Origin of the sequence: Mycobacterium neumannii (assembly GCF_002245615.1) — a bacterium.
Lineage (GTDB): Bacteria > Actinomycetota > Actinomycetes > Mycobacteriales > Mycobacteriaceae > Mycobacterium > Mycobacterium neumannii_A.
In genome coordinates this window covers 1-112,831 of sequence record NZ_NKCO01000012.1, presented here as the reverse complement: position 1 = coordinate 112,831, position 112,831 = coordinate 1, and the positions used below count along the sequence as shown (strand labels likewise).

Here is a 112,831-nt window from a genome sequence, read left to right as displayed (position 1 = left end):
ACGTGCGCGACGCGTTGAGCTGGTGCGTGTCCAGCTCGTCCGGCGGCTGCACCCGCGGTAGTTCGGCGGCCTGATACTCGGGCGCGTCGGGTTTCGGACGGCTGAACGAACAGGACATCGAGAAGATCACCCCGTCGTTCTGTACGGCGGTGACGCGGCGTCCCGAGTAGCGTCCGCCGTCGCGGTCCCGTTCCACCCGCAGCTCGATCGGTGCGCTGGCATCACCCGCGAGCAGGAAATAGCCGTGGATGGAGTGTGCGATGCGATCCTCGGGCACCGTGAGGCTCGCCGCACGCAGCGCTTGGGCCGCCACCTGCCCGCCGTAGATCGTGCGCCTGCCCGTCACGCTGACCGGATCGGCCCGAAAGCGGTCGTGCCGCAGCGGCTTGATGCGGAGCACCTCGGCGACGGTGGTCGGGGTGAGCTGCTCGCCGTCGAAAACCTCGCGCGTCAAGCTCATTGCCATCCCCAGTTCGCGGACGTGGTCACACCCGCCTGCCGGCTTCGGCCCAATAGGCGTCCCTGATCGATCGTTTCATCAGCTTTCCGGTCTCGGTGCGCGGGAGCTGGGCGGTGAACTCCACCGAACGCGGACACTTGAACCCGGCCAATCGCGACCGGCCGAAAGCGATAATTTCCGCGGCCAGGGCGTCGGACGGTTCCGCGTCGGCGACGAGTTCGATCACCGCCTTGACTTGTTCGCCCCATTCCGGATCGGGTATCCCGATCACCGCCACGTCGGCGACGGCCGGATGGCTCGACAAAACCCCCTCGACCTCGGCCGGGTAGATGTTGACGCCGCCGCTGATGATCATGTCCTTGGCGCGGTCGCAGATGAACAAGTAGCCGTCGTCGTCGAGATAGCCCATGTCGCCCAGCGTGAAGGCGTTCCCGCGGTGCACCGACGCCGTGAGCTCGGCGTCGTTGCGGTACTCGAAGCTCCGCCCGGCCACCGACTCGATGTAGACGTGGCCGATTTCGTTGGCGGGCAGCGGATTTCCCTCATCACCGAGAATCTTGACGTTCATGCCGCGCACCGGCCGCCCGACCGTGCCGGGTTTTTCCAGCCAGCGATAAGGTTTGGCGATTGTGGCCGCGCCCTCGGTGCCGCCGTAGGTCTCCCAGATGACGGGACCCCACCAATCCATCATGTCCTTCTTGACCTGCAGCGGGCACGGTGCCGCCGAGTGCACCACCGAACGCAGGCTCGACACGTCGTACTTGTCGCGGACCTCGCGTGACAGCTTGAGCATTCGCACGAATTGGGTGGGCACCATGTAGGCCGACGTGACCGGGTGCCGGTCGATGGCGGCCAGGGTCTGCTCCGCGTCGAACTTGCCGAGGATCACCAACGCCTGACCGACGTGGAGCGCCCCGAGATAGAAGCTCTGGCAACCGGCGTGATGCATACCCGTCGACACCAGGTGCGCGCCGTCGAACGGCCGGAAGTCGAAGGCGCGGCCGAAAACCGCCATGGCATTGGCGGCCTCGGACGGATCGCGATCCTCGAGAGCGCGCATGATGCCCTTCGGCTTACCGGTGGTCCCCGACGAATACCGGATGGAATCGCCTTGTCTGCGGCCTGCGGGCGGCGTCGGCGGGTGGTCGGCCACCAATTCGGTGTCGGTGATGAATCCGGCGGGCAGGCCGTTCCCAGACCCGGAACCGACGACGACCCGCAGGGTGGCGCCGCCTGCCGCGGCGGCGCACCGGTCCAGGTCGTCGACGTGGGATACCAGGGCGGTGGCGCCGGAGTGTTCGAGGATCGAGGCGAACTCGTCTGCCGACAGCGTCGGGTTCAGCGTCAGGTAGCGCAGACCGATCTCGGTGGTCGCCAACTGCCACACCACGGCGTCGACGTCGTTCGGCAGCGCGTACGCGACCGCCTCGCCGTCTCGTAGGCCGTGGGCGCGCAAGGCGTTGGCCACCCGGTGGGCTGCCGCGGCGAGTTCACCGAAGCTCATAGTGCGCCCGCTGGGCGACTCGGCGATCGCCGGGGCGTGGGGGTGATCTTCGGAGATCCACCACACTCCGAGTCGCTGGTCCCACGGATGCTTCACGAGCGCTCCCATCTTCAATTAGCTATAACAGTATACTCAATATGTGGCGCCGGACAGGCCAGATGCCGAGTCACTCGGAGGTCACCGGTCTTGCGGGGTGGTGGCCGTGACGTGTGCGCGCATCCGCACCACGGCCAGCTCGCTGTCGCCGGCCAGCAGCGCGTCGGCGATGCTGCGGTGCGCCGGATCGATGGCCTTCGAGGCCCGTTCGAGCGCCTGGGGGTCGTGATCGACGTACTGGGCGAAGAAGTTCCACCCCAGTCGCATGGTCACCCGGTGCACGAGGTCCAATGCCCGATTACCCGAGAGCCGGGCGAGCACGGAATGGAAGTCTTCGCGTTTGGCATACGCGGCGGTGACGCCCTGTTCGGACTCGGTGGCCAGCGCCTTCTCGATCATCGAGGCATCAACGGTGCCCGAGCGCACGGCGGAGGCCGCCCGCTCGGCGACCGCCAGTTCCAGGCCGGTGCGCAACTCCTGGATGTGTCGTGCGTTGACGCCGTGGCGGCGTAGGTAGATCGAGATGATCTCGGTCAGTGCCGAACTGTCGGGCTCCGCGACGAAGAGGCCGCCGCCGGGGCCGCGCCGGGTGAGCGCGATCTGCTGGTACTCGAGGATTCGGATGGCCTCACGCAGCACCGCCCGGCTGGCCTTGTACTTGGCCATCAGCGTGGCCTCGGAGCCGATGAATGTGCCAGGTGTCGCCCCGGTGTCGAGGACCCACGCGAAGATCTGTCTGGCCAGCGCCTCGCCGCGCTTGTCGCCGTCGGTGCCCGCCAGGGCGGTGGTGGGGTCCAGGGCCTGCACCGTCGCCGGCTGACGGTGAATGAACTCCGCTTCGGCGCGCAGATGCCTGCTCATCCGCTCGCGGGCCACGCCGGGGTTGTTGGTCAGGATCGCCCTGGCGATGCTCGCATGCGCGTGCTGTACTTCCTTGCTCATGCTGGCGGGCAGCATGGCCTCGTCCGCGAAGTGGAAATCAATGACGCGGCTGAAGGTTTCGACAAAGAGTTGTAAGACCGGATTCCCGGTCAGCGCGGCCAGTTGGGTGTGCAGGAGCCGGTATTCGGTGAAGTTGCCCGCCGACTCCTCCGCCAACGTTTCGCGCACGGTGCTGATATCGGCCTCACCGGCACGTTGCGAGGCCAGTTCGGCGACCAGTTCCTCCAGGATGATCCGGGTGTCGAAAAGTTCGTCGAGGGTGGCCTTGGCCCGCAGGAGGTAGATCAAGGTCGGGCCGATCACCGCGTCGACGTCGGGTTCGTCGATGACCAGGCCGCCGCCGGTACCGCGCCGCATGCGGGCCACGCGCTGATGCTCGACGAGGCGCACGGCCTCCCGCAGCACGGCCCGACTCACCCCATATCGCTCGAGCAGTTCGGCCTCCGAACCGAGCACATGACCCACCGGCCAACCCAGTTCGATGACGTCGGCGACGATCTGTTCGGCGGCCCGACCCGCCAACTTGGCCTGCCGCGAGTCGATCCGCGGCGCGATCAGGTCCTGGTCCACGGGGTCACCGGTAGGTGGGTGGGCCATTGCGTCGTGGCGTCGCGCGTCTTTCGGCGACGGGCGGGTTCCCGATGTGGGTGTAGGCCATGCCGTTCTGCAGCGCGGTCGACCTGGTCATGTCTAGAGATTCCCATATCGCCCGGATGGTTCCCTGGATTGCATTCGGATTTCGCTCGGCGATAGTCGCGGCGATCTGGTGGGCGCGCTCCCAGAGCTGTTCGCGGTCGACGACCTCGGTCACCAGCCCCAGTCGCAGCGCGGTGTGGGCAGAGATGCGCTCCTCTGTGCCCATCAGCGCCCAGCGCAGCACGTCGCCCAGTGGGACGCCGCGGTGCAGCATGCCGATCGGTTCCAGCGCCGAGACGATCGACGCGTTCGCGTGTGGGTCGAAGAATGCGGCGTCCTCGGAGCAGATGATGATGTCAGCCTCGTTCAGCAGGTACTGCCCGCCTCCGGCCACCAGCCCGTGGACCGCGGTGATCACCGGCTTCCAGCACCGGTGCGCGATCTTCGGCGACACCCACACCCCGGGATCGAAGCTGTTCCACACGTTGGACTTAAGGAACCAACTCCCGTCGCCCTTGACGTCGACACCGGTGCAGAAGGCCCGATCGCCCGCCGCCCGTAGCACGACGACATGGATGTCGTCGGTATCGCGCACGGTTTCCCACACCCAGACCAATTCGCGGGCCATCCGCTCGGAGATGGCATTCATCGCATCGGGCCGATTCAACGTCACCGTCGCCACATGGTCCGAACCGACCGCGAAATCGATGGCCTGAAGCGCACCATCAGAGGTGCCCGGGTCGATGTTCGCGTGGGGGCTAGCGTAAATCATAGTATTCAGTGTACTAATAAAATGGATTCGCAACTGACACACGGGGAAATGAGATGGGCAGTTTGGGTGCACGAGTGACATGCGCCCGGGGTGCGAGTCGGCCCCGATGGGAGTGACCATGACGAAGGCGTCCAGGGCGCCCCGGTCCGCCAAAGCAAGTCCGGGCCCGGCCGGGTTGCCGTACACCGACCTCGGCACTCGGCAGATGCTCGACGCTCCGTACGCGCGGATGGCCGAACTGCGCGCGCAAGCGCCCATCTCGTGGGCCACCGCCCCGCTGCTGCTGCGGGGCAAGGGCGGCTACCTGGTGACCCGGCACGAGGACGTCGGCCTCGTCTTCGGCGACGATCGCTTCTCCAACGACATCATGAAGTACACCTCGGCGGGCCGGATCGCCTGGATGCTGCCGTCGTCGATCCGGATGTTGACCGAGACCATGGTCTTTCGCGACGATCCCGACCACAAACGGCTACGGACGTTGGTACACAAGGCGTTCACGCCGAAGTTCGTCACCACGCTGGTGCCCGACATCAACAAGATCGCCGAACAACTCGCCGACGAGGTGGCGGCCGAACGCGACGTCGACTTGGTCCAGGCCTTCGCCGTCAAGCTGCCGCTGGCGGTCATCGCCACCATGCTCGGCATCGCCGACAAGGACCGCGACAGGTTCCACGACCTCGTGGAGAAGCTGGGCGACGACGCGGGACGTCGCGCCGGGCAGCTCCGCAGTGCGTATCACTCGATCAAGCTGTCTCGGCTCTTCGAAGAGATGATCGCCGATCGCCGGGCCAACCCCGACGACGGGTTGATCTCAGAACTGGTGCGGGCCAACGACGGTGGGGACAAGCTCAGCCACAAGGAAGCCGTCGCGATGGTCTTCCTGCTGCTGCTGGCCGGCCACGACACCACCTCGAGCCTGATCGGCAGCAGCGTGCTGGCCCTGACCCAGCATCCCGAGCAGCAGGACCTGTTGCGCAGCCAGCCCGAACTCCTCGAAACCACCGCACTCGAGGAACTGTTGCGCTACACCGCCCCGGTGTCCTACGGCGCGGCCCGGCTTGCCAAGGAGGACATGGAGATTCGGGGTGTGCCCATCCCGCGCGGCTCCCAGTTACTGGGGGCGATCATCTCCGCCAACCGGGACGAGGCGGTGTTCGATAATCCGGATACATTGGACCTGAGCCGGAAGCCCAACCGGCACTTTGGGTTTGCCTTCGGTATCCACTACTGCCTGGGCCATCAACTCGCGAGGCTGGAAGGCCGCGCGGCGTTGAGCACCCTGCTGCGACGCTTCCCCAACTGGGAACTCAAGGTGCCGCCGGAGCAGCTGCATTACCGCCCGACGGTGTCGCTTCGCGGACTGACCAACCTACCGATACGGATGTACTGATATGACGCAGACACAACAGCAGGAATTCGACCACGCCATCAAGGACGAGGACATCGAACGCGCCAAGCTGCTGATCGGCATCGACGCCCCGACCAGCATCGACGAGTTCTACCGTGAGGCCAGTGTCGACGGCATCCGCAACTTCGCCCGGGGCGCAGGCGATGACAACCCGTTGTTCTGCGATCCCGACTACGCCGCCGACACCCGGTGGGGCGGCGTCATTGCCCCGCCGATGATCTTCTCGGCGATGTCCAAGAAGATGCTCGGCGATCCGATTCCCGAGGATATCCGCAAGGCCACCAGGGGCCTGTTCTCCGGCATCCACGTCTTCGTCTCCGGCCAGACCACCGAGTGGTACCAGCCGGTGCGGCCGGGGGACTCGCTCTACGGCTTCGGCGGTTTGGAGTCGATCGAAGAGAAGCACAGCGAGTATGCGGGGCGATCCATCATCCGCATCATCCGCCAGGTGAAGGTGAACCAGCGCGCCGAGGTCGTCGCAGTGGCCCGCATCATCCTGATCGCGACCGAGCGCCAGCGCTCCCGTGAGCGCGGCAAGTACATGGACATCCAGCCGGCGACCTACACCGACGAGCAGATCGCCGAGATCGACGAGATCTACGCCGCCGAGGACCCCCGCGGCGCGGAGCCGCGGTATTGGGAGGACGTGGAGGTCGGTGAGCCGCTGCCGAAGATGGTCAAGGGTCCGTTGACGCTCACCGACGTGATCAGCTTCCACTCGGGCGGTTACGGCTTCGGGCCGTACGGGATCGGCGCCGCGCGGATCGGCTACAAGAACCGCCAGCGCGTGCCCAAGTTCTACATCAAGAACGCCGCAGGCATCCCGGACGTCGCCCAGCGTCTGCACTGGGAGAACGAGTGGTCGCAGTCCATCGGCAACCCGATGGCCTACGACTACGGCGTGATGCGCGAGTGCTGGCTCACGCACTTCGTCACCGACTGGATCGGTGACGACGGCTGGCTGGTGCGCCAACACGACGAGATGCGCAAGTTCAACTTCATCGGTGACACGCAGTTCATCACCGGCGAGGTCGTCGGCAAACGTATGGAGAACGGAAATGCGTTGGTGGACCTGGACTTCCGTTGCACAAGCCAGCGAGGCGAGGTCACCGCTCCTGCCACTGCCACCGTCGCTTTGCCCAGCCGCGAACACGGCCCGGTGATCCTGCCCACGCCGGACGAGGAACTGCGCCGGAAGGCCGCGGCGATGCTCGACCGGCACAACGAACTGATCGGAAAATCGCGGCGGTGACTTCAGCCCACCCGATAGCCCACCCGATCGAAACCGGCACCGACACTGTGCTGGCCGAGGTCGTCGAGGGAGTCGGGGTCCTCACGCTGAATCGGCCCGAACGGCGCAACGCACTGCATGCCGAGATGTACGTCGCGGTGCCCCGGCTGCTGGAGCAGTTCGGCGCCGACGACGCGGTCGGGTGTGTCCTGATCACGGGATCTGGGAGCGCATTCTGTGCCGGCGGCGATGTGCGCGACGGTAATTCGGGGAGACAGACCTCCGAACAGGCCGGCGATGACGGCGATGTTGAGGCGAAGATGCGCGCGCAGTCCGCACAGCTGGCCGACAACGCGAAGATGGTGACCCTGCTGCATCACATGCCGAAGATCACGATCGCGGCGTTGCCCGGTGCGGCCGTCGGCGCGGGCATGAGCATCGCGCTCGCCGCGGACCTTCGCATCGCGGCGCGTTCGGCGCGGCTCATCCCCGGCTGGTCAAAGTTGGCCTTCTCCGGTGACTTCGGCGGGGCCTGGTTCCTGACGCGGTTGGTCGGGCCGGCGAAAGCGCTCGAACTCTTGATCGCCGACGAACCGGTGGACGCGGAGGCCGGGCTGCGGCTCGGGTTGTTCAACCGGGTCGTCGACGACGCCGACCTGCGCGAGTCGGCGATCCGCTGGGCCGCGCAGATCGCCGCGGGACCGACGGCCGCGTTCGCCGGTACCAAGGCTAACGTCCTTGATGCACAGAAGCTTTCGTTGGAGCAGGCTTTGGCGGATGAAAGCGAGCGTATGGTGCGCAGCGGCATGACCGCTGAGCACCGTGCGGCGGCCAAGGCATGGCTGGCCGCCGCCGCGGCGAAGGCGGGTGCCCGATCATGAGCGGCGTCGCGTCGATCTCCGCCGAATTGCAGCAGTGGATCTTGCAGACCACCGGCGCCGAACGAGTCGAGGTCAAGCAGGTACCCGGAGGTGCCAGCAGGCAGGCCTGGTTCGTCGACACGCACGGTCCAGGCGGTGATGAGCAGCTCTTCCTGCGCTACGACCCCCAACCGCCGAAGCCCGGCAGCGCCTTTCACCCGTTGCAGGTCGAAGCGGAGATCATGGCGGAGCTGTGGCGCCACGGTGTGACGGTGCCACGGGTGGTGGCCGCGCACCCGAACGAGCAGGCGGTGCTCCTGGAGCGCGTCGGCGGCGACACCTGGTTCCGTCTGATCAAGGATCCCGACGAACAGGTGCGCACCGCGCAGGATTTCATCGCCAAACTGGCCCATCTGCACCGCATCGACGCCGCAATGTTGGACATCCCTAGCCTGGGCCCCGCCGGCCCGGCGCAAGGGCACGTGCGGGATGAACTGGCTCGAATGCGCGAACGCGTTGCCGCACACGGGAAACCGGCTCCGCTGGTGTCATTCTGCATCGATTGGCTCGAGCGCAACGTCCCCGACTACGACGGACCGACAGTGCTGGTCCAAGGTGACACCGGGCCCGGCAACTTCATGTACGCCGGCGGCACGGTGACCGCGATCGTGGACTGGGAGCTGGCCCACTTCGGTGACCCGATGGACGACATCGCGTGGCTGTCCCTGCGCACCGTGCAGGACACCTTCACACATTTCCCGGACCGCATCGCCGAGTACGAACGGCTATCCGGACACCCGGTCGACGAAGGCCGGGTCTGGTACTACCGGCTGTTCGCCGAGACGCGGTTGGCTTCGATGAACCCCGGCGGCGTCGACGCGCGGGCGTCGGTGCCGGCGAATTCACCCGACGCCGGGAACAGCCTGATCTACGGCATGCTGCACCGCCGGTTGCTGATCGAGGCGCTCGCTCGGGTGGTCGGTATCCCCGACGTCGAAGTCGAATTCCCCGATGAAGACCAGGAATCCGAGCGCGCCTCCGTGTACGCCGCCACTGCCGCAGCCCTGTCTGACGCGGCGGGGCGCTCGACCGACGCGCTGGCCGTCCGCTACGTCAAGGGCGCTGCCCGGCTGGTCAAGTACCTCGCCGAAGTGGATCGGGTGGGTGCGCAGGTCGACGCGGCCGAACTGACCGAACTGACCGAACTGCTCGGTGAGAGCCCGGCTTCGGTTCCGCTGGGCCGAGCCGCCCTGGCCGAGCGCGTCGCGCGCGGCGAACTCGATGAACGCGACTACGTCGCCCAGTTGTGGCGCGGTATCAAACGCGACGACTACCTGACCAGAACCGCGTCCGGCGCGTTGCGGCACCGCACCTGGCCGGAACTTCACGATTCGAGCGAAACAGGAGTGCAGCGATGGGCATCGCCATCACCGAAGACCACCGTGAGCTAGCCGAGGTCGCACGGTCCTTCCTCGTCGCGCGCGGTGCGCGTACGGCATCGCGCGCGCTGTTGGACGCCGACACCGAATCGCAGCCCGAATTCTGGTCCGAACTCGCCGGACTGGGGTGGCTGGGCCTCCATGTGCCTGAGCAGTACGGCGGCTCGGGATGTGGCCTGCCCGAACTGGTCGCGGTGACAGAGGAATTCGGGCGTGCGGTGGCGCCGGGACCGTTCGTGCCGACGGTGATCGCGTCGGCGATCATCTCCTCAGCGGGCACCGAGGAGCAACGCGGGCGCTGGTTACCGGGCCTGGTCGACGGGAGTTCGACGGCGGGCGTCGGGTTCAGCACGGCGCTGTCCTCCGACGGCTCGCACTGCACAGGTGAGGCAGGTGTGGTACTCGGTGCGGGTCTGGCCGACCTGCTGGTGCTCACGGTCGGGGACGACGTCGTGGTGCTCTCGGCCGCGGCCGACGGCGTCGTCGTCGACGTGAAGACGAACCTCGACCCGACCAGGCGCTCGGCACGCGTCACGCTGACCGACGTCGCGATCGACGGTTCGGAGGTGCTTGCGGGCGCCGCCGGAACCGCGCGCGCCATGGCCAGGACCATCCTGGCCGCCGAAGCAGTTGGGGGAGCACACGATTGCCTCGAGACCGCGGTCGAGTACGCGAAGGTACGTGAACAATTCGGCCGCACCATCGGTACGTTCCAGGCCGTCAAACATCATCTGGCCAACATGCTGGTGGCCGCGGAATCGGCCGGAGCGACCGCATGGGACGCGGCGAGGGCGGCAGCGGCAGGCGAGCAGGAGTTCGCCCTGATGGCGGCCTGTGCGGCGACCCTGGCGTTTCCGGCTTACGTGCACAACGCCGAATTGAACATCCAGGTGCACGGCGGCATCGGGTACACGTGGGAGCACGACGCGCACCTGCACCTGCGGCGTGCCCTCACACTGCGCGGGTTGCTCGGCGGACGCGACGCCCCGGTCGATGTCTATGAACTGACCGCGAAGGGCGTGGTTCGCGAGAACTCGATCGATCTGCCGCCCGAAGCCGAACAGCTGCGCGAGGAGGTGCGTGCCGAGTTCGCCACCTGGACGGGATTGGATCCGGACCCGTTGCGCGAGCGCATGATCGAGACCGGATATGTGATGCCGCACTGGCCGAAGCCGTGGGGCCGAGCGGCCGGTGCGGTCGAACAACTGGTCATCGAGCAGGAGATGGCCGAGGCCGGCATCAAGCGACCGGAGTTCGGCATCACCGGCTGGGTGGTGCTGACGATGATCCAGCACGGCACCGCCGATCAGATCGAGCGACTGGTGCGCCCGGCGCTGACCGGGGAGCACGTCTGGTGCCAGCTGTTTTCCGAACCCGGCGCCGGTTCGGACGCGGCGGCGGTGAGCACCAAGGCCACGCGCACCGACGGTGGCTGGATCATCAACGGTCAGAAGGTGTGGACCAGCGGCGCGCACCTCTGTCGTTATGGCCTGGCGACGGTGCGCACCGATCCCGCCGCGGCCAAGCACGCAGGCATCACCACGGTCATCATCGACATGAACGCTCCCGGCGTCGAGGTCCGGCCGCTGCGTCAGATCACCGGGGGCTCGGAGTTCAACGAGGTGTTCTTCAACGACGTCTTCGTTCCCGACCGCGACGTGGTCGGCGAACCCAACGACGGATGGCGGGTGGCGCGGGCGACCCTCGGTAACGAACGCGTCAGCATCGGCGGCGGACTACCCGGTGCCCGAGGAGCCGCCGGGACGGTCGTCGACCTGACACAGCGGTACGGTGACCGGGTCGCGGCCGCCCCCGAGCGGGCGGGCAGGTTCCTCGCCGACGATCACGCGCTGCGACTGCTCAACCTGCGCCGGGCGGTGCGCAGCGTCGTCGGTGCCGAACCCGGTCCGGAGGGCAACGTCACCAAACTCCTGATCGCCGAACACGTCGTGGCCCGGGCGGGCCTCGCCGCGGAGCTCGTCGGACCCGACGTCGCGCTCCTGAGCGGTCCGGGGAAGTATCCGGGCTTCATGGTGCTGGCCTCCCGCGGTATGACCATCGCGGGCGGCACCTCGGAGATCACACGCAATCAGATCGCCGAGCGCATCCTCGGTCTGCCGCGCGACCCGCTGATCAAGTGACCGGCGCGAACACCGGAACCCACACGTCGTCTTGTTGTTGGAATCGGAGCTCGACCGGCATCCCGGAGTACACCGCATCAGGGTCGCAGTCGACGACGTTGGCAATGAGCCGCGTGCCGGCATCTTCGCTCAGCTCGATCAGGGCGACCACGAAAGGTGTTGGCACGCTGGGATTGAACTGCTGATGACACACCGTGTAGGTGAAGACGGTTCCCCGACCCGACACCGCGACGAACTCCGGATCGGTTCCGCACGTCGGGCACACCGGCCGTGGGGGATGGACGTAGCGCCGACATGCCGCGCAGTGGGCGATGAGCAACCGGCCCTCGGCTCCGCCGGTCCAATACGGGCGCGAGGTGTCGTCGAGCGGGGGCAGGATGCGCGGGGCGTGCGAGAAATCGGAAGGAACCGAAGCATCAGACACGCTATAAAAGTACACTGATTAAGTTCATTCGTCGGTAGGAGGTTGCATGTCCCCCGCGCCGAGCGCCCCGGTCATCTCGGGCGCCGGGATTTCTCGTATCGGGCGCCGCACCGGCATCCCGGGACTGGATCTCACCGTCGAGGCCTCGGCTGACGCCATCGCCGACGCGGGCTTGGCGCCCGCCGACATCGATGCGGTTCTCACCATGGGCGACACCCCCGCCGACGAGGCGGCCGCCGCGCTGGGTGTTGCGGCCGCGGGCGAACAGGGGCCGATGCTGGGCCGCAACGGGCTGCTGACCCCGGTCGTCGCCGCGCGTGACCTGATCGCCGAGGGCAGGGCCCGCCACGTGCTCGTCTACCGGACGGTGCAGATGATCGGCGGCACGGTGGATCGCGGTGCCGCCGAACGGGTTCCGGCATCGGGCGGCAAGCCCGCCGAAGGCGGTATGGACATGACCGAAGTCGGCTATCTGCTTGCCGCACACGCATATTCGGCCGCCAACTGGCTCGCCCTGCACTGTCGCGCCCATATGGACCGCTACGGCACCACCAAAGAGCAACTCGGCTGGATCGCACTGAACGGGCGACGCAATGCCGCGAGCAACCCGCTGGCGGTGTACCGCGACCCGATGACCATGGAGCAGTACCTGGGCGCCAGGATGATCTCCTCACCTCTGGGCCTCCTCGATTGCGACGTGCCGGTCGACGGTTCCATCGCTCTGGTGCTCTCCACCCCCGCACACCGGGCCAACGCCCCGCACGGTGCGGTCACCATCGAAGCCGCGGGTGGGGCGTCGGGTGCGGGCGGATGGACCGGTCGCCCCGACTACCCGAAGATGGCGATGCATGATGCCGCCGCCGACATGTGGTCACAGACCGACCTGAAACCGGCTGACGTCGACATCGCCGAGTTGTACGACGGTTTCAGCTATCTCACGCTGGCATGGTTGGAGGCGTTGGGTTTCTGCGCCGACGGTGAGGGTGGGCCGTTCGTCGAGGGCGGTCACAAGATCGCGCGTGACGGCCCGTTGCCGCTGAACACCTACGGCGGTCAGTTGTCGGCCGGCCGTATGCACGGGTACTGGGTGCTGTACGAGGCATGTCAGCAGTTGCGCGGCCTGGCGGGGGACACGGCGATAGCCGAGCGCCCCGAGGTGGCCGTCGCATCGGCCGGTGGCGGCCCGATCGCCGGATGTGTGCTGTTGTCGTGTTGACCGGGTCCGAGCGCCTCGCGGTGACAGCCGCCGACACCATCCCCGACGAGATCGCGGGGTTCATCCGAGCGCAGCCCGACACCGTGGTCATGGTTCACAGCGATGACCACGCCGACGAGTTCACCGTCACCGAACTCTTCGACGAAAGCATGCGCTTGGCGGCCGGACTGGCGGGGTTGGGTATTCGGGCGGGCGACGTCGTCGCCGTACAGCTTCCGAACTGGCGCGAATGCTTCTCCGCGCATGCCGCGGCCTGGTTGTGCGGTGCGGTGGTGCTGCCCATCGTGCCGATCTACGGGCCTGCCGAGGTCGCCTTCATCGCCAGGCAGTCGGGGGCGCGCGCCATCATCCTGGCCCGGCAGCTGCGCAACCGCGACACGGCCGCGACTGTGGCGGCGATGGCCGATCTGCCCGCGCTGCAGCACCGTATCGTGCTGGGTGGCGCGCACCCCGGCACCGTTCCGCTCGAGGAGTTGGCATCCACGCCGGCAACGGGTTTCGCGCCCGTCAACCCCGACCCGAACAGCCGCGCGGTGCTGGTGTACACGTCGGGGACGACGGCCGAACCCAAGGGCGTCCAGCACAGCCACCACTCGCTGCTCGGTGAACTGCGGGCGATGGATGCGCTGCGGCACACCGAGGCCGACGAGACGACGCTTGCGGTGTTCCCGTCCGGCCACATCGCCGGGACGCTGGGCATCCTGCGCCTGCTGTGCCGGTCCGGCCGCACCATCGCGATGGATGCATGGAATCCCGAAGCGGCCGCACGGCTCATCGCCGAGCACACGGTGAGGGTGTCGGCCGGCGCGCCAATCCACCTCGGCGGCATCCTCGACATCGCCGAGCGCGACGGACTCGACGTGTCGAGTCTGCGCGAGTACACGACAGGCGCGGCAGGCGTCGCGGGCACGCTGATCAGGCGAGCCGACCGGTTCGGCATCGGCGCCTATCGCTGCTACGGCTCCAGCGAGCACCCCACGATCAGCGTGGGCCGCCCGGAGGACCCGCTGGACAAGAGGGCCGACACCGACGGGCGGATCGCCCCCGGCACCGAGATTCGGCTGGTCGACGAGCGCGGTCGCGACGTTCCGGCGGGCGCCGACGGTGAAATCCTGACCCAGGGACCCGAGTTGTTCTCCGGATACACCGACCCTCGGTTCAACGCGGCCGGCTTCGTCGACGGCTGGTTTCGCACCGGCGATGTCGGACGCTTGGACGTCGAGGGCTTCCTCACCATCACCGACCGCAAGAAGGACATCATCGTGCGCGGCGGCGAGAACATCTCGTCGAAGGAGGTCGAGGACGTGGTCGGCAGCCACCCCTCGGTGGCCGAAGCCGCCGCGATCGGCGCCCCCGACGAGAAGTACGGCGAACGGGTCTGCGTGTTCGTCGTACTGAACGACGGGCAGTCATTCGACACCGCCGATGCCGCAACCCACTTCGCCGCATGTGGGCTGGCCAGACAGAAGACGCCCGAACGCATCGTGGTGGTGTCGGAGTTGCCGCGCACCATCAGCGGCAAGGTGCAAAAGCACCGTCTCAGAGAACAACTCGACACGACCGAGCAGTAGGGATCCGACGAAAGGAACGAACGTGGGCAGAGTGCAGGACAAAGTGGTCCTCATCACCGGTGGCGCCCGGGGGCAGGGCCGGTCGCATGCGGTGCGGCTGGCCGAGGAGGGCGCCGACATCATCTTGTTCGACATCTGCGGCGATGTCGAACACAACGACTACTCGCTGTCCACCGAACACGACCTCGAGGAAGCGGGCCGCGAGGTCGAGAAGACCGGGCGCCGGGTGGTGACCGCCGTGGTCGACGTGCGCGATCGGGCTGCGCTGGCCGAAGCGCTGCAGTCCGCGGTGGCCGAACTCGGCAAGCTCGACGTGGTAGTCGCCAACGCCGGAATCTGCCCCCTGGGCGGCGAACAGCCGATCGACGCCTTCGCCAATGCCTTCGATGTCGACTTCGTCGGCGTGGTGAACACCGTTCACGTTGCGTTGCCGTATCTTTCGGCCGGCGCGTCAATCATCACGGTCGGATCGGTGGCCGGGCTCCTGGCCGAGAAGGCCGGGCCGGCCGCGAGCACGGGTCCCAACGGTTCCGGCGGCGCGGGCTACAACCTGGCCAAGCAGTTCATCGACAAGTACACGATGGCCCTGGCCAATCAGTTGGCGCCGAAGTCGATCCGGGTCAATGTGGTGCATCCGACCAACGTCAACACCCCGATGCTGCACAACGAGTCGATGTACAAGATGTTCCGGCCCGACCTTGAGCATCCTTCTCTCGACGACGCGTTGCTGACCTTCCCGATGATGCAGGGCATGCCGATTCCCTATGTCGAACCCGAGGACATCTCGCACGGGATCTGTTACCTGGCCTCCGACGAATCGCGGTACGTGACGGGACTGCAGCTCAAGGTCGACGCCGGCGCCACCCTGAAGTTCTGACCGGACCGACCACCGATGGCGATGCAATGGGCGATGCCATGGCCGGGCAGCGAACTCGCCGGACAGGCCGAATGCGCTGGCGCAGCGGCCTTCTGCGCCGGCGAGTTCGCCGATACCGGCGCCTATGTCACGGCGTCGGAGATGGCGCACCAGACCAGCACCGCCCGGATCGGGCCGGGGATCGCGTACGCGTTCGCGCGGTCACCGTTCGTGCACGCGGCGGCGGCGCGGCACCTGAACCGTGTCGCGCCCGGACGGGTGTTCCTCGGGTTGGGCGCGGGAACCGGGCGGATGAACCGCGACTGGTTCGGGGTGGACTCCTCGCATCCGGCGGCCCGGATGAAGGAGTTGGTGGCCTGCATACGAGCATTCCTCGACGCCGACAACGGCGACCGCATCACCTTCAACGGCGACTTCTACCACATCGACGCCCGTATCCAGGCCCCGGTGCTCGGCCGGATCGACGTGCCTATCCTACTGGGCGCATTCAACGTTCACATGCTGCGCACCGTCGGCGGCGTGGCCGACGGGGTGCTCGGACACGGGTTGTTCACCGACCGGTGGTGGAGCGAGGTCGTCGAGCCGAATATGGCTCTAGGGGCGAAGCGAGCCGGGCGCGACGCCGCGCGGCTCTTGCGCTGGGGCTGGGTGATCACGGCGATCAACGACGAGGACCCCCAGCGCGCGATTGACGACGCCAAGCGACAGATCGCGTTCTACCTGACCGTCAAGACATACGACTCGTTGGTCGAACTGCACGGCTGGCAGGACGAGGTCGCCGCGATCCGCGCGGACTTCGCCAACGGAGATCCCCGCACGATCGGCACGCATGTCAGCGACGACATGCTGTGGGCGATCGCGGCATGCGGGGACACCGAACAGGCGCGGTCGATGCTCGCCGCCCGCAGCATCCTTCCACAGCTCGGGTTTCATTCTCCGCCAGGCTTTCTCGTCAGCACACGGCGGCGCACAGAGTATGGCCGCAAGATCATCGAGGCCTTCACGCGAACAGGAGTTGTCACGTGACCACCCATCAGCACACCGAGACCCCCAAGTTCCTGCCCGAAGGGGCCAAGACCTACCGGGACTCACCTCCGATCATCTGGCTGGCCCGACTGGGCGCGGTCTTCGTCGTCTTCCAGCTCTACGTCTACGGCCGCTGGATCTTCTCGGACGAGTTCGCACCCGCGCCCACCGGACCCGACCCCATCCCCGCATCGAGCATCGCCTGGATCCGGTTCTGGGAGATCGGCTGCATGATCGGCGGAGTGATCTTCCTGATCTGGATGATCCGCAAGACGCGGCGGGACAAGCAACTTCCGCCCGTCGGCATCTTCGTCGTGGCCTGGCTGCTCGCGGCCTGGCAGGACCCCGGCGTGAACGCCGTCCGCCCGGTATTCGGTTACAACGCGGGCTTCTTCAACATGGGCACCTGGGGAGAGTTCATCCCGGGCTGGGTGGAAAAGGGCCCCGAGAATCCGCAGCCGATCATCTATTTTCTCGCCAGCTACATCCTGCTGACGCCGCTGGCCATCATGGGCATCGACCAGGTGATCGCCCGCATGCGAAAGACGGTGCCGCGCATCAACACCGCGGGTGTGCTGCTGGTGATGCTGCTCCTGTTCATCGTGCTCGACATCGTCTTGGAGCAGTACTTCCACCGCATCGGCCTCTGGAACTACCTACGCGTCGACGACACCTGGTCCATCTTCTCCGGCACCATGTACCAGTTCCCGCTATACGAGGGCATCGTGTTCGGCGGCCTGGTAAGCGTCTCGTCCATCGCCATCTACTGTCTGCGTGACCGCGACGGCTTGATGATCTCCGACATCGGCATCGACCAGCTCAAGAACAAGCGCACGGTCACCGGAGTGCGCATCCTGGCGCTCACGGCGGTGTTCAACCTGATCATGCTGGTGTTCAACCTCGGCTTCAACCTGGTCAATCAGCACGCCGAGGTACAACCACCCGCCGACGAGGTGCCCAGCTACATCCATCACGGCATGTGCGGGGTCGGCCCGAACCCGCCTTGTCCGCCACGCCCATGAGGTCCGTTACAGGCGCAGCGCGCGCGCCAACACCGTCGTCGTCGAACACACGGCGGCGTAATCACTTTGACCGCACGCGGCCAGGGCTACTCGGAGTGCGATTCCGGCAGGTTGCGTTTGGCAGTACCGGGATAACCGAAGAACTTCTCGAAGTTGGCGTCGTTGATGCGTCCGGCGCTGTTGCGCTTGGCGGCCGATTCCAGCGCGGCCAAGCGGGCGTGTGCCTGTCGAAGAGCGTCGGCGTCGCCACCGGACTCCAATTCGGCGACAGCGGCACGGGCAGAGGCCATCTCGATGCGTAGCCGCTCACCGACCTCGCCGAAAGTCAGCAGATCGTGGTCGTCCTCATCCATCCGGGTGCGCGCTGCGTCCGAACCTTCGAACGATTTCGCATCTTCCATGCGGCCCACGTTACTCATCGATTCATAGGAGGCACCATGCCTTTGCAGGACAACCACCAGATCGTCTCCGTCGACGACCACCTGATCGAACATCCCCGCGTATGGCAGGACAGGCTGCCTGCGAAGTTTCACGAGAACGGCCCGCGCATCGTGGAGATCGAAGGCAGGCACCTGTGGAGCTACGACGGGCAGATTCTGCCGACCATCGGCCTCAACGCGGTCGCAGGCAAGCCGCCCGAAGAGTGGGGGATGGATCCGGTCCGGTACGAGGACATGATCCCGGGGTGCTATGACCCGGTGGCCCGCATCGCGGACATGGACCTCGACGGCGTCCAGGCCGCGCTGTGTTTCCCGTCGTTCCCGGGGTTCGGCGGCAGCACGTTCTTCCGCGGTCAGGACAAGGAACTCGCGCTGCTGTGTGTCAAGGCGTGGAACGACTTCTACATCGACGAGTGGTGCGCCACCGCGCCGGACCGCTACGTCCCGTTGGCGATCCTGCCGGTGTGGGACATCGACGCGACGGTCGCCGAAGCCGAACGCGTGGCCGCCAAAGGCGCGCGCACGCTGTCGTTTCCCGACAGCCCGGTGCCGATGGGGCTGCCTTCGTTCCACTCCGACCATTGGGACGGGTTGTGGCAGGTCTGCTCTGATGCGCACATGCCCGTGTCGTTGCACTTCGGCTCAGGCTCATTCGTGCCCGGCTTTTCGTATTCGGCGTTGGCCACGTCGCCGAACCCGACCTTGCCGGACGCACCGTTCGCCGTGGCGATCACGCTGTTCTCGACGAACTTGATGTGGACCACCGTGGACCTGCTGTTCTCGGGCAAGCTGCAGAAGTTCCCGGATCTGCAGTTTTCGCTGTCCGAGGGCGGGATCGGCTGGGTGCCTTACATTTTGGAGCGCGCGGACTATGTGTGGGAGCGGCACCGCTACTACCAGCCCATCGACTTCGATACGCGCCCTTCGGATCTGTTCCGCTCGCACTTCTACGGCTGCTTCATCGACGACGAACACGGGCTGGAGAACCGGTACACCATAGGCGTGGATCGCATCACGCTGGAAATCGACTTCCCGCACTCGGATTCGAACTGGCCGAACTCGCGCACGCGTGCCGCGGAGGTGTTGGCCGATGTTCCCGACGAGGAGTGCGCGCTGATCGTGGAGGACAACGCCCGACGCATGCTCCGGTTCCCCCGCGTCGAGTCAAAACAACCCGTGTCAGTCGGCTGACCGGTCGTCACACCGCCAGCGGAGCCAACAGCGTCGTGACCATCCGGCCGGACCTTGGTTTCGTCTGCCATGGCGGCCCCGATGTCGGGGGCCAGCCACACGCTTCCGAAGAACCGCATCAGCAGTTCGGGCGAGCACTTCGGTGTCGCCGCGAAGAGTGCCGCGGCGATGAGGTTGCCTGCCTTCGGCGTGGGACTCATAGCCGTGAGACGAACAGGCCGACTCTGCTCACTTGGCGACGGTGTTGGAGGCCGACGCCTCGTCCAGCAGCCGCCGCAACACGCGCACCGCCTCGGTGAGCGTCTTCCGGTCGGCGCCGCCGAGCCGTTCGAGGTACGGATCGATAACCGCGCCGCGGATCACGCGCACCTGCCGCAGCGTGTCCACCCCTTTGGGAGTGATGCGGATCAACACCGCGCGTGCGTCCTCGGGGTCGACGGTTCGCGACACCATGCCGGCCTCCTCGAGGCGGCGGACCTGGGTCGTCATCGTCGGCTGTGAGCAGTGGTCGAGTGCGGCCAGATCGGAGATGCGGGCCTCGCCCTGGTCCTCGATCGTGGACAGCAGTCGCGCCTGGGCATACCCGAGGGGCAGGCGGGCTCGCTGCGTGGCCAGTCGGTTGATCCGGGCGACCACGGACAACAGATCGGCTCCGAGCGTCTGGGTCATGCCGCCAGATTAGGTGTTCCAAACGCCGAATCCGCCCCGATCGATCCCAGCGCAGTGTGGCCGCTCCCATCGCGACTGGCAGAATCGTGCAATGACCGCGACCGGGGCCCGAACTCGACATACCGGTCGTTTGCGTCCCGTCGAACTCGCGCAGGCCTCCGTCATGGCGGCGCTGTGCGCGGCCACCGCGATCATCTCCGTGGTCGTTCCGTTCGCGGCGGGGCTTTCTCTGCTGGGCACGGTGCCGATGGGGTTGCTGGCCTACCGCTACCGGTTGCGGGTGCTGCTCACCGCGACCATCGCCGGCGGCATCATCGCGTTCCTGATCGCGGGCATGGGCGGGTTCATGACCGTCGTCAACTGCGCCTACATCGGCGGACTGACCGGCATCGTCAAGCGCCGCGGACGCGGCACGCCGACCGTGCTGTTCGCGGCGCTGATCGCCGGAGCGGTGTTCGGGACGGCGGTGGTGGCGGCGCTGTCGATCCTGTCGCGGCTGCGTCACCTCATCTTCGAGTCCGTCACCGCCAACATCAACGGCCTCGCCGCGGTGATCGCCCGCATCGCCGATATGGAGGGTGCGGCCGAGCGCCTCAAGCGCGACTTCGCCACGGCGCTCGATTACTGGCCGCTGTTGTTCTTCAGCGCCGGCGTGATATCGATCACCTTCGTCAGCCTCGTCGGGTGGTGGGCCCTGTCGCGGGTGATGGAGCGGCTCTCGGGCATCCCCGACGTCCACAAACTGGAGTCCTCCAAAGACGTCGGCGCTATCGCCCCGGTGCCCGCGCGGCTGCGCGATGTCCGGTTCCGCTATCCGACCGCCGACCACGACGCGCTCGGGCCGGTCTCGCTGTGCGTGGAACCGGGTGAGCACCTCGCGGTGACGGGTGCCAACGGCTCGGGCAAGACGACGCTGATGTTGATGCTGGCCGGGCGGGAGCCGACGGCGGGCGCCATCGAACGGCCGGGCGCCGTCGGGCTGGGCCGCATCGGCGGCACGGCGGTCGTCATGCAGCACCCGGAGAGCCAGGTGCTCGGCACCCGCGTCGCCGACGACGTGGTCTGGGGGCTGCCCCCCGGTAAGGCCACCGACGTCGGCCAGCTGCTCGCCGAGGTGGGCCTCGACGGGTTGGCCGAACGCAACACCGGCGGGTTGTCGGGTGGCGAACTGCAGCGGCTCGCCGTCGCGGCGGCGCTGGCGCGCGAACCGTCGCTGTTGATCGCCGACGAGGTCACCAGCATGGTCGACCAGGAGGGCCGTGAGGGACTGATGTCGGTGCTGTCCGGGCTGACGCGGCGCCACCAGATGTCGCTGGTGCACATCACCCACTACAACGACGAGGCCGACGCGGCCGATCGCACGGTCGACCTGTCCGGTAACGGCGGCGCAGCCGACAACGCCGACATGGTGGAATCTGCCGATGCTCCGGCCGGGACCGTCGCTGCCGGCGTCGATGCCGCTCCCGTGCTGGAACTCGTGGAGGTCAGCCACGAGTACGGCAGCGGCACACCGTGGGCCGCCACGGCGCTGCGCGACATCACCTTCACGGTCCATGAGGGCGACGGCCTGTTGATCCACGGCCTCAACGGGTCGGGCAAGTCGACGCTGGCCTGGATCATGGCCGGTCTCACCGAGCCGACCGCGGGCGAATGCCTGCTCGACGGGAAGCCGGCATCAGAACAGGTTGGCGCCGTGGCGATCTCGTTCCAGGCGGCGCGGTTGCAGCTGATGCGCAGCCGGGTCGACCTCGAGATCGCGTCCGCCGCCGGGTTCTCTCCGCGTGACCGCGGTCGGGTCAACCAGGCGCTGTCGACCGTCGGCCTCGATTCCACGTTGGCCGACCGGCGCATCGACCAGCTCAGCGGGGGACAGATGCGTCGCGTCGTCCTCGCCGGGCTGCTCGCCCGCTCGCCGCGGGCCCTCATCCTCGACGAGCCGCTTGCCGGCCTGGACGGCGCGAGTCAGCGGGGTCTGCTTCGGCTGCTGGTCGACCTGCGCCGCCGCGTCGGGCTCACCGTCGTCGTGATCTCCCACGACTTCGCCGGGCTGGAGGAATTGTGCCCGCGCACTTTGCATCTGGAAGGTGGCGTGCTGGTGCCCGCACCGACGACGGCGGGGGGACTGTCATGACGGCGCCGACGAAGCGTCGGCAGCGCAGGGGCGTCGTGTTGCTGCGGCCCGTGCCCGGCAACAGCGTGGTTCATCAACTCTGGGCCGGTACGAAGCTTCTGCTGGTCGCGGCCATCGGTGTGTTGATGACGTTCTATCCGGGCTGGGTGCCGATCGGTGCCGTCGCGGTGATCGTGCTGATCTCGGCGCGGCTGGCCAACATCCCGCGCGGCGTGCTCCCGTCGATCCCCGGGTGGCTGTGGTTCCTGCTCTTTCTCGGCGGCTTGACGGCGACCTTCGCCGGCGGCAGCCCGATCATCTCCATGGGTTCGGTCGACATCGGGCTGGGTGGCCTGCTGAACTTCCTGCGCATCACCGCGCTGTCGATCGTGCTGCTCGGTCTGGGGGCGATGGTGTCGTGGACGACGAACGTCGCCGAAATCGCGCCCGCGGTCGCGAAGCTGGGCCGACCGCTGCGGCTGTTCCGGATACCGGTCGACGAGTGGGCGGTCGCGCTGGCGCTGGCGCTGCGTGCGTTCCCGATGCTGATCGACGAGTTTCGCGTGCTCTACGCCGCACGCAATCTGCGCCCGAAGCAGGTGCACCCGAGCCGTCGCGGACGGTGGCGTCGTTGGTGGCTCGAGGCGATCGATCTGTTGGCCGCTGCCATCACCGTCGCGCTGCGCCGCGCCGACGAGATGGGCGATGCGATCACCGCACGCGGTGGTGCCGGACAGATCTCGGCCGCACCGTCGGGTCCGAAAGCCATTGACTGGTGGGCGTTCCTCATCGTCGCCGCAGTGTGCGGGACGGCGTTGGCGCTGGAGTTGACGGTGGCGGGCACCAGCGCCGTCACCCGATGATCCTCACCTCGCCGAGGCTGCTGTTTATGACGGAATATCATCGAATCTCGTCAGAAACCGCAGTCTCGGTGAGTGCTATCGCTGCGCGGCGGCGTTCGCGGCTTCCTGAGCCTCGGCCAGCGTCGTCGCGACGTCGCGCCGGCCGAGGAACATCTCGTCGAAATAGGGCTTGAGCGCGTCGAATCCCGCGGCGAAACCGGCGCCCCCGGGTGCCTCGATGCGGGGGCCGTCGAGCACATCGAAGAACGGGCTGACGTCGACGCCGCGCGAACGCCAGTACTCGTGGTAGACGGGCTGCGCGTCGAGCACCGCGGGGATCGCCGCGCCGCCGGCGCCGAGATACGCGTTACCGCGGGCACTGCCCATCCAGGCCAACACTTCGCGCACCGCCTCGGGGTGCGCGGTGGCCGAATTGCCGGCGGCGGCAATCCCGTTCGTCACGCTGATGCGGCCGGCGGATCCTTCGGGCAGCATCGCGACGCCCCAGCGGAACGGGGCGGCGTCGGCGATGGCTGCCAGGTTGTACGTCCCGGACTGGAACAGCGCGATGTTGCCTTGGAGGAACTGGTTGCGGGAGAAGTCGCCGTTGTCGTTGGTGGCCGATGCGGGCGGGGCGACGTGATCGGTGTTGATCAGCGCCACCAGATACCTGAACGCCTGGGCGGCCTGCGGGTTGTCGAACGCGAACCGGTCGCCGACGGCGAACACCCCGCCCGCCGAACCGATGTAGTTGAGGTAGATGCTCTGAAGGTCGTTGGCGGCGTTGTACCCCCACTGCCGGACCCGCTGCGTGTCGAAGTTCGCTGCGTCGGCCGTGTGGCCCTGGTGGTCGAGCGTGAGTCGGGCCAACAGTGGTCGCATCGTGTCGACGGCCGGATCGAGTGCCCAGCGCAGCGTGGCCAACTCGCTCGGCTCGACTCCCGCCGCCGAGAGCAGATCGGCGTTGTAGTACAGCCCGATCCCGGCGTCGGTGAGTTGCGGTACACCCCACAGCGTTCCGTCGCGGGTGAACTGGTTGACCACCGACGGCTCCCACGCCCGCGAGGCCGCCATCTCAATGTCCATCAGGCGGCCGCTGTCGGCGTATTCGGCGAAGTAGGCGTTGCTGATCCAGAAGATGTCGTCGGCGCCACCGCCCGCGACGTCGGTGCGCAGGCTGTCGAAATACGTCGAGTAGGCGACGACGTTCACGCGCACTTCGATGCCGGGATGCGCACTTTCGAACTCGGAGAACGACGCGCGGTAGGCCGCGGCCACCTGCTCATCCCACAACCGCACGGTCACGACCTTCCGGCCGCCCGCGTCATTCGGTTGCCCCAGCAGCATGGCCACGACCAGCAGCAGCACACCCGTCATCGCCACACCTGTCGCGAAGAGCGTGGAAAACCTCGGCCGCACGCTCATTTCAACCCCGTCACCACGATCGAGCGCACGACGTGGCGACCCAGCGCGACGAACAACACCAGCAGGGGCACGATGGCGACCGTCGTCGCCGCCATCACCAGCGGCCACTGCGCGTTGTAGCGTGACTGCAGCCCCGCCGTCGCGACCGTCAGCACCTGCCACTGGCCGCCACTGGTGACCACCAGCGGCCACATGAAGCTGTTCCACTGCGAGACAACGGTGATCAGCGCCAGCGTCACCAGGATCGGTCTGCTCGCGGGCAACACCACGTGCACGATCACGTCCAACGTGTTGGCACCGTCGATGCGAGCCGCATTGACCAGATCGCCGGGGATGGTGCGAAAGTACTCGCGCAACAGAAAGATCGCGTACGGCGAACCGAACATGAACGGCAGCACCAACGCCCAGAAGGTGTTACGCAGCCCCGCCTCGGCCATCATCAGGTACAGCGGGACGACGGTGACCGTCGCCGGTACCATCAGCGTCGCGACATACACCCAGAACAGCGCGTCGCGGCCGGGAAACTGCAGCCGTGCGAACGCATACGCCGCCAGCACGGAGAACGTCAGCTGGCCGAGCAGAATCACCGCCGTCATCAGCGCGGTCACGACGACGGCCCGGCCGAAGCCGGCGTCGGCCAGGTTCGCGTAGTTCTGCAGGGTTGGCGGCAGAGGCAAGGACAGCGGTGACTCGGTGTCGAAGGTGCGCGGATCCCGCAGTGAGGCCAGGACGCCGAGGATGAACGGCGCCAACGTGATCAGCGCGCCCGCCAGCAGGATGGGGTAGATGACGGCGGCGGACGTGACGCGGCTAGGTGAGGTCATAGCTGATCCGTCGACGGAAATAGAGCTGCTGGACGATGGTCACACCGACCAACAGGACGAACAGTACAACCGCCATCACCGCGGCCCGGCCCACCGCTGCGGCGCCGAACGCCTCGGCGTAGATGCGGTGCGCCACCAGGTCGGTCCGGTTCTGCGGGCCACCGCCGGTCAACGCGTACACGGTGTCGAAAACCTGGGCGGCGCTGATGATTCCGGTCACCAGTACGAAGAACAACGTCGGCCGCAACATCGGAAGGGTGATGTGCCGGAACCGCTGCCACGTCGTCGCGCCGTCGGTGCGGGCGGCATTGTGGATGTCCTCGGGAATGTTGAGGATGCCGGCCAGGAAGAACAGCGTCACGTATCCCACGTTGGTCCACACGACCACCGCCGACACCACCGGCAGTGCCAGCGTCGGATCAGTGAGCCATTCGATCTGGCGGCCGAGGACGGTGCTGACCGCGCCGTCGGTGGGTGCCAGGATCCAGCGCCACAGCACCGCGATCGCCAGCGGCGCACAGATCCACGGCAGCACATACAACGTTCGGAAGAAACCGCTGCCGGGCAGCCCGCGTGCCAGCAGCGATGCCGCGATCAATCCGAGGAGGGTCTGTGCGGGCACGACCAGCACGACGAACAGCAGCGTGACGACCAGCGAGGTGCCGAACGTCGGATCGGTCAGCACCGACTGCCAATTGCGCAGGCCCACATACTCCATCGGGCTCAGCAGGTCCCACCGGTGCAACGACAGCCACACCACCACGAGCATCGGCAGCAGCATGAACGCGACGACTCCGAACAGGCTCGGCGCCAGGAGTGCGTACGCGGTCGTGGTCGTGCGGCGGCGTTGTGCCATCCGAGTCATTAAAGCTTCCCGGCGGCGCCACCACTACGGTGGTGTCGTGGCAGCTACCCGACGCGTCGACGCAGACTTCCTCGACCTGCCGAGGAGCGAGCTGGCCGAGGCGGCAACCTCGGCGGCCGTGGCCGCGGGCGCCAGCTACGCCGACCTTCGCATCCAGGCGGTCACTTCGGAGTTCGTGCAGCTGCGCGACGGTGTCCTGCAGACCGCGGTCGTCGACCGGGAGATCGGCCTGGCGGTCCGTGTCATCGTCGACGGGACGTGGGGCTTCGCGTCGCATGCCGAGCTCCGCGCGGATGTCGCGGCCCAGACCGCGCGTCGCGCTGTAGGGGTGGCCAGGACGCTGGCTGCGCTCAACGCCGAGCGCATCGAGCTGGCCGCCGAGCCCGTGTACTCCGATGTCACTTGGGTTTCGGACTACGACGTCGACCCGTTCACTGTCGCAACCACCGACAAGCTCGCCGTGCTCGGCGAATACTCGGGGCGGCTGTTGGCCGCGGACGGCGTGAATCACGTCTCGGCGGGACTGCAGACCGCCAAGGAGCAGACATTCTACGCCGATACCTTCGGTTCGACGATCACCCAGCAGCGGGTGCGGGTGCAGCCGTCGCTGGAGGCGGTCGCCGTCGATGCCGCGGCGGGGACGTTCGAGACGATGCGAACGCTGGCCCCGCCGACCGCGCGGGGCTGGGAGTACGTCGCCGGCGACGAGGTGTGGAACTGGACCGAGGAGTTGGCCATGCTGCCGACGTGGCTGGGCGAGAAGGTCAAGGCGCCCAGCGTCACGGCGGGGCCGACGGATCTCGTCATCGATCCGTCGAATCTGTGGCTCACGATCCACGAATCGGTCGGCCATGCCACCGAATACGACCGGGCGATCGGATACGAGGCCGCGTACGCGGGGACCTCGTTCGCCACGCCCGACAAGCTGGGCGCGATGCGCTACGGCTCACCGGTCATGAACGTGACCGCCGACCGGACCGTCGAATACGGTTTGGCGACGGTGGGTTTCGATGACGAAGGAGTACAGGCGCAGAAGTGGGACCTGGTGCGTGACGGTATCTTCGTCGGCTACCAACTGGAGCGAGTGTTCGCACCGCGGCTCGGGGAGGAGCGCTCCAACGGGTGCGCCTACGCCGATTCGCCGCACCACGTGCCGATCCAGCGGATGGCCAACGTGTCGCTGGAGCCGAGCGCCGACGAGGTGAGCACCGAGAATTTGGTCGCCCGCGTCGACGACGGTATCTACATCGTCGGAGACAAGAGCTGGTCAATCGACATGCAGCGCTACAACTTCCAGTTCACCGGGCAACGCTTCTTCCGCATCCGCGACGGCCGGCTCGACGGCCAGCTGCGCGACGTGGCGTACCAGGCGACCACGACCGACTTCTGGGGTTCGCTGGAGGCCGTCGGTGGTCGGTCGACGTGGCGGCTCGGCGGCGCGTTCAACTGCGGTAAGGCGCAGCCGGGCCAGGTGGCCGCGGTGAGCCATGGTTGTCCGTCGGCGTTGTTCCGCGGGGTGAACGTGCTCAACACCCGCGCCGAGGGCGGGCGGTAAGCGATGATCGGCGCACAGCAGGTGGTGGAGATCGCGCTGGCGGAGGCGGCCCGGTTGGGAGGGGCCGACGACACGGTCGTGTTGGTGACCGACCAGGCCGACGCGTCGTTGCGGTGGGCGGGCAACTCGATGACCACCAACGGCGAGTCGAGGCGGCGCTACACGACGGTGATCTCGGTGGTGCGCAAGGGAAGCGCGTCACATGTCGGTTCGGTGCGATCCAGCGAGGTGGACCCGTCGACCATCGCGGGTCTGGTGGCGGCATCGCAGGAGGCGGCGCGCTCGGCGCTCGAGGCCCGCGACAGCGCGCCGCTGCTGGCCGGTGGCGATGCACCACCGGACTGGGATGCTCCGGTGCCGAACACAGGAGCGGAGGTGTTTCTGCCGGTTGCTGACGGCCTCGCCCGTGCGTTTCGTGGCAGCGACCGGTTGTACGGGTATGCCCGGCACATCCTGGAGACGACGTTCGTCGCGACGTCGGGCGGGCTGCGGCGGCGCTACACGCAGCCGACCGGCTCGGTGGAGATCAACGGCAAACGTGACGGCGCAAGCGCGTGGGTCGGCGTCAACGCCGCCGACTTCGGCGGTGTGCCCATCGATTCCATGCTCGAGGAGTTGTCGACGCGCCTGGGGTGGGCCCGGCGCACGGTGGAGCTGCCCGCCGGCCGCTACGAGACGATCCTGCCCCCGTCGGCGGTGGCAGACCTGATGATCTTTTTGACATGGGCGATGGACGGCCGGGGCGCGCAGGAGGGTCGCACGGCGTTGTCGGCGCCGGGCGGCGGCACGCGGGCGGGGGAGCGGCTCACCGATCTGCCGTTGACGCTGTACTCCGATCCGTTCGCCTCGGGACTGGCCTGCACGCCGTTCGTCGCGACGTCGACGTCGTCGGAACGGATTTCGGTGTTCGACAACGGCATGGACATCGAGCGGGTGGACTGGATCCGCGACGGCGCGATCAACGCGCTGGCGTATTCGCGGGCCGCCGCCGCGGAATTCGACACGGCGCCGGCGGTGCCGGCAGGCAACCTGCTGATGACCGGTGGGGAGTCTGACCTGAGGGACATGATCGCGGCGACCGAGTGTGGTCTGCTGCTGAGCACACTGTGGTACCTGCGGGCGGTCGACCCGTCGGTGCTGCTGCTGACCGGACTGACCCGTGACGGCGTGTATCTGATCGAGGACGGCGAGGTGACGGCGGCGGTCAACAACTTCCGGTTCAACGAAAGCCCGTTGGACCTGCTGCGCCGCGCGACGGAAGCGGGGGTCAGCGAGTTCACGTTGCCGCGCGAGTGGGGTGATTGGGCGACGCGGGCGGCGATGCCGTCGTTGCGGATTCCGGACTTTCACATGTCCTCCGTCAGTCAGGCGCAATAATCGGGGCGTGGGCGCTGATGAGCTTGCCGATCGGATCGCCGGTTTGGTGGCGATGTCGTCGGGTGACAGCCAACGGGACACGCTGATCCGGTTGACGTGCGGCAGGTCGCTGTCGTTGCCGCCGCTGGCGGTGCAAGTCGACCTGCTCGACGAGTCCACCGAAGCGGACCGGGTGGTGGCGGCGTTCGCCGAGCAGTTCGCGACCGACGTGTCGGGTATCGGTGACAACCAGCGTAAGCGACTATCGGATACTCTGGGCGACAACGTATTTCGGACTGTCGTCGCGACCTTCATCGCGGACTTCGTGCCGCGGGTGTGGGCGGGCTGTGAAGCGCTGGGCTTAGGGAGACCCGGTTACGTCAGCGTCGTGGAATGGGATCCGGAGTCCGATCCCGTCGATGCGTTGCTCAACGGGTTCGCACCGGCGGTGGCGCGGTTGCGGGCGCTCGATCCGGTGACCACGGAGATCGTCCGATTGCGTGGCGCGATGCAGCACAACTGCAGGCTGTGCAAGTCGTTGCGCGACGGCGACGCGTTGGACTCCGGCGGCTCGGAGGAGATGTATGGGCAGATCGAGGACTATGAATCCGCCGAGAGCCTGACCGAGGCGCAGAAGGCGGCGCTGCGGTACGTCGACGCGCTGATCTGGTCGCCGGCGCGCATCGACGCCGAGGTGGCGGCGGAGGTGCGGCGGAATTTCTCGGAGAAGCAGTCGTTGGAGCTGACGCTGGATGTCATGCGCAACGCGTGCAACAAGATCGCGGTATCGCTGGGCGCCGACGCGCCGCGGGTGGCTTCGGGCACCGAGCGGTACTCGATCGGTGACGACGGGCAGCCGGTGTACGCCGATATCGCCTGACGGCTCCCGGCCAGTGCTGTAGATACCCACCTCTGAGGGCCAGTGCTGTAGATGCCCACCTCTGAGGGGCCATTGCTGTAGGTGCCCACCTCGCAGCGAAAAATTCGCTGGGAGCGAATTAGTCGCTGCAAGGTGGGCACATCGCGATATGGGACGATGGTGCCGCGCAACGCGCCGGGGCGGTAGCTCAGTCGGTTAGAGCCGCGGACTCATAATCCGTTGGTCGCGGGTTCGAGCCCCGCCCGCCCCACCAGAAAGCCTAGGTAAACGCGCATTTATGCTCCACGCGATTCAGGTAACGCCGGTCTCCGTGTCACGAGTTGTCACAACTCGCCCGAAACTACTCGCCGCTGCCTTCAACGCATCGTCCTGGCTGTGCGCGTACGTCGCCATCGTGAAAGCCGCCGACGCATGCCCCAGCCACGCGGCGATGACCGCTATCGGTACCCCACGCAGATGCATCAAGGTCGCGCACGAATGACGAGCGTCGTGTAGCCGCACAGCCGGGATACCTAGATCTCTGAGCAACTTCTCCCACCGCGACGTAATCGCGTCAGGATGCAATGGCTCGCCAAGCTGGTTACTCGCGACATACTCGCCGCTGCCATACTGCGAACCGGCGGCAAGGCGATCCTCGAGCTGACGCTTGCGCGCAGCCTTCAGCACATCGACAACCTCGGTAGGCATCGGAAGGATTCGCCTTGACTTCCTCGACTTCGGCGTCCCGGTCAGCACTTGGCGTTCGACGACCACACGATTCTCCTCAACAGTCACAGTCCCTGCGCTGAGGTCGACAGACGACCACTTCAGCCCCGCAATCTCGCCCCGACGAAGCCCATACAGCGCGAGTGTCCACAAATGCCGGTCGCGGCATTCATGGTCGAGGATGCGGAACATCTCATCTTCGGTCAGCGTCTTCATCTCCGCACGTCCTGACTCGTCGACACGCTCGACGAGCGCCGCGACGTTACGCACGACGTTGCCCTGCTTGCACTCGGACTCAAGTGCCGACGTGAGAATCGACAGCATGTAGTTGACCGACCGCGGAGACCAGGCCGAACGTCCTTCGACCTCACCGGCCCGAAGCCGCTTCACCAGGTCGTCAAGGTGGCCCTTCGTCAGCTTCTGAACCTCGACCTCACCCAGCTCGTCCTTGACTGCGGACAGCTTCGATTTGTGCCCGAGCACAGTCGACGGTTTCAGGTTGTGCTTCGAGGCCAACCACTCGTCAATAACCTGGCGCACCGTCCGCTTGCTGCGGGCGACGTAGGTTCCGGCAGCGACCGCAGCCTGCGTGGTCGAGAGGTAATCGCGGGCATCCTTCTCTGTCGTGAACCGCTTCCGCGTCTGCTTCCGCTTACCCGTCTCGGGACTGATGCCAGCGTCGACCGTCACCTGGTATCGCACAACAGTCTTGCCGCTCGCGCGGTCCTTCACTTCCACCTTGCGAATCTGTGGAGGCAACTGCTGTCGCTTACTCATCAATGAACCCCTCCTCGCGCGCTTTCTCGATGTACCGCCACGCGGTACGGATGGATACGCCGAAAACTGCCGATACAGCCTCTACTGGGGGTCCCGTTGCAGTGCTAACCGCGTTCGCCACAGCTCTTAAGTGCTCGTCCGTCATCTTTCGACGTGTCTGCCCACGGGCGGTCTGGATGACTCTGCGGGTCGCACGTATCTGCTCTTCGGAGGGAATGTCGCGTCGCACGAACTTGCCTGGCGCGATCCGCTCGTACTCAAGGAACGCAAGCCAGTCGTGAAGCGAATTTTCCAACCTGTTAGCGACTAGCTTCACATCTTTCGGTCGAATGTGTACGCGCTCAGCCTGTTTCGCCATCAAGCGGATTTCGGTGCAAACGGGTACGCCTTCCCACACCTCGAATTTCAGGCGGTAGGCCGGCTCTTTCTTATCGCCCGGATACTCATAGATGACCGGCGATGGCAGCCAACGGTCACCAACCTTGTGTCTGCGCGACCCAGGCTCTTCCCACAAGCGCCCCCCGTCGGGAAGCAGAAACGTCTCCAATTTCGGGTGGTCCTCCCTGTGTCAATCGAAATCTTAGTGACACTGCTACCAGTAATAGTGTCATGTCACTAATCTAGTGTCAATGCTCGCCCGGATTCAAAGCGAGTCGCCGGAACACCGGCGGATGTTTGACAACTCCACAGTGCGCATCAAGCGGAGACCGTTAGGCCTCCGAACAACTGAAACTCAGACAACTACAACATGATTGGAGTCCAGCAATGGAACCCAAACCCAGTCCACTGTTGGTTCCGGTGCCAGAAGCTCGAGCAATCCTCGGCGGCATCGGCCACACAACCATCTACGAACTCTTCAAGTCGCACCAGTTGACCCGCGTCAACATCGGGCGCCGCGCCTTCGTAACCGCGCAAAGCCTTGAGGACTACGTGAACCGCCTAGAGGAGGCAGCAGCCACAGCATGAACAACCGAAAAGAAGTCGGCCCCGACGCCGACAACGACGCCGAGGCCTACACCCGCCAGTGTGCCTACGAGTATATCGAAGGACTAGGACGACGACGCGAAGCCACCTACCGCGTACCACCGCTCGAATGCGGCTGCCGCGACCCGTGGTGCCATCGCTGCAAACCGCGCCCGACAAAGGGCTACGCGCTCGCGGTTGAACACCTACTAGCGGCCGGGTTGTCGCCCTGGCCCGACGTCCAAGCGTTGCGCGAGATGTGGCGTGCCGACGACCGGCAACGCCGAATCGCACGAACCATCGCCGAGCGATGGGAGGTCGCCGCATGACCACAGCGGTATACGACGACCCCTACGCAGATGTGCCACCACCCACAGTTGAACCGGATGATGCAGTGCAACCGGGTTGCAACCCATATAGGGGTACGGTTGCAACCCAACCCACCGACCTGCACCCTTACGTCAGTGCATCCGAGGTGCATCCCGTGCGCAACCCACAGTGCGGATACGTAAACATCGGCGCACTACTCGACGACGGGATACCAGAACCACCCACACCCGAGGTATGCAGACGTTCCGACGGTAAGGGTTTGTTCTACCGAGGCCAGTTCAACATCGTCTTCGGAGACCCGGAGAGCGGCAAGACGCTGCTCTGCGACTACGCCACAGTCGAAGAGCTGAAGGCAGGTGGACGCGTGCTGAGGCTCGACCTCGACCACAACGGCGTCGAGTCCACCGTGAGCCGACTACTCGGATTCGGAGCAGACGAGTCTGTCTTACGCAACCCCAACCGATTCCTGTACGTCGAGCCGGCCGAACGCGACCAAGCCATCGCCGTCATAGACGACATGACCGACTGGAAGCCGACCCTCGTAATCATCGACAGCATCGGCGAACTACTGCCGCTGTTCGGAGCAGGAAGCAACTCGGCCGACGAATTTACCGACGTACACACCCGAGTCATCAAGCCCCTGACGAGGACCGGCGCTTGCGTCGTCGGAATCGACCACCTGGCCAAAGGCTCAGACTCCCGAGCATTCGGTCCAACCGGAACCGCAGCCAAGAAACGCGCCATCGGCGGCACCAGCATCCGCGTCAAGGTGGACAGCGCCTTCACGCCGGACAAAGGCGGCTCTGCCTACCTCAGCATCCACAAGGACCGCCACGGCGGATTACGCCGCCACTCGCCATCCGGCGACCGAGAACCCCTGTGCGGCAAGTTCGTCATAATCGGCAACCAAATCAGCATCACAGCCCCGATGCGCGGCGAGCGCAACCCCGAAGAAACCGCCGACCCTGACGACATAGCGGCAATCGGCGAACTCGACCCGCCGCCAACATCAGCGCGCGAAGCACGCGAACGACTCAAATGGCGAGACGACCGGAGCCGCAGAGCATTCAAAGCATGGAGGGAGGAGAACAGTGAACCGAGCTGAGCGTCGCCGAATACCGCCCGCAATCCGCGGAATCGCCGACACCCTCCACACCGTCAAGTGCCCAGACTGCAACAACGACGCACGACTAGTGCACGACGACGAAATCGGCATGTGGTGGATACAGATTCTCCACAACGACACCTGTCCATGGCTTACCCGATACGAGGAAAGAAACCAATGAGCGACATGAAAATCCAAATCCTGCGCGTCATCGGAACACGCGCACGCCAACCAACAGTCCTCGCCATCGTGGACGGATACGCCGTCCGCTGGTCACCGAAGGAGGATTGGTCTTGCACTTGCGACGAACTCGAGTTCGTCGACTGCCCTCACATCCCCGCTGTCGAAAACCTACTCGATCCCCGCGTGACAGGAGCTAAGAAGTGAGCGACTTCTTCGACAAGGCGCAAGAGTTTGAACTACCCAAAGACGTCATCGCCGTCTACCCGCACGCAGTCGATGGCTACTTCTTCGCAGGCCCCGACAACAAACTCGGCGTCGCCCTGCGCATCAACGACGAACGCCTCGGCGAACTCGCCATGACACTCACCTATCGACAACTCCTCGCGCTCAGCGCCTTCTGCAACAACTTCCTCGCACTCACAACAGAAGAAGTCGCAGCCATCCGCGACCAAGTCCACGCCATCGCACAGCCGGGAGACAACACATGCTAAAGCCATGCATCGTACCCCGTTGCGGGGAACTGTCCCAGCAGTCTCGCTGCCCCGAGCACCGTAAGGACACCCGCAACAAAAGGGAACGCGGCTACGACTGGAGATGGGACCAGCTATCCCGCCAAGCCAGACGACTCCAACCCTTCTGCACCGACTGCGGCGCCACCGACGACCTACAAGGCGACCACACGCCCGAAGCCTGGACACGCAAAGCCCAGAGCAAACCAATTCGCCTCCGCGACATTGTTGTCCGATGCGGTCCCTGCAACAGAGCAGCAGGGTCAGCTCGCCCAGGTAGCCGCAGAGCAACCCAGCCGGGAAGAGGTCAACCGACCGACGCAAGCCCCGTAGGCAAGCCGCAGGGCGCGTTACACACCACTAGGTGGTCTACGTGAAGTCAGTCGAACGCCGCAATTGGCCTCGGTTCCAACGTCTGATGCTGGAACACGAACTTCCACGTATGAGGCGCGCAGGTAATTGCCGACCCGCCAGCGGTATTCGTGATGTGCAGAACGCCGGCCTCGGTGACTTGGAGCTTCGTCTCGTCTGTGATTTGTTCCTTGAGCCCCGACGGGGCTCCGTATGCCCAGACAATCTCGAAATCGGTGTAAGGACCCTTCATGCTTGCCATACCTGGAGCCTGCCATGAGAGCCGGACCCAAGGCAGCAGTTGATGACAGTGTGTTGCCCTGGCGGCCACGGTCGACGGGTTCGGCGCGATTCGATGATTTTTGCCAGAAGTTCGTGAAGGTGCCGAAAGGCACGGGTGCGAGGTCGCCGCTGCGGCTGAGGGATTGGCAGCGTGACCTAGTCGGGTCAGTTCTGGATGCAAATCCTCGGCCGCGTACAGCGGGCTGGATGCTGCCGCGTGGGTCCGGAAAAAGCTCGCTCATGTCTGCGTGGGGCGTCTACGAACTGTTCACGGGTGGCGAGGGTTCGGTGGTGTGCGTCGTCGCTGTCGACGAACGCCAGGCCGGGATCGTGTTCAACATCGCCCGCCGCATGGTGGAACTCGACGAGGACCTCTCCTCCCGCTGTCAGGTGTTCAAGGAACGGCTCTATATCCCGAACACGGACAGTTCGTTTCACTGCCTACCGGCCGAGCCGAAACGCTTGGAAGGGCTGGACTACACGCTGGCGATTCTCGACGAGGCCGGTGTAGCCAACCGCGACTCATACGAGGTGCTGACGCTGGCGCAGGGGAAACGCGAGCATTCCACTCTGGTCTGCATAGGTACGCCGGGGCCGAACCTAGACGATCAGGTCCTGCTGGATCTTCGGAACTACGCCGCCGACAACCCCGACGACATGTCGATGGTTTGGCGCGAGTTCTCGGCGGGCGGCTTCGAGGATCACCCGGTTGACTGTCAACACTGCTGGGAGCTGGCCAACCCGGCCCTCGACGATTTTTTGCACCGCGACGCGATGCACGCCTTATTACCGCCGAAGACTCGTGAGGCGACGTTTCGGCGGGCTCGGTTGTGTCAGTTCGCCACCGGAACCGAGGGTGGGTTTCTGCCGCCTGGTGTGTGGGACGACCTGAGCACGGGCAAGCCGGTCCCGGACGGGGCGGAGGTCGTCGTTGCCCTTGATGGCTCGTTCAGTGACGACACGACAGCCCTTTTGGTCGGGACGGTTTCGGCCGAACCGCATTTCGACACCATCCGCGTGTGGCAACGCACCAACGGTGATGACTCGTATCGCGTGCCTATCTCCGAGGTTGAAAACGAGATACGACAGGCATGTAGACGCTGGCGCGTGGTCGAGATTGTCGCCGACCCGTTCCGCTGGACCCGCACACTGCAAGCGTTGGAGGCCGAGAAGCTGCCGGTAGTTGAGTTTCCGCACTCGCCGTCGCGGTTGACTGCGGCAACGGGTGACCTTTATAGCGCAGCGGTGAACGGTCGCATGTCGCATTCAGGTGATCGGCAATTGGCCGAACACGTCGCAGCCGCCGTCATCGTGGAGGATGCGCGGGGCATTCGGCTATCGAAAGCGTCCCGGTCGAGAACTGCGAGAAAGATGGATCTGGCCGCGTGCTTGGTCATGACTCACAGTCGCGCTACTTGGCGCGCAACACATCGAAAACGAAAGAAAGCTAGGAGCTTTAGGTGACAGACACACTTACCATGATGTTGCAGAAGATTGAAGAGAAGGCAGCAGCCTACGCTGAGCTCGAACGGTACTACTCGGGTACGCAGCCTTTGGCGTTCCTATCGCCGGAGGCGAAAACTGCCCTTGGCGACCGATTCGGGCGAATGGCGTCTAACCTGCCGCGCCTGGCGGTTACATCGCTGACCGAGCGCCTACGCGTGACCGGCTTTACCGGCGTTGATGTTTGGGACGAGTGGTTACGCAATGACCTCGACCAGGAGTCAGGTGTTGCGCACCGCGAGGCGCTATTACTCGGCCAGAGCTACGTAATCGTGTGGGCCGACCGGCTCGGCAGACCCCTTGTCACGGTCGAATCTGCCAAGCAAATGTCATGCCTGCGTGACCCCGGGACCCGCCGCATCACCCACGCGTTGAAGCGTTGGGAAACTGACACAACCACCGAGGCCGTCCTTTACGGACCCGACGAGATAGTCCGCTACCGCGCACAGCAGACCGGCGCCACCACAAGCGGATTCCGTGTTTTGGAGTCCATCTCTAACCCGTTGGGAGTGCCGCCCGTAGTCCGGTTGTTGAACTCTGATCGCATTCTTGACGAAGGCGTCTCCGAAATCGAGGACTTGAAACCGTTGTGCGATGCGCTGAATAAGGTGTTAGCGGACATGATGGTTTCATCCGAATACGTTGGTAGGCCGCGTCGGTTCGCTACCGGCATCGAACTCGAGGAAGCCGCCGTGCTCGATGACGACGGTGAACCGACCGGCGACACCGAGGCGGTCAACCCATACCCCGACGCCAACAGGATGATGATTGCTGAAGAACCTGCCGCCAAGTTTGGCCAACTCGACGCCGCCGATCTGAACGGTTACGAGGCCGCAGTCGGAGTGTTGACTCAGCAGATAATGGCCGTCAGTGCGCTACCGGCCCACATGCTCGGGGTGTTGACGGACCAGCCTGCCAGCGCCGATGCGCTACGTGCGTCCGAGGCGTCGCTCACTGCGAGAGCCGAAGCGCGGCAGCAGCAATTCGGGCGCTCATGGGAGGACGTAGCCCGGTTGATAGTCGCAGTGCGCGATGGCGTCGACCCGATGAACGTTGATGCACGGGTGAAGTGGGCCGACGCATCGACGAGGAGCGTCGCACAGGAGGCTGATGCGGTGACCAAGTTGTTCGCCGCTGGCCTGTTGCCGGCCTCATACGCGTTGCAGCGACTCGGCTACACCGATGACGAGATAGCACAGATTCGCACTGCTCGCCGGACTGAAGCCTTGGACACCGCTGGTATTGACTTACGGGCGATTGCCTCGTGAGTTATCAGGATGAGCTAATCGCGTTGGCCGACAGCAGCGACCGCACAGTACAAGTGCTCTACGCGCTTTACCTGTCCGGTGAACTATCGGTACAGGATGCGGTTGCGTTGATGGCGGCCGCTGTCGCGCAGGCCAACAGCCAGGCATACGCGTTGGCGGATTTGTCCCTCGCGGCGAGCATCATGCTCGGGACGGCCGAAGCGGTTCCGGTGGTTGGCGTGCTGCCACCGGCCGACGACACTGTACGGCTGTCGAAAGCCGCCACAACGGTTCTCAAAGTGGCCGAGGCATCCGACGTGCCTGAAGCAATTGTCAGCCGCCTGGCACGCTCGGAGCCGCTAGAGAGTGCCACAAAAGCGTTCGGCGAAGCCATGCACCAACAGCCGCTCGTCAAGGGGTGGGTGCGGCAACTCGACGCCGACCCATGCCAGCTTTGCCGTTGGTGGTGGCGAGAAGGCCGTGTCTGGCCTGCCGCGCATCCAATGCCACGACACAAAGGGTGCGAGTGCGTACAACGGCCGGTACTCGCTCAAAACATTCAATCAACCGGATTCACACGGAGGTTAGAGCGCAATGCAAGAGCAAGTTGACGAACCAACAGACCAGGAACCCACACCAGACCAGGATGGCGAAACAAATGACAGCACAGAAGTCACCGCGGCCGATAGCCAAGAGGAAGCGGCGGCCACGGAGGCCGAAGCCGAAGCCGAGACCTTCCCTCGCTCCTACGTCGAGGAACTACGCCAGGAAAACGGCAAGCATCGCCAACGCGCCCAGAAGGCCGAGCAACGGCTACACGCCGAACTGGTGCGCGCCACAGGACGCCTAGCCGACGCAGAAGACTTACCGTTCAATCCCGAACACCTAGACGACGCCGAAAAGCTGACAGCAGCGATTGACGAACTGTTGACTCGCAAGCCGCATCTCGCGGCACGCCGACCCACGGGCTACATCGGACAAGGCGCAACGCAGTCAACGGCACAAGTTAACCTGCATGACATTCTGCGCAGTAGCGCATAGATACCCCATAAGGGTATGCTAGGTGGGTCGCGGCCTGGCGCTGCGGCCCACCCTCTTCAGGTGTCCTGGTGGCACGTCTCCCCAATAGCGGTTGACCCGTGCCCTTATCAATCCCTATCTGTAAGAACAGGACACCATCATGACTGAAACAACGGCAGCCAATCCTGAGTTGCTACAGGACCAGGTAGCTAGCCTGCTGGTGCAACCCCTCGAAGCCGCGAGCGTCGTACTCTCGAGCGGTCCACGCATTTTCGACACCAGCGGCGTGCTGCGCATCCCAAAATTGGTTAGCGGCGCAACGGTCGGGTGGGTTGGTGAATCCGGCCTAATTCCTGATGACGCCGATGTGGACTTCGACGAGTTGACCTTGATGCCGACCGATAGGAAGAGCATCAAGACGATTCTCCGATACTCCAATGAGCTGGTGCGCCAGTCGGTTATTGGCATCGACGCCGTACTGCGGGCACGGCTGGTCAAGGATGTTTCCGACGCTCTCGACACAGCCCTGCTGACTGGTACCGGCTCGTCTGACTCCATCACCGGCCTGCTGCATCAGGAAAACGTGACCCAAGGCGGATTCGTGCCCGAAGATCCCGACTACTTGCTCGACGCTATCGGGTTGCTCAACGCGCAGGAGGTCATGCCCAACAGGTGGTTCATCAACGGCTCTGACTTCATCAGAATCCGCAAAGTCAAGGAATCCGACACGTCCAACAAATACGTGCTCGAATCCGACCTGACCGCTGGCCCGACCTATCGGCTGTTCGGAATCCCGGTCACCGTGACGAACAAGCTGCCTGAGGGCACGGCGATCCTGGCCGACATGTCGAACGTGGCAATTGCCCGCGACGTGGCACCGTCCGTGACAGTGCTGACCGAACGCTACGCCGAGTACGACCAGGTTGGTTTGCGCGTGGTCACACGGTACGACCTCGGCTTGCTGCATCCCGAAGCGGTAGCTGTCCTGGTGGAGCCGGGTAGCTAAAGTGGTTGACGCCGAACAGGTCTTGCTGTTCCTCGGCCGGCACTCCGACACAACGTTGGAGGCGTCGGCCGAGCAGGCCATCCCCGTCGTCACCACGATGGTCAAGGCATACGTGCGCGGGAGCGGTGAGGGCTGGGCACCCAACGAGGAACTCGAGGCCGTGATTGTGACAGCGGCAGCACGGCTCATCACCAACCCCGGTGGTATCCCGGTCGATAATCAAGCCGGACAGTTCACGCACTCGCTGCGGGGCGCGTTCACCGGCTGGACACTGGCCGAACTCGCGGTCCTCAACAGGTACCGCAAACGCGCCCTCTAGCCGCCGGTACCAACTCGCGTATCGTCGGCGATTTCGTGGCGAGAAGGTGTGCGGCGCTGCATTTTCGAACCTTCAGGTAGATGGCTGAATACCATACGGACATGACGACTGAAGATGTACTCGGAATTGTCGCTCTCATCGTTTCTATATTGGCCATGCTAGTCGCAAGTGGCGCGAACCGAGAGGCTCGGAAATCGCGGGATGTCGCCACAGTGCTGTTCCTCCACGAGCAAAGCATGACGCCAGAGATGCAACGCGTCCGTGGCGGCTTGCGATACACCGACAAGTACGACCCGGTGTTGAAGTCCGAGCCGACGAGAGGCGGATTAACCGAGGAGGAGTATGACGAACTGCGTACGGAGCTTCATGGTCTCCTCGGCATCTACGAAAGCCTAGGCGCCGTCACGAAGGCGGATCTCGTAGATTCGAGCCTTGTCATGACGTTGTTTCCTGGCTCGGTGCCTGCTGTCTATAAGAAGGCCAAGGCCTATATCGTCGAGTATCGAAAGACTCGAGATCATCGTGAGTTTGCGATGAATCTTGAATGGTTGGCGAACCAATATTCCGGTAGTCAAGCGCGGTCCATTGGAAGGTAGAGATCAAGTTCCGCCCTTGTCCGCGTGGCAAGGCGGCTCTCAAATGGGCCATCGTGTCACGACGATGTCACAACTCGTGTCCAACACCTGCGGATATCTGCGGATATCTGCGAATAGATATGTGCTGGTAAAGCGCCAACTCGGAACATCGGCGAATAACGGCGGAGGTGCGTCAAGGGACTCATAATCCGTTGGTCGCGGGTTCGAGCCCCGCCCGCCCCACTTCAGAGGGTGTATTAGGTCGGCTGATGCTGGACATATCTGTTTCGGGTGATTCCTGACAGTGTTTCGGCTGATGGTTGACAGTTGCTTCGGCTGATCCTTGACACTCATCTAAGAGCCGGGCGGCCGCTGGGTCCGCCGATCGGTGGACCGCGGTTCCTCCTCCGAACCCTCCAGTCTGCGGACTGTTCGAGCTGTCGTTTGGGGCGATAGTTGGTTCACCGAACGGGCTTCGACCAGTGGGGCCCGGGGAACAGGAAGGTAGCAACATGAACAAGAAGACCACCACGGAGAAGGTCACCGTCGGCAGGCTCACCATCACCAGCCCCGCAGGCCGAGCCGGTCCCGCCTATTGCTCGTGCATTGTGCCCGGCAACTGTGATCCGTCCGGGAGACGGTGATCCGCCGTGGCGCTTGAAGGTCGACTTCAAGAGGCGTTGGCGTTCGAAGCGCCCTACGTGATCGATCGACTTGTCAGGGACCGGGTCGTCGCGACCCGGGCGTCCGCAGAACAGCTCTTCAACGAGGCAAAGAAGTACCTCGTGCTGTCCGCGGCAACCCCTGACAAGTCGTTCGACATGTCTTCGGCGATGGTGGACGAAGCGTGGCACGCGTTCGTGCTCTTCACCGCCGAGTACACCGACTTCAGCCAGCGGTACTTTGGAAGCTACGTCCACCACGCGCCCGCCGGCGAGCGCGGCGGGCCCGAAACGACGATCTTGGACGGCGGCTCCCAAGAGATGGCTTCCTTCGACGACTTCTGCCGGCGATATGAGGTGCTGTTCGGGCAGCCGCTCCCAGGAATCTGGTACGACAGCGACAACGTCACGCCGTCAACCCGGGTCATCAACGATATGGCACAGACGTTGACGATCGCCGCCGAAGATCACACCGTCCACGTTGTGGACGGCACCGGGAACACCGTGCTCTCTGTTGATGAGATGGCAATCGAGGCAGTGGAATTCATCGTCAACATGCACGCGTTCTATGTCCGCGAGCTCCCAGGAGACCTCACCGCGGCCGAGAAGGTCGGCTTGATCCAGCCTCTCATCCGCTTGGGTGTGTTGCGTCTGGCGCCCTAGCCGGCCTCAGTGCTCGACATCGACGACCATGCGCGGTGTAAACGCGGGTGGCCGGCTCGTGCGTCGAGGCGGGCTGACGTCGACGTGTTACCACCATGCTCTACCTTTGGACTTGCGAGAGACGAACGGCTACATCGATTTTCGGTGATCACCGACCGGCACGGGTTTTGGGTATCGGCTAGACTTCGGCAAATCGCGGGCGTATCGCTGCATCTCTCAAGCAGTTCGGAGTGCGTTACGTAGTGCCACTCGATGCTCAGGTGACTGCCTATCTAGACGGACCTTCCGACTCCCTGGATCTAGGGTGAGGATTGCGCAGTCGCGGGTCCGCCTTGTCGCTTCACCGAATATTGGTGACCGGTTCCACACCGGGAGCAGCTGCTCGCGGACCTTCGTCGGAACGGCGTCAATTGGCAAGCGGTGGCCATGGGGACCTGGCCGCCTCCGCCTCGAGTCGCAGCTTGGCCGCGCGCTCTCGAGCCTCGGTCGCTCGGGCGTGGGCTTCGGCGGCCTTCGATTCCGCCCACACCTCCGCGGCGCGAGCTTGGGCTTCGGTGGCTTCGGCTTGTTTCCGAGCTGCCGCGGCGCGGGTCTCGGTTTCGGCGGCCTCTCCCCGCGCCCGTGCCCAAGCCTGGGCTTCGGCGGCGCGGGCTTGGGCTTCGGCAGCTTCCGCCTGTGCCCACGCTTCTGCGGCGCGGGCTTGGGCTTCGGTGGCTTCAGCCTGTTTTCTCGCTTCTGCGGCGCGGGCATGGGCTTCTGCGGCTTGCGCCTGAGCCCATACTTCGGCGGCACGGGCCTGGGTTTCGGCGGCTTCCGCTTGCTTCCTTGCCTCGGCGGCACGGGATTCGCTTTGGGCGGCTTCTGCGCGTGCCCGTGCCCAAGCGCGGGCTTCGGCTGCACGGGCCCGAGCCTCGGCGGCTTCCGCCTCTGCTTGCGCCTCGGCTGCCAGCGCTTCGGGTTCCGCGGCCAACGCTTGGGCTTCGGTGGCCTTGGCTTGGGCTCGGGCCTCGGTGGCCAGCGCTTCGGCTTCGGCCGCCAGCGCTTCGGCTTCAGCGGCAAGGGCCTGTGCCTCCGCGGCCTCCGCCCGCGCCCTCGTCTCGGCGGCCTGCGCTTGGGCCTCTGCGGCTTCCGCCCGCGCGCGCGCTTCTAACTCGACATGCGGCAAATTCCGGTTGCTCGGTATCTCTGCTAGCTGGTCTCGCCGCCGGCGGGTCCACTTCCTGCCGGCCGCGAGCCGCGCATCATGTTTACCCCGTTCTTGCTGCTGCAGTGCGTAGTACTCGATCACGACCAAAGTCACGCCAGCCAGTATCAGCAGCGGCACGAACAAGAGTGGAAGCATGATCACACTGACCAAGCAGATCATTGTCAGAGGCACCGCGATCACCCCAGCGGCCCACGGATACCGCTCGTTGAATCCGATGATGGTCGCCCGGGTTGTGAATACGCGCGCAGCCCACAGATCGCGATCAGGCCAATGGATGGCTGTTCTCGAAGACCCCACGATCGGTTCCCTTCGCGGAGGCGGTTGGCAAAGGTATTGTGACACGCCGAGCGCGCATAGACGATCGTATGCAGTGTGCGACAGGGTCGTCGGAAGTATCCGCAACGCACTTGTGGCTCTTTCTGAAGTCAACGACGCCTAACACCCACTGCACCGGGCGCGCTCGCGCTCCCGGGGTCATCGGCTTGCACCTTTCTGCGTCGGTCCGCGCTGCGCGCACCCGCCCAACGGCCGACCTGCCGACGTCGCCCGAAAGCGGTAACGCTGCGCGGTAAGTTGCCACAGGTGAGCGAAGACAGAGTTCGAGTGGAAATCAGCGGCACCGGCGTGGCCACCGTGACGATGCTCCGCGCAGACAAGCACAATGCGCTCGACCACGCCATGTTCGATGGCCTGGTCAACGCCGCTGCGCAGGTGGCCGGTGTCCCTTCGATCCGCGCGGTCGTGCTCCACGGCGACGGTAAGAGCTTCTGCTCAGGCCTCGACGTCGCGAGCTTCGCGGCCCAGCGGGGCGGTACGAACGTTCTGTTGAACCGAGACGCCGATCACCCGGCCAACTTCGCCCAACGCGTGACCTACGACTGGTCGCTGGTGCCGGCGCCCGTCATTGCCGCGATTCACGGCAACTGCTTCGGCGGCGGTCTTCAGATCGCGTTGGGCGCAGACATCCGAATAGCGGCTCCCGACGCGAGGTTGTCCATCATGGAAATCAAGTGGGGCCTCGTTCCCGACATGGGCATCACGCAGACACTGCCCCGGCTGATACCGATCGACGTCGCCAAGGAGTTGACGTTCACCGGTCGCATCGTCTCCGGCAGTGAGGCGTCGGAGCTCGGCTTGGTCACTCACACCGCGGACGATCCGCTCGCCGCCGCGTTGATACTTGCCGGCGAGATCGCGCAGAGGTCTCCGGATGCCGTGCGCGCCGCCAAGCGCCTCTACAACGAGACCTGGGTCAGTGATGACGCCGCGGCGGCGCTGTCGCGTGAATCCCAGTTGCAGACCGAACTGCTTGGCAAGCCCAACCAGATCGCCGCTGTCAGCGCCGGGATGTCGGGGGAGCGGCCCGTCTTCACCGATCCCGAGTAGAACCAACTCCTCAGCCGTGTGACGGTCACGATTCGATCTCTCGGAATTTGTTGAGTCAGTTCTCAGTCCACTCTCAGTCGACGCGGGGACCGTGTGCTGAGGCCATGTGGGCTGATCAACGATCCGGAAAGAGAACGAACGCAAATGACCAACACTCCGCGGTATTCCACGGACCAGCCCTCAAGTTCGGCTACGGGACAGCCGTATCTGCCATACCAGGCTCACGTCCCGTCACATCTCCGCTACGAATGGCGGCACGGCCAGCCTCCACTCTATGACCTGAAACATCCTGCACAGCAAGCTGATACCGCTCCGATCCCCAGGATCCAGCTGAAGAAGTCTCGTCGCGGGCTCGTCGTCGCCGGCGCTGTCGTATGCGCGGTCGTGGGCGGCGGGGTCGGTGCGGCCGTTGTGGGCATCGACGACCGCACGCACCACCCGATCGCCGCGCAGACACCCATCGGTGCTGCACCCCTCACGCCACGCGCGGCCGCCGCGGCTCCCGCGGGCACCGTCGAGGAGGTGGCGGCCCGGGTGCTGCCGAGCGTCGTCCAGTTGAAGATCGACTTGGGCGGTGAGGGCCCTTCGGGTTCAGGGATCGTGTTGAGCGAGGACGGCCTCATCCTCACCAACAATCATGTCGTGGCTGCCGTGGCCGACAGTGATCGCGGAGTGTTTCCCAGCTCGCGGCGTGGCGGGCCCACGGCAACCGTGGCCTTCTCCGACGGCAGAACCGCACCGTTCAGCGTTGTCGGTGCCGACCCATCGGGCGATCTTGCCGTCGTTCGCGCCGAGGGGGTTTCCGGATTGACGCCCATCGCCATCGGATCCTCGGCGGATGTGAAAGTCGGCGAGCAAGTCGTCGCGATCGGCTCGCCCCTCGGCTTACAGGGAACGGTGACGACGGGCATCGTCAGCGCGCTGAACCGGCCGGTGTTCGCCGGCGGCGATGCGGGTGGAGACGTCACTGTGCTCAACGCCATCCAGACAGATGCTGCAGTGAACCCCGGCAACTCCGGCGGCGCACTGGTGAACATGCGCGGCGAGTTGATCGGCGTGAACTCCGCTATCGCGAGCATGGGCAGCGGCTCCGGCGGCCAGAGCGGTTCTATCGGGCTGGGCTTCGCGATCCCGTCGGATCAGGCCAAGCGTGTCGCCCACGAACTGGTCACGACGGGCTCCGCCAGTCATGGTGCGCTCGGCGTGAAGCTCGGTAGGGAAGCCGCCAAGGCCGGCGGCGCAACCGTCGCCGTCGTCGACGGTGGCCCCGCATCCGCCGCTGGACTGCCGAGCGAAGCAGTGATCACCAAGGTCGACAACCAGCCGATCGACGGCCCTGAAGCGCTCGTGGCGGCGATCTGCTCGCGCGCCCCCGGTGAGAACGTTTCCGTCACCTATGTCAACGGTTCGGGGGCTGCTCAGACCGCACAGGTCACATTGGGCGAAGCGTAGGGGCCGGCTATTGAACCGGCCGCAGAACCACCACTCCAGGAACGGTCCGGACGTAGTCGAACAGTGGGATGTCGACCACCTTGTTGTCGCCAGGAAGCGAGGACGCGTTGCGTGATACCGGGCCATCCGGTGTATCGACGAAGATTCCGACATGCGTGACGTCGAGGCCGCCGTCTTCGGAATACGCTCCGATGTAGTCACCGGTTCGGAGGCCGCTCACCACGCCGCTGTCGAACTGCGCGCTCGGAACGTAGGACACCGTCCGGGGCACAACCGGCAAGCCGGGCAGGTACACGCCGCCGGAGTCTTTCTGGTTCAAGTTCTTCTGCACCGGAATCGCGTTGTTGCTCAGGCTGGTTGTGATGTCAGTCGCGACCGCCGGTGTGGCCGCCGCCCAGTCGGTGAAGAAGTGCTTGCGGTTCGCGAAGGCCACGACACCGTCCTTATACCGGACATCGATCAGTGCGGCGATGAACTCGTCGCGGTTACCCGCCCGTTTCAGCGCCTCGACGTAATCGGCATAGGTGAAGCAGTCGACCCTCGACAGTTCGACCACCAACTGCTCCGGCTCGCTCACCGAACCGGCGAGAGTGTGTGCGCCATAAGGGGTTCCGAGAAACGCGCGTGAGATGACCTCGGCAAGCTCCGGTGGCGCCGCGCCGTTCCTGGCCGTCAGCATCCGCTCGAGGATCTGCGTGTTCTGCTCGGAGATCGCGACGTCGGGCGCCGGCGCTTCCGCGGCGGCAAGGTAATTCACGGCGAGGATGGGATTGGCCTCGGCGTAGCCGACCGGCAGCAGCACGTCACCGGCGGTGGACAGGTAGTAGACCTCCCACCGGTAATAGGTGTCGAAGCCGGCAGGGTCGGCGGCCATGACCGCGGCATAGTCGTGGATGGCCCGCACGTAGTTGTTCGAGTTGTTGTAGCGGTAGAGCGCGTAGTCGCGATCTCGCGTGAAGCCGTTGGCGGACAAATAGCGTCCAGCCGCCATGATGCTGTCGCGGGGCGAGTGAATGTCGCCGCCCGCGCCGAAAGCGGCGAACGTCGAGGGCATGAACTGCATCGGTCCCTGCGCACCTGCCGTGCTCACCCCGGCGACGCGTCCGAAGGCGGTCTCGACGAGATTTATCGCCGCCAGATAATGCCATGGCACGCCGAACTCGGATTCCGCCTCGCGGTAGTGGGTCATCAATTGGTCCACCGGCGTGGGCGCAACGATCCGCCACGCGGGCAGCGTGTCCTTCGGCCGGCTCATCACGCCGAGTTCACGCCGCGCGTGGACGTTGTGGTCGTAGATCTTCCCCAGCTCCGGCGGAATCCGCGGGCGCACGATCGGATCCCACTCGGGGTGCCGTCCGATGGCTCGATACGCCAACTGCTGGCGCTGCGCAGCCGCGTTCTTCAACGACTCGGTCGACGACGGATCCCGCAGCGCCCGTTCGTCGGCGACCAGGTCGTCAGCGATGCGCACCGGATCGGATGCCAATTCTCGGCGCGGTTCCTCGGCTGTGGGTGGTGGGGCCGAAGGAGCCGGCGCGGCGGACGTCGCGGCGGGTGTTTCGGGCTTGTCCGAATCCGAGCATCCAACTAGAGCGAACAAGATCATCGCGGCGCTCGCGGCGGCAGCGATCCTGGCGGCGGCGAGGCGGGCATTCATTGCCGTCGGAGTCTAGCGCCGAAGCCAGACCCGCCGGCGGATCACGCCTGCTTGGGTTCCGGGCAGAGGTACAGCCGCGCCCCGGCCACGATGAAGTTCGACAGCGTCTCGTCCTTGGTCGCGATGTCCAGCTTCTCGGCCACGGCGGTCGAGTCGGCACCGCGCGCGAACTGAGCGCACGCGTCGCGGGCGAGAGTGGTCAGTGTGGTGCAGTCGCCCGTATAACCCACCGAGGTGATGCTGCGGCAGAGGTCGTCCTCGGGCGAAGCGGCAGCCTGGGGCGCGGCCATCAGCAGGCCGACCGCTGCGATCGAAAGCGCTGTGAGCGCACGCGTAGTCATGTCACGTCCTTCCTAGCGCTCGACTACCCGCTTTGGCTCGCGGCACGCGGAATCGGACGCAGATCGAGATTGCGGCGTTACCAAGACCGGGATAGCTGCTTGGCGTCAGCGGCGTGGTGACAGACTGCGCACATGGCGTGGGATTTCAGCACCGAACCCGAATTTCAAATGAAGCTCGACTGGGTCAAGCAGTTCTGCGAAGAGAAAGTCGAACCGCTCGACCACATCTTCCCGTACGCGGTGCGATCACCCGATCCCGCGGTCAAGGCGTACGTCCGCGAACTCCAGCAGGAGGTCAAGGACCAGGGGTTGTGGGCCATCTTCCTCGACAGAGAGCTCGGCGGACCGGGCTTCGGGCAGCTCAAGCTCGGTCTGCTCAACGAGGTCATCGGCCGCTACCCCGGCGCCCCACACATGTTCGGCGCGTCGGCGCCGGACACCGGCAACATGGAGATGCTCGCCGCATACGGCACCGAGGAACAAAAGGAGCGGTGGCTCAAACCGCTGCTCAACCAGGACATGTTCTCCGCTTACTCGATGACCGAACCGCAAGGCGGCAGCGACCCCAACCTGTTCAAAACCCACGCGGTGCGCGACGGCGACGAATGGGTGATCAATGGCGAGAAGTGGTTCACCTCGGCAGGCCGCGTCGCCGACATCCTGTTCGTGATGTGCACGAACGGGATGTTCGTTGTCCCGCGCAAGACCCCAGGCGTCGAGATCATGCCCGAACCACGCAACCACAACCACATCGTCTACCGCGACGTCCGCGTGCCGCATGACCATCTGCTCGGGCCGGAGAACGGCGCAAAAGTGTTGGCGCAGAGGCGACTCGGTGGCGGACGAATCCATCACGCCATGCGCACGATCGCGCAGTGCAACCTGGCCTTCGACATGATGTGCGAGCGGGTGCTCAGCCGTGAATCGCACGGCAAGGTGATCTCCGAGCACCAGATGGTGCAGGAGAAGATCGCCGAGTCCTACGCGATGATCAAGATGCTGCGCCTGTTCGTCCTGGAGACGGCGTGGAAGATCGACAACACCTCGACCCAGGAGGCCCGCACCGAGATCGCCGCGGTCAAGTTCACGATGGCCAAGGTCCTGCGCGAGGTGTCGTTCAACGCCTTGCACATCCTCGGGTCGCTGGGCACCACCGACCTCACCCCGATCCAGGCGATGTACGCCTCCGCCCCGACGATGGGCATCGCCGACGGTGTCGACGAGGTGCACAAGGCCACCGTGGCTCGCCGCGTGCTGCGCGACTATCAACCGCACGAGGGTGACTTTCCGACGCAGTTCCTGCCCTACAAGCGGGAGCAGGCGCGCCAGAAGATGCAGCCGGTGCTCGATGCCCGCCCGGAATTGGCGACCGCCGCCGAGGCGTATCAGAAATATCTGTCGGGGCGCCGCTGACGTTCGCGCCGCGGGCGCGCTCGCCTAAGGTGGACGCATGCGGTTCGCCATCGCCCTACTCGGAGTGATCGTCGCGTTGTTCGGCCTGCTGTTCACGCTCCAAGGCTTCGGCGTGGTCGGCGGCAGCCCGATGAGCAACACCACCACGTGGTCGATCCTCGGCCCGATCATCGCTCTGGTCGGTCTCGCGCTGGCGGTTGGTGGTCTTCGCCGTCGCAAGCCGTGACGTTCATACGGGTCTGCGGAACACCGTTTCGATGAGCAGTCGCCGGCACCACAGCCGGTAAGCCTCCACGCTCCAGCCGTCCCGGTGGGTCACCCGGCGAAAGGTCTCGACGCTGCCGAGCACTGCCGCCGTCTCGAGTAGCTCCTCGAACGGGACATCGGTGCGCAGCCAGCCGCGGTCCCCGAAGTGCTTGAGGACCCGCCCGATCTGCCTGGTGACGCTGGCGATCAGGTCGCCGAGATAACGGTCCAACTCCGGGTCCGCGTTCGCGCCCCCGATGAGCGCCGTCGCGAGCTCAGCCGCTCGTTCATGCACGTCGATCTGTGCGGCGATGACGGCGTCGATGGCCTCGTCAAAGTCCTCGATCGCGACGATGCTTCGGCCGACGTCGAGATTGAGGATGTTGTCCTCACCGGCCACGCCGAACGCCTCGTATTCGATCGCCGCGATCAGGAGCGCCGCTTTGGGTCCCTGCGACTGCACGGTCTCCGTCGACACACCGGCGTCCGAGGCGATCTTGGCCAGCGTTGTGCGCGCATATCCCTGTGCGGCGAACAGCTTCGCAGCGGCCGACACGATCCGCTCCCTGGTCGCCTGCGCCTGCTGCCTGCGCAATTCGGACTGATACGAACGACTGCGGGATATTGACTTGGATGACACAGTAATGAATACTAGCCCACTGGATCGAATTTTCGGACGGGCGGGGGACCGCAATGGCATCGATCGTGATCGCCAGCTTTCCGGCACAGGGTCATATCGCACCGCTTCTGACCGTTGCGAGGAACTTCGTCGAACGCGGCGACCATGTTCGGTTCCTCACCGGCTCGCATTTCGCGGAGAAGGTCGTCGCCACCGGGGCGGAGTTCATCGCGCTTCCTCCGGAGGCCGACTTCGATCAACGGCCCCTTTCCGAGCACTTCCCGGAGCGCGCACGGCTCAAAGGTCTCCGAGCGACTGCCTTCGACGTCGAGCACGTCTTCGCGCGGCCGGCCCGGGGGCAGTACGCATCGCTGACCGCCGCGCTTGCCGGACAACCTGCGGATGTCGTGCTCGCTGAACCCGCCTTCGTCGGCGCGGCATGTCTGCTCGGGCTTCCACGCTCGGCTCGCCCCGCGGTGGTGATGTGCTGTGTGATCCCACTCTGCATCGAGAGTCGTGACATGGCGCCGTTCGGTCTGGGACTGCCGCCTGCGCGCTTCCTCAATCGGACCCGCAACGCGGCGTTGAGGGGCGTCCACCATCGAATCCTCGAGGGCGCCAACGGAATCATCAACGATCTTCACCGCGAACTGCATGGAATCGACATGCCGGGAACGTTCCCGGACTGGGGCCGGCGGGCGGACGCGCTCCTTCACTTCACGGTGCCGTCCTTCGAATATCCGATTACCGATGCGCCTCCGACGCTCAGCTTTGCGGGGCCGCTCTCGGCCACGGGTTCACAGGCGCCGCTGCCGCCGTGGTGGTCTGACCTCGACGGGACCCGGCCGGTCGTGCACGTCACGCAGGGCACTGTTGCCAACACCGATTACGACCAGGCGATAGCTCCGACTTTGCGTGCTCTCGACGATGAGGACCTTCTCGTCGTGGTGGCGACGGGTGGGCGCCCGGTCGATACCCTGCCGCCGCTCCCCGCGAACGCGCGCGCGGCGGAGTACCTGCCGTACGACGAACTTTTTCCGCGTACGGCAGTCTTCGTCACCAACGGCGGTTACGGCGGTGTGCAGTACGCCTTGCGGTACGGCGTGCCGATCGTCGCCACCGGCGGCAAGGAAGACAAGCCGGAGGTTGGCGCTCGCGTTCAGTGGGCTGGCGTCGGCCGGCGGATTAGAAGCGAGCGACCGACCGCACGCGCACTGCGCCGAGAGATCCTGCGGGTGATCGACGAGCCGCGATACCGACACGCCAGTGCCCGCATTGCGGCTGACATGGCCGCGTCCCCGGGCTTCGCCGAAGTGGCCGCGGTCGTCGACGGTCTGGTGGCCCGGCAGGCGCCGGAGACGGGGGACGTATACCCTCCTGTCGCGCCGACTTCGTGAGGGCGGCGGAGCTATGCCCGGGCCAGGTGGACAGGCGATCGTCGATGTTCGCTGAAAGCGCACAAGCGGGGGCCGCCGCTCTGTAACGCTCGGGTAGGCGGAGCGATGAATTCTGTGAGGCCGGCAGCGTCGGGGGAGCCCTCAGGGTGCTCGTTTCCGTCTCAGCGACGAACGGTTCGCACGGCGCCGAGCCGCCAACCAGGCAGAGAAGGGAGTGGAGGCACGATGGGTGCTCCGCTGAATGAATTCCGCAGGGATGTCCGGAAACGAGGTATCGCCGTCGTCGCGTCGGGAGCCGTGATCTCCCTGACCGCGCTGACCGCCGGGCTCGCGCCTGCCGTGGCGCAGCCCGATTCCGACGACGTCGTGACGACGGTCGCGCCGGAACCCAGAGTCAGCGCTCCTGAGCCGGAGGTGACCGTCGAGCAGCCGACCTCGGCCCCCGAGCCGCAGGTGCCGGCGACCCAGGTCGCGCCGCAGACGCAGGCGCCGCAGACGCAGGCACCGCAGACGCAGGCACCGGTCGTAGAGCCCGAGCCCGCCGCCGAGCCCGAGCCGGCTCCCGCCCCGCAGCCGGAGCCCGCGCCGCAGACCGTTGCCCCGCCGAAGACCAGCACGGCGGTCCAGTCGGCCGAGCCGTCGACGCCGGCTGCCGAGCCGTCGGCGCCCGCCGAGCGGACCCCGGCGACGTCGGCCGCGCCGCGTACCAGCGCTGCCGCTCCGGCGACCAAGCCCGAGACCAGCGAACCGGCCGAACCGGGTGAGTCCACCGCTTCGTCTGCAGCGATCGCACCCGCGTCGGAGACTGAGACACCGACGTCGAGCGACAAGACGGTGGCGGAGACCACCGGTAACGAGGAGAGCGGTTCGGACTCCGACACCCCGACGGTGTCGATCGAGAACGCCTCCAAGGAGATCGAGACGCTGGCGCCCGAGACGCTCGAAGCGCCGGCCGAAGACGTCGAACTCGCACGCAACGCCAAGCCGGTGTTCGAACCGGAGCCCGCGCCCGCCCCCGAGGAGGACGTGACCGCGTTCAAGCAGTCGGTCGACATGACGCTCGGCTTGAACGGCGCCGAGGCCAGCGCCAGCGCGAAGGTCGAACTCGAGGCCAAGCGTGACCGCGACTTCGAGCTGGTCAGCAATGTGCGTCAGTGGCAACCGGAGTGGATCGAGTACGACGAGTTCTACCGCCCGGTGCTGATGAACCCGTTCCGGGCCCCGGTGCGCATCGTCTACGTCTACGACATGCGACCGCGCATCGCCTACATCCCGCCGCTGTCGCGGCTGGTGCTCGAGGCGGCCCAGTTCGCCGCCTACAGCTTCACCGCGGCCGTGCTCAGCCCTGTCGTCGCGGCGGCCAACGTCGCGCAGGCGGTGAGCAACATCGCCGTCGGCACCTTCTTCGGTGGCGGCTACTTCCCGGGCGCCGGCCTGCCGTTGCCTCCGCCTCCGCCACCCGTTCTGCGCTACGACAACGTGCCGGTGTTGGTCAACTACTCCAACGCCCGTTACGAGCCGTTCCGGGTGCGCCAGATCGTCGACGTCGGTGAGGACCGGGTGTACGGCGGGCGCAAGGTGCTGCTCGACGGCGCGACGCCGGTCTGGGGTGAATGGACGCAAACGGCAAGCGGGGAGCGCCAATTCGAGGTCCGCAAGACTCAGCAGTTCCCCGGTCTGAGCGAGCCGGCCGAGGCTCCGCTGCCCGGCGACTACCGGCTGCGGCTGGCGTCGGACGAGGCGTCGACCGGCGGTCTGACCGGCAGGGACATCTTCCTGATGGTCTCGGCGGGTGTGATCGGCACGCTCGGCTTCGGCGCCATCGGACTGGCGTTCTTCCTCGGTCGTCGGCGGCCCGAACACTGACGGGTCGCGGGCGCACCGCGAAAGTCGTCACCGCCGTTACGCCGCCGTCAACGAGGGTGCATGATGGTGCGATGCCCGAGGTTCGCGTGGGTCCGCTGCTTCGCCACGTCGGCAAAACCGACGCGACCGTATGGGTCGAGACGGACAAGCCGTGCGGGGTCGAGATCCTCGGCAGTCATGCCGACACCTTCGAGGTCGAAGGTCATCACTTCGCGATCGTCTGCGTGACCGACCTCGACCCCGACAGCGACCACCCCTACGAGGTGCATCTCGACGGGGAAAAGGCTTGGCCGCCAAACGGATATGAGTATCCGCAACCGCGGATCCGGTTGATGCCGCGGGACGGCTCGCTTCGGCTGCTGTTCGGGTCCTGCCGCGCGTCGGCCCCCCATCACCCGCCCTACACGTATCAGCACTGGTGGCACCCCAAGGGCAAGGGCATCGACGTGCTGCGCACATACGGGATGCGGATGCTGCGCCAGCCGTCGGCGCTGTGGCCCGACGCCCTGCTGATGATGGGTGACCAGCTCTACGCCGACCAGGTGAACGACACGATCAAGGATCTGGTCGCCGATCGCGAGGTACACGCCGACGGCCCGGTCGAGGTGCTCGAGGACTTCGAGGAGTACTGCATCGGCTACTGGGACGCCTGGTGCGATCCGGTCGTGCGGTGGATGCTCTCGACCATTCCGACGTCGATGATGTTCGACGACCACGAGATCAACGACAAGTGGAACACGTCGCAGGCCTGGCTCGACGAGAAGCGCCAGACCGACTGGTACCAGACGCGGATCATCGGCGGGCTGATGGCCTACTGGATCTACCAGCACCTCGGCAACATGTCGCCCGACGAACTGGCCAAGGACCAGACGTTCCAGCGCGTCATCGAGACCAGGCAGGGTTCCGAACTGGTTCGCGAGCTCGCTCAGATTGCCGAAAAAGACGACGGCGCATCACATTTCAGCATGTGTCGTGATCTCGGTCCGGCGCGGTTGATCGTCGTTGACGCCCGCACCGGCCGCCAGCTCAAACCGGGGCGGCGCCGGATCACCACCGACGAGGAATGGGACTGGATCACCGCCAACGCCGACGGGAACTACCAGCACCTGCTGTTCGCCAGCTCGCTGCCGATCCTGCTGCCCTACGGAATGCACCACATCGAAGCGTGGTCGGAGGCCGTCGGCGACGGCGCCTGGGGACGGTGGCTCACTGGTTTGGGGGAGAAGGTCCGGATCACGGCCAATCTCGACCACTGGGCCTGTTTTCAGGAGAGCTTCCGGCGCTTCGAGGACCTGGTCATCGACGTGGCGAGCGGACGGCGAGGTCCCGCGCCCGATTCAGTGGTGCTGTTCGGCGGCGATGTGCACCACTGCTGGGTGTCCGAGGTCGAGGTACCCGACGAGGCGACCAGGCTGGGCACCAAGGTCTGGCAGGTGGTGTGTTCGGGACTGCGCAAGGAGCCGTCGGCGGTCGAACGAGTCATCCTGCGGCTCGGCCACACGGGGTTCGTCGAGACCGTCGGTAACGCGCTGGTGAAAACCACGAAAGTGCCCAAGCCGCGGCTCCGTTGGCGCCCCGTCTCCGAGCCGCATTTCCGCAACCAGGTCGGGACGCTGGAGATCGCGGGCGGCGAGATGGGCGTACGGATCGAGAAGGTCACTGGCCGCTGGCGCAAGCCGCACCTGACCACCGTCATCGAGCACAAACTACTCTGAAATCGCTTCAGCCGGCGCCTTTGCCGTTGTCGACACGGTAGACCGCACCGTGGATCGCCGCGGCGTCATCGCTGGCCAAAAATGCGATGGTCTTGGCGACGTCAACGGTGTCCATGAACCCGCGCGGCGACGCGATGCGCATGATGAGGTCCCAGTCGGCGTTGTCGGGTGCGGAGAACTCGGTGGTCTGCGCGGTCGGCATGCCGCCAGGGCAGACCGCGTTCACCCGGACCTTCTCCTTGGTGTACTCGACGGCCAGCGCCCGGGTTAGCCCGACGAGACCGTGCTTGGCCGCGCAGTATCCGGCCGAATACACCTCGCCTTCCACACCCGCGATCGACGAGACGTTGACGATGTTGCCGCCGCTCTCCACGAGATGCGGCAGCGCGGCACGACAAAGGTAGAACGGCCCGTGCAGGTTCACCGCCAGGTCGCGTTCCCACTCGTCGTCGGTCACCGCGGTGGTGTGGCGCATCTGATGAAAGCCCGCCACATTCACGAGTACGTCGAGTCGCCCGAATACCTCCACGCACCGCGCGACGGCTTCACCGCACGCCGCCGATGACGTCACGTCCACCGACGCGAAGCGGCCGCCAGGCACGGCCTCGAACACCGACGCCATCCGTTCGGCGTCGCGCGCGATCCCGAAGACGGTGGCACCGCGTTGGGCGAACAGTTGCGCGACCGCCGCGCCCAATCCCGCCGAAGCGCCCGTCACCAGTGCGACCTTGTCGCTGAGTTGAGTCATGGTTGAAGACTTTCTCACGGACAAGCGTGCGAGCCGGCGACCGGAGTCACCCAACAGACGAATCTGGTTCCTAGGGTCGAGATTGCATCCGGGTTTGTTCAGCCGATCACAGCCCTGAATGCATTCTCGCCGCTAGGAAGCTGACAGCCCTACTGGGCCGAGACGCGAGGGCGCTCCGGGGGTACGGCGGCCAACAGCGCGCGGGTGTAGTCGTCGCGGGGTGAGGTGAACAAATCGGCGGCCGGCCGGTACTCCACCGCCGCACCTTCGCGCATCACCAGCACGTCATGGCTGACCTGCTGGACGATCGCGAGGTCGTGCGCGATGAACAGGTAGGTCAGCCCCAGGTCGCGTTGCAGACCGGCCAGCAGATCGAGCACCTTCGCCTGTACCGAAACATCCAGCGCCGCAGTCGCTTCGTCGAGGATCAGCAACTCGGGTTCACCGGCCAGCGCGCGGGCGATGCTCACCCGCTGGCGCTCGCCGCCCGACAGCTCGTGCGGGTAGCGCGACGCGAACGACGTCGGCAGACCGACGAGGTCGAGCAGTTCATCGACCCGGGCGGCGCGGGCGCGCCGACCCTTCGCGAGCCGGTGCACGATCAGCGGCTCGGCGATCGCGGTGCTGACGCGGGCGCGCGGGTTCACCGACGAGAACGGGTCCTGGAACACGAGGCCGATCCGCCTGCGCAACGCCTTCTCCGCCTTCCCCCGCACCCCGAACACGTCGGCGTCACCGAGCTTCGCGGTGCCGGCGTCGGGCCGCAGCAGACCGGTGAGCGCGGACGCCACGGTCGACTTGCCCGAACCTGACTCGCCGACGAGGCCCAGGGTGGTGCCCCGACGGATCTGAAACGACAGGTCTTTGACGGCGTGCACGATCGACTTGCCGACCGGTGTGCTGACTTCGAACCGCACGTCGAGACCCTCGAGGTTCAGCAGTACCGGTGCATCCGGCGCCGGGGGTGGACCCGGGCGCCCGACGAGCGGTCGCGCTTCGAGCAATTCTTGGGTGTACTCGTGGCGAGGCCGGTCGAAAACGTCCGTGACCGAGGCTTGTTCGACCGCTTCGCCGCCGCGCAGCACCGTCACGTCCTCGGCAACCTGGCCGATCACGCCGAGGTCATGGCTGATCCACACCACCGCGGTGCCGAAGTCGCGTTGCAGTTCAGCGACCAGTTCGACGATCTGCGCCTGAGTGGTGACGTCGAGGGCGGTGGTCGGTTCGTCGGCGATCAGCAGAGCCGGGTCACATGCCATCGCTATCGCGATCATCACGCGCTGCTTCTGCCCACCAGACAGCTGGTGCGGAAAGGCGCGCAGCCGCGATTGCGCGTCAGGAAGCCCGACCGCCTCGAGCAACTCGAGAGCCCGGACGCGCGCCTGCTGTCGGGTCATCCGCCGGTGCGCCTCAAGTGATTCGGTGATCTGCCGTTCCAGCGTCAACAGCGGGTTCAGCGACGTACCCGGGTCCTGGAACACGAAGCCGATCTGGCCGCCGTGCACGCTGCGTAACACTCGGTTCGAGGCGCCGACGAGCTCGGTACGACCGGCTTCGATTGTCAGCGTGCTGGTTCCGGAGACCCGCGCACCCGGCGCGTCGAGCAGGCCCGTCGCGGCGAGGACGGTCATCGACTTGCCCGAACCGGACTCGCCCACGATGCCGAGGGTCTGTTCCCGGTGCACGTCGAACGACACTCCGCGCACGATCTCCCGGTTGCCGATGCTCACCCGCAGGTCTCCCACGCTCAACACCGGATCGCTCACTGCTGCGTCCCTTTCCGGCGGGTTTCGGCGAGCGGGCGCTGCCGGGGATCGAGGACGTCGCGCAGACCGTCACCGAGCAGATTGAACGCGAGCACCGTGACGAAGATGGCGGCACCGGGGAACACCGCCATCCACCACGCCATCGTCACGAAGCCCTGCGAATCGAAGATCATCCGCCCCAGCGACGGCTGCGGCGGCTGAATGCCAAGCCCCAGGAACGACAATGCGGCCTCAGACAGGATGGCGAAGGCCAGCGACAGCGACGTTTGCACCACCAGCGGTCCGGCGATGTTGGGCAGGATGTGACGGCCCAGGATGTAGAGGTGTCCGGTGCCCATGCTGCGCGACACCGACACGAACGGTTCGACGCGGACGCTCATGGTGCTGGCGCGGGCCACCCTGGCGAAGATCGGTGTGTACACGATGCCGATCGCCAGGATCGTCGTTGTCACACCGGGTCCGAGGATCGCGACCACGGCAAGCGCGAGCAGCAGCACCGGAAACGCGAACATCACGTCGACCACGCGCATGAACACGGTGTCGAGCCATCCGCCGCGATAACCCGACACCACACCGACCGTCACGCCCACCACCACCGCGAACGCCACGCTGACCACCGCCACCCGCATCGACGCCTGCGTGGCCACGAGCACCCGCGACAACACGTCGCGGCCCAGTTCGTCGGTGCCGAACCAGTGCGCCCCGCTGGGCGGTTGCAGTGCGTTCGGGACGTCGACGTCGTTGATGCCGTACGGCGCAATCCAGTTGGCGGTGACGGCGACGAACGCGATCAGCACGAGCAGGGCCGCGCTGACCACCGTGACGGGGTTCCCCATGAGCAGCCGCAGCGACGACACCCTGCTGCCCGACTCGGCGGGAGCTGTCATGACAACCGGATCCTCGGGTCGACGACGGCGTAGAGCACGTCCACGATCAGGTTGATCAACAGGAACAGCGCCGCGATCAACAGCACCGTGCCCTGGATGACCGCGTAGTCACGCCCTGCCACTGCGTTGTAGACGAGCCGGCCCAACCCCGGCCAGGCGAACACCACCTCCACGACGATCACCCCGGACATGATCGTGGCCAGCTGGATACCGGTGATGGTCAGGATGGGAATCAGAGCGTTGCGCACGGTGTGGCGCAGCGTGACCACCCGCGGCGCAAGCCCTTTCGAGCGCGCGGTTCGCACGTAACCCATCGCGGCGACCTCGAGCACCGCAGAGCGCACATAGCGCGTCAGGATCGCGCCCGCCACCAGTCCGACGGTGAGCGCGGGCAGGATCAGATGGCGCAACCAGCCCACGGGGTCGTCGAACAGCGGCCGGTAGCCCGAGGTGGGCAGCCAGTGCAGCGTCGAGGCGAACAGCGCGATGAGCAGTATGCCCATCCAGAAGTCGGGGATCGACACCCCGAACTGGCTGCCCACCCGCACGAGCGCGTCGCTGACCCGGCCCTCGTGCAGCGCCGACCAGATTCCGGCCGGGATGGCGATCAGCAAAGCGATGACGATTCCGACCGCCGCCAGTGACACTGTGGCTGGCAGTCTTTCGAGCAGGATCACCGTCACCGGGTCGCCGTTGCGAAAGCTCACCCCGAGATTGCCGGTCAACGCGTTCCCGATGTAGGACAGGAACTGTTCGACGAGCGGTTTGTCGAGGCCGCTCGCGGACCGCAACGCCTCGTAAGCCTGCGGTGTGTAGCGGGTTCCCAGCGCGATGCGCACCGGATCGCCGGGCACCAGATGCACCAGCGCGAAGCTGACGACCAGCACGCCGAGCAGCACCACCGCCGAGTACGCCAACCGGCGCGCCAGAAACCGCGTGATCGGGTGAGTGAGCAAGCCGGTCATCAGGTTTCGCTCCCGTTCAGGCTCGCCGTGCGGAAGCGCACGGCACCGTCACGGCGGGCTTCGTAACCGGACAGATTGGTCACCCACGCCTGGATCACCGACGGGTTGTACAGGTAGATGTAGCTCACCTCGTCGGCGATGATCGTCGCGGCGCGCTGATAGAGCTCGAAGCGCGCTTGGCGGTCCGTCTCGACGCGGCCCGCGTCGAGCAGGCGGTCGACCTCGGGATTGGAGTACTTCTGGGCGTTGCTCGTTCCGTTCGTATGGTGCTGGGCGAAGTAGAAGTCGTCCGGGTCGATGTTGCCGAGCCAGCCCATCATCAGCATGTCGAAGTTGCCGTTGTTCTGCTCGTCGAGCCAGGTGGCGAAGTCGACGGTGCGGATGCTGACCGTGATGCCAAGCGGGGCAAGGTTATCCGCGATGACCTGCGCCGCGGTCACTGTTTCGGGATACTCACTGGTGACCAGCATGTCGAGATCGACGTCACCGACGCCCGCCTCGTCGAGCAGCCGCCGGGCGGTCTCCGTGTCGTAGCGGTAGCGGTCGTATGCGGTGTACCAGGGGTTGCCCTCGGGGATGGCGAGCTGGTTGGCGGCCGCGGTGCCGTAGCTGGTGGCCTGCACGATCGCGGCGCGGTCTATGCCGTAGGCGACGGCCTGGCGTGCCCGCACGTCCTCCCACGGTTTATGCGCCTCGTTGAGCGCGAGATACCAGTAGTCGTTACTGGCGGCCACCTGCAGATGCAGCGAGTCGTCGTCACGAAGCTGCGCCACCCGCTGCGTCGGGACGGAGTCGGTCCAGTCGACCTCACCGGCCTGCAGCGCCGACAGCGCGGTCGACGGTTCCGAGATGAACCGGAACGTCACACCGCCCACCTTCGGAACGCCACCCCAATACGCCTTGTTCGCCGTCAAGATGATGGAGTCGCCGCTCTTCTGCGACTGGAACGCGAACGGTCCGGTACCCACCGGGTGAGTGGCGATCTGACCGCTTTCGACGTTGCGACGCTGCACGATCGCCATGCCCTTGAATCCGCCGATGTTGGTCAACAGGTTGGGCGTCGGATGTTTGACCCGGAGCACCACGGTCATCGGGTCGACGGCCCGCACGTCGGTCACGGCGCTGAACTTGTCGACGTTGGCCAACTGCTCGTCGATGATGCGCCGGTACGAGAACACGACGTCGTCGGCAGTGAACGGGCTGCCGTCGTGAAACGTCACGCCCGGCCGCAGATGGAAGGTCCACGACAACTCGTCGGGGCTGATCTCCCACGACTCGGCGAGCGCGGGCCGCATCTCGAGGTTGGAGTCCGGTTCGACGAGCGTGTCGAAGACGTTCTCGAGCACCTCGAAGGAGAAGTACGCGCTGGTCTTGTGCGGGTCGAGCTGGTCGGGTTCGCCGGCGATGGCGGCGACGAGGTTGTTCGAGGACTCCCCGAGATCCACGCCTTGGCCGGTGGAGCACCCGGCCAGCGCCGTCACGACGGCGGTGACGACCACGGTGGCGAGTACTTCCACCAGTCGTTTCATGCCTTCACCCCGCCGGTTGTGTGCATCGTTTCTACCCCTCGCCGGGGAGCAGCGAAACCCGGAGCCGGGGAAAGCCGTGACGACGCTGCGTGCACACTGAGATACTCGACATCAACCGTAGACGGCTGGAGGGGCACGACGTGACCAAGACGATCGCACGGGCGTTGGGCGTCGCGGCGTGTGCGCTCGGGCTGATGTTCGGTGCCGTAGGGATCGCGGCCGCCCAGGGTGATGTGAAATCCCCCGACACCCCCGAAGGGGTCTACACGGTCAAGATCGCCGGACAGGCCGAGACCACCTGGGAGATCTACCCGATCTGCGTACCGACGGTGGGCGATCTGCGCGAGCCGCTGATCCTTCCCGTCGGGTGCCGGCTCAAGGTCACACCGGCGGGTCGCGGAGGCGCCGAAGCCAACATGGTCGGCGGCGAGTGGACGTTCCAGGCCAACACCTTCGACTCGATCCGCAACTGCCCCGACGGAAGCACTGCGCTGCAGAAGGAGATCTACTCCTTCAACGGGGCTACGCTCACCGGGCGCGCCAGGATCATTCACGGTGCGGTGTGCGGGGAACAGCCCGGGATGGTCGAATTGCCGCTGACGATGACGTTCAAGAAACCGCTGGCGATTCCCGTCACGCCGTATCCACTCATCTGCGAGCCCGGCGGTCTGCGCCGCTGCTTCTAGGTGCCTGACGACCCGTCGATCGGAGGAGCGGCCGGGCGCGGGCTGGACCCCGCCGGGCGGGCCCGTCTGCCACTCCTCAACGGCAAGGCCCTCGATCTGACCGGTCCCGGCCTGACCGATCGATGGGGTGTCACGTGCACCGACCTCGGCGCGTCGGCGGTCGCGCCGAACGGAAAGCTGGTGTCGGTGTTCGGCGACACCTTCTCGGGTCTGCGGGTCGGCGAGGGGGACTGGCGATCTCCGGTCGTCCTGATCGCACGGGCGACGCCGACCACCCGATCGTCTACGAACGCGCCGGCGGCAGCGATCCCGACTACGCGCGCCAACTGTGGCACTACGAGCACGACGACGCGGGCACCGGCTGGCGTCGCGGCGGTATCAGCACGGTGATCCCGTCGGACCTGCTGACCGTCGACGGGTCGATGTATCTGCACGCGATCGTCAACCGCGGCTTCGGCAACGTCGTCTGGACCGAGATCTGGCACTCGCACGACAACGGGGTGAGCTGGGCACATCTGGGGGACAAGGCCAAGTTTCCCGCCGACCTGCACGACGGTCATGCACAGTGCTGGGCTTGGGATTACGACCCCGACGACGGCTGGGTGTACGTGGCCGCGACCGGCTTCCAGCGCGACAAGGGCATCGTGCTGATGCGGGTGCGTCCGGAGCATATCGGCGACAGGACCCGTTATCTCAGTTGGTATTACGACGGGACGCGATGGTCGTGGGGGACGAGATCGGCGACGCCGATCACGCCCGCCGGTGAGCGATGGGGCGAGCTCGCGTTGCGTCGCATCGGGCCGGGAAAGTGGGTGCTCGGCGGCTTTCTCGCGTCGGAGTACGCGCTCGGCTACCGGGTGGTGGCCTCACCTGTCGCCAACATGCACACCACGCCGGTTCAGACCCCCATCCTCGGATCGGCGTGGGAGGACGAAGACCATGTCGGCAGCCGGGTCGCCCAGCTCTACGGCGGCTACCTGTTGCCGGGGTCGCGTTTCGACATCGACGGTGGTATCGGACTGATTGTCTCGCAGTGGAATACGACGTCCGGCTGGCCGTATCGAGCGATGCAGTTCAAGACCGCGCTCAAGGACAGCACCAAGACGGTGCCGCCGCCCGATCCGATCAATTTGTAGCGTCCGATCCGTCGGGGTCGTGACGCCCCTATGGTGTTAGAGCGGGGTCGAAGGGAAGGCGAGTAGTGGCTGGGAGATCTGGGGATTCTGGCGCCAAACGTGTAGTGGTCTGGGGCACCGGATTCGTGGGGAAGATGGTGATCCCCGAGATCGTCGAACACCCCCTGTTCGAGCTGGTCGGCGTCGGTGTGAACGACCCTGACAAGGTCGGCCGCGACGTCGGTGAGATCTGCGGGCTGGACACGGAGTTGGGACTGGCCGCGACCGACGACGTCGATGCGCTGATCGCGCTGAAACCCGACGCGCTGGTGCATTACGGGCCGACAGCCAATCACGCCGACGACAACATCGCACTGATCACCCGCTTCCTGCGGGCCGGCATCGACGTCTGTTCCACCGCCATGACGCCCTGGATCTGGCCGACCATGCATCTCAACCCGCCGAACTGGATCGAACCCATCACCGAAGCCTGCGAACTCGGTGAATCGTCGTGCCTGACCACCGGCATCGACCCCGGGTTCGCCAACGATCTGTTTCCGATGACGCTGATGGGCCTGTGTTCGGAGGTGCGCAAGGTTCGTGCCTCCGAACTGCTCGACTACACCAACTACGAAGGCGACTACGACCGCGAGATGGGCATCGGCAAGCCACCCGAGTACCGTCCGCTTCTCGAGAATCCCGACATCCTGATATTCGCCTGGGGCGCAACGGTTCCGATGATTGCGCATGCCGCAGGCATCATGCTCGACGAGATCACCACCACATGGGACAAGTGGGTGACGCCGACCGAACGCAAGACCGCCAAGGGCATCATCGCCCCGGGTAACGTCGCGGCCGTGCGGTTCACGATCAACGGGGTGTACCAGGGCGAGACCCGCATCCAGCTCGAACACGTCAACCGGATCGGTAACGACGCGGCGCCCGACTGGCCGTCGGGCAACGAGAACGACGTCTACCGCGTCGACATCGAGGGCACACCCAGCATTTTCCAGGAGACCGCGTTCCGGTTCACCGACGGTTCCGGGCGCGACGCCGCCGCGGCCGGCTGCCTGGCGACCGGCCTGCGCGCGCTCAACGCGGTGCCCGCGGTCAACGACCTCTCGCCGGGCTGGGTGACGGCGTTGGATTTGCCTTTGATTCCGGGCGCAGGCACCATCCGCTGATGGCCGATGGGATAGGGCTGTCGGTTGGCGCGACCAACCTGGCGGCCGTCGTCGTGGGCAGATCGGCCCTGACCCGGTCGCCGGTGTTGACGCGGTTCCCGCATCGGCCGCCCGAGGTCGGCGTGCCCAGCGAAAACCCCAACCTCGACGAACGCGGCCTGATCCTGACCGATTTCGTCGACCGGGTCGGCGACCATGTCGGCATCGTTGCCGTCGACGGTTCGACTCACAAGGCCGAAGTCGTGCTCGCCGACGCCCTGCGGGCGATGCTTCACGCGGTCGGGGGCGGCCGAAGCCCGGGCGGCAACATCGCGGTGACGCACCCGGCGCACTGGCGGCCCGCATCCGTCGACGCGCTGCGCGGCGCGCTGGCCGCCGTTCCCGAGTTTTCGCGGCCCCGGAAGGCGCCCGTGGTCTCCGACGGGGTGGCGGCGCTGACCTCGCTGCAGGACGAACCGGGGGTGCCCAGCCGCGGCGTCATCGCGCTCTGCGACTTCGGCGGGACCGGAACGAGCGTCAGCCTGTTCGATGCCGGTAACGGTTACGCGCAGATCGGCGAGACCGTCCGCCACCACGACCTGTCCGGTGACCTGGTCGACCAGGCGCTGCTGACCCACGTCCTCGAGGATTTGTCGGCGGCCGGGGCCGTCGATCTGTCCAGCACGTCGGCGATCGGCTCTTTGTCTCGGTTGCGAGCGCAGTGCCGCGGCGCCAAGGAGCGGCTGTCCACGGCGACGTTCACCTCGCTGGTGGCCGAATTGCCCGGGCACCGCAGCGATGTGCGGCTGACCCGCACCGAACTCGACGAAGTGCTGAGCGGACCCCTCGCGGGCTTCGCGAACACCCTGCAGGAGACCCTGGAGCGCAACGGAATTCGTGAACTTGCGGCCGTCGCGTCGGTCGGCGGCGGGGCGCGGATCCCGATCGTCACCACCACGCTCTCGGAGCGGTTCCGGGCGCCGGTCATCACCTCGGCCCATCCCGAATTGGCCGCGGCCGTAGGCGCCGGATTGGCCGCCGTGCGGGGCACCGTGGAAGAGGGGATGACCGCGATGTCCGCGGCCCCCGGTGCTGCGGCTGCGGCTGCAGCCGCAGCGGCGACGGCGATGGCCCCCGAGGTCGGCTCCCCGGGCGACGAGGGGGCACCAGAGTCGGGTTCTTTCGGGGCGTTGGCCTGGTCGGACGCCGAGGAGTTGCCTGACGTCCCCGAGGGTATGGCAACGGACCCCTACGACTACGGACCGCCCGCGGGAGCCGGCGAGGTGCGGCCGCAGATGCAGTTCGGAGACGACGAGTCCTGGGACGACCTGCCGCCCCGACCGGTGCCGTGGTACCGCAATCCGGCGGTCCCGCTGGCAGGCGGTGTCCTCGTGGTGCTGGCGGCGCTGGTGGCCGCGGTGCTGTGGGTGATGTCCGGCGACGAGTCCGCACCCGATCCCGCGTCGACCACCCCACCGCCGATGACGGTCACCCCGCGGCCCACGACACCGACCACCGCCGAGCCGCCGCCACCATCGCCGGCCACCGAGGCGCCGCAGACCGTCTACCGGCCGCCTCCGCCGGTGACGCGGACGGTCACCGAACCGCCCCCGTCGCCCGAACCGCCACCTCCACCTCCGCCGTCGCCGGAGCCCCCGCCGCCGACGACGGAGCCGCCGCCGACGACCGAGCCGCCGCCGACCACCCAGCCACCGCCGTGGAGCCCGACGGCGCCGTATCCGACCATCCCAGGTCTTCCGTGGGTGCCCGCTCCGCAACTACCCGGTCAGCCGGGACCGTAGGGTAGTTCGGACGGCTGGCAAGATTTCGGCGGTACTGCCAATTATTGCCACCTATTGGTAGGGTGCCGGCATGCATACGGTCGCGGTTGTCGCGCTGCCGAACACGATCGCGTTCGACCTGGCGACGGCGGTCGAGGTGTTCGACCGCGTTCGACTGCCCTCAGGGGAGCCGGGATACCGGGTCATGGTGTGTGCGACGGCTCCGGTGGTGACCGCAGGTCCACTCGCCATCGCGAGCGACCGCGGAATCGCAGATCTGCGGCGCGCCGACACCATCGTGGTGCCCGGCTGCGACGACCTGGACACCCCGCCGCCCGATGAGCTCGTCGACGCGCTGCGATCGGCCCACCGCAGGGGAGCGCGGATCGCGTCCATCTGCACGGGCGCGTTCACGCTCGCGGAGGCGGGACTGCTCGACGGTAGGCGGGCCACCACCCATTGGGTGGCCGCCGACCTGTTCCGTGCGCGGTATCCCGATGTGCACCTCGATCCCGACGTCCTCTACGTCGACGAGGGCGACATCTTGTCGTCGGCCGGCGCGTCGGCCGGGCTCGACCTGTGTCTGCACATGGTGGCGCTCGATCACGGCAGCGCGATGGCCGCCGATGCCGCCCGCATGGCGGTCGCGCCATTGCACCGCAGCGGAGGCCAGGCCCAGTTCATCGTGCGAAACCGCCCGGCGGTCAACAGCATTGCCGAGCAGACCACGCTCGACGACCTGCTGGCATGGCTCGAACACAACGCGCACCGCGACCTCACACTGCACGACCTGGCCGCGCAAGCGGCGCTCAGTGTGCGAACCCTCAACCGTCGCTTCCAGGCCGAGACGGGGCAGACGCCAATGCAGTGGCTGACGGGCGTGCGCATCCGCCATGCGCAGCAGTTGTTGGAGAGCACCGACCACGGTGTCGAACGCATCGGCCGCGAGGTGGGCTTCACGTCCGCGGCGAACTTCCGCGAGCAGTTCCGGCGACTGACCGGTGTGTCGCCGCAGAGCTACCGCAACACGTTTCGCGATCGCATCGCCGGCTGACGGCTCAGGGGTTCCTCGGCTTCTTGGTCAATACCAGGTGTGCCATCGGGATCTGACTCTTCTCGGGGGCCGCGGCGAGCCGGGCGGCCAGGCCTGCCTCCAGGCGATCGAAGAACTGGGCCGTCCGCGGATCGGCGGCGCCGCCCTCGAGTGCGGTCGCCAGCATCGGGAACACCGCCGCCCTGGCGAACGACGCCCATTGCGCCCCGAAAGTCGTTGCGTTGCCGTCGACTTGGTACTGCTGCCAGAAGCGGTCCCCGGCGTCGAAGATCTCGAGATGTTCGATCTCGAGTTGTTCGAAGCGGCCCTTCGGGGCGAACGGCGCCAGGAAATCCTGTTCCCGTCGGCCGACGATCGGGATACCCATCCGGTGCACCTCGTCGGCCGTCAGCAAGCCGTCGGCGGCCAACTCGTCGATCGCATCGACCAGCGCGCCGAGCACCTTGCGGTACCCCACCTCACCGTTGTCGTCGACCGCCGTCGTCATCACGACGAGACGACCACCGCGGCGCAGCTCCCGACCGCGGAACGCGATGAACTCGTGCCAGTCGGTGGCGGCCTGCCTGGCGTACGCCGCGCGCACGGTCTCGTCGCGACTGTAGGCCGCATGGACATGGTCGGGAATCGGCGCGGGGACGCGGCTGAGCCAATGGATGGCCCACGAACTCCAGCCGAGGATCACGCTGCTCGACGGCATGATCTGCGAGTAGAACGACCGCCCGATCGCGGAGGCGAAGGCCGCCGAGTCCTTGCTCAGATATGTGTCCGGATCCTCGGCCAGGGTGCGGAACAGCGCGGTGAAGTCGTTATCCGGTACGTCGGTGTGCACGACCAAGGTGGGGTGATCAGTGCGGGTCCGCTTGCGCACCACCGCGATTGCCGCACAGATGGGCAGAAGCGAGTTGTGGCCGGTCGACGCGCCGTAGTCGGCGATGACGAACGGCTGCGGAGGCCTCGGGATCGGAACGGCCGCGGCCGCTTCCTCGAAGAGCTTGATGGCTCCCTGCAGGCCCGCGGCCTGCAGACGCGAACCGGCGGTGTACGACCCGCTCTCCATCGGCTCGGGCCGCACGACGATGCTGGACTCGGGCATCGCGACCTCCGTGACGTGCGGACAACAGGTTCGGTCCCATCCGACCGTAGTCCCCGTGGGCCGTCGCCGCCGACGGAGGTCGACGTATCCAGTGCAACACCGCGCCGCGCGCAGCCTGCCGTGCCAAACTCTGCCCATGAGCGGAAGGGTCGGGCCGCGCGTCGCCGTCGTCGTGTCCGTGTTGACCCTCGTGACCGCCGTCGTCGGTTTCATCGTCACCTTGGTGCTCAACACGTTCGTCCTCGACGATTTCGACGCATACGGCGAGGTGCCGATTCCGGGATCCGGAAACATCGAGTTGCCCGCGGGCGAGGTAACCGTCAGCTTCCACACCGTGACCACCGGACAACCCGCCAGTGGCTTCCCGATCCCCGCGCTCAGCATCAACATCGATGCGCCCGAGGGTGCGGCGGATCCCGAGGTGACCGAAAGTATCGGCGGGACAACCACCGTGAACAGCGACACCCACGTGCGGATCTGGGTGGTCCAGGTCGCCGAGCCCGGCACCTATCGAGTCTCGAACGACGGCAGCGTGAACGGATACATCAACCCCCGCCTGTCCTTCGGCCACGGCAGTTCGTACGGCTGGCTGGCGTGGCTGTGCGGTGGGTTGGCCGCACTGGGGGTAATCGCGCTCATCGGCGCCCTGATCTGGTCGGGCCGCGCGGCCAAGGCGGCGCGCCCGCTGGCGCCGCACGAGATCATCAACGCCGAAGCACCGCCGACGCTTCGGGCGGTCTCGACGCCCGCGTCGGCGTATCAACCCGACGACCGGGGCGCACGCCTCGAACAGCTCAAGCAGTTGGCCGCTCTTCGGGATTCGGGTGCGCTGACCGAGGCCGAGTTCGAGGCGGAGAAACGACGCATCCTGGGGGACTAGCCGCAGCCAACAGCTCAGCTGCTCGAACCGACTGGCAGCTCAACTGCTCGAGCCTGATTGGCAGCTCAGCTGCTCGAGCCTGATTGGCAGTTCAACTGCTCGAGTCTGATTGGCAGCTCAGCTGCCGCGGGCCACCCACTCGTCGTAGTTGACGAGTTCGTCGCCGATGGTCGTGGAGTCGCCGTGCCCGGTGTAGACGACCGTGTGGTCGGGCAGCTTCCCCAGCCGGCCGGAGATCGACTCGAGGATGGTGGGAAAGTCAGAGAACGACCGCCCTGTCGCCCCAGGCCCGCCCTGGAAGAGGGTGTCGCCGGAGAACACCGCGTTCAACTCGGGCGCGTGCCAGCACACCGAACCCGGCGAGTGGCCGGGCGTGTGCAAGGCGCGAAGCTCGGTCCCGGCGACCCGCAGGGTGTCGCCGTCGGCGACGGTGCGGAAGTCGCTGTCCGGGTGCGTCATTCGCCACAGCATGTCGTCGGCCGGGTGCATCAGCACCGGAGCGTCGAGCGCCTGACCCAGTTCGGGCGCCACCGTCACATGGTCGTTGTGCCCGTGAGTGCACACGACTGCGACCACATGCCGACCGCCGACCGCGTTGACGATCGGTCCCGCGTCATGGGCCGCGTCGAACACCACCACCTCGGAGTCGTCGCCGACGATCCAGATGTTGTTGTCGACTTCCCAACTGCCGCCGTCGAGTTCGAAGGTGCCGTGGGTGACCACCCGGCCGATCGGTCCGCCGTTCATGATTCTCCGTTCTTCGCGCGAGCATTCCTCACAAGATCACCACCGAGCGCAGCACCTCGGAGCCGCCGTGCATCTTGTGGAAGGCCTCTTCGACGTCGTCGATGCCGATGCGTTCGGTGACGAACTTGTCCAGCGGTAGCCGCCCCTGCAGGTACAGGCTGATCAGGGTGGGGAAGTCGCGTTCGGGCAGGCAGTCGCCGTACCACGAGGACTTCAGTGCGCCCCCGCGCGAGAAGAAGTCGATCAGCGGCATCTCCAGCGTCATGTCCGGGGTCGGAACCCCGACCAGGACAACGGTTCCCGCCAGGTCGCGCGCGTAGAACGCCTGCTTCCAGGTCTCCGGTCGCCCGACCGCGTCGATCACCACGTCGGCGCCAAAGCCGTCGGTGAGGTCGGCGATGGTCTCCACGGGGTCCAGTTCGCGGGCGTTGATGGTGTGGGTGGCGCCGAAGTCGCGTGCCCACTCGAGCTTCTTGTTGTCGGTGTCGACGGCGATGATGCGCTTGGCGCCGACCAGGGCGGCCCCGGCGATGGCGGCGTCGCCGACCCCGCCGCAGCCGATCACCGCCACGGTGTCGTCGCGGCTGACCGCGCCGGTGTTGACCGCGGCGCCCAGGCCGGCCATCACGCCGCAGCCGAGCAGGCCGGCCGCGGCGGGGTCGGCGGCCGGATCGACCTTGGTGCACTGCCCCTCGTGCACGAGGGTCTTGTCCGCGAATGCGCCGATGCCCAGCGCCGGGGTCAACTCGGTGCCGTCGGTCAGCGTCATCTTCTGCGCGGCGTTGTGGGTGTCGAAGCACAGGTGCGGGCGGCCGCGCTTGCAGGCCCGGCACTGGCCGCACACCGCGCGCCAGTTCAGGATCACGAAGTCACCGGGTTCGACGTTGGTGACGCCTTCGCCGACGGATTCGACGGTGCCGGCGGCCTCGTGGCCCAGCAGGAACGGGAATTCGTCGTTGATGCCGCCCTCCCGATACGTCAGGTCGGTGTGGCAGACCCCGCACGCGGTGACGTCGACCACCACCTCACCCGGACCCGGGTCGGGAATCACGATGTCCACGACCTCGACTGGTTCGTCCTTCTTTCGTGAGATCACTCCGCGCACCGTTTGACTCATGAGTACAACCTATCGGCTGCGGGCAACACTGGGCATATGGCTGATTCGCTTCCCGCGCTGTTCCTCTCCCACGGTGCGCCCCCGCTCGTCGATGACGAGCTGTGGGTGCGTCAGCTGGCGGCGTGGGCGGGTGAATTGCCGCGTCCGGCGGCCATCCTCGTCGTGTCGGCGCACTGGGAATCCGCACCCTTGACGATCGGCTCCACGTCGACCGAGACGCCACTGACCTACGATTTCTGGGGCTTTCCACAGCGCTACTACCGGACGACCTACGACGCCCCCGGCGCCGTCGACCTCGCCGCGCGGGTCGAGTCTCTGCTAACAGGCGACGGCCCGGTGCGCCATCACCCCGACCGCCGGCTCGACCACGGCGCCTACGTCCCGCTGACGGTGATGTACCCCGACGCCGACATCCCGGTGCTGCAGATCTCGATGCCGACCCTGGACCCCCGCGCGCTGCTGCGTCTCGGCGAGCGGTTGCGCCCGCTGCGCGACGAGGGTGTGCTGATTATCGGTTCCGGGTTCACCACCCACGGGCTGCCATTCCTCGACGATTGGACGCCGAACGCGACGCCGCCGGACTGGTCGGTGGAGTTCGACATGTGGGCGGTCGAGAGGTTCGCCGCAGGCGACGTCGACGCCTTGATCGACTTCCGGCACCGGGCGCCGGGCATGCCGTACGCGCATCCCACCATCGAGCACTGGGCGCCGCTGTTCGTCGCGCTCGGCGCCGCCGGCGATCCCTCGCAGCCGGCACGGCAGGTGATCGACGGCTACTGGATGGGGTTGGCCAAGAGATCGATCGAATTGATTTAGCCGTTGAACCGCCCGGCGCGGGACTCCGTTGTGCAATGGACATCAGTTCAACACGCCGGAGGGAAACCGCTATGACCGATATCGACCACAGCCCAGCCGCGGACACGACCGAGGATTTCGCCGCGCGGATGGTGTCCGCGATCGACAACGCCAGCCTCGTCCTGCTGTTGTCGATCGGCCACCAGACCGGGTTGTGGGACACCATGGCCGGTTCGGCCCCGGCCACCAGCGCTCAGCTGGCCGCGGCCGCGGGACTCAACGAACGCTATGTGCGGGAGTGGCTGGGCGGTGTGGTCACGGCGGGGGTGGTCGACTATGACCCCGCGACGGGCGCCTACTGGCTGCCGCAGCACCGGGGCGCAGTGCTCACCCGGGCCGCCGGCCCGGACAACGTCGCGCGGTTGGCGCAGTTCATCTCGCTGCTCGGCGAGGTCGAGCAGAAGATCATCGGCTGCTTCCGCTCCGGCGGAGGGTTGTCCTACAGCGAGTACCCGCGGTTCCACACGGTGATGGCCGAGCAGAGCGGAGAGGTGTTCGACGCCGCGCTCGTCGACGTCATCCTGCCGTTGGCAGAGGGATTGCCGCAGCTGTTGCGCGACGGGGCCGATGTCGCCGACATCGGTTGCGGCAGCGGGCACGCGATCAACGTGATGGCCCAGGCGTTCCCGGCCAGCCGGTTCACCGGAATCGACTTCAGCGACGAGGGTCTCGGCGTGGGGCGCGCCGAGGCCGCCCGGCTGGGCCTGGCCAACGCCAACTTCGTCGCAGCAGACGTCGCGGCGCTCGATATGTCCGAAAGTTACGATGTGATAACGGTTTTCGATGCCATTCATGACCAAGCCGCACCGGCGGCCGTGCTGGCGAACATCTATCGTGCACTGCGCCCGGGCGGCTGCCTGCTCATGGTCGACGTCAAGGCCTCGAGCCGGCTGGAGGACAACGTCGGCGTTCCGCTGTCCACGTATCTCTACACGGTCTCAACGATGCACTGCATGACGGTGTCGCTCGGCCTCGACGGCGCGGGGTTGGGTACCTGCTGGGGCCATCAACTCGCCGCGTCGATGCTCGCCGACGCGGGCTTCAGCGATGTCCAGGTGCGCGAGATCGAGACCGATCCGATCAACAACTACTACGTCGCGCGCAAGTAGGCTCGGCGCGATGAGCGCGCTGGATCTTATGGACGACTGGCCGGTGCCCAACGCCGCGGCCGCCGTGGTCGGACCTTCCGGGGTGGTGGCCGAGCACGGCGAGCAGCGGCAGCGATTCGAGTTGGCGTCGGTGACCAAGTCGCTGGCCGCACGAGCGGTGCAGGTCGGTGTCGAGGAGGGCGCCGTCGAACTCGACACCGAGGCGGGCCCGCCTGGGGCGACCGTGCGTCACCTGTTGGCGCACGCGTCGGGTCACTCGATGCGCTCGTCGGAGACGATGGCCGAGCCGGGGACGCGGCGCGTCTACTCGAACTACGGGTTCGGGGTGCTCGCCGAGACGCTCGAGAAGGCGACGGGCATCGCGTTCGACCGGTATCTGACCGAGGCGGTGTTCGAACCGCTGGGCATGACCGACAGCGTGCTCGACGGCGGTGCGGCAGCCGCGGGGTACGGCGCGACGTCGACGGTCGCCGATCTGGCGGCCTTCGCCGCGGACTTGCTGCGGCCGGCGACGGTCTCCGCGCCACTGCATGGCGAGGCGATCTCGGTGCAGTTTCCTGGCCTGGATGGGGTGCTGCCGGGGTTCGGTGTGCAGCGGCCCAACGACTGGGGGCTGGGCTTCGAGATCCGCGGCGGCAAGTCGCCGCATTGGACGGGCGAGGCGAACTCCGAGCGCACGTTCGGGCATTTTGGCCAGTCAGGGACGTTTTTGTGGGTCGATCCGGACGCCGATCTGGCGCTCGTCGTGCTCACCGACCGCAATTTCGGCGAGTGGGCGTACAAGCTGTGGCGGGCCTTGTCTGACGAAGTCCTGAGAGAATTTGCCGCAGACTAGCGCAACAGGCGCCTCACAAGGCACAATAGACACGCACGACACAGCTGTAATTTTTCGGTTTCAGAGGCCGCTTGGGGAAGACGTCCCTCGTGGAGCCGAAGGAGTGGCAAATGCGTGCGTCGAACCAGTTCGCCGAAGCGACGACGGGCGTGGTCTACATCCACGCGTCACCCGCTGCGGTGTGCCCGCATGTCGAGTGGGCGTTGTCGTCGACCCTTCAGTCGAGGGCGAACCTCAAGTGGACCCCGCAACCGGCTATGCCGGGACAGTTGCGTGCCGTCACCAACTGGGTCGGCCCGGTCGGGACGGGTGGCGCGTTGGCCAGTGCGCTGCGCTCGTGGTCGGTGCTGCGCTTCGAGGTGACCGAGGACCCCAGCCCCGGGGTCGACGGCCATCGCTGGTGCCACACGCCGCAGCTCGGACTGTGGAGCGGGTCGATGAGCGCCAACGGCGATGTGATCGTCGGCGAGATGCGGCTGCGGGCGATGATGGCCGCCGGCGCCGACACGCTGGCCGCCGAACTGGACTCCGTGCTGGGCACGGCATGGGACGAGGCCCTGGAGCCGTACCGCGACGGTGGTGCGGGCGCGGAGGTCAGTTGGCTCAGCCGCGGAGTCGGGTAGCCGACGACATCAGGCAGGGAGTCGGGTAGCCGACGACATCAGGCAGGGAGTCGGGTAGCCGACGACATCAGGCAGGGAGTCGGGTAGCCGACGACATCAGGCAGGGAGTCGGGTAGCCGACGACATCAGGCAGGGAGTCGGGTAGCCGACGACGCCGATTGTGCATCCGGCGACGCTTTTCGCCGGTTTTCCGTCGTAGTTTTCACTTTCGGCGCGGCGTCAGGATCTTGAGCGCGCTGGGCACCGCCGACACCTCGACCGGTAACGGGCACATGTACTCGCCGTCGGCGTAGGCGTTGATGCCGGGGGAGTCCACAGTGATCGTCTTGGCCCGTGCGGTGCTGACCTCGTCGAGGTCGACGTGGGTGCCCTTGAACACGGTGGGGAACAACCGGATCAGCCGGCTGCGCGACGCCGAGGCCACCATCGTGACGTCGAGCAGGCCGTCGGTCGGGTCGGCGCCGGGGCAGATCCGCATGCCGCCGCCGTAACTGCGGGTGTTACCGAATGCGGCGAGCGTCAACTCCGTTGTCACCTCCTCGCCGTCGAACGACATCCGAAACGGCAGCAGTCGCAGCTTCGACAGTTCGGCGATCATCGCGAGGTTGTATCGCATACGGCCGTGGGGCCAGCGCATCCGGTTGGTCCGGTCGGTCACCAGCGAGTCGAAACCCGCGGCCATCACGGTGCCGAACCACTTGTCGGTGCCGTCGGCCCCGCGGATCCGTCCGAGGTCGATGGACCTGGCGACCCCGCCGGTCAGGCCGTCGACAACGACGTCGGCGGCGGCTTCGGGATCGCGGGTGGGAATGTCGAATTCGCGTGCGTGGTCGTTGCCGGTGCCCGCCGGGATGATGCCCAACGGGATGTCGGTCTGCGCAAGAACTTGCAGCGCAAGGGAAATGATGCCGTCGCCACCGACGACGACGAGCGCGTCCATCCCGCGTTCAAGCGCGCCCTCGACGAGTTTGCGTGCATGCTCGGCGCTGGTGCCCGCGATCGCGACGACGTCCATGCCGCGCCGATGGAATTGCGCGACAGCGCGTTCGGCCGCGTGTGGTGCGCTGCCGTGCCCCGACGCGGGGTTCGTCAGCATCGTGACGCGACCGTCGATCGTCATGGGATCAACTTGCCCGGGTTGAGGATTCCTACCGGGTCGAGCGTGTCCTTGACCGCGCGCAGGATCGCGACGCCGAGATCGCCGACCTCGTCCCGCATCCACGGCCGGTGGTCGGCGCCGACGGCGTGGTGGTGGGTGATGGTGGCCCCGGTGCGCATCATTGCCTCCGACGCCGCGGCTTTCGCCTTGCGCCACTGCTCGATCGGGTTGCCGCGTTGGCCGGCGACGACCGTGAAGTACAGCGACGCGCCGGTGGGATACACATGCGAAATGTGGCACAGCACCAGCGATGGCGTGCCGGTTTCGGTCAGCGCGTTCGTCAGCGCCTCGGTGACGGCGGCCTTGAGCGCAGGCACGTTCGACCAGTTCGTCGCCGTTTCGAGCGTCTCGCACAGCGCGCCTGCTGAGAGCAGCGAGTCACGCAGATACGGCGCGTTGAACCGGCCGTGCTCCCATGCGCGTGCGGGTTCTTCACCCAGCGAGGTGCCGCCCGCGGCCTCGAGCACCGCGCGCGTCTCAGAATGTCTGCTGGCGACATGGGCTTCGGTGCCCTCGAACATCGTGATCGCCAGGCAGCCTCCGGTGATCTGCTTTTCGCCGATGCTGTCGGTGGTCGCCAGGTTCACTCCGGTCTCGGCCTCGTCGGACAGCCGGATCACCGTCGGTCCTGTCCCGGTCTGCACGACGGTGCGCAGCGCGTCGGCACCCGTGGCGAAGTCGGGGAACGACCACGCCTCGTAGCGGGTGGCTGTCGGGACCGGATGCACCCGTACCCGCACGCGGGTGATGACCCCGAGCACGCCCTCCGATCCGATCAGCAGTTGTCGCAGGTCAGGTCCGGCCGCCGACTCCGGTGCGCGGCCGAGGTCCAACACGCCGACCGGTGTAACCGCGCGCAGACCGCGCACCATGTCGTTGAACCGGCCGTAGCCCGCCGAGTCCTGGCCCGACGACCGCGTCGCGGCGAACCCGCCGATGGTCGCGAACTGGAAACTCTGCGGGAAGTGACCGAGCGAGAAGCCGCGCGCGCCCAGCAGGCGTTCGGCGTCCGGTCCGGTCACTCCTGCGCCGAGTTCGGCTTCTCCGGACACCTCGTCGAGGAAGTGCAGTTCGTCGAATCGGCGCAGGTCCAGGGAGATCGCCGCGCGGAAGTCGCCGCGGATCGGATCCAGGCCGCCGACGACGCTGGTGCCGCCGCCGAATGGGACGACGGCGATGCGACGCTCTCCGCACAGGTGCAGGATCGCGGCAATCTCCTCTTCGGTGCCCGGCAGCACCACCGAGTCCGGCGCGTCCTGCTCACCGGGATCGCGGCGACGCAGCAGGTCCAGCGTCGACTTGCCGCCGGCACGGAGCAGACGGCCCTGATCGTCGACGCGGCAGTAGTCCCGTCCGACGATGCCGGTGAGTGCGTCGCGGTCCTCGTCGGTCAGCGCCGACGGGCGCAGTCGCACCTGTTCGGGTTCGAGTTCTTGGGTGGTCGACGTCTCTACGCCGAGCGCCTGTTCGAGCAGCGTCCGGATGCCGTCTGACAACGGTTTCGCCTCGGCGGGGTCACCCCAGGCGTTCCACTTCATCGGGGGCAGGAGAGCGGTCGAGTGAGCATCCGGACGCGTCATGCGTTACAGTATTACATATGTCGTCAATCCGTAACGATGAGTCGACGGTCGAGGCGCGCATCATCGATGCCGCGGCGGCCTGCGTGCTCGCGGTGGGGGTCAAGCGGGTCACGCTGACCGACATCGCCCGGCGTGCGCGCATGAGCCGCCCGACCATCTATCGCAGGTGGTCCGATACGAACGGGGTCCTCGCGGCGCTGATGACCGAGCGCATCGCAGGTGTGCTGGACAAAGTGCCCGACAGCGGTTCCGACCGCAGAGCGCTGGTGCAGCGGGTCGTCGACGTGGCCCGGCATCTGCGGAACGACGAGATCATCATGTCGGTGCTGCGGGATGCACCGGAATTCGCGATGGTCTACATCGCCAACCGGCTCGGGACCAGCCAGATGATCCTCATCGACGCGTTGACCCACGCCATCAAGCTCGCCCAGGACGACGGCAGCGTACGTGCCGGTGATGCGCGCCAGCTGGCCGCGATGTGCCTGCTGATCACCCAGTCGGCGATCCAGTCCGCGCAGATGGTCGAGAAGCTGTTGGACACCGATGCGCTCGACGCCGAGTTGGCGCACGCCCTCGACGGGTATCTGGCACCGTGACCGGCTCGACGGCTCTGAATTCCGCGCGCCGCAGCGCCGAACTGGCGGCGCTGGCCGACGGCGAGCGCGTCGACGTCATCGTCATCGGCGGCGGCATCACCGGAACGGGCATCGCGCTGGACGCGGCGACCCGCGGTCTGAGCGTCGTGCTGGTGGAGAAGCACGACCTGGCGTTCGGCACCAGCCGGTGGAGCTCCAAGCTGGTTCACGGCGGGCTGCGATATCTGGCGACAGGCAACGTCGGCATCGCCCGTCGCAGCGCGGTCGAACGCGGAATCCTGATGACGCGCAACGCACCTCACTTGGTCTCGGCGATGCCGCAGCTGGTTCCGCTGCTTCCGTCCATGAACACCGCGTCGCGGGCGCTGGTGCGTTTCGGCTTCGCCGCGGGCGATGGCCTCCGCAAGCTGGCGGGCACGCCGGCCTCTGTGCTGCCCCGCTCCCGGCGGGTCGACGCGCGCCGGGCCGTTGAGCTGGCGCCGACCGTGCGCCGCGACGGTCTCGACGGCGCGTTCCTGGCGTATGACGGGCAGTTGATCGACGACGCCCGCCTGGTCACCGCGGTGGCGCGAACGGCGGCCCAGCACGGTGCCCGGGTGTTGACGCGGGTGGCGGCGTCGCACGCGACCGGCACCTCGGTGCGGCTGACCGATCAGCTCACCGGCGAGTCATTCGACGTCGCCGCGCGGGCGGTGATCAACGCCTCCGGGGTGTGGGCGGGCGAGGTGGATTCCTCGATCAAGCTGCGGCCCAGCCGCGGAACGCATCTGGTGTTCGACGCTGCGGTATTCGGCAATCCGGTTGCAGCGCTGACTATTCCGATACCCGGCGAGATCAACCGCTTCGTGTTCGCGATGCCCGAGCAGTTGGGCCGGGTGTACCTCGGGCTCACCGACGAGGACGCCCCAGGCCCGGTCCCCGACGTGCCCGAACCCGCGCCCGAGGAGGTCTCGTTCCTGCTCGACACGGTGAACACCGCCCTGGATGTCGCGTTGAGCCCGTCCGACGTGATTGGCGCCTACGCGGGTCTGCGTCCGCTGATCGACACCGGCGCGGGCCGCACCGCCGACGTCTCACGCGAACACGCGGTCGTCGAATCACCCTCGGGCGTCATCAGCGTCATCGGCGGCAAGCTGACCGAGTACCGCTTCATGGCCGAGGATGTGCTGGACCGGGCGATCGAGTGGCGCGGGCTGACCGCGACCGACTGCCGCACCCGTAACCTGCCGCTTGTCGGGGCGCCGTCGAATCCGGTTGCCACGCTGCGCCACCCGACGGAGATGCCGGGTTCACTGGTGGCCCGGTTCGGCGCCGAGGCGCCGAATGTCATCGCCGCCGCCGCGTGCGAGCGGCCTACGGAAGCGGTCGCCGAGGGGATCGACGTCATCCGTGCGGAATTCGAGTACGCGGTGACCCATGAGGGCGCGCTGACCGTCGACGACATTGTCGACCGCCGCACCCGCATCGGCCTGGTCGAGGCCGACCGCGAACGGGTGCTGGCGGTAGGCGACGAGTTCTTGGTGTCAGCGCGCGAACGGTAGCCTCGCGCCTCTTTCGCCGAGGCCGACGAAATGGCCGATTCCGCGCGCGCATTCCCGCCCAAACGTCGGTTTCGACGCTGAAGGTTGCGGCGCCGCTGGAGGTTACAGCGGGATGTTCTTGTGCCGGCCGCGGCGTGCCGGCGCCTCGGCCAGCGCCTGGGTCAACTTGCTGCGGGTGTGCGCCGGGTCGATCTTCTCGTCCACGACGCCGATGTCGATCGCGGAATCGACTCCGCCCGCGATCTTCTCGTGCTCGACGGCCAACTGCTCGTGCAGGGCCTCACGCTCGGCGAGATCTTCCACGGCGGCCAGCTTCTTCTTGTGCAGGATGCCGACCGCGGCCTTGGCGCCCATGACGGCGACCTCGGCATCCGGCCATGCGTAGACCTTCGTCGCACCCAGCGAGCGCGAGTTCATCGCGATGTAGGCGCCGCCGTAGATCTTGCGCGTCACCAGCGTGACCCGCGGAACCGAGCACTCGCCGAACGCGTGCAGCAGCTTGGCTCCGCGCCGCACGACGCCGCCCCACTCCTGATCCACGCCGGGCAGGTAACCGGGAACGTCGACGACGTTGATGATCGGAATCCCGAACGCGTCGCACAGGCGCACGAATCGCGCTGCCTTCTCGGCACTTTCGGAATTCAGGCAGCCGCCGAGACGCAGCGGGTTGTTGGCGATGACGCCGACGGAGCGGCCGGACAACCGACCGAGACCGATGACGATCGACGGGGCCCACTTGGCCTGGAACTCCTCGAACGGCACGCCCTCGTCCAACAATGCCTCGACGAGCGGGTGCACGTCGTAGGCGCGTCGCGCCGACTCCGGCAGCAGCGCGTGCAGGTCGGTGTCGCCCGCTTCGGCCTTGGCCCGGTCGAAATGGCCCTGCTGGCAGAACAATCCGACCAGCCGGCGGCCGCGCTCGTAGGCGTCGAGCTCGTCGTCGGCGACGATGTGGCACACGCCGGACTTCTTGTGGTGGGTGTCCGGGCCGCCGAGGCTCGCCATGTCGACGTCCTCGCCGGTGACGCTGCGCACCACGTCGGGTCCGGTGACGAACACCCGGCTCTCCGGCGCCATCACGATCACGTCGGTGAGGGCGGGTCCGTAGGCCGCACCGCCGGCAGCGAAGCCGACGACGACCGAGATCTGCGGGACGTAGCCGGACGCCCGGATCATCGCCTCGAACACCAGGCCGACCGCGTGCAGCGCCTTGACGCCCTCGGCGAGGCGGGCGCCGCCGGAGTGCCAGATGCCCACGATCGGGCTCTGCTCCTCGATGGCCTGGTCGTAGGCGTCGACGATATGGGCACAGCCCTCGACGCCCATGGCCCCGCCCATGACGGTGCCGTCGGTGCAGAACGCGATGGTGCGCAGCCCGTTGACGGTTCCGGCCGCGGCGAGAACGCCCGAACGGTCGCGCTCGTGGAGCAGTTCGACACTGCCGTCGTCGAAGAAGGTGCTCAGACGCAGCAGCGGGTCACGAGGGTCGAGCGATTCGCCGACTGTCTCGGGCGCCATGGTCGTCATTCAATACCTCCTGTTGCGCTGGATCCCGGGGAGTGTCAGTACTTCCCGAAAGCGAGCGCGACGTTGTGCCCACCGAATCCGAACGAGTTGTTGATCGCGTACTGGTAATTGCCTGACCGCGGTTCACCGGCTACCACGTCCAGATCGATCTCCGGGTCGAGATTTCGCAGGTTCAGCGTCGGCGGAATGATGCCTTCGCGCAACGCCATAACGGTCAGGATGGACTCCACGGCACCGACCGCGCCGACCGAGTGGCCGAGCGCCGCCTTGGGTGCGTACACCGCAGGCTTGTGGCCGCCCATCGCGTTGTTGATCGCCTTGCCCTCGGCCACATCGCCGACGCTGGTGCCGGTGGCATGCGCGTTGACGTGGTCGATGTCAGTGGGCTGCAGCCCGGCGAGCTGGATGGCGCGCGTCATCGCGTGACCGGCCTGTTCGCCGTTCGGGTCCGGCGCCACGATGTGGTAGCCGTCCGAGGTGATGCTGGCTCCCATGATCCGAGCCAGGATGTTGGCGCCGCGGGCCTTGGCGTGCTCTTCGGTCTCGATGACCATCAGCGCACCCCCTTCGCCGAACACGAACCCGTTACGGTCCTTGTCGAACGGGCGGCATGCGCCGGCAGGGTCATCGTTGGTGGTGGACAAGACGATTCGCATCTGAGCGAAGCCGGCGATCGGCACCGCCTCGATCTTGGTCTCCACCCCGCCGCAGATCGCGATGTCCGCATCGCCGAGCACGATGTTGCGCCAGGCGTGCGCGATGCCTTCAGAACCCGATGCGCAGGCCGACACCGGAGTGACCACCCCGGCGCGGGCCTTTCGCTCCAACCCCACCGCGGCGGCAGCTGCATTGGGCATGTACATCTGCACCGCCAGCGGGGAAACCGCCTTGAGGCCCTTGGCGCGCATGTTGTCGTAGCTGAACACCAACTCCTCGGTGGAGCCCATGCCGGTGCCGACCGACACCATCAGCCGTTTGGGGTCGACCTCGGGGGTGCCCGCGTCTTCCCAGACCCGCCGGCTCAGAACCGTCGACATCTTCTGCAGATACGACAGCCGGCGCAGTTCCACCCGGGTCAACTCGTGGTCGAAGTCCTCGAGGAGATGCCCGCCGATGCGAACCGGCAGGTCATACTCCTCGACGAATGGGTCCTCGAGCCTGCGGATTCCGCTCTGGCCGTCCAGCAGCTTCTTCCAGGTGTCGTCCGCGCTGGTGGCCAGGGCCGTCGTCATGGCGATACCCGTGACGACGACGTTGGGGAAACCGTCCCCCGTGGAAAGTGCGGCTGACCCTGCCATTCCTGCCCGAAGATTCCTTCCGCTCAGTAGCGTCCGAAGGCCAGGGCGACATTGTGTCCACCGAAGCCGAACGAGTTGTTGATGGCGTACTGGTAGTCGCCATAACGAGGCTCGCCCGCAACCACATCGAGATCGATCTCAGGATCGGGCGTCTCGTAGTTGAGTGTCGGCGGGATGACGCCGTCACGCAGCGAGAGCACGGTCAGAGCTGACTCCAGCGCGCCGACCGCTCCGATGGAGTGGCCGAGCGCCGACTTCGGCGCGTAGACCGCGGCGTGCTCCACCCCAGCCGACCGGATCGCGTTGGCCTCGGCGACGTCACCGATGGACGTGGCCGTGGCGTGGGCGTTGACGTGCTGGATGTCCTGGGGATCCAGGCCCGCGGTCTCCATCGCACGCTTCATCGCCTGACCGGCGCGAAGCCCGTCGGACGCGGGCGCCACCATGTGGAAGGCATCGGACGTGATGCCCGCACCCATCAGGCGGGCCAGCGGCTTGGCACCACGAGCCTTGGCGTGCTCCTCGGTCTCGATGACCATGAGCGCACCGGCCTCGCCGAAGACGAACCCGTCGCGGTTCTTGTCGAACGGGCGCGAGGCGCCCTCGGGATCCTCGTTGTTGGTCGACATCGCGCGCATCATCGAGAACGCCGCGATCGGCAGCGCTTCGATTCCGCCCTCGACGCCGCCGACGACGGCGATGTCGGCGTCACCCATGACAATCTGACGCCAGCCGTGGGCGATGGCCTCCGAACCTGATGAGCAAGCCGAGACCGGGGTGATGACCCCGGCCCTCGCGCCCAACTGCAGACCGATCACCGCGGCCGCACCGTTCGGCATGATCATCTGCACCGCGAGCGGCGACACCTTGCGGGGGCCGCCCTCGTTCATCGCGTCGTAGGTCTCGACGATCTTCTCGCCGCCACCCAGGCCGGTGCCGACGACCACGGCGAAGCGATCCGGATCGACCTCGGGCGTACCCGCGGTCTCCCAGAGCTGGCCAGAGAGGAACTTGGCCATGCGCTGGACATACGACATCCGTCGCATGTCCAGTCGCGTCATGTGGTCGTCGATCGCGTCAACGAGGTGACCACCGATGCGGACCGGCAGGTCCCATTTGGTGACGAACTCATCCTCGAGGACGCGGATGCCGCTTTCTCCGGCCAGCAGCCCCTTCCACGTGCTCTCGATGTCCGCCGCGACCGACGTGGTCGCCGTGACGGCGGTCACGACGACGTTGGGGAAACCGCCGTTAGCAGTGGAAGGTCTACTCATGCCCGATCGGCTTCGATCTGCGCGCGGATGGCCGCGGCCGCTTCGGGGTTCTCTTCCTCGAGCTTCTGGATGTAGGTGACGACGTCACCGACGGTGCGAAGACCGGCGAGATCCTCGTCGGGGATCTTCACGCCGTACTTGTCCTCGGTCTGCACGGCGATCTCGACCATCGACAGCGAGTCGATGTCCAGGTCGTCGACAAAGCTCTTCTCAGGGGTGACCTCGGAAGGCTCGATGCCGGTGACCTCTTCGATGATCTCGGCGAGACCGGTGATGATTTCGTCCTGACTGGCGGGCACGGTGGCTCCTTCTATTTAGTGGTGTTACTTGTTGGGAATGACGATCGTTATGTGGTTGTGTCTGGCGCAGGCTTGCCTATGAGAGTTCGGCGAGCCCGTCCAGGTCAGCGGGGGACTTGACGGCATGCGTCGGCACCCCCCGAAGTTCTCTTTTCGCGATACCCGCGAGAGCCCCGGCCGGCGGGAACTCGACGATCGCGGTCACATCGAGCCGGCGCATCGTCTCGGTGCACAGATCCCAACGGACCGGGCGCGTCATCTGCGCCACCAGCTTGCTCATGGCGTCGGCAGCCGAATCCACCGGCTGGCCATCCGCGTTCGACAGTAGCGTCGTGTTCGGCTCTGTGCTCGTTACACCGTCCGCCGCGGCGGCATAACCGTCGAGGGCCGAGGCCATGTAGTGGGTGTGGAACGCACCGGCGGTCGCCAGCTTGCGCACCCGCGCCTTCTCCGGCGGATCCTCGACCAGCTTGTCCAGCGCGGCGATCGCACCGGCGGCGACGATCTGTCCGGCTGCGTTGCGGTTGGCCGGGACCAGGTCGAGCGCTTCGAGGCGGGCCAGCACATCGGCTTCCTCGCCGCCGAGCACGGCCGCCATGCCCGTGGGCTCGACCGCGCACGCCTTGGCCATCTCGGCACCCCGGGTGGCCGCTAGCTTGACTGCGTCGTCGGCGGAGATGACGCCGGCGATTGCGTAAGCGGCGATCTCGCCGACGGAGTGGCCGGCCACCACGGTCTTCTTGCCGGCGATTGAACCGCGACGGGTTAGTTCCTCATGGGCCAGCAGCGTCGCCGCGACGACGAGCGGCTGGGTCACCGCGGTGTCGGTGATCTCCTCTGCGGAGGCGGTGGTGCCCAAGCGGGCCAAGTCCAGCCCGCTGATCTCGGACCATCCGGCGAGCCGCTCGGCGGCACCGGGCAGCTCCAGCCATGCGGCGAGCATGCCGGCTGTCTGGGAGCCCTGTCCGGGCGCGAGAAGTGCAAGCACTCCTTAAGAGAACACTGTGAAGACGGGTTTGCGCGGTGTAAGAGATTATGAACCTCGTCTTATGTTTTTGTGGAGACTCTACAAAATCGCCTGTGATGCGACGCTACCGAAATCTGGCCGCGATCTACGGCTTGTCCAGCTGAGGGTTGAGCGGTGCTGGTCGCAGCGCTGAACGCGCCGGATTGATCATGTTTGCTGTGCTCGTCTGGTATGGCTGGCGGCCCAATCGGCCGACGGTGATCGCCACCCGCAGCACATAGGCGTCGCGCGGAAGCGTGGGATCCCGCCCGGTGAAGTCGGCGATTCGTCTCAGCCGGTACCGGACGGTATTTGGATGAACGAACAATTTGCGCGCGCAGGCCTCGATGGCCCCACCGGAGTCGAGATAGGCATCGAGGGTCTCCGTCAACGCCGGACCCGCGTCGGCCAGCGGCCTCATCACCTCGGTTTCCAACGCCGCGATCGCCGACACATCGCCCAGCAGTGCGCGTTCCGGGAGCAGTTCGCGCGCCGACACCGGCCGCGGCGCGCCCGACCAGCCCACGACGGCGTTCATGCCCGCGATGGCCTCGGTCGCGCTGCGGTGCGCGCTCGCCAGCGTGGTGGCGGTGGGTCCGACCACGACCGGACCCTCGGCGAACACCGTCATCATGTCGGCCAGGAACTTGTCGGTCGGGGAGAGCGCACCCGACACGATCGCGACCAGCCATGTGCCGTGCACGTCCGACAGCGCGGCGCGGCCGTTGCGCCGCACCACGTCGTGGACGTCGTCGCTGGCCAGATCGATGCGGTCGGGCTGAGGCAGCCCGACGATGACGGTGGCGGGTGCGGTGGCGTCCCAGTTCAGCGTGGCCGCTTGGGACTGCAGTTCGGGACCGACGTCGCCGCGTACCACCGCGTCGACGACGTTGGCCTCCATTCTGGTGTCCCATGCGCCGCGCGCCTCGGCCTGATCGGCGTAGGCACTGGCCGCGGCGAACGCCAGGTCGCGGCTGTAACGCAGGATGCCCGCGGTCAGCGCGGTCAGCTGCTCCTCGGAGCGGGCCAGCAGCGGCACCACTTCTTCGAAGAACTCCATGGTGACGCGCACCATCTCCACCGACTGCCGCAGCGCGATGCGCCGCCGCAGGTCCTGTGGCACCACCTCGAAGGCCTGTGCCGTGTAGCTGACGTTGCTCTGCGGGTCGCGCATCCACTCGACAAAGTTGACCACCGCGGTCTGCACGACCAGCTGGACACTGGCCCGCTGCGAGGCCTCGAGTTCGGCGAAGAACGGCAGGCGTTCCTCCATCGCGCGCACCGCTTCGGTGGCCAGTCGACCCGAATACTGCTGCAACCGGCGCAGCACCGAGTCGGGAACGGCCTCGAGGACCTCCACCGTCGACTTCGGTGGCACGAACCGGTTGTCAGGCACCTCCAAAGGCTACGCCACCGCTATGGAGGAAACCTCTAAGCGGCGGAGGTGGCTGCGCCACGCTTCCGTCCAATCGTGGCTACGCCACTTCAGGCTCAATGTCGTGGCTACGCCACTCCCGGGTCCGACGTCTGCTCGGGGGCGGCCAGCACGTCGTCGATCTCGTACTTCTTGGCCGCCTCGACCGCGACGGACTTGTCGATGTTGCCGTCGCGGGCCAGTCCTTCGAGCACGGCGACCGCGATCGACTCGCCATCGGTGTTGTAGTACCGACGCGCGGCGGGGCGGGTGTCGGAGAAGCCGAACCCATCGGTCCCCAGCGTGATGTAGGTGCCGGGAACCCACGCCCGGATCTGCTCGGGGACACCGCGCATCCAGTCCGACACCGCGATGACCGGGCCTTGGGCGTCGGCGAGCACCTTGGTGATGTACGGGGTGCCCGCCGGCTGGTCCGGATGGCGCAGCCGTCGTTTCTCGATCTCGACGCCGTCGCGGTTGAGCTCGCCCCAGCTGGTCACCGACCACACGTCGGCGGCGACATCCCATTCGTCGGCGAGCAGCTCGGCGGCCTTGAGAGCCGACGGCATGGCCACGCCCGACACCAGGATCTGAGCCGCATTGGACCGCTTCTCGGGTGTGGGCTGGTAGCGGTAGATGCCGCGCAGCAGGCCCTCGACGTCGAGGCCCTCCGGCTCCGGCGGCTGGACGTAGGGCTCGTTGTAGATCGTCATATAGAAGTAGACGTTCTCGGGGTCCTCGCCGTACATCCGGCTCAGACCGCTCTCGACGATGTAGGCGATCTCGTAGGCGAACGCCGGATCGTAGGCGACGACCGCGGGGTTGGACGCGGCCAGCAGCAGCGAATGCCCGTCGGCGTGCTGAAGGCCCTCACCCACCAGCGTGGTGCGCCCCGCCGTGGCGCCGAGAAGGAAGCCGCGCGTCATCTGGTCGGCGGCCGCCCACAGATTGTCGCCGGTACGCTGGAATCCGAACATCGAATAGAAGATGTAGATCGGGATCATCGGCTCGTTGTGCGTCGAGTAGCACGTGCCTGCCGCGATGAAACTGGCAGAGGACCCAGCCTCGTTGATTCCCTCGTGCAGGATCTGGCCGACCTCGGATTCCTTGTAGGCCAACATCAATTCGGCGTCGACCGAGGTGTACAGCTGACCGTTGCGGTTGTAAATCTTGAGGTTGGGGAACCACGAGTCCATCCCGAACGTGCGCGCCTCGTCGGGGATGATCGGCACGATGCGCCAACCGATCTCCTTGTCGCGCAACAGTTCCTTGAACGTCCGGACGGTGGCCATCGTCGTGGCCACCTCCTGCTTACCGGACCCCTTCTTGAGCGCCTTGTAAGTGTCGCGACCCGGCAGCGTCAGCGACTTGGTCTTGGTGCGACGCTCGGGCAGGAACCCGCCGAGCGCCCGCCTGCGGTCGAGCATGTAGCGGATCTCGGGTGCTTCCGGGCCGGGGTGGTAGTACGGCGGAAGGTACGGGTTCTCCTCGAGTTGCTCGTCACTGATCGGGATGCGCTGGGCATCGCGGAAGTACTTGAGGTCTTCGAGCGCAAGCTTTTTCATCTGATGGGTGGCGTTGCGGCCCTGGAAGTGCGCGCCCAACGAGTAACCCTTGATGGTCTTGGCCAGGATGACCGTCGGCTGGCCCTTGTGCTCCATGGCGGCGCGGTAGGCGGCGTAGACCTTGCGGTAGTCGTGGCCGCCGCGTTTGAGGTTCCAGATCTCGGAGTCCGACATCTTCTCGACGAGCGCCTTGGTGCGGGGATCGCGGCCGAAGAAGTGGTCGCGCACGTAGGCGCCGTCGTTGGCCTTATAGGTCTGGTAGTCGCCGTCGGGCGTGCTGTTCATCAGGTTGACCAGCGCGCCGTCGCGGTCGGCGTGCAGCAGCGCATCCCATTCGCGGCCCCACACCACCTTGATGACGTTCCAGCCGGCCCCGCGGAAGAACGATTCGAGCTCCTGAATGATCTTGCCGTTTCCGCGTACCGGCCCGTCGAGGCGCTGCAGGTTGCAGTTGACCACGAAGGTGAGGTTGTCCAGCCCTTCCAGCGCGGCGACGTGCGCCAAGCCCCGGCTCTCGGGTTCGTCCATCTCCCCGTCGCCGAGGAACGCCCACACGTGCTGATCGGAGGTGTCCCTGATCTCCCGGTCCTGCAGGTAATGGTTGAACCGGGCCTGGTAGATGGCGTTCATCGGGCCCAGCCCCATGGAGACCGTTGGGAACTCCCAGAAGTCGGGCATCAGGCGCGGATGCGGGTACGACGGCAGCCCGCCGCCGGGGTGGCTGTGCTCCTGACGGAAGCCGTCGAGTTGGTCGGCCGACAGGCGTCCTTCCAGGTACGCGCGGGCGTAGATGCCCGGTGAGGCGTGACCTTGGATGAACACGTGGTCGCCGCCGCCGGGATGCTGCTTGCCGCGGAAGAAGTGGTTGAAGCCGACCTCGTAAAGCGCGGCCGACGACGCGTAGGTCGAAATATGGCCGCCGACACCGACTCCCGGCCGTTGTGCGCGGTGCACCATGATCGCGGCGTTCCACCGGATCCAGGTGCGGTAGCGGCGTTCGACGTCCTCGTCGCCGGGAAACCACGGCTCCAGCTCGGTGGGGATGGTGTTGACGTAATCGGTCGACGTCAGCGACGGGATGGCCACGCGCTGTTCGCCGGCGCGTTCGAGCAGACGCAACATCATGTAGCGCGCCCGCGCGGGGCCGGACTGTTCGAGCAGCTGATCGAACGATTCCAGCCATTCGCCGGTCTCTTCGGGATCGATGTCGGGCAAGTACGACGCGACGCCTTCGCGGATCACCCTGACCCGGTCGTGTTCGGCTGCGTTGGTGGAGTTTTGGGCCAGGTCCTGGCGCGCGAACTCGGTGGTCAACTTCCGCTCCTTGGTAGGCGGTTCGGGTGCCCCCGCTCCTCGCGCAGATGTTTTCTGCGCTCGAACCGTGAGCGACGGGTTCCATCCTTCTCCCATCCTGCCCCACACGCACCGGTGGGGGTTGCCGACTGCAATGAACCGGCGGTCGCCGGAGCGACCCGGTAACGTCTGCAGCCGTGGTGATCGGTGCGCTGGTGCAAAAATCGCTGCGGATCGGCGCACTCGTGGTCGGCATCTCGGCCGCGGCCGCCATGGTCGTCGTGGGCTGCAGCAGCGTCACCGAGGGCTCCGCACAGGTGGACGCAGCCGAGGCGCCGGTGTACCGCGCGTCGGTGTCGGCCTCGCTGGCGGAGTCGGCGGCCAGCTCCAGCGCCAGGGAGTCGGAACGTCAGGCCACGATCACCAAGGAGGCGATCCACTCGTCGTGCGAAACGCTGAGCTCCACCAGCGTCGAGGCGATCACCGCGGTCAACGCCTTCGTCGATGCGTTCAACCGGAGCGCGGGCGACGTCCCCGCCAAGGCACGGCCCGCGATCGATGCCCTGAACCACAGCGCCGACATGGTCGCGCGCTCAATCGCCGATCCGCTGGGTCCTGAGCTGACCGATGCGCTCAACGGCTGGGTGGGCGCCGCCAGGGACGTGGCCACCGCGATCGCCGGCAACTACGGGCCGGACGAGTTCAACGCCGCGATTACCACGCTCAACGACACCAAGACCACCGCGCTCAACCTCTGCGACGCCGCGTATTGACCAGGCGGTTATTTGGCCAACCTTGCTGCCAGTCGCGTGCGGGTGCACTGCTTCGTGCGACGATAGGGCGCAGGACAATCGCCTACGAGATGCCGAGCGCAACGTGCGCCCGAGCCGGCTGAAGGAGGACCGACCGTGGTCGCGGCGGATGACGCCCCGAACTACGCCCACAGACTGGGCATCCAAAAAGATCAGGTTGTACAGGAACTGGGCTGGGACGAGGACGTCGACGACGACATCCGAGCCGACATCGAGGAAGCGTGCGGCGGGGAGCTGCTCGACGAGGATGCCGACGAGGTCATCGACGTCGTACTGCTCTGGTGGCGTGACGACGACGGGGACCTCGTGGATGCGCTGATGGACGCCATCACTCCGTTGGCCGACGACGGCGTCATCTGGGTGGTGACCCCGAAGACGGGCAAACCCGGCCACGTCCAACCGGCCGAGGTCGCCGAGTCGGCGCCCACCGCCGGCCTGATGCAGACGTCATCGGCCAACCTCGGTGACTGGATCGCCACCCGGCTGGTGCAGCCGAAGTCGAAGGCAGCGGGGAGGCGCGGATGAGCGCTTGCGCGAAGACCAGAAGGACGCGGATGAGCGCTTGCGCGAAGACCAGAGGGCTGCGATGACGATCGAGGTCGGCACCGAGGCACCCGATTTCACGCTCAAGGACCAGAACGGTCAGCCCGTCACGCTGAGCGATTTCCGGGGCGCCAAGAACGTACTGCTGGTGTTCTTCCCGCTGGCGTTCACCGGCATCTGCCAGGGTGAACTCGACGAGATCCGGGACAAGCTGCCCGTGTACGAGAACGACGACACCGCGACGCTGGCGATCTCGGTGGGCCCGCCGCCGACCCACAAGATCTGGGCCACCCAGAGCGGTTTCACGTTCCCTGTGCTGTCGGACTTCTGGCCGCACGGCGAGGTCGCGATGGCCTACGGGGTGTTCAACCAGGCCGCCGGCATCGCCAACCGCGGAACGTTCGCCGTCGACCGCGGCGGGATCGTCCGGTTCGCCGAGATGAAGGAGCCAGGGGAGCCGCGCGATCAGGCACTGTGGACGGACGCGCTGGCCGCGCTGCGCTCCGGTTGAGGTGATTTCGTGTGTGACCTCGCCAACGTGTAATTTGCCCAGACGAGGGCGCGTAGCTCAGTGGTAGAGCTCTGGTTTTACACACCAGCGGTCGGCGGTTCGATACCGTCCGCGCCCACCGAATTTCTCATACGATCTGCGGGTTAGTTCGAGGCCCTCCGACGGAACGAGACGACCCATATCCGACACCGCGTTCCAGATGTTGGCGATCGGCCTGTACTTCGCCATGATGCTCGCGATCGGCTTCTACGCCTTCCGCCAGACCAGCGATCTCGACGACTACATGCTCGGTGGACGCAGGCTCACCCCGACCGTCGCCGCCCTGTCGGCGGGCGCGTCCGACATGTCCGGATGGCTGCTTCTCGGGGTCCCCGGCGCGATCTATGCGTCGGGTCTGCTCGAGTCGTGGATTGTTATCGGGCTGGTGATCGGCGCCTGGCTCAATTGGAAATTCGTCGCCCCGCGACTGCGGGCCTACACCGAGATCGCCAACAACTCGATCACCGTGCCGAGCTTCTTCGAGAACCGGCTGCGTGACAAGTCGCATGTCCTGCGAATCTCGGCAGGCACGATCATCCTGGTCTTCTTCACGTTCTACGTGTCGTCCGGCATGGTCGCGGGCGGCGTGTTCTTCGAGTCGTCGTTCGACTCGTCGTATCTGACGGGCATGCTGCTGGTCGCCGGAGTCACCCTGTGCTACACGCTATTCGGCGGTTTCCTGGGCGCCTCGCTCACCGACGTCGCGCAGGGGCTGCTGATGTTGGCGGCCCTCGTAACGGTCCCCGTAGCCGCAATACTTGCCGCCGGCGGGCCCGGCGAGATGGTCGACCTGGTTCAGGCCGCCGACGCCGTCCACAACGCCGGTAATCCCGGTGACGAAATCCACCGCACGTCACTGTTCTTCGGCGGAAGTTTCCTCGCCATCGTGTCGGCGGCGGCCTGGGGACTCGGCTACTTCGGACAACCGCACATCATCGTCCGGTTCATGGCGATGCGCTCGTCGGCCGACGCGAGGGCCGGTCGTCGCATCGGCATCAGCTGGATGATCCTCACGTCCGCGGGGGCGATCACCACCGGCTTCGCCGGCCTGGCGTACTTCTTCAAAGAAGGCGTGACGTTGGACAATCCGGAGACCGTGTTTCTCCGCCTCGCGCAGGTGATGTTCCACCCCTTCGTCGCCGGGATCGTGCTCGCCGCGGTGCTGGCGGCCATCATGTCGACGATCTCCTCTCAGCTCATCGTGTGCTCGTCGGCGCTGGTCGAAGACATCTATCGAGCGTTCGGCAAGGAGGCGAGTCCGACGAGGCTGGTCCTTTATGGCCGGCTCGGGGTGTTGACCGTCGCCGTGGTGGCGGTCCTGTTGGCGCTCAACCCGGATGGGACGATTCTCGACCTCGTCGGATTCGCATGGGCGGGTTTCGGCGCCGCGTTCGGTCCCCTGATCATCCTGTCGCTGTTCTGGCGCAAGCTCACCTCGCCCGGGGCGATCGCCGGCATGATCGCCGGTGCCGTGGTGGTCGGCGTCTGGGGTCAGACCGAGGCGCTGTCGAGCGCGATGTACGAGATCGTTCCCGGCTTCGTCGCGTGTTTCGCCGTCGCGGTCGCCGTATCGCTGATGACCGCCCGCGAGGACGACGAGATCCAGCGCGAATTCTCCGAAATGGCGGCCGGTTAACCCGGCGGCGCGAAGAACTCCAAGGCGATGCCGTCGGGGTCGCGGAAGCTGAGTCCGGAACCGTACGGCGCATCGACGATCTCGCCGTGCTCGATACCGAGTTCGTCGAGGCGATCAGCCCAGCCCTCGAGTTCGCTCCTGCTCGCACACCCGAAGCCGACATGGTCGAGTCCGGAGTGAAATTCGGTGAACTGCTCGTCGGGCACCGACCGGTCGTGCTCGTGGATACCGAACAGGGTGCCGTTGTCGAATCGCCAGACGACGTGCCGGAAGCCGGCGTCGGTGTGTTCGTCGAGGACCGGTTCGGCGCCGATGAGCTCCTGGTACCAGGGCGCGCTGACCGCCAGGTCACGCACGGTCAGGGCGATGTGGTTCAGCGAGGGAAACGGCATGTTGATTCCTTGATCTCGGTCGACTCACACGACTCGTCTGCCACGCCGTGCCCGCGCGCGCATATCCCACAGGTACAGCCGGTAGCCGAGAATCCAGACATCGCGCGGGATGATGCGGTCGGCGACGCGCAGCGCGGCCAGCAGCGCCTCGAACCTGCGCTGCTGGCGCCCCGACCACGGCAGCCGCATGTGCTCACGAAACTCATGCGGCAGGAACCCCGTCGTGGCGAACAGGTTGAACCGGCCGGCGAGCAGCCGCAGCGGAGCGGGCAGGAACGCCATCGCGGCCACCCCGTGCAGGTGTTCGCGCACGGGTTCGTCGATGCGCAGTTCGTCCAGTGAGCGTTTCCAGTACTCGTCGAAGGCGGCGCGATCCGGCGGCCACATGTCTTCACGGACCTGCAGCGTGGTGCCGAGCTTTCTGGCGTCGAGATAGACCGCGTCGGCCGCCTCGTCGTCGAGTGGTCCGTACAGGAACTCGTGCTGGTCGATGTAGTAGCGGTACAGGCAGGCGGCGACCCATAGCTGCAGCCGGGGGTCAAACGCCTTGTACGACACCGGGCTTGCCGGGGTGGACCGCACCAGCGCGTGCACGCGGTCGACCTCCTCGCGGATCAGCCGGCGGTCGCTCTCGGTGCCCATCGTCGCCACCGCGAGGTAGGTTCCAGTCGTGCGCGCGCGTTTGAACGGGTGCTTGTAGACGTTGCCGCTGTCGACCGGGCTCTCCAGCACGCCGTAACCGACGCTGGGCGAGGCCAGCTGCATGATCACGTTGGCCGCCGGCGCCAGCGCTGCAGCCGGATTGAGCAAGTCGACGACGCGTCTCGGCCGACGCGGGGGCCCGAACCTCATGCATCCGAGTAGATCACCTTGTGAGACGCTCGCGAAGTGTTTGCGCCGACCTCACGCCCGCGTGTGGTGGGGATCGCAGCCGGTTGTGTCGCGGATTCGTTGTTCGCCGACCCTCGGCGCGGACATCCCGTGGCGCTCTTCGGCAGTGTGGCGGCCGCTTTGGAGCGTCGCAGCTACGCCGACACCCGTGCGGCGGGCGTCGTGCACACGGCAATCCTGCTCGGCGCGCTGACACTGCTCGGCGCCGCGGGGGATCGAATGTCGCGGCGCCGGGGTGCCGCAGCGGGCACGGTCACCACGGCCGCGACGGTGTTCGTCGCGCTGGGTGGAACATCGCTGGCCCGCGCCGGGGACCAGATGGCTCGACACCTGGACCGCGGTGACACCGACAACGCCCGCCGACTGCTGCCGTCGTTGTGCGGTCGCGACCCCTCGGTGCTCGACGAGGCCGGCCTCATCCGCGCGGCGCTGGAGTCGGTCGCGGAGAACACCTCCGACGCCCACGTGGCGCCGCTGCTGTGGACCGCCCTCGGGGGCGTGCCTGCGGTGCTGGTGTACCGCGGTGCGAACACATTGGACGCGATGATCGGTCACCGCTCGCCGCGCTATTTGCGCTTCGGTTGGGCGGCAGCGCGTTTCGACGATCTGCTGAACCATCTCGCCGCCCGCGCGACCGCGGTGCTGGTTGCCGCATGTGCCCCCGTGGTCGGCGGCTCTCCCGTCGCGGCGCTGCGCGCGTGGAAGCGTGACGCCGCCCGGCATCCCAGTCCGAACGCAGGCGTGGTGGAGGCCGCATTCGCGGGCGCGTTGGGGGTGCGGCTCGGCGGCCCCACTCAGTACGCGCACGAACTGGAGATCCGGCCGACGCTCGGCGACGGCCCGCCGCCACAGGTGGCCGACCTGCGCAAGGCTGTGCGGCTGTCGCGGGCGGTCCAACTGGCCGCCGCTGGGGTGGCGATCGCGCTCAGCGCCGTCGGCCGTACCGGTCGGCGAGCTTCTCCTCCGTCGTGAGCGGAGCCTCTGGCTTCGCCTGCGCGGCCTCCCGAGCAGCCTTCTCCCGTCTGCGCTCGCGCAGTTCGGCATAGATGAAGTAGCCCAGCCCGATCGGCGCGATGATGCCGAACGCGATCCACTGAATGCCGTAGGACAGGAACGGTCCGGCGTCGAGGTGCGGCAGCGGGATCGCGCCCAGTCCGCCCGGCTGATCGGCCTCCAGCTGCAGATAGGAACCGGCCAGCGGGACACCCGTGATCGCCGAGATCTGCGCGGTGTTGATCGAGTACACCTGCTGGATGCCGTCCTGCCGGAACGGCTCCTTGCCTTGCACCAGCCCCTCGGAGTCGCGCAACCGCGCCGCGATCGTCACCGTGCCGTCCGGCACCGGTTCGATCTCCGGCACCCCCGAAGCCTGTACCGGCCGCACGTATCCACGGTCGACGAGCACCGTCGGCCCGCCGTCCACGGCGAACGGAACCAGCACCTCGAATGCGGGCTCGCCCTCGACGATCCGCAGCCTCGCGAGCACCTGAGCCTCGGGTAGGTAGCGTCCGGTCGCGGTGACCCGCCGCCACTGGTCGTCCGGGGCTGCCGAGTCCTGGTTCGGCAGAAGCGAGGTCACGGGGACCGGCTCGGCGGTCAAGGAGTTCGCGATCTGCGCGTTTTCCCGCGAGGTCTTGGTGTTCTTGCCCAACTGCCACGGCGCCAGCACGGTGAAACAGAGGTACGCGAACGCGGCCACGACGACAAACAGCGCCAGCCATGACGGCCGCAGCAGGAAGGACCACCGGCGCATCAGCTGGCGATTCCCCGGTCGGCAAGCTGGTTGTCGACCCACTCGTGCAGACCCGGCAGCGACGCTTCGATGACCGTGTACACGTCTTCGAAGTCGGAGTGATCGCCGTAGTAGGGGTCCTCGACGTCCAGTGCATGAGCACCCGAACGCGGGTCGAACGAGCGCAGCATCCGGATCCGTTCGGCGGGCACACCGAGATCCTTGAGCATCCGAACGTGGTTGCGGCCGAGTGCGATCACCAGGTCGGCGGACATGTGGTCCTCGTTGACCTGGGCGGCCCGGTGCGCGGTCGGATAGCCGTGCTCGCGCAGGACGTGGCTGGCCCTGCGGTCCGCGGGCTCGCCGGCGTGCCAACCGCCGGTGCCGGCGCTGGTCACGCGGACCGCGTCACCCAGGCCGCGCTCGTCGATCTGATGGGCGAACATCTTCTCCGCCATCGGCGATCGGCAGATGTTGCCCGAGCAGATGAACGTCACGTGCAGGGGTTCAGACACCAAGCACCTCACGCAGGTCTGCGACCGAGGCGACGTGCGCGGCGGCGGCAACGGCGTCGGGTCCGTCGAAATCGTCCTTGCCGTAGCCCCATCCGACGACCACGGTCTCGATACCGTGCGCGGCGGCACCTTCGACGTCATGCGACCGGTCGCCGACCATCAGTGTGCGCTCGGGGATCTCGCCCAGCTGGGCCAATGCGTGGGCGACGACGTCGACCTTGTGTGCGCGCGAACCGTCGACGCTTGCGCCCGCGATGACCTCGAAGCAGTCGGCCAGGCCGAAGTGGGCGAGGATCCGCTGCGCGGTCGGCTCGGCCTTCGAGGTGGCCACCGCCAGGCGCACGCCGGCCGCGCGCAGATCGGCCAGCAGCGCGGGGATGCCGTCGAAGACCCGGTTCATCGCCCACCCTCGGGTCCGGTAATCGGTGCGGTATGCCTCGATGGCATCGGTGGTGCGGTCGCCGAGCCCGAGGCTTCGCAGTGTGTGGTGCATCGGCGGGCCGATGATCATGCTGGCCAGGTCTCCGTCGGGCACGACGGCGCCGACCGACCCCAGGGCATGGCGGAAACTCGAGACGATGCCCTGCGCCGAATCGGTCAGGGTGCCGTCGAGGTCGAAGATCACCAGTTGGGGGCGGGTCGCCGTAGTCGTGGAGGCCAGCATGTCGGTCACGGGTCCATTCTCCCCGATCGCAGAACCACCGCAGCCAGCGCACTAGGGTCGTGATGTGGTGAGTCCGCTGCGTGCTGCCGCGCGGTACCACGGCGATCAGGCTGTGGTCCCCGGGATGCTGGACTTTGCCGTCAACGTCCGCGCTGATGAGCCCCCGTCCTGGCTGGTCGACCGCCTCTCGGCCCGGTTGGCCGATCTGGCCCGGTATCCGAGCGCGACCGATTCTCAGCGGGCGCTCGACGCGGTCGCAGGAAGGCACGACCGCGCCGCCGACGAGGTCGTGCTGCTGGCGGGGGCGGCCGAGGCGTTCGCGCGGTTGCCGGACCTGCAGCCGCGACGCGCCGCCCTCATCGCCCCGTCGTTCACCGAACCGGAGGCGGCGCTGGCCGCGGCCGGGGTGCCCTTCGCGCACGTGGTACTGGAAGCGCCGTACACCCTGACCCCGGACGCGGTGCCCGGCGACGCCGACCTCGTCGTCGTCGGCAATCCGACCAATCCGACCGGCGTACTGCACACCCGCGAGCAGGTGCTCGCCCTGCGCAGGCCCGGGCGCATCGTGGTGGTGGACGAGGCGTTCGCCGACGCGGTTCCCGGCGAGCCTGGATCGCTGGCCGCCGACGCCCTGCCCGACGTCGTCGTCCTGCGCAGCCTGACCAAGACGTGGGCGCTGGCCGGGTTGCGCGTCGGCTACGCGCTGGGCGCGCCGGACGTGCTGGCACGGCTGACCGCACGGCGTCCGCACTGGCCCCTCGGCACGCTGCAACTCGAGGCCGTCGCGGCGTGCAGCACACCCGATGCGGTGGCCGAGGCCGACGATGCCGCCCGGCGGCTGACGGAGGTGCGCGCGGAGATGGTGGCCGGCTTGACTAGCATCGGCGTGCATGTCGTCACCGGTTCGGCCCCCTTCGTCCTGTTCTGTGTGCCGGATGCCGAACTGATGCGAAAACACCTGGATCGCAGAGGTATTGCTGTGCGTCGCTGTGACACGTTCGTCGGGCTGGACGGTCAGTTCCTGCGCGCGGCGGTACGCCCGGAGTGGCCCGTGCTGGTCGACGCGATGGCCGAGGTGCTGCGATGAGCGCCCGGCTGGCCGACATCATCGACGTGCTGGAGGCGGCATACCCGCCGGAGCTGGCGCAGGACTGGGACTCGGTCGGCCTGGTCTGCGGGGACCCGTCGGAGACCGTCGAGACGGTCACGGTTGCTGTCGACGCCACCGCCGATGTCGTCGCCGAGGTTCCCGAGGGCGGCCTACTGCTGGCTCACCATCCGCTGCTGTTGCGCGGCGTGGACACCGTGGCCGCCAGCACTGCCAAGGGCGCCCTGATCCATCGCCTGATCCGCAGCGGCCGGGCGCTGTTCACCGCCCACACCAACGCGGACTCGGCTTCGCCCGGCGTCTCCGACGCGCTGGCCGAAGCGCTCGGGCTCACCGTCGAGGAGGTGCTCGCGCCGGCGAGTGCGGAATCCGATTTGGACAAGTGGGTCGTCTTCGTGCCTGCGGAGAACTCGGAGGCGGTGCGCGAGGGCATGTTCGCGGCGGGGGCAGGGCGTATCGGTGACTATTCGCACTGCTGCTGGACCACGACTGGCACCGGGCAGTTCCTGCCGCACGACGGCGCGTCACCGGCGATCGGCAGCGTCGGATCCGTCGAACACGTGCCAGAGGACCGGGTGGAAGTCATCGCCCCCGCGCGGTTGCGCGGGCACGTGCTGGCCGCGCTGCGGGCCGCGCATCCCTACGAGGAACCCGCGTTCGACGTCTTCGCGCTGGCGCCGATTCCCGGCAATGCCGGGTTGGGACGCATCGGCGTGCTGGATCGTCCTGAACCGTTGTCGGCGTTCGTGTCTCGCGTGCGCGAAGCACTACCCCCCACGTCGTGGGGCGTGCGCGCATCTGGTGACTTGGACGCCGAGGTGTCGCGGGTCGCGGTGTGCGGCGGTGCGGGTGACTCGCTGCTCGGCCTCGTCGCACGCATGGGTGTCGACGCGTACGTGACGTCGGACCTGCGGCACCACCCCGCCGACGAACACCGACGCGCTTCGCAGGTCGCGCTCGTGGACGTCGCGCACTGGGCCAGCGAATACCCGTGGTGCCGCCAAGCCGCAGACCTGCTGCAAGCCCATTTCGGTGACGCGCTGCCTGTGCGGGTGTCCGACGTGCGCACCGATCCGTGGAATGTCGAGAGATGAGCATGAAAGCCGAAGTAGCTCAACAACAGACGCTATCCGAGTTGGCCGAGCTCGATGCTTCCCTTGCCCGGCTGGAGCATCGGGTGAAAAACCTCGCCGAACAGCAGCGGCTCGAGGAGGTACAGGCCGCGCATCGGGAGGCCAACGACCGACTAGCGGCACTGCAGATCGCCATCGAGGATCTCGACGCCCAGATCGCCAAGTTCGAATCCGAGATCGACTCGGTCCGCCAGCGTGAAGACCGTGACCGCAAGCTGCTTTCGGGCGGCTCGGTGGACGCCAAACAGCTCACCGAGTTGCAGCACGAACTCGACACCCTGGAGCGCAGGCAAGCGGCGCTGGAAGATTCGCAACTCGAGGTGATGGAGCGACGCGAGGAACTGCAACGCGACCAGCAGGCCGCGGTCGCGAGGATGGACGAGCTGCAGAACGAGCTGCGCTCCGCGCAGACCGCATGCGACGACGTCCGTACCGAGCTGGTTCAGCAGCGCCACCAGAGCCTGTCGCGCCGCGACGAACTCGTCGCGGCACTCGACGCCGACTTGGTCAGGCTCTACGAACAGCAGCGCGCCCGCGGCGGCGCGGGGGCCGGCCAACTGCAGGGGCGCCGATGCGGAGCGTGCCGCCTCGAGATCGACAAAGGGGAGCTTGCGCGCATCTCCGCGGCGGCCGACGACGAGGTGCTCCGCTGCCCTGAGTGCGGCGCGATCCTGTTGCGTCTCAAAGGGTCTGGCGGGTGAAGGTCATCGTCGAGGCCGACGGTGGCTCGCGCGGCAACCCGGGTCCGGCGGGCTACGGGGCGGTGGTCTGGTCGGCGGATCACGCCACGGTGTTCGCCGAGCGCAAGGAGGCGATCGGTCACGCGACGAACAATGTCGCCGAGTACCGCGGGTTGATCGCCGGCCTGAGCGAGGCGGCGAGCCTGGGCGCCACCGAGGTCGACGCGCGAATGGACTCCAAGCTCGTGGTGGAACAGATGTCGGGCCGGTGGAAGGTCAAGCACCCGGACATCGCGGCCCTGCATCAGCAGGCCACAGCGCTGGCCACCCGTTTCGACCGGGTCACCTACAAGTGGATTCCGCGTGCGGAGAACAGCCACGCCGACCGGCTGGCCAACGAGGCGATGGACGCCGCGGCCGAAATTCCTTCGGGCGTGGCGGGAACGGAACCGCATCAGGCGTCGAACCCCACCGCGTGGAGCGGTGCGCGTGGGGCGCCGACGCGGTTCCTGCTGCTGCGCCACGGCCAGACCGAGTTGTCGGTCGACCGTCGATACTCGGGGCGCGGTAACCCCGCGCTGACCGAACTCGGGCGTCGTCAGGCCGAAGCCGCCGCGCACTATCTCGGACAGCGCGGGGGCGTCGCGGCGGTCGTCACGTCACCGCTGCAGCGGGCGTACGACACCGCGGCGGCGGCGGCCAAAGTGCTCGGCCTGGACGTGACCGTCGACGACGACCTGATCGAGACCGACTTCGGGGCCTGGGAGGGCCTGACGTTCGCCGAAGCGGCCGAACGCGACCCCGACCTGCATCGGCGTTGGCTGCGCGACACCTCGCTTGCGCCTCCGGACGGCGAGAGCTTCGACTCCGCTGCTGAGCGTGTCGGCAGGGCGCGGGCACGGATCCTGGCAGAGCGTGGGGGGGAGACGGTGCTGGTGGTCTCGCATGTGACGCCGATCAAGACGTTGCTGCGGATGGCGCTCGACGGTGGCCCGAACATCTTGTACCGGCTGCATCTCGATCTCGCGTCGCTGTCGATCGCCGAGTTCTATGCCGACGGCGCGGCATCGGTGCGGTTGGTCAATCAGACGGCTTACCTGGATTAGTCGTGTAGGTGCAGCCGCTCGCCGTGCGGCCCGAAGATCGTGATCGCCTCGACCGGCCCGTCCACCACGCCGAACCAGTGCGGCGTCCACGTCGAGAACTCCACCGCCTCACCAGGTTTCACGGTGAAGTCGCGCTCACCGAGGATCAGGCGCAGCTGGCCGGACAGGACGTACATCCAGTCCTGGCCTTCGTGCACCGGAAGTTCAGCGGGCGGGTTGCGCCGCCGGGCGCTGATCCGGATCTTGAAGGCGTGCAGACCGCCGGCGGCCTGGCGGGTCAACGGCCAATACGTGATTCCGTGTGCGGTATGGGATCCGCTGCGCACGCGTGGGTCCTCGGCCTCCGGTGCGCGCAGCAGCTCGTCGGTGCTCACCGACAACGCGACCGCCAGTCTGGGCAGGTGGTCGAGGGCGAGGCGGCGCTTGCCGGACTCCAGCCGGCTCAACGTGGACACGTCGATGTTCGACCGCCGGGCTACATCCTCCAGTGTCAGGCCGTGCTGGGTGCGTAGTTCGCGCAGCCTGCGACGCACCCGCGCGTCGACGCTGTCTTCATCTTTTGCCTGCATGGCAAGAAAGCTTGGCAGCTTCTCGCGGCCGCTGCAAGGTAATCGCATGGACAGAATTTGGGATTGCGTCGTCGTCGGTGGCGGTGCCGCCGGGCTGAGTGCCGCGCTGGTGCTGGGCAGGGCTCGTCGTCGCACACTGCTGATTGACGGCGGCGCACAGAGCAACCTCCCCGCGCACGGCATCGGTGGGCTTCTGGGCCACGACGGCCGGCCGCCGGCGGAGCTGTACGCGTTGGGACGTCGAGAGTTGTCGGCGTATCCGTCGGTCGAAGTGCGAGCGGCAGAAGTCACCGGCGGGGAGCGCGCGGACGGACTGTTCGTCCTGCGGTTGGACGACGGCGGAGTCGAGCGTGCCCGGAAGGTGGTGTTGGCCACTGGCATGGAGTACCGGCCGCCGCCGCTTCCCGGCCTGGCGGAGCTGTGGGGTCGGTCCGCTTTCCACTGCCCGTTCTGCCACGGCTGGGAAGTCCGCGATCAGCCCCTGGCCGTGCTGGCCAGCGGTGAGCGTGCGGTGCATACGGCACTGTTGCTGCGTCTCTGGAGCGACGACGTCGTCCTGCTCACCGACGGTCCCGCTGATCTCGACCTCGCACAGCGCGAGCGGCTGGCGGCTGCGGGTGTGACGATCGACGACCGGCCGGTGGCCGAATTGGTGGGTGCCGCAGGCACTCTGGAGGCCGTGGTGTTCACCGACGACAGCCGGCTGCCCCGGGCGGGCATCCTGGTCGCCACGACGCTTCACCAGCGCACTTCGCTGGCCGAACAACTCGGCGCCACAACGGGCGAGCCGACTCCGGTCGCGCACAATCCGGTTCACGTCGACGCGTTCTATCGCACCAGTGCGGACGGGGTTTTCGCCGTAGGCGACCTGGTGGCACAGATGCCGCAGGTGGCCGCCGCGGTGGCGGCGGGTTCAGCGGCAGCAGCCGCTGTCGTGCAGAGCCTGGTCGAAGCGGATTTTCCAGCAGTCGTTCCGGAAAGGAGCCGACATGTCAACGCCTGACGCCAAACAGCATTGGGAGGAGCGTTACAGCGAACGCAATCGCATCTGGAGCGGTCGAGCGAACGTTCGGCTCGTCGGGATGGTGTCGGACCTCGAGCCCGGCACCGCGCTCGATCTGGGCAGCGGTGAGGGCGGCGACGCGATGTGGCTCGCCGAGAGGGGATGGCGGGTCGTCGCCGTCGACATCGCCGAAACCGCTTTGCGGCGTGCGGCCACCGATGCCGTCGCGCGCGGGGTGGGGGACCGGATCGACTTTCAGCAACACGACCTGTCGGAGAGCTTCCCCGACGGCGAATTCGATTTGGTGAACGCGCAGTTCCTGCACTCGACGTTCCCGCTTGACCGGACGGCGATCTTCCGGTCGGCCGCGCGGGCGGTCCGGGCGGGCGGACTTCTGCTCATCGTCGACCACGGCACACCGCCGCCGTGGCTTTCCGAACTTCATGGCCACCACCAGACGTTCATACCGCCCGAGGAGGTCGTCGCCGCGCTGAACCTGTCTGAGTCCGAATGGGAACCGGCAAAGATCAGTACGCCGATGCGTGACGTCACGACGCCGGACGGCGAGCCGGCGCAATGGTCCGACAACGTGATCCTGCTGCGGCGCCGGTAGACGCCGGTCGCGGTCGGCGTCTAGTGTGGTTCTCCACAGGCCGAAACTCATTCACAGAGAAATGCTTTCGTCGTTAAGACTTGTCAGTGGTCGGGCGTAGTCTCGGAAGCATGTTCGAAGAGGCTTCGGATGCGGACTTGGTCACCTTGATGGGTGAGGAGGCGCGTGAGGAGGCCGCGGCGACGGGACGGCGGTTGTCGTTGGTGGGGGAGTTGTGCGCGCGGCGTCACCCCGAGATGGTTGGAGCCGAGTTCTATGTCGCTGATGCGATCTCGGCGGTAGCAGCTGAGATCTCGGCGGTGCACAACATCAGCCACGCCCGGGCGGTGAGTCAGGTCGAGATGGCCCTGAGCCTGCGGGATCGGCTTCCGCAGGTGTTGCGGAGGTTTCGTCGGGGGGTGATCGACTATCGGATGGTGTCGACGATTATCGCGCGCACCCAGAACGTCGATGACGAGGTGATGGTGGGCCTGGATGAGGCGTTGGCCTGGCGGGTTGAGAAGTGGATGAAGCTGTCCAAACCCAAACTGCGTGATCGCATCGATGTGTTCATCGCCGAGTTCGATCCGGCCGCGGTGCGCGTGCCGCCCGAAACCGACAGGCACCGCTATGTCGAGATCAATCCTGGCGACGTCGCGGGGATGGCCTTGATGTCTGCACAGCTCCGTGCTGAAGATGGCGCCGCGCTCGATGCTGGGTTGGATGCGTTGGCGGCCACGGTGTGTGACAACGATCCGCGCACCAAGGCCCAGCGCCGCGCTGATGCGTGCGGGCCGCTGGGGCGCCGGGAAGCCACACTGGCCTGCCAGTGCGGGCTCGACGATTGCCCGGCGGCTGGGCGGCGGGCGGAGGCGGCTGCCGCGGTGGTCCATGTGCTGGCTGAGCAGGGCACCGTGGAGGGCACCAGCGCCAGACCGGGATATCTGCCCGGTTTCGGGGTTCTGCCTGCCGAGTCGGTGCGTGAGCTGGCGCGCAACGCCGATCTCAAGCCGGTGATCGTGCCCTCGGCCGATGACGCTGCGCGCGCCGGGTATCGTCCCGGCGCCAGGTTGACCGAGTTCTTGCAGTGGCGCGACGTGACGTGTCGCTGGCCTGGATGTGACAAACCGGTGTGGGGCTGCGATGTGGACCATACGGTGCCGTGGCCCTACGGCCCGACACATCCGTCGAACACCAAGCACTACTGCCGCATTCATCACCTGATCAAGACCTTCTATAGCGGCAGCGGTGGCTGGCGGGAAGAACAATTGCCTGACGGTACAGTCGTTCTCACCGCCCCGACCGGACACCGGTACCGATCCGAACCTCACGGGGCGAGCATGTTCCCGGTGCTGCGCCAACCCACCGGAGTCATCCGAGCCACCGCGCCCCCACCGAACGACAGCGCCGAGCGGATGGCGATGATGCCGCGCCGCAGGCAAACCCGCGAACAGGTGCGTCGTGAACGCATTGACACCGAACGACGGCGACGCAGCGAACTGATCGGCGAAGAGCAACGCCAACATCAGGCGTGGCTCGCCGCGAATTACAAGCCTCCGCCGTTCTGAACTCGGCGTCACGCGCAGCTTGCCGGCAGGCCAATTGATCATGAAATTGATGAACCTGCCAATATTCGGTCTCCGCAGCTCTAAGCTCGTGTCCAGATCTTGCCTCGTGTTTCGGACAAGCGACCGTAGGAGACAGGAGTCGATGAAAAATCTCCATGTAGGAACGACGGCTGGTCTCTGCGCCGTTGCTCTGAGCTTTGGGCTTGTGGGCTGTGGTTCCAGTGATGACACCGCTGCCACGACAACGACCTCGGCGACGAGCACGACCGGCACGTCGGCCGCGCCCAGCCCCCAGGCCGACGACGAAGACACGATCAGCGAGTACATCACCGAGAACGGGATCGCCGAGACGCCGATCAGACCGGGTGAGCCGGGAACCCCCGATTTCGATTTCCCCATTCCACCCCGATGGAGCGATGCGGGGGAGGCGACGCCGGAGTGGGCCTACGGAGCCATCGTCTACGACGCCCCCAAGGATCCCAACGATCCGCCCGACATGTACGCGATCGCCTCCAAACTCACCGGCAACGTCGACGCGGCGAAGATCTTCGAGTACGCGCCGGAGCAGCTGGAGGACATGGCCGAGTTCAAACCATTGGGAGAACCCACGAGGAGCTCCTTCGGCGGCTTCGACTCGATTTCGTTCGCCGGCAATTTCATGGACAACGGCAAGCCGCGATTCGTCGCTCAAAAGACGGTCGTCGTGCCGGCAGCCGACGGCCTATTCGTCCTTCAGCTGAATGCGGACAGTCCCGAAAGCGAGCAGAACGTGGTGCTCGATGCCATCAAGGTGATCGACGAACAGACGACCATCAGGCCCCCGTCGTGATCACCGGCATCCGAGACCCATGGACCCCGCTTACCGACGGAGACACATCGATATGAGAATCCGGACATCGGCTCCAGCCGCCCTGTTGGCTTCGGTGTGCAGCGCCGTAGTGATCTCGTCGTCCCTGGTGACCGCGCCTGCGGCGGTTGCGCAATGTACGGCCGGCGAGGTGTGGGACCAGCGCACCGGGGTGTGCTGGGACCAGTCCCAGACCTCACTTGGGGTCTCGGGCACCGGCGGCTGGTGTAAACCGGGCCGGATCGGACTGTGCATCGCGGCTTGGCAGAACTCACAGGTCCCCGGCGCGAACCTCAGTCCCGCGCCGCCCGCGGGCCCGGCGCCACGCTCGACTTGGCCCCGCGGCTGACGTCCGCCTAAAGCATCACGACGGCGCCGTCCACGGGGTCAACCGAGGAATCCACGCGCGCACGTTTGCACGGTACGTCTCGTACTGCGACCCGTAGGTCCGGACTAGCGTGGGCTCTTCGTACCACCGCACGAACGACGCGGTGACCACCCATGCGATCGCGGCGTACAACACCAACCACAGGTTGGCGAAAAGCGCTGCCTGGCCGAGGATCGCGATGATCAGACCGACGTACATCGGGTTCCGGACCACCCGGTTGAACCCGGTGACGACCAGCCGCTGGGTCGGCGCAACAGGCATGGGAGTGCCGCCTGCCCTGACGAATTCGATGAACGCGTGGATAGGCGGTATCAGGCCGGCGACGATCACGGTCCCGCCCAACACCACGCGCCACGCCGCAGCGTCGGAAAGCTCCCAGCGCGTGATCAACCACGGGCCGACCCCGACGACGGTGCCGGGCGCGATCACGAAGAAGGCAGCCGAGGCGAGTGCAGCGGTGCTGGTCCGCACGTGCACTACCCCGTGATGGCCGAGATGTCCGCGAGTTGGGTCAGGCGCACGCTGTTACCCGACGGATCGCGGAATCCACAGTCGATGCCGTAGGGCATCTCGTGGGGCTCCTCCGTGAACTCGACTCCGCGCGAACGCATTTCCTCGTAGGAGGCCTGGCAGTTCTCCGTCGTGAGAAACACGGTGCCCGCGAAGCCTTTGGCCGTCAGGTCCAGTACCTGCTTACGGGTCGGCTCGTCCATGACCGGTTGGCCGGGTACGGCCATCAGCACGATCGACACGTCGTCCTGGCCCGGCGGTCCGACAGTCAACCATCGGAAGAGGCCGTCGACATCGGGCAGTGAAACATCCTGCCGCACTTCCATACCGACCTTCTCGGTCCAGAATCTCAGTGCGGCTTCTTGGTCATGTACCCACAGGTGGGCGCTTGCGATTTTGATCATGGCTCGACGCTACGATCGCCCGGGTTTGTTCGTCTTCTCCCCGTGTGCTGTCTTGGGCACCCGACTGTCCGCGGGCGGCCGGGTGTCGCGCTTGAGGATGCAACTCGGAACCCGGGCGTGGATCGCCGCCGGCGGCAGGCTCGCGCGGTACGCGGCCGGCGGCAGCCCGTACACCCGGGCGAAGCTGGTGGTGAACGACCCCACGCTCTGCAGGCCCACCATCACGCAGATGTCGGCGATCGAGCGGTCGGTGTTGCGCAGCAGCGCCGCGGCGCGTTCCAGGCGGCGGGTCTGCAGGTAAGCGCGCGGTGTTTCGCCGAAGGTGCGGGTGAACATCCTGCTGAAGTGCGCGCGAGACAGGCCCGCGGCCGCGGCGAGGTCGTCGACGGTGATCGCCTCGGCGTACCGCGCGTCGACCAGATCCTTGGCGCGCATCAGATAGCGCGCCGGAGGCGCCTGTGCCATGCGCCAAGTATGTCGAACTCGCGGAACAGCGGCGACAGGCGCTACGTTGAACCAGCGGATGAGTTGGCTGGGCGGCCGCGGGATCCAGGTTCGCCTGGGTTTCGAGGAAAGTCCGGACTTCACAGAGCAGGGTGATTGCTAACGGCAATCCGAGGTGACTCGCGGGAAAGTGCCACAGAAAACAGACCGCCACCACCGGGCCTTCGGACTCGGGGTGGTAAGGGTGAAACGGTGCGGTAAGAGCGCACCAGCACTCCGGGTGACCGGAGTGGCTAGGCAAACCCCACCCGAAGCAAGGCCAAGAAGGCCGCAACCTGGTTGCGGCCGCGCAGACGTTCGAGGGTTGCTCGCCCGAGCCTGCGGGTAGGCCGCTCGAGGCACCCGGCGACGGTGTGTCCAGATGGATGGTCGCCACCTCGCCGCCGCGGTCAGCCGCGGTGGTGCGGGACAGAATCCGGCTTACAGGCCAGCTCGTTCGCCTCAGCCCCTTGAGCTGCAAAGTCAGCTCAAGGGCGCTGCGGCCGTCCGCAGTGCGTCCGCAGCAACTCCGAGCACCGAATCAACCGCGTCACGCGTCCGATCGTCCGAATCCGGCCACAGGTGCGAGTAGGTGTCCAGAGTCTCGACGGCCGACGCATGACCGAGGCGCGCCTGTACCGTCTTCACGCTCTCCCCGTGGCGGATCAGCAGGCTCGCGTAGTAGTGGCGGAGCGTGTGGAATCCGGTCCCGGTCGGAAGCGCCGTTCTCGCGACCGCGGGACGCCACTTGTGGCCGAAAGCCTGCCGGGTGATCGGCTTGCCCGACAGCGTGAACAGCAGCCCATCGGATGCGGCCGGAAACGCCGCCAGGTGCGCAGCGAGCGCATCGACAACGACCTGCGGCAGGGGGATGGTGCGGTTGCTCGCTTGTGTCTTGGGTGGTCCCAGCGACGGCGGCTGACCCGGCACGGTGACGAGCTGGCGGTCGACGGTCACGGTGCGCTCAAGGAATTTCACTCGGTCGACCGTGAGGCCCAAGCACTCGCCCTGGCGCATGCCCGTCCCGGCTGCAAGGGTGACGAGCGCCTGGAGCTGCGGAGGTAGCCCCTCCCGCAGCGCCGCCACCTGTTCGGTCGTCAGCGGCACCACCTGCTTGCGCTCCACCTTTGGAAGCTTCGATCCATCGCACGGATTCGCGACGATGCGTCGATCCCGGATCGCCGCCTTCATGATCGTCGACACGACGCCGTGCACCACGCCGATTGTCGCCGGCGCGAGTTCGAGGCCCTTGACCCACGCCTGTATGTCGCTGGGCAGGATCGACGAGAGTGGTCGGTCTCCTAGGACCGGATAAGCGTGCCGACGCAACATGGTCTCGATGTGTGCGCGGGAACTGGGGCGCTGTACCTGCATCCCGCGCCATCGTTCGGCATAGTCGCGAAACGTGACCTGGCCGGCCTTCGGGTCCACGTACTGCCCGGTGACTACCGCCGCCGTAACCTCGTCGAGCCACCGCTGAGCAGCGACCTTGCGGGTGAAGCCTCTGGCGTGTTCGCGACCCTGCTCATCGACATACCTTGCGCGCCAGCGGTTTCCCTTGCCGTCGCTGGCCGATGGTGTGCCGTCTGCCTTGCGCCAGCGGTCTTCCACGCCCGACCGGCGGTTACGCCTCTGTGCCATTCGAGTCGCTCCCTTCGTTCCGTGCCTCGTCGATGAAGCCCTGGATGGTCCAGTCCCGCGCGGCGTCAATAAAGACCCGTGTCCCGAAAGGAAGTCGGTCTAGGTGCTGTCTGTCCGAACTGTCGAGCACGTCGAGGAAGTCCCGGTAAGCCGAATCATATTGCCGCACAGCGATAACTAGCTGATTACTCGCTCGAGCCACGGTCTGAAACGCACTGACGATTTGAACGCTGCCCATCGGTAGGTCGTCAGCGAAGAAGTCGGCGGGATTGATGCGAAGTGCCGCAGCCGCAGCCGCCAATTCATCAACGTTGATCGGCCGCTTGCCGCCCTCAAGTCGGGTGACGGTGAGAGGGCGAATCTCACGGCCCAGTCGAGCCGTCATCTCTAACGCAAGCTCGGCCTGGGTCATCTTCATTTCGCCGCGCACGGCTGCAATTCGTGCCCCAACTTGTTGGTTCGTGATGTTCTCCACGTGAACATGTTGCATGGCGCTTGACGTGAAGACAAGGGGCGATTACGTTGAGCTTCGTTAGAAGCACAACATTGCAACTTCATCAGAAGAAGGGAGTCGGTGATGGCGGCAGTGCCAGACCGGATCGTGTTTGCGCCGGAGCTCTCGACGCTGCTCGGTGGGATCCCGCTCGGGACCATTCGATACTGGGACGCGACTGGCCGAGGTCCACGCTCGTTCAAGATTGGAAGACGCCGGGCTTGGCGCCAATCTGAAATCGATCAGTGGCTCGCCAATCAGGAAGCCACGACTAGGTCTGGCGAGGCATGATGAACGCCGAATCGCACGAGCTCGCAGCGCTCCTCGCAAGCTCCATAGATGGCCCGGCGTGGGACCTGGGGTTCGGCCTAGGACCAACGGATGCCGACGGCCGGATGCTCCGAGAGGCCTACACGTTCATCGAAGGCGACGTCATCACCATCGTCGTCACAGACCCCTTCGGCGGCAAACGTGAATACATTGCCGCAGTTCATCTAGCAGGAGAGGTTACTCCAGACGCTGCGGCCCACCTGAATCAGTTCCTGCGATTACATCAGTTTCTGCGCATGAAAAAGCGAAGGTTGCGTGATGGTTGGCGGCGACTCCGACGGATTCGCGCTCGTCGACTGGGAACGTAGCGCCTGCCTCTGCGATGTCGGTTCGGCTGGCTACGTGATCGCGCTGTGCGTGACCAGCACCGGCGAAGAGGTGGCCTGGCTCGTCAACGAAGCAAGAATGCGCAACGGCGAAACCTTTAAGCGCGACAACGGCGATCAGTTGCACGAGAGGCTCGGCCGGTTGCCCGTCGCCATACGTGAGCGCGTCTCGCCGGCGCCGCGCTGCGGCCAGCCAACACGCGCGGGCACGCCGTGCCGGCTGCGAGTCAAGGCAATGGGTCAAGCATGCGGACTGCACACGGCGACGGTCGAACCGTGAGACCGCCCGCCTTCCTTAAGGTGTCGCCGGCTGAGATCGGTCGCGTCGGGCCGCTCGGCGCATGCATCTTGGCGCTGGTCCGATATGTGACGGCGCTGCCGGGCGAATCGAACGGCCGCAGAATTATCGACGGCGAGATGTGGTGGTGCGCATCGCACGACGACATCGGCCAGGCCTTGGGCGCGGGTGTGCCGCGACGAACCGTGTCGGCGACGGTTCGCAAGTTGCAGGGCATGGGCGACCTGTCGGCCGTTTCGAGGCAGGACTTCTACGGCGACCGAGCACAGGCATATAGGGCCTCTGATGTGCCATTGGCAAGATCCGATCAAGGCTGTGACGTGCCATTGGCAGATATTGCCCACCGATCGGCAGATTCTGCCGAGCACCTCGGCGGAAATCGACGGTCGTCGTCGGCAGATTTTGCCGGCCTTCCTCTACCTGAAGAACTTGGAGAAGAGGGGGAGACCGGCGAGCTGGCCGCGTGCAAGTCGCTCAACGCGGAACCCGTCCCCAACGACGGCAACGACCCCCCGCCCCCAGATTCCTCCGATAAGAAACCACAACTGGTCGATGTCGAAGAAGTAGAACCGGCCAGCCGCGAGCTAGTCACTCAACGCATCGACGGCATAGACGGCATAGACGCGATCGTGGGCGAAGTAGCCGACGACCCCGAACCTGAACCGCAACCTTACTGCGACCGGCATATGCCCCGAGGCACCGACAACAGCTGTGGCGCCTGCGGCCGGCGCAGACGCATCCGCGAGGTATGGGCGCAGCGACAGAATGCACTCTCCTTGGAACGGATCCTGGCCAAGGCAGCCGAGCCAGCGCGGCCCGAACGGGCGCCTTGGCACCCAGTACCCAAACCCGAACCGCCCTCATGGATTCCCGGACTCCATGGGCCGCGTTGCCGGCGCCACGGTCACCTTCAGTTCGCGCCCGCCGACTGCGCAGGATGCCGCGGGGCCGCGGTAGCAGCCGGGGAGTCGGCATGAGCCGCCGTAGCGCAATCGAGCAGGCCGCGCCCGGGGAACGGCTATCTGCGGTCCGCCGGTGCCGTCGCTGCGCCCAGTGCAGCTGGCAGCTTGGCCCAGATCACACCCCGATCGACCCAGCCGTCCGCTGCAGGCACAAGAGCCAACCGCCGCCGGCATCGGACCGGACCATCACCGAACCCATCCACCAACCCGAGCCGTGGTCGGCGTCATGAAGTTCACGCCAGCCGAAACCGCATTGCTGCTCTACGCCGTTAACGACCTCATCGTGCGTCGCACAATCGGCAACAGACCGGGGCCGCACGGGTTCGTCGCCCTGCGCGACCGACTCAACGGTTGCGTACACGCAACCAAAAGTTGTGCGGCGCAGCCTGAATCGTCACCCTTGGTAGACGAACTCATCGACACGACCGAAGCAGCAGCAATCCTCAATTGCTCAATGAGCTGGGTGAGAAACCCTCGCATTCGCGACAAGCTTGACGGCCGCGACATCGGCGGTCGATGGCTTTTCCCGCGACAGACCGTCGTCGAGCACGCCGAACGAAAGGCAGGGGGGCACAAGTGAGCCCAATCGAATACCTACGACTAGGAGTCGAGCAGTACCTCCGAGAGCTGCGCGACGACGAGTTCAGCGACCTTATCGAGCGGGTGCGCCCGCCTGGCGCCCGACGGGGACCGCTGGCATCCGATCGCGGCGCATTCGCGCGGCAGCTGTTCGGCGGTGGGGATGATTAGCACAAATGACACACGGCGGTCCGGGTTGACCATCGTGGATCGGGCCGCGATGGACGTCGACCGCGCCGCCGTAAAACGCGATGAGCGGGAGCAAGCTGCGCGTGCCACCGCCGAACGCATCAAGGTCCTGCGTCACATCGTGTTTCGGAACGCCGCTCGCGGCAACCGCGAGATCAAAGACCTCACGAACGAGTCGGACGCGGCCCGGCTTCTCATCCGGGCCAGCGTGTCGGCCGATGGCTTCGCGGTCCTCGGGGTTGTGCGAGTGGCGATCGACAACCGTTGGGGCGACGTCGTAAACGCCGGCATCCGCTACTTCGGAGAACACCCTGTAGCAGAGCGCATACAAGAACTGTGGAACCTCTCCACAAATCGCCCGGCGGTCTGACCGCTCAGAAAGGAAAACGCACACAATGTCTCTCACACAGCTCGAATCCCAGATCGAAGACCTCCGCGCTCAAGCCGCAAGCATTCAGAAGCGATCGGCCCGCACCCGTGACAGTCTCGACAACGACAACACCCTCTCCGACATCGGCCGGCGAGCGAAGCTCGACAGCGAGCGTGATCGGATGCGTGAGCAGCTACGAGACCTTCGCAAGAAGGAAACCGAACTCATCGACGCCAAGAAGCAGGCGGTCGAGAAGCGGTTGTTCGGGCTGACCAGCGTGACCAGCAGCGACCCCGGACAGATCCTGCTCTACCGAGATTCGCAGGACCGAGCAGCCCGACTCACTCAAAGCGACGACGCAGCAGAGGTCTTCGCCGCGGCCCTGCGATCCGGCGACAAGACCCTCGCCGCAGCAATCCTCGGACGAGCACTCAACGCTGGCTGGAACAGCATCGTCGCCGAATACGTCAAGCACCACCCCGACGCCGCTCAAGATCTCAACGACCTAGCCAAACTTAGGCAGTACCGATCCTTCGAAGCCACCATCGCCTACGCCTGGGGCGCATAACCACCCGACGGCCTCGCGGCCGGGGCGAACGGACCGTAATCACCGAAGCCGCATTCGCCGCGAGGCACCAGGGGGAGTAACCCCCCACCCGGGGCCCCACGCGCCACCCAAGGCATTGGCAAGGCCCCCCCTGGTCCCCCACAAAAAACAACCGCCGGGAAGG

At 66.5% G+C, this 112,831-nt stretch carries 110 protein-coding genes, 2 tRNA genes, 1 other RNA gene and 3 pseudogenes (1 of these 116 cut by a window edge); 70 read left to right on the top strand and 46 right to left on the bottom strand.

Annotated elements, in window-relative coordinates:
• The 4 genes from CEX88_RS15730 to CEX88_RS15715 form a co-directional block, all read right to left on the bottom strand.
• Positions 1–460, bottom strand: partial view of an acyl-CoA thioesterase gene (locus CEX88_RS15730; RefSeq protein WP_238382082.1) — the 5' portion only. The gene continues 395 nt to the left of window position 1, outside the view; only the first 460 of its 855 coding nucleotides appear in the window; its start codon is at positions 458–460; the stop codon falls past the left edge of the window.
• A 25-nt stretch (positions 461–485) separates the two neighbouring features.
• Positions 486–2,072 carry an AMP-binding protein gene (locus CEX88_RS15725; protein ID WP_238382081.1) on the bottom strand — a complete coding sequence of 529 codons (1,587 nt, stop codon included), beginning with the start codon at positions 2,070–2,072 and terminating at the stop codon, positions 486–488.
• A gap of 69 nt (positions 2,073–2,141) precedes the next feature.
• Positions 2,142–3,572 carry a FadR/GntR family transcriptional regulator gene (locus CEX88_RS15720; RefSeq protein WP_094294180.1) on the bottom strand — a complete coding sequence of 477 codons (1,431 nt, stop codon included), beginning with the start codon at positions 3,570–3,572 and terminating at the stop codon, positions 2,142–2,144.
• 4 nt (positions 3,573–3,576) lie between these two features.
• Entirely contained in the window at positions 3,577–4,410 is an 834-nt protein-coding gene (locus CEX88_RS15715) for an enoyl-CoA hydratase/isomerase family protein (protein WP_094294179.1), read from the bottom strand.
• A gap of 118 nt (positions 4,411–4,528) precedes the next feature.
• On the opposite strand from CEX88_RS15715, the gene CEX88_RS15710 reads away from it, so the two are divergent.
• Genes CEX88_RS15710 through CEX88_RS15690 form a run of 5 tightly spaced genes read left to right on the top strand, consistent with a single transcriptional unit; the run spans position 4,529 to position 11,489 of the window.
• A complete protein-coding gene (locus CEX88_RS15710; protein WP_094294216.1) occupies positions 4,529–5,800 on the top strand; it encodes a cytochrome P450 family protein in 1,272 nt (423 codons plus the stop codon).
• Between the two features lies 1 nt (position 5,801).
• Positions 5,802–7,070, top strand: coding sequence for an FAS1-like dehydratase domain-containing protein (locus CEX88_RS15705; protein WP_094294178.1), 1,269 nt, complete (start codon positions 5,802–5,804; stop codon positions 7,068–7,070).
• Positions 7,067–7,930, top strand: a complete 864-nt coding sequence (locus CEX88_RS15700) for an enoyl-CoA hydratase/isomerase family protein (RefSeq protein ID WP_094294177.1) — start codon at positions 7,067–7,069, stop codon at positions 7,928–7,930. The genes CEX88_RS15705 and CEX88_RS15700 overlap by 4 nt, the downstream gene beginning before the upstream one ends.
• Positions 7,927–9,360 (top strand): phosphotransferase family protein, encoded by a 1,434-nt coding sequence (locus CEX88_RS15695; RefSeq protein ID WP_094294215.1) that lies wholly within the window; start codon positions 7,927–7,929, stop codon positions 9,358–9,360. Before CEX88_RS15700 ends, CEX88_RS15695 begins: the two co-directional genes overlap by 4 nt.
• Complete coding sequence (locus CEX88_RS15690; protein WP_094294176.1) at positions 9,324–11,489, top strand: acyl-CoA dehydrogenase family protein; 2,166 nt, start codon at positions 9,324–9,326, stop codon at positions 11,487–11,489. Before CEX88_RS15695 ends, CEX88_RS15690 begins: the two co-directional genes overlap by 37 nt.
• Here the strand turns inward: CEX88_RS15690 and CEX88_RS15685 are convergent.
• Positions 11,482–11,913 (bottom strand): Zn-ribbon domain-containing OB-fold protein, encoded by a 432-nt coding sequence (locus tag CEX88_RS15685; protein ID WP_094294175.1) that lies wholly within the window; start codon positions 11,911–11,913, stop codon positions 11,482–11,484. The genes CEX88_RS15690 and CEX88_RS15685 overlap by 8 nt on opposite strands.
• Before the next feature lie 46 nt (positions 11,914–11,959).
• Between CEX88_RS15685 and CEX88_RS15680 the strand changes: the two genes are divergently transcribed.
• The 5 genes from CEX88_RS15680 to CEX88_RS15660 are packed head-to-tail and all read left to right on the top strand — an operon-like array spanning position 11,960 to position 17,625.
• Complete coding sequence (locus CEX88_RS15680; protein ID WP_094294174.1) at positions 11,960–13,129, top strand: thiolase family protein; 1,170 nt, start codon at positions 11,960–11,962, stop codon at positions 13,127–13,129.
• On the top strand, positions 13,123–14,700 hold the full coding sequence (locus tag CEX88_RS15675) for a class I adenylate-forming enzyme family protein (RefSeq protein ID WP_238382080.1): 1,578 nt from the start codon (positions 13,123–13,125) through the stop codon (positions 14,698–14,700). Before CEX88_RS15680 ends, CEX88_RS15675 begins: the two co-directional genes overlap by 7 nt.
• A 22-nt stretch (positions 14,701–14,722) precedes the next feature.
• Complete coding sequence (locus tag CEX88_RS15670) at positions 14,723–15,577, top strand: mycofactocin-coupled SDR family oxidoreductase (RefSeq protein WP_094294172.1); 855 nt, start codon at positions 14,723–14,725, stop codon at positions 15,575–15,577.
• Between the two features lie 21 nt (positions 15,578–15,598).
• Complete coding sequence (locus tag CEX88_RS15665; RefSeq protein WP_094294214.1) at positions 15,599–16,603, top strand: LLM class flavin-dependent oxidoreductase; 1,005 nt, start codon at positions 15,599–15,601, stop codon at positions 16,601–16,603.
• Positions 16,600–17,625, top strand: a complete 1,026-nt coding sequence (locus tag CEX88_RS15660; RefSeq protein ID WP_202931515.1) for a spirocyclase AveC family protein — start codon at positions 16,600–16,602, stop codon at positions 17,623–17,625. The genes CEX88_RS15665 and CEX88_RS15660 overlap by 4 nt, the downstream gene beginning before the upstream one ends.
• Before the next feature lie 86 nt (positions 17,626–17,711).
• On the opposite strand, the gene CEX88_RS15655 is transcribed toward CEX88_RS15660, so the two are convergent.
• Complete coding sequence (locus CEX88_RS15655; protein ID WP_094294171.1) at positions 17,712–18,026, bottom strand: acyl-CoA synthetase; 315 nt, start codon at positions 18,024–18,026, stop codon at positions 17,712–17,714.
• Positions 18,027–18,062: 36 nt separating this feature from the next.
• Between CEX88_RS15655 and CEX88_RS15650 the strand changes: the two genes are divergently transcribed.
• The gene (locus CEX88_RS15650) at positions 18,063–19,256 is read left to right on the top strand and encodes an amidohydrolase family protein (protein WP_094294170.1); all 1,194 of its coding nucleotides are present in this window, start codon (positions 18,063–18,065) and stop codon (positions 19,254–19,256) included.
• 228 nt (positions 19,257–19,484) lie between these two features.
• Here CEX88_RS15650 and CEX88_RS15645 read toward each other — a convergent pair whose 3' ends face one another.
• Positions 19,485–19,925, bottom strand: a complete 441-nt coding sequence (locus CEX88_RS15645) for a MarR family winged helix-turn-helix transcriptional regulator (RefSeq protein ID WP_094294169.1) — start codon at positions 19,923–19,925, stop codon at positions 19,485–19,487.
• A gap of 91 nt (positions 19,926–20,016) precedes the next feature.
• Here CEX88_RS15645 and CEX88_RS15640 point away from each other — a divergent pair, with 91 nt between their 5' ends.
• Positions 20,017–22,056: an ABC transporter ATP-binding protein gene (locus tag CEX88_RS15640; protein ID WP_094294168.1), complete on the top strand. Its 2,040-nt coding sequence runs from the start codon at positions 20,017–20,019 to the stop codon at positions 22,054–22,056.
• A complete protein-coding gene (locus tag CEX88_RS15635) occupies positions 22,053–22,898 on the top strand; it encodes a CbiQ family ECF transporter T component (protein WP_066841716.1) in 846 nt (281 codons plus the stop codon). Before CEX88_RS15640 ends, CEX88_RS15635 begins: the two co-directional genes overlap by 4 nt.
• Before the next feature lie 75 nt (positions 22,899–22,973).
• Here CEX88_RS15635 and CEX88_RS15630 read toward each other — a convergent pair whose 3' ends face one another.
• The 3 genes from CEX88_RS15630 to CEX88_RS15620 are packed head-to-tail and all read right to left on the bottom strand — an operon-like array spanning position 22,974 to position 25,982.
• On the bottom strand, positions 22,974–24,302 hold the full coding sequence (locus tag CEX88_RS15630; RefSeq protein ID WP_094294167.1) for an ABC transporter substrate-binding protein: 1,329 nt from the start codon (positions 24,300–24,302) through the stop codon (positions 22,974–22,976).
• On the bottom strand, positions 24,299–25,126 hold the full coding sequence (locus tag CEX88_RS15625; protein WP_094294166.1) for a carbohydrate ABC transporter permease: 828 nt from the start codon (positions 25,124–25,126) through the stop codon (positions 24,299–24,301). The genes CEX88_RS15630 and CEX88_RS15625 overlap by 4 nt, the downstream gene beginning before the upstream one ends.
• On the bottom strand, positions 25,113–25,982 hold the full coding sequence (locus CEX88_RS15620; RefSeq protein ID WP_420799223.1) for a carbohydrate ABC transporter permease: 870 nt from the start codon (positions 25,980–25,982) through the stop codon (positions 25,113–25,115). Before CEX88_RS15620 ends, CEX88_RS15625 begins: the two co-directional genes overlap by 14 nt.
• A gap of 46 nt (positions 25,983–26,028) precedes the next feature.
• Here CEX88_RS15620 and CEX88_RS15615 point away from each other — a divergent pair, with 46 nt between their 5' ends.
• The 4 genes from CEX88_RS15615 to CEX88_RS15600 all read left to right on the top strand — a co-directional run bounded on the left by CEX88_RS15615 (position 26,029) and on the right by CEX88_RS15600 (position 30,035).
• Complete coding sequence (locus CEX88_RS15615; RefSeq protein WP_094294164.1) at positions 26,029–27,546, top strand: TldD/PmbA family protein; 1,518 nt, start codon at positions 26,029–26,031, stop codon at positions 27,544–27,546.
• Between the two features lie 3 nt (positions 27,547–27,549).
• A complete protein-coding gene (locus CEX88_RS15610) occupies positions 27,550–28,923 on the top strand; it encodes a metallopeptidase TldD-related protein (protein ID WP_094294163.1) in 1,374 nt (457 codons plus the stop codon).
• Between the two features lie 52 nt (positions 28,924–28,975).
• A complete protein-coding gene (locus CEX88_RS15605; RefSeq protein ID WP_094294212.1) occupies positions 28,976–29,782 on the top strand; it encodes a carboxymuconolactone decarboxylase family protein in 807 nt (268 codons plus the stop codon).
• Positions 29,783–29,958: 176 nt separating this feature from the next.
• Positions 29,959–30,035, top strand: a tRNA-Ile gene (locus CEX88_RS15600).
• A 38-nt stretch (positions 30,036–30,073) separates the two neighbouring features.
• Here CEX88_RS15600 and CEX88_RS15595 read toward each other — a convergent pair.
• Positions 30,074–31,264: a site-specific integrase gene (locus CEX88_RS15595; RefSeq protein WP_094294162.1), complete on the bottom strand. Its 1,191-nt coding sequence runs from the start codon at positions 31,262–31,264 to the stop codon at positions 30,074–30,076.
• Positions 31,257–31,811 carry a hypothetical protein gene (locus CEX88_RS15590; RefSeq protein ID WP_094294161.1) on the bottom strand — a complete coding sequence of 185 codons (555 nt, stop codon included), beginning with the start codon at positions 31,809–31,811 and terminating at the stop codon, positions 31,257–31,259. The genes CEX88_RS15595 and CEX88_RS15590 overlap by 8 nt, the downstream gene beginning before the upstream one ends.
• Before the next feature lie 218 nt (positions 31,812–32,029).
• Between CEX88_RS15590 and CEX88_RS15585 the strand changes: the two genes are divergently transcribed.
• The 4 genes from CEX88_RS15585 (at position 32,030) to CEX88_RS15570 (ending at position 34,336) form a co-directional block, all read left to right on the top strand.
• Positions 32,030–32,230, top strand: coding sequence for a helix-turn-helix domain-containing protein (locus tag CEX88_RS15585; RefSeq protein ID WP_094294160.1), 201 nt, complete (start codon positions 32,030–32,032; stop codon positions 32,228–32,230).
• Positions 32,227–32,556, top strand: a complete 330-nt coding sequence (locus tag CEX88_RS15580) for a hypothetical protein (RefSeq protein ID WP_094294159.1) — start codon at positions 32,227–32,229, stop codon at positions 32,554–32,556. Before CEX88_RS15585 ends, CEX88_RS15580 begins: the two co-directional genes overlap by 4 nt.
• Positions 32,553–33,662 (top strand): AAA family ATPase, encoded by a 1,110-nt coding sequence (locus CEX88_RS15575; protein ID WP_094294158.1) that lies wholly within the window; start codon positions 32,553–32,555, stop codon positions 33,660–33,662. Before CEX88_RS15580 ends, CEX88_RS15575 begins: the two co-directional genes overlap by 4 nt.
• Before the next feature lie 383 nt (positions 33,663–34,045).
• Positions 34,046–34,336 carry a hypothetical protein gene (locus CEX88_RS15570; protein WP_094294157.1) on the top strand — a complete coding sequence of 97 codons (291 nt, stop codon included), beginning with the start codon at positions 34,046–34,048 and terminating at the stop codon, positions 34,334–34,336.
• Positions 34,337–34,733: 397 nt separating this feature from the next.
• Here CEX88_RS15570 and CEX88_RS15565 read toward each other — a convergent pair whose 3' ends face one another.
• Complete coding sequence (locus tag CEX88_RS15565; protein ID WP_126315839.1) at positions 34,734–34,967, bottom strand: hypothetical protein; 234 nt, start codon at positions 34,965–34,967, stop codon at positions 34,734–34,736.
• A gap of 14 nt (positions 34,968–34,981) precedes the next feature.
• Here CEX88_RS15565 and CEX88_RS15560 point away from each other — a divergent pair, with 14 nt between their 5' ends.
• From CEX88_RS15560 to CEX88_RS15525, 9 genes are all read left to right on the top strand, one after another.
• On the top strand, positions 34,982–36,451 hold the full coding sequence (locus CEX88_RS15560; RefSeq protein WP_094294210.1) for a terminase large subunit domain-containing protein: 1,470 nt from the start codon (positions 34,982–34,984) through the stop codon (positions 36,449–36,451).
• Entirely contained in the window at positions 36,448–37,758 is a 1,311-nt protein-coding gene (locus tag CEX88_RS15555; RefSeq protein WP_420799222.1) for a phage portal protein, read from the top strand. Before CEX88_RS15560 ends, CEX88_RS15555 begins: the two co-directional genes overlap by 4 nt.
• Positions 37,755–38,348 (top strand): hypothetical protein, encoded by a 594-nt coding sequence (locus tag CEX88_RS15550; RefSeq protein ID WP_094294155.1) that lies wholly within the window; start codon positions 37,755–37,757, stop codon positions 38,346–38,348. Before CEX88_RS15555 ends, CEX88_RS15550 begins: the two co-directional genes overlap by 4 nt.
• Complete coding sequence (locus CEX88_RS15545) at positions 38,332–38,778, top strand: hypothetical protein (protein WP_094294154.1); 447 nt, start codon at positions 38,332–38,334, stop codon at positions 38,776–38,778. The genes CEX88_RS15550 and CEX88_RS15545 overlap by 17 nt, the downstream gene beginning before the upstream one ends.
• Before the next feature lie 139 nt (positions 38,779–38,917).
• Positions 38,918–39,763 (top strand): phage major capsid protein, encoded by an 846-nt coding sequence (locus CEX88_RS15540; RefSeq protein WP_202931514.1) that lies wholly within the window; start codon positions 38,918–38,920, stop codon positions 39,761–39,763.
• Position 39,764: 1 nt separating this feature from the next.
• Positions 39,765–40,082: a hypothetical protein gene (locus tag CEX88_RS15535; RefSeq protein WP_094294152.1), complete on the top strand. Its 318-nt coding sequence runs from the start codon at positions 39,765–39,767 to the stop codon at positions 40,080–40,082.
• 101 nt (positions 40,083–40,183) lie between these two features.
• Complete coding sequence (locus tag CEX88_RS15530) at positions 40,184–40,678, top strand: DUF4760 domain-containing protein (RefSeq protein WP_126315840.1); 495 nt, start codon at positions 40,184–40,186, stop codon at positions 40,676–40,678.
• A 491-nt stretch (positions 40,679–41,169) separates the two neighbouring features.
• Positions 41,170–41,301, top strand: coding sequence for a hypothetical protein (locus tag CEX88_RS26535; protein ID WP_255361506.1), 132 nt, complete (start codon positions 41,170–41,172; stop codon positions 41,299–41,301).
• Between the two features lie 6 nt (positions 41,302–41,307).
• Entirely contained in the window at positions 41,308–41,982 is a 675-nt protein-coding gene (locus tag CEX88_RS15525) for a glycine-rich domain-containing protein (protein ID WP_126315841.1), read from the top strand.
• A 406-nt stretch (positions 41,983–42,388) separates the two neighbouring features.
• On the opposite strand, the gene CEX88_RS15520 is transcribed toward CEX88_RS15525, so the two are convergent.
• Positions 42,389–43,282, bottom strand: a complete 894-nt coding sequence (locus CEX88_RS15520) for a hypothetical protein (protein WP_126315842.1) — start codon at positions 43,280–43,282, stop codon at positions 42,389–42,391.
• A 489-nt stretch (positions 43,283–43,771) separates the two neighbouring features.
• Between CEX88_RS15520 and CEX88_RS15515 the strand changes: the two genes are divergently transcribed.
• Complete coding sequence (locus CEX88_RS15515; RefSeq protein ID WP_094294148.1) at positions 43,772–44,575, top strand: crotonase/enoyl-CoA hydratase family protein; 804 nt, start codon at positions 43,772–43,774, stop codon at positions 44,573–44,575.
• A 144-nt stretch (positions 44,576–44,719) separates the two neighbouring features.
• Positions 44,720–46,027 carry a S1C family serine protease gene (locus CEX88_RS15510; RefSeq protein ID WP_094294147.1) on the top strand — a complete coding sequence of 436 codons (1,308 nt, stop codon included), beginning with the start codon at positions 44,720–44,722 and terminating at the stop codon, positions 46,025–46,027.
• A gap of 7 nt (positions 46,028–46,034) precedes the next feature.
• Here CEX88_RS15510 and CEX88_RS26355 read toward each other — a convergent pair.
• The 3 genes and pseudogenes from CEX88_RS26355 to CEX88_RS15500 all read right to left on the bottom strand — a co-directional run.
• Positions 46,035–46,646, bottom strand: a pseudogene (locus CEX88_RS26355) (DUF1460 domain-containing protein); the annotation flags it as partial.
• 120 nt (positions 46,647–46,766) lie between these two features.
• Positions 46,767–47,684 (bottom strand): annotated as a pseudogene (locus tag CEX88_RS26350) (lytic transglycosylase domain-containing protein); the annotation flags it as partial.
• A 41-nt stretch (positions 47,685–47,725) separates the two neighbouring features.
• Positions 47,726–48,025, bottom strand: a complete 300-nt coding sequence (locus tag CEX88_RS15500; protein WP_094294145.1) for a DUF732 domain-containing protein — start codon at positions 48,023–48,025, stop codon at positions 47,726–47,728.
• Positions 48,026–48,157: 132 nt separating this feature from the next.
• Here CEX88_RS15500 and CEX88_RS15495 point away from each other — a divergent pair, with 132 nt between their 5' ends.
• A complete protein-coding gene (locus tag CEX88_RS15495) occupies positions 48,158–49,438 on the top strand; it encodes an acyl-CoA dehydrogenase family protein (protein ID WP_094294144.1) in 1,281 nt (426 codons plus the stop codon).
• Between the two features lie 37 nt (positions 49,439–49,475).
• Entirely contained in the window at positions 49,476–49,664 is a 189-nt protein-coding gene (locus tag CEX88_RS15490; protein ID WP_066841729.1) for a hypothetical protein, read from the top strand.
• Between the two features lie 3 nt (positions 49,665–49,667).
• Here the strand turns inward: CEX88_RS15490 and CEX88_RS15485 are convergent, their stop codons facing one another.
• Entirely contained in the window at positions 49,668–50,324 is a 657-nt protein-coding gene (locus CEX88_RS15485) for a TetR/AcrR family transcriptional regulator (protein WP_202931513.1), read from the bottom strand.
• A gap of 53 nt (positions 50,325–50,377) precedes the next feature.
• Between CEX88_RS15485 and CEX88_RS15480 the strand changes: the two genes are divergently transcribed.
• The 3 genes from CEX88_RS15480 to CEX88_RS15470 all read left to right on the top strand — a co-directional run bounded on the left by CEX88_RS15480 (position 50,378) and on the right by CEX88_RS15470 (position 55,281).
• The gene (locus CEX88_RS15480) at positions 50,378–51,700 is read left to right on the top strand and encodes a glycosyltransferase (RefSeq protein ID WP_094294142.1); all 1,323 of its coding nucleotides are present in this window, start codon (positions 50,378–50,380) and stop codon (positions 51,698–51,700) included.
• 225 nt (positions 51,701–51,925) lie between these two features.
• Positions 51,926–53,566, top strand: coding sequence for a hypothetical protein (locus CEX88_RS15475; RefSeq protein WP_094294141.1), 1,641 nt, complete (start codon positions 51,926–51,928; stop codon positions 53,564–53,566).
• Between the two features lie 71 nt (positions 53,567–53,637).
• The gene (locus CEX88_RS15470; RefSeq protein ID WP_126315843.1) at positions 53,638–55,281 is read left to right on the top strand and encodes a DUF7800 domain-containing protein; all 1,644 of its coding nucleotides are present in this window, start codon (positions 53,638–53,640) and stop codon (positions 55,279–55,281) included.
• Between the two features lie 7 nt (positions 55,282–55,288).
• Here the strand turns inward: CEX88_RS15470 and CEX88_RS15465 are convergent, their stop codons facing one another.
• From CEX88_RS15465 to CEX88_RS15445, 5 genes are all read right to left on the bottom strand, one after another.
• Positions 55,289–56,029: an SDR family NAD(P)-dependent oxidoreductase gene (locus CEX88_RS15465; RefSeq protein WP_094294139.1), complete on the bottom strand. Its 741-nt coding sequence runs from the start codon at positions 56,027–56,029 to the stop codon at positions 55,289–55,291.
• A 149-nt stretch (positions 56,030–56,178) separates the two neighbouring features.
• Entirely contained in the window at positions 56,179–57,795 is a 1,617-nt protein-coding gene (locus CEX88_RS15460; protein ID WP_094294138.1) for a dipeptide ABC transporter ATP-binding protein, read from the bottom strand.
• Positions 57,792–58,682 (bottom strand): ABC transporter permease, encoded by an 891-nt coding sequence (locus tag CEX88_RS15455; protein ID WP_094294137.1) that lies wholly within the window; start codon positions 58,680–58,682, stop codon positions 57,792–57,794. The genes CEX88_RS15460 and CEX88_RS15455 overlap by 4 nt, the downstream gene beginning before the upstream one ends.
• A complete protein-coding gene (locus tag CEX88_RS15450; protein ID WP_064394108.1) occupies positions 58,679–59,647 on the bottom strand; it encodes an ABC transporter permease in 969 nt (322 codons plus the stop codon). Before CEX88_RS15450 ends, CEX88_RS15455 begins: the two co-directional genes overlap by 4 nt.
• Positions 59,647–61,176, bottom strand: a complete 1,530-nt coding sequence (locus CEX88_RS15445) for an ABC transporter substrate-binding protein (RefSeq protein ID WP_094294136.1) — start codon at positions 61,174–61,176, stop codon at positions 59,647–59,649. Before CEX88_RS15445 ends, CEX88_RS15450 begins: the two co-directional genes overlap by 1 nt.
• Positions 61,177–61,316: 140 nt before the next feature.
• Here CEX88_RS15445 and CEX88_RS15440 point away from each other — a divergent pair, with 140 nt between their 5' ends.
• The 5 genes and pseudogenes from CEX88_RS15440 (at position 61,317) to CEX88_RS15420 (ending at position 66,975) form a co-directional block, all read left to right on the top strand.
• Positions 61,317–61,862: a hypothetical protein gene (locus CEX88_RS15440; protein WP_202931512.1), complete on the top strand. Its 546-nt coding sequence runs from the start codon at positions 61,317–61,319 to the stop codon at positions 61,860–61,862.
• A pseudogene (locus tag CEX88_RS15435) lies at positions 61,863–62,998 on the top strand (DUF4185 domain-containing protein).
• A gap of 134 nt (positions 62,999–63,132) precedes the next feature.
• On the top strand, positions 63,133–64,161 hold the full coding sequence (locus CEX88_RS15430; protein ID WP_094294209.1) for a dihydrodipicolinate reductase: 1,029 nt from the start codon (positions 63,133–63,135) through the stop codon (positions 64,159–64,161).
• Positions 64,161–65,942 carry an Hsp70 family protein gene (locus tag CEX88_RS15425; protein WP_094294135.1) on the top strand — a complete coding sequence of 594 codons (1,782 nt, stop codon included), beginning with the start codon at positions 64,161–64,163 and terminating at the stop codon, positions 65,940–65,942. Before CEX88_RS15430 ends, CEX88_RS15425 begins: the two co-directional genes overlap by 1 nt.
• A 70-nt stretch (positions 65,943–66,012) precedes the next feature.
• Entirely contained in the window at positions 66,013–66,975 is a 963-nt protein-coding gene (locus tag CEX88_RS15420; protein ID WP_094294134.1) for a GlxA family transcriptional regulator, read from the top strand.
• A 4-nt stretch (positions 66,976–66,979) separates the two neighbouring features.
• On the opposite strand, the gene CEX88_RS15415 is transcribed toward CEX88_RS15420, so the two are convergent.
• The gene (locus CEX88_RS15415; protein ID WP_094294133.1) at positions 66,980–68,068 is read right to left on the bottom strand and encodes a class I SAM-dependent methyltransferase; all 1,089 of its coding nucleotides are present in this window, start codon (positions 68,066–68,068) and stop codon (positions 66,980–66,982) included.
• Between the two features lie 136 nt (positions 68,069–68,204).
• Here CEX88_RS15415 and CEX88_RS15410 point away from each other — a divergent pair, with 136 nt between their 5' ends.
• Positions 68,205–68,948 carry an SHOCT domain-containing protein gene (locus tag CEX88_RS15410; RefSeq protein WP_094294208.1) on the top strand — a complete coding sequence of 248 codons (744 nt, stop codon included), beginning with the start codon at positions 68,205–68,207 and terminating at the stop codon, positions 68,946–68,948.
• Positions 68,949–69,065: 117 nt separating this feature from the next.
• On the opposite strand, the gene CEX88_RS15405 is transcribed toward CEX88_RS15410, so the two are convergent.
• Complete coding sequence (locus CEX88_RS15405) at positions 69,066–69,695, bottom strand: MBL fold metallo-hydrolase (RefSeq protein WP_064418369.1); 630 nt, start codon at positions 69,693–69,695, stop codon at positions 69,066–69,068.
• Between the two features lie 28 nt (positions 69,696–69,723).
• Positions 69,724–70,812: an S-(hydroxymethyl)mycothiol dehydrogenase gene (locus CEX88_RS15400; protein WP_066841741.1), complete on the bottom strand. Its 1,089-nt coding sequence runs from the start codon at positions 70,810–70,812 to the stop codon at positions 69,724–69,726.
• A gap of 36 nt (positions 70,813–70,848) precedes the next feature.
• On the opposite strand from CEX88_RS15400, the gene CEX88_RS15395 reads away from it, so the two are divergent.
• The 4 genes from CEX88_RS15395 to CEX88_RS15380 all read left to right on the top strand — a co-directional run bounded on the left by CEX88_RS15395 (position 70,849) and on the right by CEX88_RS15380 (position 74,234).
• Positions 70,849–71,628, top strand: coding sequence for a dioxygenase family protein (locus CEX88_RS15395; protein ID WP_094294132.1), 780 nt, complete (start codon positions 70,849–70,851; stop codon positions 71,626–71,628).
• A gap of 71 nt (positions 71,629–71,699) precedes the next feature.
• On the top strand, positions 71,700–72,776 hold the full coding sequence (locus CEX88_RS15390) for a class I SAM-dependent methyltransferase (protein WP_094294131.1): 1,077 nt from the start codon (positions 71,700–71,702) through the stop codon (positions 72,774–72,776).
• A gap of 10 nt (positions 72,777–72,786) precedes the next feature.
• Entirely contained in the window at positions 72,787–73,611 is an 825-nt protein-coding gene (locus CEX88_RS15385; RefSeq protein ID WP_094294130.1) for a serine hydrolase domain-containing protein, read from the top strand.
• Between the two features lie 110 nt (positions 73,612–73,721).
• Entirely contained in the window at positions 73,722–74,234 is a 513-nt protein-coding gene (locus CEX88_RS15380) for a DUF3145 domain-containing protein (protein ID WP_066841821.1), read from the top strand.
• Between the two features lie 202 nt (positions 74,235–74,436).
• Here CEX88_RS15380 and CEX88_RS15375 read toward each other — a convergent pair whose 3' ends face one another.
• Both CEX88_RS15375 and CEX88_RS15370 read right to left on the bottom strand, forming a co-directional pair.
• Positions 74,437–75,354: a diacylglycerol kinase gene (locus CEX88_RS15375; RefSeq protein ID WP_094294129.1), complete on the bottom strand. Its 918-nt coding sequence runs from the start codon at positions 75,352–75,354 to the stop codon at positions 74,437–74,439.
• Positions 75,351–76,931, bottom strand: coding sequence for an FAD-binding oxidoreductase (locus tag CEX88_RS15370; RefSeq protein WP_094294128.1), 1,581 nt, complete (start codon positions 76,929–76,931; stop codon positions 75,351–75,353). The genes CEX88_RS15375 and CEX88_RS15370 overlap by 4 nt, the downstream gene beginning before the upstream one ends.
• Positions 76,932–76,990: 59 nt before the next feature.
• Between CEX88_RS15370 and CEX88_RS15365 the strand changes: the two genes are divergently transcribed.
• Together CEX88_RS15365 and CEX88_RS15360 are read left to right on the top strand one after the other, a co-directional pair.
• Complete coding sequence (locus CEX88_RS15365) at positions 76,991–77,569, top strand: TetR/AcrR family transcriptional regulator (RefSeq protein WP_068199312.1); 579 nt, start codon at positions 76,991–76,993, stop codon at positions 77,567–77,569.
• Positions 77,566–79,110 (top strand): glycerol-3-phosphate dehydrogenase/oxidase, encoded by a 1,545-nt coding sequence (locus CEX88_RS15360; protein ID WP_094294127.1) that lies wholly within the window; start codon positions 77,566–77,568, stop codon positions 79,108–79,110. Before CEX88_RS15365 ends, CEX88_RS15360 begins: the two co-directional genes overlap by 4 nt.
• Before the next feature lie 102 nt (positions 79,111–79,212).
• Here CEX88_RS15360 and CEX88_RS15355 read toward each other — a convergent pair whose 3' ends face one another.
• The 7 genes from CEX88_RS15355 to aceE all read right to left on the bottom strand — a co-directional run bounded on the left by CEX88_RS15355 (position 79,213) and on the right by aceE (position 88,807).
• Positions 79,213–80,637: an acyl-CoA carboxylase subunit beta gene (locus tag CEX88_RS15355; RefSeq protein ID WP_066841749.1), complete on the bottom strand. Its 1,425-nt coding sequence runs from the start codon at positions 80,635–80,637 to the stop codon at positions 79,213–79,215.
• A gap of 35 nt (positions 80,638–80,672) precedes the next feature.
• Positions 80,673–81,935, bottom strand: coding sequence for a 3-oxoacyl-ACP synthase KasB (gene kasB / locus CEX88_RS15350; protein WP_066841750.1), 1,263 nt, complete (start codon positions 81,933–81,935; stop codon positions 80,673–80,675).
• A gap of 23 nt (positions 81,936–81,958) precedes the next feature.
• Positions 81,959–83,209 (bottom strand): 3-oxoacyl-ACP synthase KasA, encoded by a 1,251-nt coding sequence (kasA, locus tag CEX88_RS15345; protein ID WP_066841751.1) that lies wholly within the window; start codon positions 83,207–83,209, stop codon positions 81,959–81,961.
• Positions 83,206–83,508: a meromycolate extension acyl carrier protein AcpM gene (gene acpM, locus CEX88_RS15340; protein WP_064394089.1), complete on the bottom strand. Its 303-nt coding sequence runs from the start codon at positions 83,506–83,508 to the stop codon at positions 83,206–83,208. The genes kasA and acpM overlap by 4 nt, the downstream gene beginning before the upstream one ends.
• A 76-nt stretch (positions 83,509–83,584) precedes the next feature.
• The gene (locus CEX88_RS15335) at positions 83,585–84,496 is read right to left on the bottom strand and encodes an ACP S-malonyltransferase (protein ID WP_094294126.1); all 912 of its coding nucleotides are present in this window, start codon (positions 84,494–84,496) and stop codon (positions 83,585–83,587) included.
• 124 nt (positions 84,497–84,620) lie between these two features.
• Positions 84,621–85,910 carry a PucR family transcriptional regulator gene (locus tag CEX88_RS15330; protein ID WP_066841753.1) on the bottom strand — a complete coding sequence of 430 codons (1,290 nt, stop codon included), beginning with the start codon at positions 85,908–85,910 and terminating at the stop codon, positions 84,621–84,623.
• A 107-nt stretch (positions 85,911–86,017) separates the two neighbouring features.
• On the bottom strand, positions 86,018–88,807 hold the full coding sequence (gene aceE / locus CEX88_RS15325) for a pyruvate dehydrogenase (acetyl-transferring), homodimeric type (RefSeq protein ID WP_094294125.1): 2,790 nt from the start codon (positions 88,805–88,807) through the stop codon (positions 86,018–86,020).
• 251 nt (positions 88,808–89,058) lie between these two features.
• On the opposite strand from aceE, the gene CEX88_RS15320 reads away from it, so the two are divergent.
• The 5 genes from CEX88_RS15320 to putP all read left to right on the top strand — a co-directional run bounded on the left by CEX88_RS15320 (position 89,059) and on the right by putP (position 92,327).
• Complete coding sequence (locus tag CEX88_RS15320; RefSeq protein ID WP_094294207.1) at positions 89,059–89,559, top strand: hypothetical protein; 501 nt, start codon at positions 89,059–89,061, stop codon at positions 89,557–89,559.
• Between the two features lie 135 nt (positions 89,560–89,694).
• Positions 89,695–90,123 (top strand): DUF3052 domain-containing protein, encoded by a 429-nt coding sequence (locus tag CEX88_RS15315; protein ID WP_064347257.1) that lies wholly within the window; start codon positions 89,695–89,697, stop codon positions 90,121–90,123.
• A 61-nt stretch (positions 90,124–90,184) separates the two neighbouring features.
• On the top strand, positions 90,185–90,652 hold the full coding sequence (locus tag CEX88_RS15310) for a peroxiredoxin (protein WP_094294206.1): 468 nt from the start codon (positions 90,185–90,187) through the stop codon (positions 90,650–90,652).
• A gap of 46 nt (positions 90,653–90,698) precedes the next feature.
• Positions 90,699–90,770: transfer RNA gene (locus CEX88_RS15305), tRNA-Val, on the top strand.
• A 60-nt stretch (positions 90,771–90,830) separates the two neighbouring features.
• The gene (putP, locus tag CEX88_RS15300; protein WP_094294124.1) at positions 90,831–92,327 is read left to right on the top strand and encodes a sodium/proline symporter PutP; all 1,497 of its coding nucleotides are present in this window, start codon (positions 90,831–90,833) and stop codon (positions 92,325–92,327) included.
• Here the strand turns inward: putP and CEX88_RS15295 are convergent.
• Positions 92,324–92,719, bottom strand: coding sequence for a VOC family protein (locus CEX88_RS15295; protein WP_094294123.1), 396 nt, complete (start codon positions 92,717–92,719; stop codon positions 92,324–92,326). The two genes, putP and CEX88_RS15295, sit on opposite strands and share 4 nt — an antisense overlap.
• Before the next feature lie 24 nt (positions 92,720–92,743).
• On the bottom strand, positions 92,744–93,571 hold the full coding sequence (locus CEX88_RS15290) for an oxygenase MpaB family protein (RefSeq protein WP_094294122.1): 828 nt from the start codon (positions 93,569–93,571) through the stop codon (positions 92,744–92,746).
• Positions 93,572–93,607: 36 nt separating this feature from the next.
• On the opposite strand from CEX88_RS15290, the gene CEX88_RS15285 reads away from it, so the two are divergent.
• Positions 93,608–94,582 (top strand): cobalamin biosynthesis protein, encoded by a 975-nt coding sequence (locus CEX88_RS15285; protein ID WP_094294121.1) that lies wholly within the window; start codon positions 93,608–93,610, stop codon positions 94,580–94,582.
• Here the strand turns inward: CEX88_RS15285 and CEX88_RS15280 are convergent.
• The 3 genes from CEX88_RS15280 to CEX88_RS15270 are packed head-to-tail and all read right to left on the bottom strand — an operon-like array spanning position 94,536 to position 96,521.
• Positions 94,536–95,363 carry an SURF1 family cytochrome oxidase biogenesis protein gene (locus CEX88_RS15280; protein WP_094294120.1) on the bottom strand — a complete coding sequence of 276 codons (828 nt, stop codon included), beginning with the start codon at positions 95,361–95,363 and terminating at the stop codon, positions 94,536–94,538. The two genes, CEX88_RS15285 and CEX88_RS15280, sit on opposite strands and share 47 nt — an antisense overlap.
• Positions 95,363–95,857, bottom strand: a complete 495-nt coding sequence (locus CEX88_RS15275) for a low molecular weight protein-tyrosine-phosphatase (RefSeq protein WP_094294119.1) — start codon at positions 95,855–95,857, stop codon at positions 95,363–95,365. Before CEX88_RS15275 ends, CEX88_RS15280 begins: the two co-directional genes overlap by 1 nt.
• The gene (locus CEX88_RS15270; protein WP_094294205.1) at positions 95,850–96,521 is read right to left on the bottom strand and encodes an HAD-IA family hydrolase; all 672 of its coding nucleotides are present in this window, start codon (positions 96,519–96,521) and stop codon (positions 95,850–95,852) included. The genes CEX88_RS15275 and CEX88_RS15270 overlap by 8 nt, the downstream gene beginning before the upstream one ends.
• A gap of 64 nt (positions 96,522–96,585) precedes the next feature.
• On the opposite strand from CEX88_RS15270, the gene cobC reads away from it, so the two are divergent.
• The 4 genes from cobC to CEX88_RS15250 are packed head-to-tail and all read left to right on the top strand — an operon-like array spanning position 96,586 to position 100,548.
• On the top strand, positions 96,586–97,608 hold the full coding sequence (gene cobC / locus CEX88_RS15265; protein WP_066841774.1) for an Rv2231c family histidinol phosphate aminotransferase CobC: 1,023 nt from the start codon (positions 96,586–96,588) through the stop codon (positions 97,606–97,608).
• The gene (locus CEX88_RS15260; protein WP_066841775.1) at positions 97,605–98,723 is read left to right on the top strand and encodes a Nif3-like dinuclear metal center hexameric protein; all 1,119 of its coding nucleotides are present in this window, start codon (positions 97,605–97,607) and stop codon (positions 98,721–98,723) included. Before cobC ends, CEX88_RS15260 begins: the two co-directional genes overlap by 4 nt.
• A 2-nt stretch (positions 98,724–98,725) precedes the next feature.
• Positions 98,726–99,463 (top strand): zinc ribbon domain-containing protein, encoded by a 738-nt coding sequence (locus CEX88_RS15255; protein WP_094294118.1) that lies wholly within the window; start codon positions 98,726–98,728, stop codon positions 99,461–99,463.
• Positions 99,460–100,548 carry a bifunctional RNase H/acid phosphatase gene (locus CEX88_RS15250; RefSeq protein WP_068199286.1) on the top strand — a complete coding sequence of 363 codons (1,089 nt, stop codon included), beginning with the start codon at positions 99,460–99,462 and terminating at the stop codon, positions 100,546–100,548. Before CEX88_RS15255 ends, CEX88_RS15250 begins: the two co-directional genes overlap by 4 nt.
• On the opposite strand, the gene CEX88_RS15245 is transcribed toward CEX88_RS15250, so the two are convergent.
• Positions 100,545–101,117 carry a helix-turn-helix domain-containing protein gene (locus tag CEX88_RS15245; RefSeq protein ID WP_068199285.1) on the bottom strand — a complete coding sequence of 191 codons (573 nt, stop codon included), beginning with the start codon at positions 101,115–101,117 and terminating at the stop codon, positions 100,545–100,547. The two genes, CEX88_RS15250 and CEX88_RS15245, sit on opposite strands and share 4 nt — an antisense overlap.
• 46 nt (positions 101,118–101,163) lie before the next feature.
• Here CEX88_RS15245 and CEX88_RS15240 point away from each other — a divergent pair, with 46 nt between their 5' ends.
• From CEX88_RS15240 to lpqN, 4 genes are all read left to right on the top strand, one after another.
• Positions 101,164–102,120, top strand: coding sequence for an NAD(P)/FAD-dependent oxidoreductase (locus tag CEX88_RS15240; protein ID WP_094294117.1), 957 nt, complete (start codon positions 101,164–101,166; stop codon positions 102,118–102,120).
• A complete protein-coding gene (locus CEX88_RS15235) occupies positions 102,107–102,733 on the top strand; it encodes a class I SAM-dependent methyltransferase (RefSeq protein ID WP_094294116.1) in 627 nt (208 codons plus the stop codon). Before CEX88_RS15240 ends, CEX88_RS15235 begins: the two co-directional genes overlap by 14 nt.
• Positions 102,734–102,843: 110 nt before the next feature.
• Positions 102,844–104,280, top strand: coding sequence for an HNH endonuclease signature motif containing protein (locus tag CEX88_RS15230; RefSeq protein WP_094294115.1), 1,437 nt, complete (start codon positions 102,844–102,846; stop codon positions 104,278–104,280).
• Positions 104,281–104,422: 142 nt separating this feature from the next.
• Positions 104,423–105,109 carry an envelope biogenesis lipoprotein LpqN gene (lpqN, locus tag CEX88_RS15225; RefSeq protein WP_094294114.1) on the top strand — a complete coding sequence of 229 codons (687 nt, stop codon included), beginning with the start codon at positions 104,423–104,425 and terminating at the stop codon, positions 105,107–105,109.
• A gap of 382 nt (positions 105,110–105,491) precedes the next feature.
• Here lpqN and CEX88_RS15220 read toward each other — a convergent pair whose 3' ends face one another.
• Genes CEX88_RS15220 through CEX88_RS15210 form a run of 3 tightly spaced genes read right to left on the bottom strand, consistent with a single transcriptional unit; the run spans position 105,492 to position 106,894 of the window.
• On the bottom strand, positions 105,492–105,986 hold the full coding sequence (locus CEX88_RS15220; protein ID WP_094294204.1) for a methyltransferase family protein: 495 nt from the start codon (positions 105,984–105,986) through the stop codon (positions 105,492–105,494).
• Positions 105,987–105,991: 5 nt separating this feature from the next.
• Positions 105,992–106,429, bottom strand: a complete 438-nt coding sequence (locus tag CEX88_RS15215) for a VOC family protein (RefSeq protein ID WP_066841783.1) — start codon at positions 106,427–106,429, stop codon at positions 105,992–105,994.
• A 9-nt stretch (positions 106,430–106,438) separates the two neighbouring features.
• Positions 106,439–106,894, bottom strand: coding sequence for a helix-turn-helix transcriptional regulator (locus CEX88_RS15210; RefSeq protein WP_094294113.1), 456 nt, complete (start codon positions 106,892–106,894; stop codon positions 106,439–106,441).
• A 59-nt stretch (positions 106,895–106,953) separates the two neighbouring features.
• Here CEX88_RS15210 and rnpB point away from each other — a divergent pair.
• Positions 106,954–107,372, top strand: an RNA gene (gene rnpB, locus CEX88_RS15205) — RNase P RNA component class A.
• Positions 107,373–107,395: 23 nt separating this feature from the next.
• On the opposite strand, the gene CEX88_RS15200 is transcribed toward rnpB, so the two are convergent.
• Positions 107,396–108,553, bottom strand: a complete 1,158-nt coding sequence (locus tag CEX88_RS15200; protein WP_094294112.1) for a tyrosine-type recombinase/integrase — start codon at positions 108,551–108,553, stop codon at positions 107,396–107,398.
• Entirely contained in the window at positions 108,537–109,028 is a 492-nt protein-coding gene (locus CEX88_RS15195) for a helix-turn-helix domain-containing protein (RefSeq protein WP_126315845.1), read from the bottom strand. The genes CEX88_RS15200 and CEX88_RS15195 overlap by 17 nt, the downstream gene beginning before the upstream one ends.
• Positions 109,029–109,634: 606 nt before the next feature.
• On the opposite strand from CEX88_RS15195, the gene CEX88_RS15185 reads away from it, so the two are divergent.
• The 6 genes from CEX88_RS15185 (at position 109,635) to CEX88_RS15165 (ending at position 112,668) form a co-directional block, all read left to right on the top strand.
• On the top strand, positions 109,635–109,982 hold the full coding sequence (locus CEX88_RS15185; protein WP_094294110.1) for a hypothetical protein: 348 nt from the start codon (positions 109,635–109,637) through the stop codon (positions 109,980–109,982).
• Entirely contained in the window at positions 109,979–110,977 is a 999-nt protein-coding gene (locus CEX88_RS25920; RefSeq protein ID WP_126315847.1) for a hypothetical protein, read from the top strand. Before CEX88_RS15185 ends, CEX88_RS25920 begins: the two co-directional genes overlap by 4 nt.
• A 211-nt stretch (positions 110,978–111,188) precedes the next feature.
• Positions 111,189–111,542, top strand: a complete 354-nt coding sequence (locus tag CEX88_RS15180; RefSeq protein WP_141209851.1) for a helix-turn-helix domain-containing protein — start codon at positions 111,189–111,191, stop codon at positions 111,540–111,542.
• Positions 111,539–111,712, top strand: coding sequence for a hypothetical protein (locus CEX88_RS26075; protein WP_202931510.1), 174 nt, complete (start codon positions 111,539–111,541; stop codon positions 111,710–111,712). Before CEX88_RS15180 ends, CEX88_RS26075 begins: the two co-directional genes overlap by 4 nt.
• A gap of 34 nt (positions 111,713–111,746) precedes the next feature.
• On the top strand, positions 111,747–112,100 hold the full coding sequence (locus CEX88_RS15170) for a hypothetical protein (protein WP_094294107.1): 354 nt from the start codon (positions 111,747–111,749) through the stop codon (positions 112,098–112,100).
• Between the two features lie 25 nt (positions 112,101–112,125).
• The gene (locus CEX88_RS15165; RefSeq protein ID WP_094294106.1) at positions 112,126–112,668 is read left to right on the top strand and encodes a hypothetical protein; all 543 of its coding nucleotides are present in this window, start codon (positions 112,126–112,128) and stop codon (positions 112,666–112,668) included.
• Positions 112,669–112,831: the final 163 nt, after the last annotated feature.

Excerpts from the sequence above, each read along its gene's own strand:
- CEX88_RS15725 (WP_238382081.1), bottom strand. The coding sequence starts at position 2,072 with ATGGGAGCGCTCGTGAAGCATCCGTGGGACCAGCGACTCGGAGTGTGG.
- CEX88_RS15715 (WP_094294179.1), bottom strand. The coding sequence starts at position 4,410 with ATGATTTACGCTAGCCCCCACGCGAACATCGACCCGGGCACCTCTGAT.
- CEX88_RS15710 (WP_094294216.1), top strand. The coding sequence starts at position 4,529 with ATGACGAAGGCGTCCAGGGCGCCCCGGTCCGCCAAAGCAAGTCCGGGC.
- CEX88_RS15705 (WP_094294178.1), top strand. The coding sequence starts at position 5,802 with ATGACGCAGACACAACAGCAGGAATTCGACCACGCCATCAAGGACGAG.
- CEX88_RS15695 (WP_094294215.1), top strand. The coding sequence starts at position 7,927 with ATGAGCGGCGTCGCGTCGATCTCCGCCGAATTGCAGCAGTGGATCTTG.
- CEX88_RS15690 (WP_094294176.1), top strand. The coding sequence starts at position 9,324 with ATGGGCATCGCCATCACCGAAGACCACCGTGAGCTAGCCGAGGTCGCA.
- CEX88_RS15680 (WP_094294174.1), top strand. The coding sequence starts at position 11,960 with ATGTCCCCCGCGCCGAGCGCCCCGGTCATCTCGGGCGCCGGGATTTCT.
- CEX88_RS15665 (WP_094294214.1), top strand. The coding sequence starts at position 15,599 with ATGCAATGGGCGATGCCATGGCCGGGCAGCGAACTCGCCGGACAGGCC.
- CEX88_RS15655 (WP_094294171.1), bottom strand. The coding sequence starts at position 18,026 with ATGGAAGATGCGAAATCGTTCGAAGGTTCGGACGCAGCGCGCACCCGG.
- CEX88_RS15650 (WP_094294170.1), top strand. The coding sequence starts at position 18,063 with ATGCCTTTGCAGGACAACCACCAGATCGTCTCCGTCGACGACCACCTG.
- CEX88_RS15645 (WP_094294169.1), bottom strand. The coding sequence starts at position 19,925 with ATGACCCAGACGCTCGGAGCCGATCTGTTGTCCGTGGTCGCCCGGATC.
- CEX88_RS15640 (WP_094294168.1), top strand. The coding sequence starts at position 20,017 with ATGACCGCGACCGGGGCCCGAACTCGACATACCGGTCGTTTGCGTCCC.
- CEX88_RS15635 (WP_066841716.1), top strand. The coding sequence starts at position 22,053 with ATGACGGCGCCGACGAAGCGTCGGCAGCGCAGGGGCGTCGTGTTGCTG.
- CEX88_RS15630 (WP_094294167.1), bottom strand. The coding sequence starts at position 24,302 with ATGAGCGTGCGGCCGAGGTTTTCCACGCTCTTCGCGACAGGTGTGGCG.
- CEX88_RS15625 (WP_094294166.1), bottom strand. The coding sequence starts at position 25,126 with ATGACCTCACCTAGCCGCGTCACGTCCGCCGCCGTCATCTACCCCATC.
- CEX88_RS15620 (WP_420799223.1), bottom strand. The coding sequence starts at position 25,982 with ATGGCACAACGCCGCCGCACGACCACGACCGCGTACGCACTCCTGGCG.
- CEX88_RS15610 (WP_094294163.1), top strand. The coding sequence starts at position 27,550 with ATGATCGGCGCACAGCAGGTGGTGGAGATCGCGCTGGCGGAGGCGGCC.
- CEX88_RS15605 (WP_094294212.1), top strand. The coding sequence starts at position 28,976 with ATGTCGTCGGGTGACAGCCAACGGGACACGCTGATCCGGTTGACGTGC.
- CEX88_RS15595 (WP_094294162.1), bottom strand. The coding sequence starts at position 31,264 with ATGAGTAAGCGACAGCAGTTGCCTCCACAGATTCGCAAGGTGGAAGTG.
- CEX88_RS15585 (WP_094294160.1), top strand. The coding sequence starts at position 32,030 with ATGGAACCCAAACCCAGTCCACTGTTGGTTCCGGTGCCAGAAGCTCGA.
- CEX88_RS15580 (WP_094294159.1), top strand. The coding sequence starts at position 32,227 with ATGAACAACCGAAAAGAAGTCGGCCCCGACGCCGACAACGACGCCGAG.
- CEX88_RS15575 (WP_094294158.1), top strand. The coding sequence starts at position 32,553 with ATGACCACAGCGGTATACGACGACCCCTACGCAGATGTGCCACCACCC.
- CEX88_RS15565 (WP_126315839.1), bottom strand. The coding sequence starts at position 34,967 with ATGGCAAGCATGAAGGGTCCTTACACCGATTTCGAGATTGTCTGGGCA.
- CEX88_RS15560 (WP_094294210.1), top strand. The coding sequence starts at position 34,982 with ATGAGAGCCGGACCCAAGGCAGCAGTTGATGACAGTGTGTTGCCCTGG.
- CEX88_RS15545 (WP_094294154.1), top strand. The coding sequence starts at position 38,332 with ATGCAAGAGCAAGTTGACGAACCAACAGACCAGGAACCCACACCAGAC.
- CEX88_RS15540 (WP_202931514.1), top strand. The coding sequence starts at position 38,918 with ATGACTGAAACAACGGCAGCCAATCCTGAGTTGCTACAGGACCAGGTA.
- CEX88_RS15530 (WP_126315840.1), top strand. The coding sequence starts at position 40,184 with ATGACGACTGAAGATGTACTCGGAATTGTCGCTCTCATCGTTTCTATA.
- CEX88_RS26535 (WP_255361506.1), top strand. The coding sequence starts at position 41,170 with ATGAACAAGAAGACCACCACGGAGAAGGTCACCGTCGGCAGGCTCACC.
- CEX88_RS15510 (WP_094294147.1), top strand. The coding sequence starts at position 44,720 with ATGACCAACACTCCGCGGTATTCCACGGACCAGCCCTCAAGTTCGGCT.
- CEX88_RS15500 (WP_094294145.1), bottom strand. The coding sequence starts at position 48,025 with ATGACTACGCGTGCGCTCACAGCGCTTTCGATCGCAGCGGTCGGCCTG.
- CEX88_RS15495 (WP_094294144.1), top strand. The coding sequence starts at position 48,158 with ATGGCGTGGGATTTCAGCACCGAACCCGAATTTCAAATGAAGCTCGAC.
- CEX88_RS15490 (WP_066841729.1), top strand. The coding sequence starts at position 49,476 with ATGCGGTTCGCCATCGCCCTACTCGGAGTGATCGTCGCGTTGTTCGGC.
- CEX88_RS15480 (WP_094294142.1), top strand. The coding sequence starts at position 50,378 with ATGGCATCGATCGTGATCGCCAGCTTTCCGGCACAGGGTCATATCGCA.
- CEX88_RS15475 (WP_094294141.1), top strand. The coding sequence starts at position 51,926 with ATGGGTGCTCCGCTGAATGAATTCCGCAGGGATGTCCGGAAACGAGGT.
- CEX88_RS15470 (WP_126315843.1), top strand. The coding sequence starts at position 53,638 with ATGCCCGAGGTTCGCGTGGGTCCGCTGCTTCGCCACGTCGGCAAAACC.
- CEX88_RS15465 (WP_094294139.1), bottom strand. The coding sequence starts at position 56,029 with ATGACTCAACTCAGCGACAAGGTCGCACTGGTGACGGGCGCTTCGGCG.
- CEX88_RS15455 (WP_094294137.1), bottom strand. The coding sequence starts at position 58,682 with ATGACAGCTCCCGCCGAGTCGGGCAGCAGGGTGTCGTCGCTGCGGCTG.
- CEX88_RS15450 (WP_064394108.1), bottom strand. The coding sequence starts at position 59,647 with ATGACCGGCTTGCTCACTCACCCGATCACGCGGTTTCTGGCGCGCCGG.
- CEX88_RS15445 (WP_094294136.1), bottom strand. The coding sequence starts at position 61,176 with ATGAAACGACTGGTGGAAGTACTCGCCACCGTGGTCGTCACCGCCGTC.
- CEX88_RS15430 (WP_094294209.1), top strand. The coding sequence starts at position 63,133 with ATGGTGATCCCCGAGATCGTCGAACACCCCCTGTTCGAGCTGGTCGGC.
- CEX88_RS15425 (WP_094294135.1), top strand. The coding sequence starts at position 64,161 with ATGGCCGATGGGATAGGGCTGTCGGTTGGCGCGACCAACCTGGCGGCC.
- CEX88_RS15420 (WP_094294134.1), top strand. The coding sequence starts at position 66,013 with ATGCATACGGTCGCGGTTGTCGCGCTGCCGAACACGATCGCGTTCGAC.
- CEX88_RS15415 (WP_094294133.1), bottom strand. The coding sequence starts at position 68,068 with ATGCCCGAGTCCAGCATCGTCGTGCGGCCCGAGCCGATGGAGAGCGGG.
- CEX88_RS15410 (WP_094294208.1), top strand. The coding sequence starts at position 68,205 with ATGAGCGGAAGGGTCGGGCCGCGCGTCGCCGTCGTCGTGTCCGTGTTG.
- CEX88_RS15405 (WP_064418369.1), bottom strand. The coding sequence starts at position 69,695 with ATGAACGGCGGACCGATCGGCCGGGTGGTCACCCACGGCACCTTCGAA.
- CEX88_RS15400 (WP_066841741.1), bottom strand. The coding sequence starts at position 70,812 with ATGAGTCAAACGGTGCGCGGAGTGATCTCACGAAAGAAGGACGAACCA.
- CEX88_RS15395 (WP_094294132.1), top strand. The coding sequence starts at position 70,849 with ATGGCTGATTCGCTTCCCGCGCTGTTCCTCTCCCACGGTGCGCCCCCG.
- CEX88_RS15390 (WP_094294131.1), top strand. The coding sequence starts at position 71,700 with ATGACCGATATCGACCACAGCCCAGCCGCGGACACGACCGAGGATTTC.
- CEX88_RS15385 (WP_094294130.1), top strand. The coding sequence starts at position 72,787 with ATGAGCGCGCTGGATCTTATGGACGACTGGCCGGTGCCCAACGCCGCG.
- CEX88_RS15380 (WP_066841821.1), top strand. The coding sequence starts at position 73,722 with ATGCGTGCGTCGAACCAGTTCGCCGAAGCGACGACGGGCGTGGTCTAC.
- CEX88_RS15375 (WP_094294129.1), bottom strand. The coding sequence starts at position 75,354 with ATGACGATCGACGGTCGCGTCACGATGCTGACGAACCCCGCGTCGGGG.
- CEX88_RS15370 (WP_094294128.1), bottom strand. The coding sequence starts at position 76,931 with ATGAAGTGGAACGCCTGGGGTGACCCCGCCGAGGCGAAACCGTTGTCA.
- CEX88_RS15365 (WP_068199312.1), top strand. The coding sequence starts at position 76,991 with ATGTCGTCAATCCGTAACGATGAGTCGACGGTCGAGGCGCGCATCATC.
- CEX88_RS15355 (WP_066841749.1), bottom strand. The coding sequence starts at position 80,637 with ATGACGACCATGGCGCCCGAGACAGTCGGCGAATCGCTCGACCCTCGT.
- kasB (WP_066841750.1), bottom strand. The coding sequence starts at position 81,935 with ATGGCAGGGTCAGCCGCACTTTCCACGGGGGACGGTTTCCCCAACGTC.
- kasA (WP_066841751.1), bottom strand. The coding sequence starts at position 83,209 with ATGAGTAGACCTTCCACTGCTAACGGCGGTTTCCCCAACGTCGTCGTG.
- CEX88_RS15320 (WP_094294207.1), top strand. The coding sequence starts at position 89,059 with ATGGTCGTCGTGGGCTGCAGCAGCGTCACCGAGGGCTCCGCACAGGTG.
- CEX88_RS15310 (WP_094294206.1), top strand. The coding sequence starts at position 90,185 with ATGACGATCGAGGTCGGCACCGAGGCACCCGATTTCACGCTCAAGGAC.
- CEX88_RS15295 (WP_094294123.1), bottom strand. The coding sequence starts at position 92,719 with ATGCCGTTTCCCTCGCTGAACCACATCGCCCTGACCGTGCGTGACCTG.
- CEX88_RS15290 (WP_094294122.1), bottom strand. The coding sequence starts at position 93,571 with ATGAGGTTCGGGCCCCCGCGTCGGCCGAGACGCGTCGTCGACTTGCTC.
- CEX88_RS15280 (WP_094294120.1), bottom strand. The coding sequence starts at position 95,363 with ATGCGCCGGTGGTCCTTCCTGCTGCGGCCGTCATGGCTGGCGCTGTTT.
- CEX88_RS15270 (WP_094294205.1), bottom strand. The coding sequence starts at position 96,521 with ATGCTGGCCTCCACGACTACGGCGACCCGCCCCCAACTGGTGATCTTC.
- CEX88_RS15260 (WP_066841775.1), top strand. The coding sequence starts at position 97,605 with ATGAGCGCCCGGCTGGCCGACATCATCGACGTGCTGGAGGCGGCATAC.
- CEX88_RS15255 (WP_094294118.1), top strand. The coding sequence starts at position 98,726 with ATGAAAGCCGAAGTAGCTCAACAACAGACGCTATCCGAGTTGGCCGAG.
- CEX88_RS15245 (WP_068199285.1), bottom strand. The coding sequence starts at position 101,117 with ATGCAGGCAAAAGATGAAGACAGCGTCGACGCGCGGGTGCGTCGCAGG.
- CEX88_RS15240 (WP_094294117.1), top strand. The coding sequence starts at position 101,164 with ATGGACAGAATTTGGGATTGCGTCGTCGTCGGTGGCGGTGCCGCCGGG.
- CEX88_RS15235 (WP_094294116.1), top strand. The coding sequence starts at position 102,107 with ATGTCAACGCCTGACGCCAAACAGCATTGGGAGGAGCGTTACAGCGAA.
- CEX88_RS15230 (WP_094294115.1), top strand. The coding sequence starts at position 102,844 with ATGTTCGAAGAGGCTTCGGATGCGGACTTGGTCACCTTGATGGGTGAG.
- lpqN (WP_094294114.1), top strand. The coding sequence starts at position 104,423 with ATGAAAAATCTCCATGTAGGAACGACGGCTGGTCTCTGCGCCGTTGCT.
- CEX88_RS15215 (WP_066841783.1), bottom strand. The coding sequence starts at position 106,429 with ATGATCAAAATCGCAAGCGCCCACCTGTGGGTACATGACCAAGAAGCC.
- CEX88_RS15210 (WP_094294113.1), bottom strand. The coding sequence starts at position 106,894 with ATGGCACAGGCGCCTCCGGCGCGCTATCTGATGCGCGCCAAGGATCTG.
- CEX88_RS15200 (WP_094294112.1), bottom strand. The coding sequence starts at position 108,553 with ATGGCACAGAGGCGTAACCGCCGGTCGGGCGTGGAAGACCGCTGGCGC.
- CEX88_RS15185 (WP_094294110.1), top strand. The coding sequence starts at position 109,635 with ATGGTTGGCGGCGACTCCGACGGATTCGCGCTCGTCGACTGGGAACGT.
- CEX88_RS15180 (WP_141209851.1), top strand. The coding sequence starts at position 111,189 with ATGAAGTTCACGCCAGCCGAAACCGCATTGCTGCTCTACGCCGTTAAC.
- CEX88_RS15165 (WP_094294106.1), top strand. The coding sequence starts at position 112,126 with ATGTCTCTCACACAGCTCGAATCCCAGATCGAAGACCTCCGCGCTCAA.